Annotated in this window: 98 protein-coding genes, 2 tRNA genes, 1 other RNA gene, 1 pseudogene and 1 riboswitch (1 of these 103 running past the window's edge); of the genes and pseudogenes, 39 read left to right on the top strand and 63 right to left on the bottom strand. The window is 68.6% G+C overall.

Going from position 1 to position 115,343, the window contains the following annotated elements; translation table 11 throughout:
* From pta to ffs, 3 genes are all read right to left on the bottom strand, one after another.
* A protein-coding gene (pta, locus tag BLW00_RS20545; RefSeq protein WP_245741712.1) for a phosphate acetyltransferase crosses the window boundary here: on the bottom strand, positions 1 to 1,407 show its 5' portion. 831 nt of this gene lie to the left of the window's left edge; only the first 1,407 of its 2,238 coding nucleotides appear in the window; the start codon lies at positions 1,405 to 1,407; its stop codon lies beyond the left edge, outside the window.
* A 65-nt stretch (positions 1,408 to 1,472) separates the two neighbouring features.
* Positions 1,473 to 2,132, bottom strand: coding sequence for a hypothetical protein (locus tag BLW00_RS20540; RefSeq protein WP_139256826.1), 660 nt, complete (start codon positions 2,130 to 2,132; stop codon positions 1,473 to 1,475).
* Between the two features lie 113 nt (positions 2,133 to 2,245).
* Positions 2,246 to 2,342: signal recognition particle sRNA small type (gene ffs, locus BLW00_RS20535), an RNA gene on the bottom strand.
* A 59-nt stretch (positions 2,343 to 2,401) separates the two neighbouring features.
* Between ffs and BLW00_RS20530 the strand changes: the two genes are divergently transcribed.
* The 3 genes from BLW00_RS20530 (at position 2,402) to BLW00_RS20520 (ending at position 4,538) form a co-directional block, all read left to right on the top strand.
* Complete coding sequence (locus BLW00_RS20530) at positions 2,402 to 3,055, top strand: SDR family oxidoreductase (protein WP_092557748.1); 654 nt, start codon at positions 2,402 to 2,404, stop codon at positions 3,053 to 3,055.
* 78 nt (positions 3,056 to 3,133) lie between these two features.
* Positions 3,134 to 3,221, top strand: a tRNA-Ser gene (locus tag BLW00_RS20525).
* Between the two features lie 306 nt (positions 3,222 to 3,527).
* Positions 3,528 to 4,538, top strand: coding sequence for an ice-binding family protein (locus BLW00_RS20520; RefSeq protein ID WP_245741711.1), 1,011 nt, complete (start codon positions 3,528 to 3,530; stop codon positions 4,536 to 4,538).
* A gap of 81 nt (positions 4,539 to 4,619) precedes the next feature.
* On the opposite strand, the gene BLW00_RS20515 is transcribed toward BLW00_RS20520, so the two are convergent.
* From BLW00_RS20515 to BLW00_RS20505, 3 genes are all read right to left on the bottom strand, one after another.
* Entirely contained in the window at positions 4,620 to 5,051 is a 432-nt protein-coding gene (locus tag BLW00_RS20515; RefSeq protein ID WP_092557811.1) for a DUF3151 domain-containing protein, read from the bottom strand.
* Between the two features lie 148 nt (positions 5,052 to 5,199).
* Complete coding sequence (locus tag BLW00_RS20510) at positions 5,200 to 5,322, bottom strand: ribosomal protein bL36 (RefSeq protein ID WP_092557744.1); 123 nt, start codon at positions 5,320 to 5,322, stop codon at positions 5,200 to 5,202.
* A gap of 89 nt (positions 5,323 to 5,411) precedes the next feature.
* Positions 5,412 to 7,838 (bottom strand): phosphoketolase family protein, encoded by a 2,427-nt coding sequence (locus BLW00_RS20505; RefSeq protein WP_092557742.1) that lies wholly within the window; start codon positions 7,836 to 7,838, stop codon positions 5,412 to 5,414.
* Positions 7,839 to 8,089: 251 nt separating this feature from the next.
* Between BLW00_RS20505 and BLW00_RS20500 the strand changes: the two genes are divergently transcribed.
* Positions 8,090 to 10,642 (top strand): cell wall-binding repeat-containing protein, encoded by a 2,553-nt coding sequence (locus BLW00_RS20500; RefSeq protein ID WP_175494477.1) that lies wholly within the window; start codon positions 8,090 to 8,092, stop codon positions 10,640 to 10,642.
* Positions 10,643 to 10,854: 212 nt separating this feature from the next.
* Positions 10,855 to 11,481, top strand: a complete 627-nt coding sequence (locus BLW00_RS20495; RefSeq protein WP_092557738.1) for a hypothetical protein — start codon at positions 10,855 to 10,857, stop codon at positions 11,479 to 11,481.
* Between the two features lie 84 nt (positions 11,482 to 11,565).
* On the opposite strand, the gene BLW00_RS20490 is transcribed toward BLW00_RS20495, so the two are convergent.
* The 8 genes from BLW00_RS20490 to BLW00_RS20455 form a co-directional block, all read right to left on the bottom strand.
* On the bottom strand, positions 11,566 to 12,180 hold the full coding sequence (locus tag BLW00_RS20490) for a GNAT family N-acetyltransferase (RefSeq protein ID WP_092557736.1): 615 nt from the start codon (positions 12,178 to 12,180) through the stop codon (positions 11,566 to 11,568).
* Positions 12,173 to 13,249, bottom strand: a complete 1,077-nt coding sequence (gene menC / locus BLW00_RS20485) for an o-succinylbenzoate synthase (protein WP_092557809.1) — start codon at positions 13,247 to 13,249, stop codon at positions 12,173 to 12,175. Before menC ends, BLW00_RS20490 begins: the two co-directional genes overlap by 8 nt.
* Before the next feature lie 83 nt (positions 13,250 to 13,332).
* Positions 13,333 to 14,607, bottom strand: a complete 1,275-nt coding sequence (locus BLW00_RS20480) for a saccharopine dehydrogenase family protein (RefSeq protein WP_092557734.1) — start codon at positions 14,605 to 14,607, stop codon at positions 13,333 to 13,335.
* A gap of 144 nt (positions 14,608 to 14,751) precedes the next feature.
* Positions 14,752 to 15,471, bottom strand: a complete 720-nt coding sequence (locus tag BLW00_RS20475; protein WP_092557732.1) for an SDR family oxidoreductase — start codon at positions 15,469 to 15,471, stop codon at positions 14,752 to 14,754.
* 116 nt (positions 15,472 to 15,587) lie between these two features.
* The gene (locus tag BLW00_RS20470) at positions 15,588 to 16,505 is read right to left on the bottom strand and encodes a LysR family transcriptional regulator (RefSeq protein ID WP_092557730.1); all 918 of its coding nucleotides are present in this window, start codon (positions 16,503 to 16,505) and stop codon (positions 15,588 to 15,590) included.
* A gap of 1 nt (position 16,506) precedes the next feature.
* Complete coding sequence (locus tag BLW00_RS20465; protein ID WP_092557728.1) at positions 16,507 to 17,199, bottom strand: phosphatase PAP2 family protein; 693 nt, start codon at positions 17,197 to 17,199, stop codon at positions 16,507 to 16,509.
* A 124-nt stretch (positions 17,200 to 17,323) separates the two neighbouring features.
* On the bottom strand, positions 17,324 to 18,571 hold the full coding sequence (locus BLW00_RS20460) for a multidrug effflux MFS transporter (protein WP_245741710.1): 1,248 nt from the start codon (positions 18,569 to 18,571) through the stop codon (positions 17,324 to 17,326).
* 121 nt (positions 18,572 to 18,692) lie between these two features.
* Entirely contained in the window at positions 18,693 to 19,487 is a 795-nt protein-coding gene (locus BLW00_RS20455) for a DeoR/GlpR family DNA-binding transcription regulator (RefSeq protein WP_092557726.1), read from the bottom strand.
* A gap of 89 nt (positions 19,488 to 19,576) precedes the next feature.
* On the opposite strand from BLW00_RS20455, the gene galT reads away from it, so the two are divergent.
* Both galT and galK read left to right on the top strand, forming a co-directional pair.
* On the top strand, positions 19,577 to 20,725 hold the full coding sequence (gene galT / locus BLW00_RS20450; protein WP_245741709.1) for a galactose-1-phosphate uridylyltransferase: 1,149 nt from the start codon (positions 19,577 to 19,579) through the stop codon (positions 20,723 to 20,725).
* Positions 20,722 to 21,897: a galactokinase gene (gene galK, locus BLW00_RS20445; protein ID WP_092557724.1), complete on the top strand. Its 1,176-nt coding sequence runs from the start codon at positions 20,722 to 20,724 to the stop codon at positions 21,895 to 21,897. Before galT ends, galK begins: the two co-directional genes overlap by 4 nt.
* Before the next feature lie 134 nt (positions 21,898 to 22,031).
* Here galK and BLW00_RS20440 read toward each other — a convergent pair whose 3' ends face one another.
* From BLW00_RS20440 to BLW00_RS20400, 9 genes are all read right to left on the bottom strand, one after another.
* Positions 22,032 to 23,537 (bottom strand): sugar ABC transporter ATP-binding protein, encoded by a 1,506-nt coding sequence (locus BLW00_RS20440; RefSeq protein WP_092557722.1) that lies wholly within the window; start codon positions 23,535 to 23,537, stop codon positions 22,032 to 22,034.
* 119 nt (positions 23,538 to 23,656) lie between these two features.
* On the bottom strand, positions 23,657 to 24,898 hold the full coding sequence (mmsB, locus tag BLW00_RS20435; protein ID WP_092557720.1) for a multiple monosaccharide ABC transporter permease: 1,242 nt from the start codon (positions 24,896 to 24,898) through the stop codon (positions 23,657 to 23,659).
* A gap of 33 nt (positions 24,899 to 24,931) precedes the next feature.
* On the bottom strand, positions 24,932 to 26,479 hold the full coding sequence (gene mmsA / locus BLW00_RS20430; protein ID WP_092557718.1) for a multiple monosaccharide ABC transporter ATP-binding protein: 1,548 nt from the start codon (positions 26,477 to 26,479) through the stop codon (positions 24,932 to 24,934).
* Positions 26,480 to 26,600: 121 nt separating this feature from the next.
* On the bottom strand, positions 26,601 to 27,686 hold the full coding sequence (gene chvE / locus BLW00_RS20425) for a multiple monosaccharide ABC transporter substrate-binding protein (protein WP_175494483.1): 1,086 nt from the start codon (positions 27,684 to 27,686) through the stop codon (positions 26,601 to 26,603).
* 89 nt (positions 27,687 to 27,775) lie between these two features.
* The gene (locus tag BLW00_RS20420; RefSeq protein ID WP_092557714.1) at positions 27,776 to 28,462 is read right to left on the bottom strand and encodes an L-ribulose-5-phosphate 4-epimerase; all 687 of its coding nucleotides are present in this window, start codon (positions 28,460 to 28,462) and stop codon (positions 27,776 to 27,778) included.
* 204 nt (positions 28,463 to 28,666) lie between these two features.
* The gene (locus BLW00_RS20415) at positions 28,667 to 29,701 is read right to left on the bottom strand and encodes a LacI family DNA-binding transcriptional regulator (protein ID WP_092557803.1); all 1,035 of its coding nucleotides are present in this window, start codon (positions 29,699 to 29,701) and stop codon (positions 28,667 to 28,669) included.
* Between the two features lie 161 nt (positions 29,702 to 29,862).
* Positions 29,863 to 30,393: a hypothetical protein gene (locus BLW00_RS20410; protein ID WP_092557712.1), complete on the bottom strand. Its 531-nt coding sequence runs from the start codon at positions 30,391 to 30,393 to the stop codon at positions 29,863 to 29,865.
* 316 nt (positions 30,394 to 30,709) lie between these two features.
* Positions 30,710 to 32,230 carry an MFS transporter gene (locus BLW00_RS20405; protein ID WP_092557710.1) on the bottom strand — a complete coding sequence of 507 codons (1,521 nt, stop codon included), beginning with the start codon at positions 32,228 to 32,230 and terminating at the stop codon, positions 30,710 to 30,712.
* Positions 32,223 to 32,795 (bottom strand): PadR family transcriptional regulator, encoded by a 573-nt coding sequence (locus BLW00_RS20400; RefSeq protein WP_175494475.1) that lies wholly within the window; start codon positions 32,793 to 32,795, stop codon positions 32,223 to 32,225. Before BLW00_RS20400 ends, BLW00_RS20405 begins: the two co-directional genes overlap by 8 nt.
* Before the next feature lie 69 nt (positions 32,796 to 32,864).
* Here BLW00_RS20400 and BLW00_RS20395 point away from each other — a divergent pair, with 69 nt between their 5' ends.
* The 8 genes from BLW00_RS20395 (at position 32,865) to BLW00_RS20360 (ending at position 42,541) form a co-directional block, all read left to right on the top strand.
* Entirely contained in the window at positions 32,865 to 34,055 is a 1,191-nt protein-coding gene (locus BLW00_RS20395) for an ROK family transcriptional regulator (protein WP_175494473.1), read from the top strand.
* A 169-nt stretch (positions 34,056 to 34,224) separates the two neighbouring features.
* Entirely contained in the window at positions 34,225 to 35,313 is a 1,089-nt protein-coding gene (locus tag BLW00_RS20390; RefSeq protein WP_092557708.1) for a sugar ABC transporter substrate-binding protein, read from the top strand.
* Positions 35,314 to 35,422: 109 nt separating this feature from the next.
* Complete coding sequence (locus tag BLW00_RS20385; protein WP_092557797.1) at positions 35,423 to 36,259, top strand: ATP-binding cassette domain-containing protein; 837 nt, start codon at positions 35,423 to 35,425, stop codon at positions 36,257 to 36,259.
* Complete coding sequence (locus BLW00_RS20380) at positions 36,256 to 37,536, top strand: sugar ABC transporter permease (protein ID WP_092557706.1); 1,281 nt, start codon at positions 36,256 to 36,258, stop codon at positions 37,534 to 37,536. Before BLW00_RS20385 ends, BLW00_RS20380 begins: the two co-directional genes overlap by 4 nt.
* A gap of 153 nt (positions 37,537 to 37,689) precedes the next feature.
* Positions 37,690 to 39,114 carry a xylulokinase gene (gene xylB / locus BLW00_RS20375; RefSeq protein WP_092557704.1) on the top strand — a complete coding sequence of 475 codons (1,425 nt, stop codon included), beginning with the start codon at positions 37,690 to 37,692 and terminating at the stop codon, positions 39,112 to 39,114.
* A gap of 207 nt (positions 39,115 to 39,321) precedes the next feature.
* Entirely contained in the window at positions 39,322 to 40,656 is a 1,335-nt protein-coding gene (locus tag BLW00_RS20370; protein WP_175494471.1) for an ABC transporter substrate-binding protein, read from the top strand.
* Between the two features lie 77 nt (positions 40,657 to 40,733).
* Positions 40,734 to 41,645, top strand: a complete 912-nt coding sequence (locus BLW00_RS20365; protein ID WP_092557701.1) for a carbohydrate ABC transporter permease — start codon at positions 40,734 to 40,736, stop codon at positions 41,643 to 41,645.
* On the top strand, positions 41,639 to 42,541 hold the full coding sequence (locus BLW00_RS20360; RefSeq protein ID WP_092557699.1) for a carbohydrate ABC transporter permease: 903 nt from the start codon (positions 41,639 to 41,641) through the stop codon (positions 42,539 to 42,541). The genes BLW00_RS20365 and BLW00_RS20360 overlap by 7 nt, the downstream gene beginning before the upstream one ends.
* Before the next feature lie 21 nt (positions 42,542 to 42,562).
* Here the strand turns inward: BLW00_RS20360 and BLW00_RS20355 are convergent, their stop codons facing one another.
* Positions 42,563 to 43,426 (bottom strand): AraC family transcriptional regulator, encoded by an 864-nt coding sequence (locus BLW00_RS20355; protein ID WP_092557697.1) that lies wholly within the window; start codon positions 43,424 to 43,426, stop codon positions 42,563 to 42,565.
* A gap of 89 nt (positions 43,427 to 43,515) precedes the next feature.
* Here BLW00_RS20355 and BLW00_RS20350 point away from each other — a divergent pair, with 89 nt between their 5' ends.
* Together BLW00_RS20350 and BLW00_RS20345 are read left to right on the top strand one after the other, a co-directional pair.
* Entirely contained in the window at positions 43,516 to 46,941 is a 3,426-nt protein-coding gene (locus BLW00_RS20350) for a DUF5107 domain-containing protein (protein ID WP_092557695.1), read from the top strand.
* Positions 46,938 to 48,341 (top strand): cellulase-like family protein, encoded by a 1,404-nt coding sequence (locus BLW00_RS20345; protein WP_245741708.1) that lies wholly within the window; start codon positions 46,938 to 46,940, stop codon positions 48,339 to 48,341. The genes BLW00_RS20350 and BLW00_RS20345 overlap by 4 nt, the downstream gene beginning before the upstream one ends.
* A 50-nt stretch (positions 48,342 to 48,391) precedes the next feature.
* Here BLW00_RS20345 and BLW00_RS20340 read toward each other — a convergent pair whose 3' ends face one another.
* A complete protein-coding gene (locus BLW00_RS20340) occupies positions 48,392 to 49,516 on the bottom strand; it encodes a glycerate kinase (protein WP_092557693.1) in 1,125 nt (374 codons plus the stop codon).
* Between BLW00_RS20340 and BLW00_RS24135 the strand changes: the two are divergent.
* A pseudogene (locus BLW00_RS24135) lies at positions 49,415 to 50,542 on the top strand (2-hydroxyacid dehydrogenase); the annotation flags it as partial. The gene BLW00_RS20340 and the pseudogene BLW00_RS24135 overlap by 102 nt on opposite strands.
* A gap of 30 nt (positions 50,543 to 50,572) precedes the next feature.
* Positions 50,573 to 51,223: a DUF1349 domain-containing protein gene (locus BLW00_RS23865; protein WP_245741717.1), complete on the top strand. Its 651-nt coding sequence runs from the start codon at positions 50,573 to 50,575 to the stop codon at positions 51,221 to 51,223.
* A gap of 428 nt (positions 51,224 to 51,651) precedes the next feature.
* Here BLW00_RS23865 and nrdF read toward each other — a convergent pair whose 3' ends face one another.
* The 7 genes from nrdF to acs form a co-directional block, all read right to left on the bottom strand.
* Complete coding sequence (nrdF, locus tag BLW00_RS20325; RefSeq protein WP_092557687.1) at positions 51,652 to 52,632, bottom strand: class 1b ribonucleoside-diphosphate reductase subunit beta; 981 nt, start codon at positions 52,630 to 52,632, stop codon at positions 51,652 to 51,654.
* The gene (locus BLW00_RS20320; RefSeq protein ID WP_092557685.1) at positions 52,629 to 53,438 is read right to left on the bottom strand and encodes an NUMOD3 domain-containing DNA-binding protein; all 810 of its coding nucleotides are present in this window, start codon (positions 53,436 to 53,438) and stop codon (positions 52,629 to 52,631) included. Before BLW00_RS20320 ends, nrdF begins: the two co-directional genes overlap by 4 nt.
* An 18-nt stretch (positions 53,439 to 53,456) precedes the next feature.
* Positions 53,457 to 55,604: a class 1b ribonucleoside-diphosphate reductase subunit alpha gene (gene nrdE, locus BLW00_RS20315; protein WP_281242438.1), complete on the bottom strand. Its 2,148-nt coding sequence runs from the start codon at positions 55,602 to 55,604 to the stop codon at positions 53,457 to 53,459.
* Complete coding sequence (gene nrdI, locus BLW00_RS20310) at positions 55,589 to 55,993, bottom strand: class Ib ribonucleoside-diphosphate reductase assembly flavoprotein NrdI (protein WP_092557683.1); 405 nt, start codon at positions 55,991 to 55,993, stop codon at positions 55,589 to 55,591. Before nrdI ends, nrdE begins: the two co-directional genes overlap by 16 nt.
* 5 nt (positions 55,994 to 55,998) lie before the next feature.
* Positions 55,999 to 56,238, bottom strand: coding sequence for a glutaredoxin-like protein NrdH (gene nrdH / locus BLW00_RS20305; RefSeq protein WP_092557681.1), 240 nt, complete (start codon positions 56,236 to 56,238; stop codon positions 55,999 to 56,001).
* Positions 56,239 to 56,558: 320 nt separating this feature from the next.
* A complete protein-coding gene (locus tag BLW00_RS20300) occupies positions 56,559 to 57,878 on the bottom strand; it encodes an APC family permease (RefSeq protein WP_092557679.1) in 1,320 nt (439 codons plus the stop codon).
* 175 nt (positions 57,879 to 58,053) lie between these two features.
* Positions 58,054 to 60,054, bottom strand: coding sequence for an acetate--CoA ligase (gene acs / locus BLW00_RS20295; RefSeq protein ID WP_092557791.1), 2,001 nt, complete (start codon positions 60,052 to 60,054; stop codon positions 58,054 to 58,056).
* Between the two features lie 181 nt (positions 60,055 to 60,235).
* Between acs and BLW00_RS20290 the strand changes: the two genes are divergently transcribed.
* Genes BLW00_RS20290 through BLW00_RS20280 form a run of 3 tightly spaced genes read left to right on the top strand, consistent with a single transcriptional unit; the run spans position 60,236 to position 62,289 of the window.
* Complete coding sequence (locus tag BLW00_RS20290; protein ID WP_175494469.1) at positions 60,236 to 60,955, top strand: TetR family transcriptional regulator; 720 nt, start codon at positions 60,236 to 60,238, stop codon at positions 60,953 to 60,955.
* The gene (locus tag BLW00_RS23135; protein WP_139256825.1) at positions 60,955 to 61,683 is read left to right on the top strand and encodes an adenylate kinase family protein; all 729 of its coding nucleotides are present in this window, start codon (positions 60,955 to 60,957) and stop codon (positions 61,681 to 61,683) included. The genes BLW00_RS20290 and BLW00_RS23135 overlap by 1 nt, the downstream gene beginning before the upstream one ends.
* 36 nt (positions 61,684 to 61,719) lie before the next feature.
* The gene (locus tag BLW00_RS20280; protein WP_092557677.1) at positions 61,720 to 62,289 is read left to right on the top strand and encodes a TetR/AcrR family transcriptional regulator; all 570 of its coding nucleotides are present in this window, start codon (positions 61,720 to 61,722) and stop codon (positions 62,287 to 62,289) included.
* Here the strand turns inward: BLW00_RS20280 and BLW00_RS20275 are convergent.
* The 4 genes from BLW00_RS20275 to BLW00_RS20260 form a co-directional block, all read right to left on the bottom strand.
* Positions 62,261 to 63,277 (bottom strand): SDR family NAD(P)-dependent oxidoreductase, encoded by a 1,017-nt coding sequence (locus tag BLW00_RS20275; RefSeq protein ID WP_092557675.1) that lies wholly within the window; start codon positions 63,275 to 63,277, stop codon positions 62,261 to 62,263. The two genes, BLW00_RS20280 and BLW00_RS20275, sit on opposite strands and share 29 nt — an antisense overlap.
* 99 nt (positions 63,278 to 63,376) lie before the next feature.
* On the bottom strand, positions 63,377 to 64,651 hold the full coding sequence (locus BLW00_RS20270) for an FAD-binding protein (protein ID WP_092557673.1): 1,275 nt from the start codon (positions 64,649 to 64,651) through the stop codon (positions 63,377 to 63,379).
* Between the two features lie 6 nt (positions 64,652 to 64,657).
* Positions 64,658 to 65,818, bottom strand: a complete 1,161-nt coding sequence (locus tag BLW00_RS20265; RefSeq protein ID WP_092557671.1) for a cystathionine gamma-synthase — start codon at positions 65,816 to 65,818, stop codon at positions 64,658 to 64,660.
* Between the two features lie 28 nt (positions 65,819 to 65,846).
* Positions 65,847 to 67,214 carry a cystathionine beta-synthase gene (locus BLW00_RS20260; protein WP_092557669.1) on the bottom strand — a complete coding sequence of 456 codons (1,368 nt, stop codon included), beginning with the start codon at positions 67,212 to 67,214 and terminating at the stop codon, positions 65,847 to 65,849.
* Positions 67,215 to 67,480: 266 nt separating this feature from the next.
* Here BLW00_RS20260 and BLW00_RS20255 point away from each other — a divergent pair, with 266 nt between their 5' ends.
* A complete protein-coding gene (locus tag BLW00_RS20255) occupies positions 67,481 to 68,164 on the top strand; it encodes an LLM class flavin-dependent oxidoreductase (RefSeq protein WP_217634453.1) in 684 nt (227 codons plus the stop codon).
* On the opposite strand, the gene BLW00_RS20250 is transcribed toward BLW00_RS20255, so the two are convergent.
* From BLW00_RS20250 to BLW00_RS20230, 5 genes are all read right to left on the bottom strand, one after another.
* Positions 68,151 to 74,345 carry an OmpL47-type beta-barrel domain-containing protein gene (locus BLW00_RS20250; RefSeq protein ID WP_092557667.1) on the bottom strand — a complete coding sequence of 2,065 codons (6,195 nt, stop codon included), beginning with the start codon at positions 74,343 to 74,345 and terminating at the stop codon, positions 68,151 to 68,153. The genes BLW00_RS20255 and BLW00_RS20250 overlap by 14 nt on opposite strands.
* A gap of 79 nt (positions 74,346 to 74,424) precedes the next feature.
* Positions 74,425 to 76,374: a glycoside hydrolase family 127 protein gene (locus BLW00_RS20245; protein WP_092557665.1), complete on the bottom strand. Its 1,950-nt coding sequence runs from the start codon at positions 76,372 to 76,374 to the stop codon at positions 74,425 to 74,427.
* Between the two features lie 7 nt (positions 76,375 to 76,381).
* Positions 76,382 to 77,299, bottom strand: coding sequence for a carbohydrate ABC transporter permease (locus tag BLW00_RS20240; protein ID WP_092557663.1), 918 nt, complete (start codon positions 77,297 to 77,299; stop codon positions 76,382 to 76,384).
* A gap of 3 nt (positions 77,300 to 77,302) precedes the next feature.
* The gene (locus BLW00_RS20235) at positions 77,303 to 78,244 is read right to left on the bottom strand and encodes a carbohydrate ABC transporter permease (protein WP_092557661.1); all 942 of its coding nucleotides are present in this window, start codon (positions 78,242 to 78,244) and stop codon (positions 77,303 to 77,305) included.
* 86 nt (positions 78,245 to 78,330) lie between these two features.
* Positions 78,331 to 79,626: an ABC transporter substrate-binding protein gene (locus tag BLW00_RS20230; RefSeq protein ID WP_092557659.1), complete on the bottom strand. Its 1,296-nt coding sequence runs from the start codon at positions 79,624 to 79,626 to the stop codon at positions 78,331 to 78,333.
* 164 nt (positions 79,627 to 79,790) lie between these two features.
* Here BLW00_RS20230 and BLW00_RS20225 point away from each other — a divergent pair, with 164 nt between their 5' ends.
* The gene (locus BLW00_RS20225) at positions 79,791 to 80,825 is read left to right on the top strand and encodes a LacI family DNA-binding transcriptional regulator (protein ID WP_092557657.1); all 1,035 of its coding nucleotides are present in this window, start codon (positions 79,791 to 79,793) and stop codon (positions 80,823 to 80,825) included.
* Here the strand turns inward: BLW00_RS20225 and BLW00_RS20220 are convergent.
* The 7 genes from BLW00_RS20220 to BLW00_RS20190 form a co-directional block, all read right to left on the bottom strand.
* A complete protein-coding gene (locus tag BLW00_RS20220; protein WP_092557655.1) occupies positions 80,822 to 82,255 on the bottom strand; it encodes a mechanosensitive ion channel domain-containing protein in 1,434 nt (477 codons plus the stop codon). The two genes, BLW00_RS20225 and BLW00_RS20220, sit on opposite strands and share 4 nt — an antisense overlap.
* 12 nt (positions 82,256 to 82,267) lie before the next feature.
* Positions 82,268 to 84,409, bottom strand: a complete 2,142-nt coding sequence (locus BLW00_RS20215; RefSeq protein ID WP_217634451.1) for an adenylate/guanylate cyclase domain-containing protein — start codon at positions 84,407 to 84,409, stop codon at positions 82,268 to 82,270.
* Positions 84,410 to 84,509: 100 nt separating this feature from the next.
* The gene (locus BLW00_RS20210; RefSeq protein ID WP_092557653.1) at positions 84,510 to 86,381 is read right to left on the bottom strand and encodes an ABC transporter ATP-binding protein; all 1,872 of its coding nucleotides are present in this window, start codon (positions 86,379 to 86,381) and stop codon (positions 84,510 to 84,512) included.
* A 91-nt stretch (positions 86,382 to 86,472) separates the two neighbouring features.
* Positions 86,473 to 86,913, bottom strand: coding sequence for an SRPBCC domain-containing protein (locus BLW00_RS20205; protein ID WP_092557785.1), 441 nt, complete (start codon positions 86,911 to 86,913; stop codon positions 86,473 to 86,475).
* A gap of 168 nt (positions 86,914 to 87,081) precedes the next feature.
* Positions 87,082 to 88,065 (bottom strand): carbohydrate ABC transporter permease, encoded by a 984-nt coding sequence (locus tag BLW00_RS20200; protein WP_092557651.1) that lies wholly within the window; start codon positions 88,063 to 88,065, stop codon positions 87,082 to 87,084.
* The gene (locus BLW00_RS20195; protein ID WP_092557649.1) at positions 88,062 to 89,192 is read right to left on the bottom strand and encodes a carbohydrate ABC transporter permease; all 1,131 of its coding nucleotides are present in this window, start codon (positions 89,190 to 89,192) and stop codon (positions 88,062 to 88,064) included. The genes BLW00_RS20200 and BLW00_RS20195 overlap by 4 nt, the downstream gene beginning before the upstream one ends.
* Positions 89,193 to 89,342: 150 nt before the next feature.
* Positions 89,343 to 90,668: an ABC transporter substrate-binding protein gene (locus tag BLW00_RS20190; RefSeq protein ID WP_092557647.1), complete on the bottom strand. Its 1,326-nt coding sequence runs from the start codon at positions 90,666 to 90,668 to the stop codon at positions 89,343 to 89,345.
* Positions 90,669 to 90,968: 300 nt separating this feature from the next.
* On the opposite strand from BLW00_RS20190, the gene BLW00_RS20185 reads away from it, so the two are divergent.
* Positions 90,969 to 91,994: a LacI family DNA-binding transcriptional regulator gene (locus BLW00_RS20185; protein ID WP_092557645.1), complete on the top strand. Its 1,026-nt coding sequence runs from the start codon at positions 90,969 to 90,971 to the stop codon at positions 91,992 to 91,994.
* A gap of 21 nt (positions 91,995 to 92,015) precedes the next feature.
* On the opposite strand, the gene BLW00_RS20180 is transcribed toward BLW00_RS20185, so the two are convergent.
* Positions 92,016 to 92,378 carry a DUF952 domain-containing protein gene (locus BLW00_RS20180; protein WP_092557643.1) on the bottom strand — a complete coding sequence of 121 codons (363 nt, stop codon included), beginning with the start codon at positions 92,376 to 92,378 and terminating at the stop codon, positions 92,016 to 92,018.
* Positions 92,379 to 92,437: 59 nt separating this feature from the next.
* On the opposite strand from BLW00_RS20180, the gene BLW00_RS20175 reads away from it, so the two are divergent.
* The gene (locus BLW00_RS20175; protein ID WP_092557641.1) at positions 92,438 to 93,073 is read left to right on the top strand and encodes a TetR/AcrR family transcriptional regulator; all 636 of its coding nucleotides are present in this window, start codon (positions 92,438 to 92,440) and stop codon (positions 93,071 to 93,073) included.
* Between the two features lie 67 nt (positions 93,074 to 93,140).
* Here the strand turns inward: BLW00_RS20175 and rplL are convergent, their stop codons facing one another.
* From rplL to BLW00_RS23130, 4 genes are all read right to left on the bottom strand, one after another.
* Positions 93,141 to 93,524 carry a 50S ribosomal protein L7/L12 gene (gene rplL / locus BLW00_RS20170; protein WP_092557639.1) on the bottom strand — a complete coding sequence of 128 codons (384 nt, stop codon included), beginning with the start codon at positions 93,522 to 93,524 and terminating at the stop codon, positions 93,141 to 93,143.
* 50 nt (positions 93,525 to 93,574) lie between these two features.
* Entirely contained in the window at positions 93,575 to 94,090 is a 516-nt protein-coding gene (rplJ, locus tag BLW00_RS20165; RefSeq protein WP_092557637.1) for a 50S ribosomal protein L10, read from the bottom strand.
* A 272-nt stretch (positions 94,091 to 94,362) separates the two neighbouring features.
* Positions 94,363 to 94,584, bottom strand: a complete 222-nt coding sequence (locus tag BLW00_RS20160; RefSeq protein ID WP_092557635.1) for a hypothetical protein — start codon at positions 94,582 to 94,584, stop codon at positions 94,363 to 94,365.
* A 6-nt stretch (positions 94,585 to 94,590) separates the two neighbouring features.
* Positions 94,591 to 94,755: a DUF2207 domain-containing protein gene (locus tag BLW00_RS23130; RefSeq protein WP_139256824.1), complete on the bottom strand. Its 165-nt coding sequence runs from the start codon at positions 94,753 to 94,755 to the stop codon at positions 94,591 to 94,593.
* Between the two features lie 169 nt (positions 94,756 to 94,924).
* Between BLW00_RS23130 and BLW00_RS20155 the strand changes: the two genes are divergently transcribed.
* Positions 94,925 to 96,418: an ArnT family glycosyltransferase gene (locus BLW00_RS20155; RefSeq protein WP_092557633.1), complete on the top strand. Its 1,494-nt coding sequence runs from the start codon at positions 94,925 to 94,927 to the stop codon at positions 96,416 to 96,418.
* Here the strand turns inward: BLW00_RS20155 and BLW00_RS20150 are convergent.
* Both BLW00_RS20150 and BLW00_RS20145 read right to left on the bottom strand, forming a co-directional pair.
* Positions 96,363 to 97,865, bottom strand: a complete 1,503-nt coding sequence (locus tag BLW00_RS20150; RefSeq protein WP_092557631.1) for a sensor histidine kinase — start codon at positions 97,863 to 97,865, stop codon at positions 96,363 to 96,365. The genes BLW00_RS20155 and BLW00_RS20150 overlap by 56 nt on opposite strands.
* Entirely contained in the window at positions 97,862 to 98,629 is a 768-nt protein-coding gene (locus BLW00_RS20145) for a response regulator transcription factor (RefSeq protein WP_281242437.1), read from the bottom strand. The genes BLW00_RS20150 and BLW00_RS20145 overlap by 4 nt, the downstream gene beginning before the upstream one ends.
* 84 nt (positions 98,630 to 98,713) lie before the next feature.
* Positions 98,714 to 98,806, top strand: a riboswitch (TPP riboswitch).
* Here BLW00_RS20145 and thiM point away from each other — a divergent pair.
* The 5 genes from thiM (at position 98,789) to BLW00_RS20120 (ending at position 103,584) form a co-directional block, all read left to right on the top strand.
* Positions 98,789 to 99,595, top strand: coding sequence for a hydroxyethylthiazole kinase (gene thiM / locus BLW00_RS20140; protein WP_217634450.1), 807 nt, complete (start codon positions 98,789 to 98,791; stop codon positions 99,593 to 99,595). (Overlaps the previous riboswitch by 18 nt.)
* Positions 99,592 to 100,332: a thiamine phosphate synthase gene (gene thiE, locus BLW00_RS20135; RefSeq protein WP_245741707.1), complete on the top strand. Its 741-nt coding sequence runs from the start codon at positions 99,592 to 99,594 to the stop codon at positions 100,330 to 100,332. Before thiM ends, thiE begins: the two co-directional genes overlap by 4 nt.
* Entirely contained in the window at positions 100,329 to 102,050 is a 1,722-nt protein-coding gene (locus tag BLW00_RS20130) for a bifunctional hydroxymethylpyrimidine kinase/phosphomethylpyrimidine kinase (protein WP_092557627.1), read from the top strand. Before thiE ends, BLW00_RS20130 begins: the two co-directional genes overlap by 4 nt.
* Positions 102,051 to 102,184: 134 nt before the next feature.
* Positions 102,185 to 102,820, top strand: a complete 636-nt coding sequence (locus BLW00_RS20125) for a YqaJ viral recombinase family protein (protein WP_092557779.1) — start codon at positions 102,185 to 102,187, stop codon at positions 102,818 to 102,820.
* Positions 102,817 to 103,584, top strand: coding sequence for an alpha/beta fold hydrolase (locus BLW00_RS20120; RefSeq protein ID WP_175494467.1), 768 nt, complete (start codon positions 102,817 to 102,819; stop codon positions 103,582 to 103,584). Before BLW00_RS20125 ends, BLW00_RS20120 begins: the two co-directional genes overlap by 4 nt.
* On the opposite strand, the gene BLW00_RS20115 is transcribed toward BLW00_RS20120, so the two are convergent.
* On the bottom strand, positions 103,524 to 104,258 hold the full coding sequence (locus BLW00_RS20115) for a DUF998 domain-containing protein (protein ID WP_092557623.1): 735 nt from the start codon (positions 104,256 to 104,258) through the stop codon (positions 103,524 to 103,526). The genes BLW00_RS20120 and BLW00_RS20115 overlap by 61 nt on opposite strands.
* Positions 104,259 to 104,477: 219 nt before the next feature.
* Between BLW00_RS20115 and BLW00_RS20110 the strand changes: the two genes are divergently transcribed.
* Positions 104,478 to 105,503, top strand: a complete 1,026-nt coding sequence (locus BLW00_RS20110; RefSeq protein ID WP_407650984.1) for an NADP-dependent oxidoreductase — start codon at positions 104,478 to 104,480, stop codon at positions 105,501 to 105,503.
* A 30-nt stretch (positions 105,504 to 105,533) separates the two neighbouring features.
* Here the strand turns inward: BLW00_RS20110 and BLW00_RS20105 are convergent, their stop codons facing one another.
* The 7 genes from BLW00_RS20105 to BLW00_RS20075 form a co-directional block, all read right to left on the bottom strand.
* The gene (locus tag BLW00_RS20105) at positions 105,534 to 106,616 is read right to left on the bottom strand and encodes a cell wall-binding repeat-containing protein (RefSeq protein ID WP_092557621.1); all 1,083 of its coding nucleotides are present in this window, start codon (positions 106,614 to 106,616) and stop codon (positions 105,534 to 105,536) included.
* A gap of 70 nt (positions 106,617 to 106,686) precedes the next feature.
* Positions 106,687 to 107,238, bottom strand: coding sequence for a GNAT family N-acetyltransferase (locus BLW00_RS20100; protein ID WP_092557619.1), 552 nt, complete (start codon positions 107,236 to 107,238; stop codon positions 106,687 to 106,689).
* 157 nt (positions 107,239 to 107,395) lie between these two features.
* A complete protein-coding gene (gene rplA / locus BLW00_RS20095) occupies positions 107,396 to 108,085 on the bottom strand; it encodes a 50S ribosomal protein L1 (RefSeq protein ID WP_092557617.1) in 690 nt (229 codons plus the stop codon).
* Between the two features lie 14 nt (positions 108,086 to 108,099).
* A complete protein-coding gene (gene rplK, locus BLW00_RS20090; protein ID WP_022896506.1) occupies positions 108,100 to 108,531 on the bottom strand; it encodes a 50S ribosomal protein L11 in 432 nt (143 codons plus the stop codon).
* 116 nt (positions 108,532 to 108,647) lie between these two features.
* Positions 108,648 to 109,541: a transcription termination/antitermination protein NusG gene (gene nusG / locus BLW00_RS20085; protein ID WP_092557615.1), complete on the bottom strand. Its 894-nt coding sequence runs from the start codon at positions 109,539 to 109,541 to the stop codon at positions 108,648 to 108,650.
* Positions 109,542 to 109,593: 52 nt separating this feature from the next.
* Positions 109,594 to 109,866 carry a preprotein translocase subunit SecE gene (gene secE, locus BLW00_RS20080; RefSeq protein ID WP_022896508.1) on the bottom strand — a complete coding sequence of 91 codons (273 nt, stop codon included), beginning with the start codon at positions 109,864 to 109,866 and terminating at the stop codon, positions 109,594 to 109,596.
* 27 nt (positions 109,867 to 109,893) lie between these two features.
* A tRNA-Trp gene (locus BLW00_RS20075) sits at positions 109,894 to 109,966 on the bottom strand.
* 138 nt (positions 109,967 to 110,104) lie between these two features.
* Between BLW00_RS20075 and BLW00_RS20070 the strand changes: the two genes are divergently transcribed.
* The 6 genes from BLW00_RS20070 to BLW00_RS20045 all read left to right on the top strand — a co-directional run.
* Positions 110,105 to 111,151 carry an AI-2E family transporter gene (locus tag BLW00_RS20070; RefSeq protein WP_092557613.1) on the top strand — a complete coding sequence of 349 codons (1,047 nt, stop codon included), beginning with the start codon at positions 110,105 to 110,107 and terminating at the stop codon, positions 111,149 to 111,151.
* The gene (locus tag BLW00_RS20065; protein ID WP_092557611.1) at positions 111,148 to 111,768 is read left to right on the top strand and encodes a MarC family protein; all 621 of its coding nucleotides are present in this window, start codon (positions 111,148 to 111,150) and stop codon (positions 111,766 to 111,768) included. The genes BLW00_RS20070 and BLW00_RS20065 overlap by 4 nt, the downstream gene beginning before the upstream one ends.
* 10 nt (positions 111,769 to 111,778) lie before the next feature.
* Positions 111,779 to 112,978 carry a pyridoxal phosphate-dependent aminotransferase gene (locus BLW00_RS20060; RefSeq protein WP_092557609.1) on the top strand — a complete coding sequence of 400 codons (1,200 nt, stop codon included), beginning with the start codon at positions 111,779 to 111,781 and terminating at the stop codon, positions 112,976 to 112,978.
* A 100-nt stretch (positions 112,979 to 113,078) separates the two neighbouring features.
* A complete protein-coding gene (locus tag BLW00_RS20055) occupies positions 113,079 to 113,960 on the top strand; it encodes an ABC transporter ATP-binding protein (RefSeq protein ID WP_092557607.1) in 882 nt (293 codons plus the stop codon).
* Complete coding sequence (locus BLW00_RS20050; RefSeq protein ID WP_139256823.1) at positions 113,957 to 114,835, top strand: ABC transporter permease; 879 nt, start codon at positions 113,957 to 113,959, stop codon at positions 114,833 to 114,835. Before BLW00_RS20055 ends, BLW00_RS20050 begins: the two co-directional genes overlap by 4 nt.
* Before the next feature lie 55 nt (positions 114,836 to 114,890).
* On the top strand, positions 114,891 to 115,343 hold a 453-nt coding region (locus tag BLW00_RS20045; RefSeq protein WP_217634449.1), incomplete at its 3' end, for a hypothetical protein.

Here is a 115,343-nt window from a genome sequence, read left to right as displayed (position 1 = left end):
GCGCACCTCCGCCTCTTCGCCCAGGATGGTGAGACGGGCCACGCCGCGCTTCAGAACGGTGCTCGCTGCCCGCAGGATGCGGTCGTCGCCGCCCTCGGGCAGCACGATGTGGCGGTCGGCGCGGCGTGCACGATCGAGCAGACCGTATTCGAACATCAGCGGGGTCACGACATCCGACTTGCTCACGTTCAGCAGATCGAGCAGCTGCTTGCCGTCGACGTACTGCTCGAACAGGGCCAGGGCGTTGTCGTACTTCACCTGCGAGTCGGCGGCGAGCCGGCCCCGCGTCGCGGTGATGCGCACGGCCGTCTCGTAGGTGCCGAGCGGAGTGGTGACGATCGGGATGGCGGGGTCCAGGCCCGCCACGAGTCGCTCCACCGGCTCGGGCAGCTCGAAGCCGCCGTTCAACACGATGCCGGCGAGCGAGGGGAACGTTCCGGAGGCGTTGGCCATGAGCACCGCGAGCAGCACCTCGGCCCGGTCGCCCGGGATCACCACCACGGCGCCCTCGGTGAGGCGCGGCAGCACGTTGCGCATCGACATCGCGGCCACCACGACGCCGAGCGCCTCGCGGGCGAGCAGGCGCCGGTCGCCCATGATCATGGTGCCGTCGATCGACTCCAGGATGCCCGCCATGCTCGGGGCCACGAGCACCCGGTCTTCCGGGATGGCCCAGACCGGCACCCGGCGCGGCTGGGTGGGGAGGGGCGCGGTCGCGTCGCTCGGCGGCGGGCCCGCCTGTGCCGAACTGGCGAGCTCGTCGACGGCCTCCCGGGCCGCCCGGCCGATCGCGTCGCGGATCTTCTCGAGATGCCCGGGATCGGAGCGGTTCGAGACGATGCCCACCAGGGTCGCGTGCGCGTTGCGCAGCTCCACCAGGGCGATCTCGGTGATCTGGCGCATCTCGTCGGCCGAGCGCGGCTCGGAGTTGCCGAGCAGCTCATCCGCTCCCTGCTCCTTGCGGCCGCCGAGCACGAGCAGCACGGGTGCGCCGAGGTTCGCCGCGATGCGGGCGTTGAAGGAGAGCTCGGTGGGGCTGCCGACATCCGTGTAGTCCGACCCGAGGATGACGACCGCGTCGCACTCCCGTTCGACCGCCTTGTAGCGTTCGACGATGCGCGAGAGGGCGGCATCCGGATCGTCGTGCACGTCGTCGTAGGTGACGCCGATGGACTGCTCGTAGTCGAGGTCGCCGCCGTTGTGGGCGAGCAGCATCTCGAGCACGTAGTCGCGCGCGGTCACCGAGCGGGCGACGGGGCGGAACACGCCCACCCGACGGAGCGAGCGCCTCAGCGTGTCGAGCACGCCGAGCGCGATCGTGGATTTGCCGGAATGCCCCTCGACGGAGGTGATGTAGATGCTCTTCACAGCGACGGGCTGGCTGGGGGTCTGTTCGAAAGTCGGCACGGAATCCTCTTCGGTCGTCCGTACTCAATCCTATGACGCGAGCCCCGGCGAGCGCCCGGATGCGCTCAGGCCCCGCAGTACTCGCTGCCCACGCCCGCCGACGCCGCGACAGAGATGATCTGGATCTCTCCCGTGCCGAAATCCTCGAAGTTGACCGTGCGCCCGTCGGCGGCGATGCGGTAGATGGTGGACTTGTTCATGCCCTGATAGCTCTCGAGCTCGGGGTAGGCCGCCTGCAGCTCGGTCACGGTCGACCCGATGCCGATGCCCTTCTCCGTGCGCGGCTGCGGGGCCGCCGGGTCGAAGCCATCGAGCCCGAGCATCCGCACCACCACGATCGGGGCGGCCGGGTCGCTCTCGTCGATGCCGCTCACCGCGGTGAAGCCGATTCCTCCGAGTTGGTAGGTGTCGACACCGGGGCGGCAGGTCTCGACACTGGCGGGAACCTGGGCCTGCACGTCGGCGAGCGTCTCGTCGAGCACGAAGGGGCCGATGCCGGCGTAGTCGATCACCCAGGTGCCTACGTCGCCGGGCGAGTAGGCGGCGGGGTCGGGCGCGGGAGCATCGGTCGGGGTCGGCGCCGCGGTCGGCGTGGGCGTGGGCGTCGCGGTGACGGTCACGGTGACCGTCGGCGTGGGTTGCGGGGCGCCGGCGGCACAGCCGGATGCGGTGAGCAGCACCGCGAGAACCGCTCCCGTGAGCGCAGCCGGACGACGCATCCCCATGACATCCCCCTCGTCGGCCGTGTGTCTGCACGGCGTCCCTCAGACACTAGGGCCGGGAGACGGTCGGCCGCCTACCCCAGTTCGGGCAGGCATCGACGAAAGCGGGGTTAAAAGGAAAGGACCCCCCGCGCACCCGCCAGAGCCCGGTTACCCTTGCTACGTTTCCGTCCTGGGGGAATTGGCCTGGATGGCGCCACACGGGGAGCCGGAAACCAGTGTAGCAAGTCGACGGGGTTGAGTCCGAGCACCGACGGGCGTTAGCTGGTGACATGAAGATCGCGATCGCGGGTGGGCACGGCAAGATCGCCCTGCTCACCACGAAACTCCTGGCCGCATCCGGACACGAGGTCTGGGGGATCGTGCGGAATCCCGCGCACGCCGCCGACATCGAGGCGGCCGGCGGACACGCTCTCGTGCTCGACCTGGAGCAGTCCGACTCGGAGCGGCTCGCCGGCGAGCTCGCGTCGAAGTCGATCGACGGCGTCGTGTTCGCGGCCGGCGCCGGGCCCGGCTCGAGCGCCGAACGCAAGTTCACCGTCGACCGCGACGGCGCCGTGCTGCTCGCCGACGCAGCCTGGCGGGCCGGAGTGCGCCGGTACGTGCTCGTTTCGGCGATGGGTGCCGACGCGTTCGATCCCGACAGCGACGACGTGTTCCAGATCTACCTGCGCGCGAAGAGCGAGGCGGATGCGGCGGTGCGGGCCTCCGAACTCGACTGGACGATCGTGCGCCCCGGCGGCCTCACCGACGCCCCGGCCACCGGCCTGGTGACGCTCGCCGAATCGACCGACCGCGGCAGCATCCCGCGAGCCGACGTGGCCTGGATCGTGACCCAGCTGCTCGTCTCGGGTGACGCCGTGCACCGCCAGTTCGAGGCGATCAGCGGCTCGACTCCGATCGCCGAGGCCCTGCGCGCGCTCTGACCCGGCCGAATCGCGATTCGGCGCGCGGTGCGGGTAGGATGCTTCATGGTCATCTCCCCGGACGGGGAGAATGCTCCAGGAGAATTCGCCTAGTGGCCTATGGCGCACGCTTGGAAAGCGTGTTGGGTGCAAGCCCTCGGGGGTTCGAATCCCCCATTCTCCGCCAGACTCCGCGCACAGCCCACACATCGTCGGGCGCGCAGATCCCTCATCCGGGCTCCGGATCCCCCTTCTGCACGGACCTTTGAGCACACGCCCGCCTCGCGGCCGAACCTGGCAGTTCGTTAGTTTACCTAGGTAATCAGCGCCCGCGGGCATACGGTTGGGTGTCAGTCACAATTCCGTGATCAGGGGCCCTCGGTGGCGAGGGATTTTGGGGCGCTTCATGCGAAGCCGATTGACCGTACGTCAGCACACATCCGACCAGAAGCACCGCCACTCGCGCGCGCTGGCAGGGAGTGGGGCGATCGCTGTGGGAGCGGTCGTCCTGCTCGCCTCCGCTCAGTCGGCGAGCGCCATCGGCACCACCGTGGATCTCGGCACGGCCGCGAGCTATTCGGTGCTCGGCGGCCAATCGGTCACCAACACGGGCCCGAGCCTCCTCGGGGCCGGAGTCGGCGTGAGTCCGGGTTCGGCGATCACGGGCTTCCCGCCCGGACTCGCGCTCGGCGCGACGCACGCCGCCGATGCGGCCGCCCTTCAAGCGCAGAGCGACCTCGGCACGGCCTACGACGCCGCGGCCGCCCAGGCGGTCGACGCGAGCGTGTCGGGCGACCTCGGCAACCTGACCCTCCTTCCCGGCGTCTACAACGCCGCGAGCTCGATCGGCCTCACCGGCGCCGTGACGCTCGACGGTCAGGGCGATCCGAACGCGGTCTTCGTCTTCCAGATCGGATCGGGCCTCACCACGGCCACATCGAGCAGCGTCGTGCCGATCAACGGCGCCCGCGCCTGCAACGTCTTCTGGCAGGTCGGCGAATCGGCCACGATCGGCTCGAGCACCTCGTTCGTGGGAACGATCATGGCGTTGACCACGATCACCGTCGGCTCCGGCGCAACGGTCGACGGCCGGGCGCTCGCGCGCAACGGTTCGGTCACCCTGAACAACAACGTCTTCACCGACGGCCTGTGCGAGGCGACCACACCCACCAGTCCCCCGCCTTCGAGCCCGCCGCCCTCGAGCCCGCCAGCCTCGAGCCCGCCGCCGACAACGCCCGGTGAGGTTCCCGGCGGAGGCGGACCCGGAGGCACCGGCGGCCCCGGCGGAGGCGAAAGCGAAGGCTCCGGCGGAACCGGCGGTGAGGGCTCGGGCGGTTCAGGTGCTGCCGGCAGCGGCTCCGGCCGCGGCGGAATCGGCGGCTCCGGCACCGGCTCGCTGGCCGACACCGGATTCGGGCTCCCGCCCGCCGGCGCGGCAGCCCTCGCGCTCGGGATGCTCGGAGTCGCGCTCCTCGTGAGCTCCCGCCGCCGCATCCGGAGCTGACCCACCGAAGTTCTTGCCGCTACCCGCCCGAAAACCCGGATCTCGGGGCGGTTGGCGGCAAGAAGTCGGGGTGGGAGGGGCTCAGCGCTCCCCGGACTCGATCGCGGCGACCGCCGCGGGGTCGGCGCCGTCGAGGAACTCGGTGAGCCGCACGACCTCGGCGCTCTCGCCGATGCCCTCGGCCGCTCGCCGCAGCATGTAGAGCGAGAGCAGCACGCCGCGGTTCGGCTCGTGCGACCACGGCACAGGGCCCTGTCCGCGCCAGCCCGCCTTGCGGAGCGCATCCAGCCCGCGATGGTAGCCGACACGCGCGTAGGCGTAGGAGGCCACGACCTCGCCCTTGTGCCAGGTGCGGTCGGCCAAGGTGGCCCAGGCGAGCGACGAGGTCGGGAAGTCGGTGACCGTGGCCTCCAGCACGTCGTCGACGTCGAATCCCACCGCGCGAGCGAGTGCTTCCCGCACTCCGGGCTCGTCGGGGAGGAGGGTTTCCGGAACGCCCAGGAGATTGCTCATGCTCTGATCGTAGCCGCGCAACAACGAGAACCGCCCCCATCGCTTGGACGGGGGCGGTTCTGAGAGATTGAACTGGAAATGCAGCGCCGCCGAGCTCGGTGGGTCGTTGTGCTCAACGAACCGAGCGGGCGCTATCCGGGTGTTCCGATCAGCCCTGGCGGGCCTTGAAACGGGGGTTCGCGTGATTGATCACGAATGTACGACCCCGGCGTCGAACGACTTGTGAACCCTGCATCTTCTTCATCGAGCCCAATGAATTCCGCACCTTCATATTGACTCCTTTCGCCGTTCAATAGAACAAGTAGACACCCGAAAACCTTCCCGGGGAAGACGGGGATGCTGGGAGCTCGCCGGACGTCGTCACCGCGCGTTGTCGTCGCCGGTGTCGTCCACCCCACCCGGCTGCGAGCTCGGGTCGGCGAACGGCAGCCCGGCGCTGCCCACCACGTCGGGCGCATCCTCGCCGTGCTCCCGGGTGTAGGCCCGGTGGGCGTAGCGCTCGTCGTCCATCCGCTGCGACAACCCGGCGTAGGAGACGCGGAGACGCGGCACCCGGTGCACGATGTCCATCACGATCCTGAACCGGTCGAGATCGTTCAGCATCAGCATGTCGAACGGCGTGGTCGTGGTGCCCATCTCCTTGAACCCGCGCACGTGGATGTTCGAGTGGTTCGTGCGGCGATAGGTCAGCCGGTGGACGAGCGACGGATACCCGTGGAACGCGAAGATCACCGGCTTGTCCCGCGTGAACAGGGCGTCGAAGTCGTCGGCGGCCAGGCCGTGCGGATGCTCGGTGGAGTCCTGCAGGCGCATCAGGTCGACGACGTTGATGAACCGCACGGAGAGATCCGGGATCTCCCGCTTCACGATCTGCACCGCCGCCATCGCCTCGACCGTCGGGATGTCGCCCGCGCACGCCACCACGACGTCGGGTTCCTCCCCCGGCTTCTCGGTGCCCGCCCACTCCCACACGCTGACGCCGCGAGCACCGTGAGCACGCGCCTCGTCGAGCGAGAGCAGCGTCGCCGTCGGCTGCTTGCCCGCCACGATCACGTTGACGTAGTCGCGCGACGCGAGGCAATGCTCGGCGGTCACCAGCAGGGTGTTCGCGTCCGGCGGAAGGTACACCCGAACGACGCTGGCCTTCTTGTTCACGACGTGGTCGAGGAATCCGGGGTCCTGATGCGAGAAACCGTTGTGGTCCTGCCGCCACACGTGTGAGGAGAGCAGGTAGGTGAACGACGAGACCGGGCGCCGCCACTCGACGTGGGCGCTCGACTCCAGCCATTTGGCGTACTGGTTGAACATCGAGTCGATGATGTGGATGAACGCCTCGTAGGAGGTGAAGAGTCCGTGCCGCCCGGTGAGCAGGTAGCCCTCGAGCAGGCCCTGGGCGAGGTTCTCGCTCAGCATCTCGATCACCCGTCCCTCGTGCGCGAGGTGCTCGTCGGTCGGCAACGTCGAACCCTGCCAGGCCTTGTTCGTGACGTCGTAGACGTCGTCGAGGCGATTGGACGCCACCTCGTCGGGGCCGAAGATGCGGAAGTTGTCGGGGTTCTCCGAGATCAGGTCGCGGAGCCATCGCCCGAGGATGCGGGTGGGTTCGACCACGGCACCGCGCCCCCGGGAGACGTCGACGGCGTGCGGTGCGAGCGGCGGCAATGAGAGCGAACGCAGCAGCAGCCCGCCGTTGGCGTTCGGATTCGCGCTCATCCGCAGATCTCCGACCGGCTGGTCGCCGTCGAGGAACTCGACCGGCCGGCCCTGGTCGTCGAACAGCTCCTCCGGGCGGTAGCCGCGCAACCACTCCTCGAGCTGAGCCAGGTGCTCGGGGTTGTCGCGCACGTTCGAGAGCGGCACCTGGTGCGCCCGCCAGGTGTTCTCCACCGGGAGCCCGTCGACGACCTTGGGCCCGGTCCAGCCCTTCGGGGTGCGGAGCACGATCATGGGCCACGCCGGCCGTTCCGTCACACCGTCGACACGGGCCGCCCGCTGAATGGCTTCGATGTCGTCGAAGGCCTCCGCGAGCGCGGCCTGGAACCGCTCGTGCACGAGCATCGGGTCTTCGCCGTCGAAGCCGCCCGACACGATCCGCGGGGAGTAGCCGTATCCGGTGAACAACGCGGTGAGCTCGGACTCCGGGATGCGGGCGAGGATGGTGGGGTTGGCGATCTTGTAGCCGTTGAGGTTGAGGATCGGCAGCACGGCGCCGTCGCTGACCGGGTTGAGGAACTTGTTCAGGTGCCAGCTCGTCGCGAGCGTCGCGGTCTCGGCTTCACCGTCGCCGATGACGCAGGCGGTGATCAGCGAGGGGTTGTCGAGCACGGCGCCGTAGGCATGCACGAGCGAGTAGCCCAGTTCGCCGCCCTCGTTGATCGAGCCCGGAGTCTCCGGTGCGGCGTGCGACGGGATGCCGCCCGGGAAGGAGAACTGACGGAAGAGCTTCTGCATCCCCTCCCCGTCGCGCGGCACGTGGTGGAACAGCTCGGAGTAGGTGCCGTCGAGCCAGGCGTTCGCCACCACCCCCGGGCCACCGTGGCCGGGGCCCGCGATGTAGACGACGTTCGAGGAGCGCTCGACGATCAGCTTGTTGAGGTGCGCCCAGACCAGGTTGAGCGCGGGGGTGGTGCCCCAGTGCCCGAGCAGCCGGGGTTTGATGTCGGCTGGAGTGAGCGGCTCCCGGAGGAGCGCGTTGTCGAGCAGATAGATCTGCCCGACCGAGAGGTAGTTGGCCGCGCGCCACCAGGCGTCGACGACGGGCAGCGGAACCGATCCGTGTGTGGTCATGGGCTCAGCCTAGGAACAGACCGCCGCCGTGCACAGACCCCCACCATGAACAAGCACGATACGGGGGTTCGACCCCTGTGACCATGCGGTAAACCGCGTGGTTTACCGCATCGAAATCGTGCGGGAAACGTCCTGGGCACGGCTCCGGGTGCGCTGTTAGCTTCCCCAACAAGGAAGTGACTCGACTTCCGTTCTGCCGCTCCCCGATGACCCGGATCGGGGGCCGGCAGCTCATCACTAGGGGGTACATCATGCACGAGAATGTCGTTCCATCGTCCACGCGCTCGAAGTGGCGGCGCATCGCCGTTGCGGCTCTGGCCGTGATCATCGGATCGGCGGGTGCCGTCGTCGGCGTCGCCGCACCCGCCCAAGCAGCCGGCAACGTCGTCGTCTCGCTCACCTTCGACGACGGCGACGCCGACCAGCTGGCCGCCGCCCAGGTGATGAACGGCAAGGGCCTCACCGGCACCTTCTTCATCATCTCCGGCTCGGTCGACCAGCCGAACTATCTCACTCAGGCGAATCTCGCCACCCTGTACGCCGCCGGCAACGAGATCGGCGGGCACACGGTCAACCACCAAGACCTCGCGGCCCTCGGCGCCGATGCCGTCAAGCGCCAGGTCTGCAACGACCGCGTCAACCTCACGGGCTGGGGCTACCCGATCACCAGCTTCGCGTATCCCTTCGCCTCGGTGAACGCCCAGGCCGAGCAGATCGTCGCCGAGTGCGGGTACAACAGTGCTCGCGGCCTGGGCGACCTCAAGACCGCTCCCGGCACCGAGTGCGCCGACTGCGCCAACGCCGAGACCGTCCCGCCGACCGACCCGTTCTACACGCGGGCCGCCGATCAGGTCGATGCCACGTGGACGCTCGAGCAGCTGCAGAAGCGGGTCACCGACGCCGAGGCCGAGGGCGGCTGGGTGCAACTCACCTTCCACCACATCGGCGACACGTCCGGCGCACTCGATCCGAACAACCCCACCATCAACCCGGTGCTGTTCGACCAGTTCACCACCTGGCTCGCCTCGTGGCAGGACGGCACCACGAAGACGGTGAAGAACGTGAACCAGGTCGTCGGCGGCGCCGTCAAGCCGCTGGTGCAGGGTCCGCCGCTGGCACCGCCGCCCGGACCGGGTGAGAACGGCACCCAGAACCCGAGCCTGGAGACTCCGGGCACCGCGGTGAACATGCCGCAGTGCTGGTGGGGTGCGAGCTTCGGCAACAACACCTCCGCCTACTCCACGGTCACGCCCGGTCGCACCGGTGCGACGGCCTCGAAGGTCACGGTGACGAACTACGTCGACGGCGACGCGAAGATCCTGGCACTGTTCGACGAATCCGGATGCGCGCCCACGGTGACGCCCGGCGCCACGTACTCGTTGCGAGCGTTCTACATGTCGACGGCGAACACGCAGTTCGCGATCTACACGAGGAACACGCTGGGGGCCTGGACCTACTGGACCTCGAGCCCGCTCTTCGCACCGGCCACGATCTACACGCAGGCGAACTTCACCACCCCGGCCATCCCTGACGGCATCACCGGCATCAGCTTCGGTCTGAACCTCGCCGCCAACGGTGAGCTCATCACCGACGACTACGCGATGTACGACTCGAACGGTGCTCCGCTCTACGCCCTCAGCCCGGTTCCGCCCACCGTGGCGGGCACGGCGCAGGTCGGCAAGCTTCTCACCGCGACGGTGGCCCCCTGGGCTCCGGACCCGGTGGCGCTCGCCTACCAGTGGAACGCTGACGGAGTCGCGATCGCCGGTGCAACGGGCCTCACCTTCACGCCCACCGCGGCGCAGGTCGGCAAGGCCATCACGTTCACGGTCTCGGGCACCAAGACGGGCTACGAGACTCTCTCGGCGACCTCCGCCCCCACAGCAGCGGTGATCGCGGCCGACGCGACCGTCGTCCGCCTCGGCGGCGCCGATCGCTACGCGGTCTCGGCAGCGGTCTCGGCCAGCACCTTCGCCCCGAACGTGCCCGTCGCCTACGTCGCCTCCGGTGAGGTCTTCCCCGACGCCCTTTCGGGTTCGGCGGCCGCCGGCAAGCTCGGCGGACCCGTGCTCCTGGTGTCGAAGAACACGATCCCCGCTTCGATCGGTGCCGAGCTCGCCAGGCTCCACCCGGCGAAGATCGTGGTCCTCGGCGGCGTGAACACGGTGTCGGATGCGGTGCTCAACTCGCTGAACGGCACGGCACCCACCACGAGGATCGGTGGAGCCGACCGGTTCGCGGTCTCCGCGGGCGTCTCGAAGGCCGTGTTCGCGCCGAACGTGCCCGTTGTCTACGTCGCATCCGGAGCCGTCTTCCCCGACGCCCTCTCCGGATCGGCCGCCGCCGGCAAGCTCGGAGGACCGGTGCTGCTGGTCGCGAAAGACAGCGTGCCCGCGGTCGTGAACACCGAACTGAACCGGTTGCACCCGGCGAAGATCGTGCTGCTCGGTGGAACGGCGACGGTCTCCGACGCCGTGAAGGCCAAGCTGCAGGCCATCGCGCCGACCACCCGGATCGCTGGCGCCGACCGGTTCGCGGTCTCGGCCGCGATCTCGGCCGCGACGTTCACCCCCGGCGTGCCGGTCGTCTACGTCGCCTCCGGAGCCGTCTTCCCCGACGCGCTCTCCGGATCGGCCGCCGCGATCGTCAAGGGTGGACCGGTGCTCCTCGTGAACACCGACTCCATCCCCGCCTCGGTCAAGACCGAGCTGAACCGGCTCAACCCGGCGAAGATCGTGGTTCTCGGCGGCACGAACACGGTGTCGGCAGCGGTCTTCACCTCGCTGCAGGCCTACATCGGCTGATACTCCACCACAGCCGCGACGGCCGGATGCGCACCCAGGCATCCGGCCGTCGTCGCGTGCGCTCGCCCGGCTCGTGTGCAGGCCCTGAACGCCGGCTGGGAGTCGCACCCCCGATGTCCCCCGGATGGTCGCTATCCGCTGCCGCCGGCGCCCCCCTATCATCACAGATGTCCGGGCCAGAGCGCCCACCCCACCAGAGGATTCGAGAGCGGATGAGTCTGCGCAACAGCTCCGTCACCGCCGTGGTGCGGCCACGCGATCAGATCTCCAGCCAGACCCGCCTCGTGGTGGCCGCTCTCACCTTCCCCATCCTGGCCGCCATGCTCTGGTTCGCCATCCCGCGCGGAACCTGGCCCCGCGTCATCATCGCCTTCCTGTTCATCGCCGCGCTCTACGCGGCGGGTGCCTGGCTGCTGCGCGGGGTGAGCATCCGGATCGGGCGCGACGGACTCATCGAGCGCGGCTTCTTCCGCCGCGAGAACCGCATCCCGGCCAAGCGCATCGCGACGGCGCTCATCGTCGACGTCTACCGGGGAGTCTCGACCGAGACGCACCGGCAGCTGTTCCTGCTCGACTCCTCAGGCGAGCGGCTGCTGCGGATGCGGGGGGAGTTCTGGTCGAACGACGACATCGAGGCCGTCGCCGGCGCGTTCGACGTGCCCGTGCGGCGGATGGCCGATCCGATCACCGCGTCGCGGCTGCGCGCCGAGTCGCCCGATCTCGTCTACTGGTTCGAACGCTGGCCGTGGGTGGGCGGGCTCTGCGTCGCCGGGGCGATCTCGCTGCTGGCGCTGCTGCTCATCGCCCTGATGTCGCCCTCGTCGCTCGTCTTGGCCTGACCTCGCGTCGTTTCGGGCGAACGAGAGGCGAACCGAGGCCTGTACAGGCGTTGATGTCGCTCTCGTTCGCCCGAAATGACGCGACTAGCGGGCCAGGGCGCACACGAACACGACGCCGTCGGCGGTTCGACGCGATTCGGTGAAGCCGAGACGCGGGTAGAAGGCCAGGGCGCCGGTGTTGCGCGGGTCGACCACGAGGTGCACGCCCCGCACCCCGTCGGCATGGAGGGCGTCGAGCACGGTCTCGACGAGCATCCGGCCGACGCCTCGGCCTTGCGCCACGGGCAGCAGGTCGACGTGCAGGTGGGCGGGGAACTCGCCGATCTCGGGCAGCAGCATCCCGGCCGCGTGCTCGGCCCGGACGGCCGCGCTCAGCGAGCTCTCGCGGGCGGCGAACCGGGCGGCGAAGGAGCGGGTGTCGGATGCGCCGAGCACGTAGCCGAGCACCGCGCCGTGCCCGTCGCCACCGTCGCCCTCCTGCTCGGCCACGAACGCCAGGGCCGGCTCGAGACCGAGATAGGGCGCCGCGTAGCGCTCCGTGAGCTCACGCGGATCGGGGTAGGCCGCCGTGGCATCGGAGCCCGCATCTCCCGTCTTCAGGCAGATCTCGAGCACGGCCGCGCGATCAGCAGGGCGCTGCGGGTCGTAGAGCCGCACGCGGATGCCGGGGCGGCCCGGCGCATCCGCTCGCTCAGGCACGCGTGATCAGCTGAGTGGGGCGCGACTTCCACTCCTCCACCAGCTCGGTGCGCACTGTCACCCCCGAGCCCGGGCCGGCGGGCACGGCGAGCCGTCCGTCGACGAGCACGAACGACTCGGTGAGGTCTTCGGCGAAGTAACGGTTCGAGGCACTCGTGTCGCCGGGCAGCGTGAAACCGGGCAAGGCGGCGAGGGCCACGTTGGCCGCTCGCCCGATGCCCGTCTCGAGCATGCCGCCGCACCACACCGGAACATCGCGTTCGAGGCACGCGTCGTGGATGCGGATCGCCTCGAGGTAGCCGCCCACGCGGCCGGCCTTGATGTTGATGATGGAGGTCGCATCCCGCTCGATCGCGTCGATGGCGACCCGCGTGCCCGTGATCGACTCGTCGAGGCAGACCGGGGTGTCGATCGCGCGGGCCAGGCGCACGTGCGCCGCGATGTCCTCCTCCACGAAGGGCTGCTCGATCAGCAGCAGGCCGAAGGCGTCGAGTTCGCGCAGATGATCGATGTCGGCGATCGTGTAGGCGGTGTTGGCGTCGACCTGGAGGAGCGCCTCCGGGCCGAGCAGGGCGCGCACGGCAGCCACCGGCAGGAGATCCCAGCCCGGCTTGATCTTCAGCTTGATACGGCGGTAGCCCTCCTCGACGTACCCCGCCACCTCGGCCAGCAGGGAGTCGAGATCGGGCGCGATGCCCACCGACACGCCGCAGTCGACCTCGGGGCGCACGGCTCCGAAGTATTCGCCGAAGCTGGTTCCGGATGCCCGCAGCTGCGCGTCGAGCACGGCCGTCTCCACCGCGGCCTTCGCCATCCGGTGCCCGATCACGAAGTCGAGCACGCTCGCGACGTCGGCCGCGCGCACCGTGCCGGCCTCGAGCAGGGCCGGAGCGAGGTAGCTGCGGATGACGTCGGCGCAGCCCTCGACGTACTCGCTGGAGTAGACGGGATCGGCCATCGCGACGCACTCGCCCCAGCCGTCGCCCGCATCCGTGATCACGCGCACGAGCAGCACCTCGCGGGCGGTCTGCCGGCCGAAACTCGTCTCGAAGGGGCGCACCAGCGGCATGGCCACACGGTGGAGTTCCACCGCCTCCACCACGACGGGGAGAGCGGAACCGCTCGAGTGCACGGGGGCCAGCGTGGTCACGGTCAGGCCAGCCTGTCCTCGAGCCCCCAGGCCTGGCCGTAGCCGCCCGTGTCTTCGGGGGCGGCCATCAGGTCGAGGAAGGGCTTCGCATCGAACGCCTCCGGACCGAGGACCCCCACGCCCGACCAGGTGCCGGCGGCGAGCAGTTCGAGCGCGATCACGGGGTTGAGAGCGGTCTGCCACACCACGCACTGGGCCTCGTATTCGGCCATCGTCCACTCGTTGTCGCTCACGTGGTAGAGGTAGACCTCGCGTGGCCGGCCGTCGGTTCCGGTGCCGGTGACCCAGAGGCCGGCACAGGTCTTGCCGGTCATGAACGGGCCGAGCGTCGCCGGGTCGGGCAGACCCGCGGCCACGACGTCGCGCGGGGCGACCTCGACCGGGCCGTTCGCGGAGCGCACGCGCACGGGCGTCGTCTTGTCGAGGCCGAGCTGGTGCAGGGTCTTCAGGATGCCGATGAACTCGTTGCCGAGCCCGTATTTGAAGGTGACGCGCTTCGCATCCACCCACCGCGGCATCAGCAGCACCTCTTCGTGCTCGACGTTCACGCACTCCACCTCCCCGATGCCCTCGGGAAAGGTGAAGACCTCGGGCTCGGAGAACGGCGGGGTGGTGAACCAGCCGCGGTCTTTCTCCCAGATCACCGGCGGGTTGAGGCACTCCTCGATCGTGGTCCAGATGGAGAAGCTCGGCGCGAAGATCTCGTTGCCGTCGGAGTCGCGCACCACGAGGTTCGCGCCGTCGCGGGTGCCGAGTTCGTCGATCTCGCTGAACAGGTGGTCGGCGGCGTAACGGGCGAAGACATCCGACAGCCCGGGCTCGACGCCGATGCCCACCAGGGCGAGGCGGCCGCTCTTCTCCCAGTCGGGCGCCTGGGCGAACTGGTCGTCGCCGAGCTTCACGCCGGTCTCGACGTAGGGATCGGTGGGGTGCGGCTCGGAGAGGCTCATCGCCATGTCGAGGTAGTCGGCGCCCGCGGCGAGCGCGCCGGCGAAGATCGTGGGCACGAACTTCGGCTCCACCGCGTTCATCACATGGGTCACGCCGTGCTTGCGGGCCACAGCGGCGACGTCGTCGGGGTCGGAGGCGTCGATCCGGTCGGCGGCGAAGCGGGCGGCCACGTCGGCGCCGTGCCGGTCGGCGATCCAGGCGACCGTTCGCTCGGCCCGCGCCGGATCGTAATCGGTGACCACGAGCAGTTCGTAGAAGTCGCGTCGGGCGGCGATCTTCGCGATGGCGTCGCCCACTCCGCCGGCGCCCACAAGGAGGATTCTCATGGGTCGACGTTACCGGTAAGGCAAGGTTCAGACCAGGATGCTGTGACACTCCCGCCGTGGGCCGACGTTACCGGTAAGGGCAAGGTTCAGACCAGGATGCTGCGACACTCCCGCCGTGGGCCGACGTCACCGGTAAGGCAAGGTTCAGACCAGGATGCTCCCTCCGTCGACCAGGATCTCCGAGCCCGTCGCATAGTGCTGCTCCATCGCGTAGAGGTAGGCCTTCGCCACGTCGTCGACCTCCGCCACCCGCCCGAGCGGCACGGATGCGCCGACGCCCGCATACATCGCCTCCTGCTCGGCAGCACTCAGCCCGGCCCAGAGCGGGCTCCGCACCACCCCCGGGGCGACCACGTTGACCCGGATCGGCGCGAGCTCGACCGCGAGCGATCGCGTCGCCGAGATCATGGCCCCGGATGCCGCGGCTCCGAGAACCCAGCCGGCGCCCGAGCGGTGGGCGGCCGAGCCGGAGGTCAGCGTGATCGAGCCGCTCGGCGCGAGCGTCGGGAGCGCCGCGCGCACGGCGTCGAGCCCGGAGACCAGACGCAGCGAGAAGAAGTCGCGGGCCGCCTCGGCCGTGTAGTCGGTCAGCGGCACGGGGGTCAGCGTGCCGGCCGCGGTGTAGACGAGATGGTCGAACGGGCCCACGGCGGCGAAGAAGGTGTCCAGGGCGACGGAGTCGGATGCGTCGACCGCATGTCCGCCGGCCGTCGGTCCGAGCTGGGCGACCGCCGCCTCGACGCGGGCCGCGCTGCTGGAGGCGATGACGACGCGGGCGCCCGCCGCCACGACCGCGCGGGCCACGGCGAAGCCGATGCCGCTGCTGCCGCCGAGCACGACGACGGTGGATCCGGAGAGAGACATGGTGGAACTCGATTCAGGTGAGGAGTAGGACGCCTCCACTCTGCGGCCCACCCCGTCGGCGCGTCCAAGACCCCTTCAGCATCGCTGTGATGCCCACCAGGTATCGCAACCGTGCCCTAGGGTCGCATCAGCCGCACGGCGAGCTCGTGCAGCGCCTCGATCTCCGGCACTTCGTTGCGCGCCTCCGAAACCACGGCGACCTCGTTCGGCGGCAGATCGTCCACCATCCGGTACACGACGTCGGGCCGAGTGTAGAAGCGCGCCGTCGACTCCGGCAGCACCACCACACCGCGGAGCGCGGCCACCTGCTCGAGCTTCTCCTCGACCGTGTGCACCACGGGCCTGCCGCGCGCCGCCTTCTGCGGGTCGGTGCCCGCTGCCCGCAGCGCATCCCGCCACTCGGGCACCGCATCCGGAGCCTGCAGCAGCCGCAACGGCAGCAGATCGGCCAGCTGCACTCCACCCGACGCGCCCGCCCCCACCGGGCCGGAGCCCGCCCTGGATGCGCCCGCCAGCTCGTGCGACGCCGGCAGCGCCACCACGCGGGGCTCCGCGAACAGCACGGTCACCCGTAGTCCGTCGCGCGCGATCGGCAGCCGCACGAAGCTCGCGTCGACGCGCCCGTCGTGCACCATCTCCACCTGGTCGTCCCACGAGGTACGCACCACCTCGACCGCGAGCGCGGGGAAGCGCTCGGTCAGCGCGCGCACCACCCGCGTCACGATCAGCCCCGGCATGAACCCGAGCCCGAGGCTGCGGCCCGCGCGACTCCCCCGCCGCACCCGGCGCTGCAATGCGGCGGCCTCGGTGAGGATGTCGCGGGCGTCGTCGCGGAGCGCCGCTCCGGCGGCGGTCAGCCGCGTGCCCCGCTGCGAGCGCACGAAGAGTTCGACGCCGAGTTCCTTCTCCAGGGCCGCGATCTGCCGGCTCAGCACCGGCTGGGCGATCCGCAGCCGCTCGGCGGCCCGTCCGAAGTTCAACTCCTCGGCGACGACCGCGAAGTACCGCAGCTTGCGCAGGTCGAGATCGGCCACCTCAGCGCACCCAGATCGGCGGATGCGCTCGCGAGCGTTCGTCGTAGAGTTTCGCCGCGAAGGGCGCCCAGAGCAGCACGGCGACCCCGGCGCCGAGCAGCAGGCCGCCGATCGTGTCGCTCAGCCAGTGGGCGCCGAGGTAGGTGCGGCTGGCCATCATCAGCAGCGTGTACACCGACCCGGCTACCCAGATCCAGACCCGCACGAACACGATGCCGAGGGTCACGGCCAGAGTGGCGGCGTTGGCCGAGTGCCCCGAGGGGAACGAGCCGAAGTCCGAGACGACCAGGATCTCCTCCGGGCGCGGCCGGCCGATGGCGCTCTTCAGGATCTGCACCGCGGCGGCACTGACGATGATCGCGAGCGTGAAGTAGAGCGCCGCCCACGGCCGCCGGAACAGCAGCAGGGCGACGATGACCACGATCGGCACCACGAACACCGCGATCACCCCGCCGCCGAGCGAGTTCATCACGAGCGACGGCACCTCCCAGAACGGATTGCGGTGCTCGACGATCTCCTCCATCCACTCGGTGTCGAAGCCGAAGGGCAACAGGCGTTCGCGGAACACCACGAGCGCGCCGAGCCCGAGCACGAGCAGAACGGCCACCGCGCCCGAGACGACGGGCCAGCGACGGGCCACCCTCACCGGAACCGGAGCGGTGGGAGCGTCGGAGGCGGCGTCAGCGGAGGGCATCTCGCGATGCTACCCCGAGTGCCATCCGCCGGCAGCGCTGATCCACGGGAATATGCACGTCCGCGCATCCGCATCGCGCGAATCTCCACGGCTCAGCGGCTCAGCGGCTCCACGGCTCAGCGGGTCAGCGGGTGAGCGCCGGCACCCGCTTCGGCCGCACCACGAACCAGAGCGCCAGGATGCTCACCACGGCCGTGCCCGCCATCACCGAGGCCATCGGGGTCGAGCTGCCGATTCCGAGCACCCCCACGAGCGGCGAGATCAGGCCGGCCAGCCCGAAGTTCACCGCACCGAGCAGCGAGGCCGCCGTTCCGGCTTCGTGACCGTGCGCGTTCAGCGCCAGCACCTGCACGCACGGGAAGGTGAGGCCGCACGAGAAGATGAAGAACCAGAGCGGGATCAGGGTTCCGAGCAACCCGAACCCGAGATGGTCGAACAGGATGATCATGCCCGCGCAGGCGAACAGCATCACCGTCGACACGGCGATGATCCACTGCGGGCCGAAGTACTTCGTGAGCCGCGCGCTCAGCTGCGCACCGCCCACGATCCCGAGCGAGTTCACCGCGAACAGGATGCCGAACTGCTGCGCGTCGAAACCGTAGACCTGCTGGAAGAGGAACGAACTCGCCGAGAGATAGGAGAACAGACCCGAGAAGGTCATCCCCCCGATGATCGCGACGCCGACGAACACCGGATCGGTGAGCACGGCCCGGTATCTCTGCCGGGTGGTGGTGTGCCCCGAGTCGTGCCGTCGCTCGACCGGGAGCGTCTCACGGATCCACAGCGTCACCACCAGGATGACGAGCGCGCCGTAGGCCGCGAGCACCCAGAAGATGCCCCGCCAGTCGATCACGAGCAGCAACTGCGAGCCGATCACGGGCGCCACGATCGGCGCGAGACCGCTCACCAGCGCGAGGCGCGAGAGCATGACCACGAGTGGCCGCCCGCCGAACAGGTCGCGCACCATGGCCATCGCCACCACGCCGCCGGCGGCCGCGCCCATGCCCTGCAGCACGCGGAAGACGCCAAGGGTCCAGATGTCGGGCGCCACCGCGGCACCGATGCAGGCGACGACGTGCACGCCCGACGCGATGATGATGGGCATCCTCCGCCCCACCCGATCGCTCCACGGGCCCACCAGCAGCTGGCCGAGCGCGAAGCCGATCGTGGTGCCGGTGAGGGTGAGCTGGATGAGCGCGGCCGGCACGTCGAAATCGGCCTCGAGCACCGGGAAGGCGGGCAGGTAGAGGTCGATCGTGAAGGGCCCCAGGGCGGTGAGCGCGCCCAGGATGATCACGTAGACCAGGCGCTGCCGCGTGGTGAGGGAGTCGCCGGGGTGCACGACGGTGATGGGCGATGTTGCTGTGGTCACGATGACATTCCTGCGGGCGCACTGCCGCGATCCAGGGGCCGACGATGGTGATTGTCCGCGCAGCGAGGATCCTCGTCCCCCCGGCGTCCAGAAGAGTCTAGGCCGTCGGGAGCGTCATCCGTCAGGTGATGACGACGTCGATTCCACGTTTTTCGAACTCGGCGCGCATCCGCTCGTCGACGCCCGTGGTGACGAGGGTGTCGAATTCCTCGATCGACCCGATGCGGCCGAGATCCACCCGGCCGACCTTCGACGCGTCGGCCACGAACACCGCGCGATCGGCCGAGAGCAGCATGGCGCGCTTCAGCTCGGTCTCGGCGAGGTTGACGTTGGTCGCCCCGCCCTCCGGATGCACGCCGGTGCCGCCGAGGAACGCCAGGTCCACATGCAGGTCGTCGAGCACCTTCGCGGCGAACGGCGCCACCAGGGAATGCTGCAGCGGGCGCAGGGTGCCGCCGGTCACCACGACCGTGAAGCGCGGGATGGCGGGTTCGAGCGCGAGCGCGGTGGTGAGGCTGTTGGTCACGATCACGAGATCGTCGAGGTCGTCGCGTTCGAGGAGGGCTGCAGCCACCGCCGCGGGGGTGGTGCCGACGTCGAGGATCAGGCTCTCCCCGCTCCGCACCAGGGCGGCCGCGGCCACGCCGATGCGCCGCTTCTCCTCGGCCGAGGTGGACAGGGCCCGCTCGAAGGGCTCTTCGCGGAGCGACGGCCCTCCGCGCAGCACCGCGCCGCCGTGCACCCGGTCGATGGGGTTCTCGCGTTCGATGGCGTCGAGATCCGACCGCACCGTGACCTCCGAGACTCCGAACTCACGGCTCAGATCGGCCACCCGAACGAAGCCGGTCTCCGACACCCGGGCCAGGATGCGCTCGCGCCGCACGGCCGCAGGAAGCTGCTCGAATTCGTTGGCCATGCGCAGAGTTTCGAATACTTCGCTTTGCTTGTCAATTCCTAAGTTCTGCCCGACTTGACTTGTGGTATCGAAAGTGGCTTACTCGTGGTGTGAAACAGCTCTCCCACGGCATCGTCAAGCGCGTGCACCACCTCTCCGACGGTCGCGAACTCATCTACTTCGACGACGCCGACACCACCCTCGATCCCGAACGCGCCCCGGATGAACGACCCCCGGCCGAGCGGCCCGCGGTCGCGTCGATGCGGCAGGACCCGCTGACCGGCGAATGGGTCTCGATCGCCTCCGCCCGGCAGAACCGCGTGATGCTTCCGCCCAAGCACCTCGATCCGCTCGCCCCGTCGACACCCGAGAACCTCACCGAGGTGCCGAGCAACTACGACGTCGCGGTGTTCGAGAACAAGTCGCCCTCGTTCGGGCCGGATCTCGCCGCGGTGACCGGCGCATCCGGAACCTACGACGACGCGGAGGCGCTCTCGGAGCTCGCCCGCATCGGCCTCGGCCGCACGCGCCCCTCCATCGGCCGCTGCGAAGTGGTGTGCTTCAGCCCCGACACCGACGGCTCCTTCGCCACGCTCTCCGAGTCGCGCGCGCGCACGGTGATCGAGGCCTGGGCCGATCGCACCGCCGCGCTCTCCGCGATGCCCGGCGTCGAACAGGTCTTCCCGTTCGAGAACCGCGGCGAGGCCATCGGCGTCACGCTGCACCACCCGCATGGCCAGATCTACGCCTACCCCTACATCACCCCGCGCACGCAGAAGCTGATCGCCTCGATCGAGAGCTACGGGCCGACGCTCTTCGCCGACATCCTGGCCTTCGAGCAGGAGTCGGATCGCGTGGTCTACCGCGGCGAGCACTTCACCGCCTTCGTGCCCTTCGCCGCGCGCTGGCCCCTGGAGCTGCATCTCCTCCCCCACCGCCACGTGCCCGACTTCGCGGGCCTGACCGAGGAGGAGCGCGACGAGCTCGCGGTGCTCTACCGCCGTCTACTGCGCGCCATCGATGCGGTCTACGACACGCCCACCCCCTACATCTCCGCCTGGCACCAGGCGCCGGTGCACGCCCACCGCGACGACATCCGCCTGATGCTGCAGATCACCTCGCCCCGTCGCGCCGCCGACAAGCTGAAGTTCCTGGCCGGCTCCGAGGCGGCCATGGGAGCCTTCATCGGAGACGTGCTGCCGGAAACCAGCGCGGCCCTGTTGCGCGAAGCCCTCGAACGATCGGACGCCCAGCTGTGACCACCGCCTCCTCGCTCCAACACTCCGTCGTCGAGGGCTTCGCCGCCCGCTTCGGCGAGACGCCCGATTCGCTCTGGTCGGCGCCCGGCCGGGTGAACCTGATCGGCGAGCACACCGACTACAACGACGGCTTCGTGCTGCCCTTCGCGATCGATCGCCGCACGGTGATGGCCCTGCGAAAGCGTGACGACCGCGTCATCCGCATCGCCACCTCCTTCGCGCCCGAGGTCGTGGAGATCGCCATCGACGACATCTCGCCCGAGACGGTGGGCGGCTGGTCGGCGTATCCCCTCGGCATGGTGTGGGGGGCGACCGAGTTCGGATCGGTGCTCGACGCGGCGTTCGGATTCGACGCGTACCTCGAGTCCGACATCCCGGTCGGCGCCGGCCTCTCCTCCTCGGCCGCGCTCGAGAGCGTGTTCGGATTGGCGATCACCGAGCTCTGGTCGCTCGGCTACGACCGGCAGTCGATCGCGCGGATCGGCCAGTTCAACGAGAACCAGGTCGTGGGCGCCCCCACCGGCATCATGGACCAGTCGGCGTCGCTCCTCGGCGAACAGGACTCCGTCGTGCTGCTGGACTGCCGCTCGCTCGACGCCTCCGTCATCCCCCTCGGCCTGTCGGATGCGCAGCTCACCATCGCGGTCATCGACACCAAGGTGACGCACGAGCACGCGACCGGTGGTTACGCCGCGCGCCGCGCTTCGTGCGAGCTCGGGGCGAAGCTGCTCGGCGTGACCTCGCTCCGCGACCTCACGGTCGACGACCTGCCCCGCGCGTCGCGGGAGCTCGACGACGAGACGTTCCGCCGGGTGCGACACGTCATCACCGAGAACGAGCGCGTGCTCGAGACGGTGCGCACGTTGCGCGACAAGGGCGCGACCGCGATCGGCCCCCTGCTGGACGCCTCGCACGTGTCGATGCGCGACGACTTCGAGATCTCGGTGCCCGAGCTCGACCTCGCGGTCACGACGGCGCAGCAGCACGGCGCGATCGGCGCGCGGATGACCGGCGGAGGCTTCGGCGGATCGGCGATCGCCGTCATCCCGTCCTCCCGCGTGGAGGCCCTGCGCACCGCCACGCTCGCCGCTTTCGCGGCAGCGGGCTACGCCACCCCCGACGTCTTCACGGTCACCCCCACCCGAGGCGCCGCCCGCGAGTCCCTCTCCTGACCCTCCCGGTTCGCGACTCGTCCCGAACTGGGCAGAATCGCGCGTTTTGGCCCCGTTAGGGACGAGTCACTGTAGCGGGCACGTCCCAGGTAGGACGATTGGGACGAGCGGCGGCGGGAAGGGGTGGATGCGCGTCAGTCGCGCACGATGAGGGCGGCCAGTGTCGCGGGGGCGGAGCCGCCGGGCACCTCGCCGGTCACGCGACCGGCTGCCATGCCGATCACGCGATCGCAGACGGCGAGCAGTTCATCGAGGTCGTCGGATGCGATCACCACGGCCTTGCCCGAACGGGCGATCCGCGCAAGGCCGGCGTGCACCTCGGCGCGTTCGGCGGGCGTGGCGCCGGCCGTCGGGTCGCCGAGCAGCAGCACCAGCCGTTCCGAGGCGGCGAACTCCTTCACCAAGCCCCGGATGTGGTCGCTCTGCGAGCCCTCCCGACTGAGCGAGCGCACGGCGCCGAGCAGGCGACCGCCCCACCCGTCTCCCGGTCCGAGGTCGCTGTCGCGATCGACCAGCCCCGCCTTGACCAGCCCCGGCAGCTTCGACGACGACACCGGCACCGCGATGCCGCCCACGAAGCGCACCCGGTACTGAGGCGCATCCGTCGACGCGAAGTAGAGGCCGGCGGCGATCGCCCGCTCCACCGTGTCGGCCTTCACCTGGCTGCCGCGCACCGACACCGTGCCGGTCGGCTTCGTGCCCGCCGAATTGCCGTACACGCTGAGCAGCAGCGCCTGCGCACCCGACCGGCGGAGACCGGCGATCCCGACGATCTCACCCGATCGCACCACGAGGTCGGCGCCGTCGACGAGGAGGGACTCCGGGTCGAGCGGATCGTGCGTGCTCCAGCCGGTGATGCGCAGAAGCTCCGGCCGTGCAGCGATGTCGGCCGCCGAGCCGGACTCCCGCTCGGGCCCCGGTCGGGGCCCCCGGTCGACGAGTTCGGTCAGCACGTGCGCGCGCACCCGCTCCGCCGCCGCCACCCCGTCAGACCATTCGGAACGCGGATGCTCCGCCACCACGGCGGAATCGCGCACCACCACGAGCCGGTCGGCATACCCGAGCGCCTGCCGCGGCTTCTGCGTGAGCACGAGCACCGCGATCCCGCGTTCGGCGACCGATCGCAGGAGACGGAAGAAGCGCCCGGCGTCGGCCTCACCGAGGCGCTCGGCCGGTTCGTCGAGCACGACGGATGTCGCTGAGCGGGCGATCGCGCGGGCGAGCTCCACGATCAGCCGGTCGTACTCACCCAGCCCGCGGGCGCGCATCCGGGGCGTCAACGACGAACCGAGGCCCCTCAGGATCTCGGCCGTGTCGGCGCGGGTGCGCTCCCAGTCGATGCCCAACGGGATCGGCCCGAGCCGCTTCTTGCGCTCGTTGCCGAGGAAGACGTTCTCGGCGACGTCGAACCCCGGCGTGAGACCGCGGCGCCGCCCGATCAGGGCCGTGGCGGGCACGCGGGCGGCGGCCTCCGTGGAACCCGGGCCGCGAGCGAGGATCCGGTCGGTCGTCTCGCGAAGCACGACGTCGAGGCCTGATCCGTTCTCGCCGCACAGGGCGACGAGCTCGCCCACCGCGGCTCCGACGGCATCCCCCGAGGCGAGCGCGAACAGCACGCCGTCATCCGTTTCCGTGCTCATGCCTCACTCACCCTGCAACGCTAGCCCCCAACAAGCTCGCGACCCGTCGTCTCCGGCCGTGAAACAGGGAACACAGGGCCGGAGGCGACGGGTCGCGAGGAGGATGTGGCGCGTGGGACTCAGCGACCGCCCGAGCGGCGGCGGTTGTAGACGTCGAAGGCCACGGCCAGCAGCAGCACGAGGCCCTTGACCACCTGCTGCCACTCGATGCCGATGCCGAGGATCGACATACCGTTGTTCAGCACACCGATGATCAGACCACCGATGATGGCGCCGCCGATGGTTCCGACACCGCCCTGAACCGCTGCGCCACCGATGAAGGCCGCGGAGATGGCCTCGAGCTCGAAGCCGTCACCGGCCTTCGGCCCGGCCAGGTTGAGACGGGCGGTGAAGATGAGCCCGGCGAGCGCCGCCAGGAAGCCCATGTTCACAAAGAGCCAGAAGGTCACCCGACGGGTCTTGATGCCCGACAGCTCGGCCGCGTGCAGGTTTCCACCGATCGCATAGATGTGCCGGCCGAAGGTCGAGCGGTTCATCACGATGCCGTAGATGAGCACGAGCACGGCGAGCACGATGAGCGTGACCGGGATGCCCTTGTAGGTGGCGAGCGCGAAGGCGAACAGGCCGATCGCCACCGCGACCAGCACGAGCTTGGTCACGAACCAGGCGAAGGGCTCGACCTCCTGGTTGTAGCTCTGGCGAGCGCGTCGGGTACGGAACTGCTGCACGAACAGGGCGACGATCGCGATCGCGGCGATGCCGAGGGTCAGCGGGTCGAGCTGGAACTCACCGAACAGGTTGGTGAGGAAGCCGTTGCCGAGCGCCCGGTACTCCGCGGGGAACGAGCCGATGTTCGCGTTGCCCAGCACGACGAGCGCCAGGCCGCGGAATATCAGCATGCCGGCCAGCGTCACGATGAACGCCGGTATGCCCACGAAGGCGATCCAGAAGCCCTGCCAGACACCCACCAGAGCTCCGACGAGCAGCGACAGGATGATCGACAGCCACCACGGCAGCCCCCATTGCACCGCGAACACGCCCGAGACCGCACCGACGAAGGCGGCGACCGAGCCGACCGAGAGGTCGATGTGGCCGGCGATGATGACCATCACCATGCCGATCGCGAGAACGAGGATGTAGCCGTTCTGCACGATCAGGTTCGAGATGTTCTGCGGCCGCAGCAGGATGCCGTTGGTGAGGATGCTGAACAGCACCACCACCAGGATCAGCGCGATGAAGATGCCGTTCTTGCCGAGGTCGCCCAGGATGTGGCTGAGCCGGTCGGTGAACTTGTTCTCCACGGGATTGACCTGCGCGCCCGCGGCGGTCGAGTCGGACGGCTTGGTTTCCAAGTCAGACATAGTCGGTGTATCTCCTCTCCGGTAGCGCGGGCGCTAGCGGGGCTTTTCCATGGTCATGAGTTTGAGAAGGGCTTCGGGGTTGGCTTCCTCGATCGGCAGCTCGCCGGTGATCCGCCCCTCCGAGAGTGCGTAGATGCGGTCGCAGATGCCGAGCAGCTCCGGCAGCTCCGAGGAGATCACGATGATGCCCTTGCCCGATGCTGCGAGCTTGTTGATGATGCTGTAGATCTCGTACTTCGCGCCCACGTCGATGCCACGGGTGGGCTCGTCGAGGATCAACACCTCGGGGTCGGCGTAGATCCACTTCGACAGCACCACCTTCTGCTGGTTGCCGCCGGAGAGCTTTCCGGTCTTCGACAGCACGCTCGGAGCCTTGATGTTCATGCTCGTGCGGTACTCGTTCGCGACCTGGAACTCCTTGCCGTCGTCGACGATGCCGAAGCGCTCGAGCTTGTCGAGCGCGGCCATCGAGATGTTGCGCTTGATGTCCTCGATCAGGTTGAGGCCGTAGGTCTTGCGGTCTTCGGTGGCGTAGGCCAGGCCGTTCTGGATGGCCTCCGACACGGTGCGGGTCTTCACCTCTTTGCCGTCGATGAACACACGGCCCGAGATCTTCGATCCGTAGCTGCGGCCGAACAGGCTCATCGCGAACTCGGTGCGCCCGGCGCCCATCAGTCCGGCGATGCCCACGATCTCGCCGCGGCGCACGTGGATGTTGACACCGTCGACCATGACGCGGTTGGGGTCTTGGGGGTGGTGCGCGGTCCAGTCCTCGACCCGCAGCACCTCCTCGCCGATGTGCGGCGTGTGGTCGGGGTAGCGGTGCTCGAGGTCGCGCCCCACCATGTCCTTGATGATGCGCTCTTCGGTCACGTCCGTCTTGGCGATGGTCTCGATGGTCTTGCCGTCGCGGATGATGGTGACCGAGTCGGCGACCTTCTTGATCTCGTTCAGCTTGTGACTGATGATGATCGACGTGATCCCCTGCTCCTTGAGGTGCAGGATGAGGTTCAGCAGGTGGTCGGAGTCCTCGTCGTTGAGCGCCGCGGTCGGCTCGTCGAGGATGAGGAGCTTCACGCGCTTGGAGAGCGCCTTCGCGATCTCGACCAGCTGCTGCTTGCCGACGCCGAGGTCGATGATCTTGGTGGTCGGGTTCTCGCGGAGGCCCACACGGGCGAGCAGCTTGGCGGCCTCGTGATTGGTCTTGTTCCAATCGATCAGGCCGAACGCACCCTTCTGCTCGTTGTTCAGGAAGATGTTCTCGGCGATCGAGAGGAAGGGGCTGAGCGCCAGCTCCTGGTGGATGATGACGATGCCCTTCGCCTCCGAGTCACGGATGTCGCGGAACTGCACGACTTCGTCCTCGAACACGATGTCGCCGTCATAGGTGCCGTGCGGGTAGACACCCGAGAGCACCTTCATGAGCGTCGACTTGCCGGCGCCGTTCTCACCGCAGATGGCGTGCACCTCGCCGCGCTGCACGTCGACGGTCACGTTCTGAAGGGCTTTGACGCCCGGAAATGTCTTCGTGATGCTTCGCATCTCGAGGATGTTCGTTCTCGCCTGGATGTCATCCGTCATGCGCGATTGCCTGCTTCCTTGCCGGTGGCCTGTACCTTACTCGCCGAGTGCTCGACCCGGCGCATCCGCCCCGCCCACGCGTGCAGGCGGGGCGGGGCGGATGCCGTGGAGAGAGGGCTGACTAGCCCTTGATCTCGTCTTCGGTCCAGTAGCCGGACTTGACCAGGACGTCTTCGATGTTGTCTTTGACGACGATCTGCGACTCGAGCAGGTAGGAAGGAACGACCTTCACACCGTTGTCGTAATCGGTGGTGTTGTTCGTCTCGGGCTCGTTGCCCTGGAGGAGAGCGGTCGCCATGTCGACGGCCACCTTCGCCAGGTTGCGGGTGTCCTTGAAGATCGTGGCGAACTGCTCACCGGACTCGATGGCCTTGACCGAGTCGAGCTCGGCGTCCTGACCCGAGATGATGGGCCATTCTGCACCGACCGTGTAGCCGGCGTCGGTGAGGGCGGAGATGATGCCGCGCGAGATGCCGTCGTAGGGCGAGAGCACCGCGTTGACCTTCGAACCGTCGGAGTAGCTCGACGTCAGCAGGTTCTCCATGCGCTTCTGGGCGGTCTCGCCGTCCCAGCGGAGCGTTGCAGCCTGCTCGAAGTCGGTCTGGCCGCTCTTCACGACGAGGGTGCCCTTGTCGATGTAGGGCTGCAGGGTGTCGATCGCGCCCTCCCAGAAGAAGGTGGCGTTGTTGTCGTCGGGCGAACCGGCGAACAGCTCGATGTTGAAGGGGCCGGCGGGAGCACCGTCGGTCGCCTTGCCCTCGAGGTCGACGAGGCCGAGGCCGTTCAGCACCGAGTTGGCCTGCTGCACGCCGACCTTGTAGTTGTCGAACGACGCGTAGTAGTCGACGTTCTCGGTGTCTCGGATCAGGCGGTCGTAGGCGATGACGGGGATGTCGTTGTCGGCGGCCTCCTGCAGCACGCTGGTGAGCGTGGTGCCGTCGATCGACGCGATGATCAGGGCCTTGGCGCCCTTGGTGATCATGTTCTCGATCTGCGAGACCTGGGTGGGGATGTCGTCTTCCGCGTACTGCAGGTCGACGGTGTATCCGGCGTCCTCCAGCTGCGACTTGACGGCGTCGCCGTCCTGGATCCAGCGCTCCGACGACTTCGTCGGCATCGCGACGCCGATCAGGCCGCCGTCTCCGCCTCCCGCGCTGTCGGTGCTTCCGCCGCTTCCTCCGCTGGAGCAGGCCGCGAGGCTGACCATCAATGCACCCGCGGCGACTCCCGCGAGCAGTGTCGTGATCTTCACTGTGTTTCCTTTCGTGTTTCTGTGAGGGACTTCTTCGTCTTGGGTCAAGGTGAGAGTTGTGAGGCGAGCCGGTAGCGCTCGTCGAGCGCATCCTGCGCGATGGGGATCGGCTCGCCGAGCTGGCGGGCCAGGTGCACGGCGCGAGCCGCGTCTTCGACCAGAACGGCCGAGCGCACCGCGCTGCGGGCATCCGGGCCGATGGTGAAGGGGCCGTGGTTCTGCATCAGCACCGCGGGCGAGCGATGGCCGGACAGGGTGTCGACGATGCCGCGGCCGATCGCGTCGTCGCCGATCACGGCGAACGGGCCCACCGGGATCTCGCCGCCGAACTCGGCCGCGATGGCGGTGGTGACGCACGGGATCGGCTCGCCGCGGGTGGCCCAGGCCACCGCGTAGGGCGAGTGCGTGTGCACCACTCCGCCGACCTCGGGCATGTTCCGGTAGACGTAGGCGTGGGCCGCGGTGTCGCTGCTCGGCGAGCGCCCGGCGCCCGGAGTGCCCTGCACCACGACGCCGTCGAGGTCGCACAGGATCATGTTCTCGGGGGCGAGCTGGTCGTAGGAGACGCCGGACGGCTTGATCACGAACAGGTCGGCGCCGGCCACCCGGCCGGACACGTTGCCGCCGGTCCACACGACGAGCCCGTAGTGCCGGAGCTCGGCGTGCAGGTTCGCGACCTCGGCGCGGAGGCGGGCGATGCCCACCTCGAGCTCAGGCCCGAAGCCGCTCACCGGGATGCCCCTGGCATCGGCTGGCTGCTCGTCATCACGACGCTGACTCCCTCGTCCGGTTCTTGTCGCATTCAGTGTGACCGTTCACATTCGGTCTGATGTGAACGGTCACATCGGTTCATCATGTTAGCCCGATAGTGGATTCCCGTGTCAACCCGCAAATGTCTCGGTTCGATAACCGAGTGCTCCGCACGCCTCGGGCGACTAGGCGGAAGGGGGTGCCGTGGAGCTCCGGACGACCAGTGTCGGAATCACCGAGCCGGGCGCATCCGTCCCCTCCGGCAGCTCGTCGTGATCGATCAGCAACGCCACGCACCGGCGGCCGAGTTCCGCGAAATCCTGCCGCACCGTGGTGAGCGGCGGCCAGAAATGAGCGGCCTCCGGGATGTCGTCGAAACCCACCACGCTGATGTCGCGCGGCACGTCGAGCCCCTCGTCGTGGATCGCGTGCATGAGCCCGAGCGCCATCTGGTCGTTCGACGAGAAGATGGCGGTGAAATCGCGCACGCGGAGCAGCTCGCGGCCTGCGTGGTAGCCGAATTCCGCCGTCCAGTCGCCGAGGATGGGCGCCGTGGTCGGCACGTCCTGGTCGCCCATCTCCCGCAGGAAGCCCTCCATCCGCGCCTCCGCCTCGATCCAGTCCTGCGGCCCCGCGAGGTGGTAGATGCCGCGGTGGCCGAGCTCGATGAGGTGCCGCGTGGCCAGCCGCGCGCCGGTCATCTGGTCGACCGAGAGGGCGTGGTCGTTGAGCCGGCCGGTCGATTGCAGGGTCACGAACGGCAGGTCGAGCTGCATCTCGGCGAGCGTGTCGAACACGCGCACCTGAGGCGCGATGACCACGATCCCCTCCACCGCCTGGTCGAGCAGGTGAGTGATCGCCCGGGCGATGGAGTGCGAATCGGCGCCCTCGGCGTTCGCCGTCACCACGAGGTACCCCTGCAGCACCGCGGCCTCTTCGATGGCCTGGATGCTCGAGGCCGGACCGTACTCTGAGCGGTGCGAGGTGAGCACCCCGATCGTTCGGGAACGGCTGGTCACGAGGGCGCGGGCGGCCCGGTTCGGCCGGTACTGCAGTTCGCCCATCACCGCGAGCACACGGCTCTTGGTCTCGTCGCGGATGCTCGGATGGTTGTTCAGCACCCGGGAGACGGTCTGGTGCGAGACACCGGCGAGCTTCGCGACGTCGCGGATGCTCGGGGCACGCGGGCGCTTCGCCTCGGGAGGGGTTTCGGAGGTCACGTATCCACTCGCATCAGTGCCGGTGTGCACGTTCACAAAGAGTGGACGCAGTTACATTATGCACACTCCGGCCGTCGACTCCCTGCGAAGAATGTGACTGTCACACGGCGCACTCGGATGCCGAGTGACAGTCACATCCGCGGAGGACGCGCTCATGAGGGCTACCGCGAACCGGCGGAGACCATCACCTTGGCGGCCCGCAACGGGCGGGTCGAGTAGGTGACCCGATCGCCCGAGCCGTCCACGGTGCGCACCGTGAGTCCGGCGTCTTCAGCCGCGAGGCCACGCCACGCGAGCGCCCGCTGGAGGGCGGGCTCGTCGCGATGCGCGCCGTCGAACTCCACCACGAAGTCGGGAGCCAGGATGGCACCCGCTTCGGCGAACTGACGGTGAGCGGAGCGGATCAGCGCCGCTCCCCAGACCTCGGGGTGCGGCAGTGACGGATCGACGGCGAGACAGCGGAGCTCGACGGGATGCACCGCCCCGACCGGGCCCCACCAGACCCCGCGGGCGACCGGTCGGTCGTCGACGAAGGCCAGCCAGGTCCAGTCACGGCGGAGCGTGCCGGCGGCGAGACCGCGGCCGAACTCCAGGGCGTCGATACCGCGCACGGGATCGGGACCGGGTTCGGGATGGAGACTGAGGAAATCCAGGAGCGCCCGGTCGTGGGCGCGACTGCTTGATGTGAACACGAGAAGACTTCTTCCATTGAGAGGACCAGCGAGGAGGTGCTGACTCGGCGCTCAGGGCGCAGGAGGCGCCGGGCGCGCAAGGCGCAGTGCGCGGAGTCAGTACGCGCCCGGCGAAGGGGCGCTTTCTGGCGAAGGGCCAGGCAGGCAGTCGAGAAGGACTAGCCTGCGAGGCTCCTGATCGGGGAAAGCGCCGGAATGATCGAAATCATGGGACTCACCTTTCCCTTCTCTGTCTCAAGGCGACAGTCTGTCGCGGTCTCCGAGATTAGCGGGCCGCGCGGCGTGGGCGCAACCCCCTTCGTGGAATCGTTCGGAGTCAGTGGCTGCCGGGCACGCCGGTGCGGCGCGGGAGCGTGAACACGAGGGCGAAGGCGAGCAGGGCGAAGCCGACGCTCACGGCCATCGCGGAGGTCGCACTGGTTCCGAATCCGGTCGCGACGGCATCCGGCGTCTGCCCGTCGATCACCAGCGTGCCGAAGAAGACACTGCCGATGACGGCGATGCCCACCGCGCTGCCGACCCGCTGCATGGCGCTGATCACGCCGCTGGCGGCGCCGGCTTCGGAGCGATCGACCGTCGCGACGATGAACTGCGCGTTCGGCGCGATGAAGAGGCCGTTGCCGAGCCCGGCGATGAGCAGCGGCGCGATCAGCTCCCAGTTGGTGAGATCGGAGGGGTCGGTGAGCAGGAGCACGAGCCACACCCAGGCGAGCCCGCCGGTCACCGCGGCCGTGCCGATCACGAGCACGGTGCGGCCGAGGCGCTGCGCGAGCCGCCCGCTCTGCGAGGAGCCCACGATCGAGCCGATCGCGAAGGGGATCGAGACGACCCCCGACTCCAGCGCGGTGTGGCCGAGCCCCGCCTGCCAGAGGATCGAGATGGTGAAGAAGATGCTCGTGAAGGCGGCGAAGTACACCAGGGCCAGGATGACCCCGCCGGTGAAGGAGGGGTGGCGGAACAGCCGTGGAGGCACCAGAGGGCTGCGACCGCGCTTCGCGTAGGCGACCTCCCAGGCGCCGAAGGCCACGATGAGCAGGGCGCCGACAGCGAGAGAGACGAAGGTCCAGAGCGGCCAGCCTTCGTCTTCACCCTGGATGAGCGGCACCAGCAGGGCCACCAGGCCCGCTGACACGAGCACGAGGCCGAGCCAGTCGATGCCCGCCTTGACCGGCGACGCGGCTGACGTGGGCCCGTTGATCGACACGGAGATCGCATCCGATTCCCGGTGTCCGGGCAGCAGAATGGCGGCGGCGGCGAGCGTCGCGATGCCGATCGGCAGGTTGACGCCGAACACCAGCCGCCAGCCGTTCTCGGCACCAAACGCCTCGATGATGAGACCACCCACGATCGGGCCGAGCGCGGAGGAGACTCCGATGACGGCGCCCATGATGGCGAAGGCCTTGCCGCGCGAGCGGAACGGGAACAGCAGCTGGATGTAGGCGGTGACGGCAGGCACGAACATGCCGCCGGCGAGCCCCTGCACGACGCGCGACACGACGAGTTGCACGTCGTTCTGCGAGAGGCCGCACGCCAGGCTCGAGACGGTGAAGAGAGCGAGGCCGCTGAAGAACACCCACTTGTGCCCGATCCGGTCGCCGATGCGGCCCGCGGGGATGAGGGCGAGGCCGAACGCGAGGGCGTAGCCGGAGATGATCCACGACAGGGTGGCCTCGGAGGCGTCGATCGAGGTGCGGATGCTCGGCAGGGCAACGTTCACGATCGTGGTGTCGAGCAGCGCGATGAACATCGCCGCGAGCAGCACGATCAGCGCTTGCCAGGCCCGGCGCGGGATAGCGGGCGCCGGGGCGCTCGAGGTAGGGAGTGCGGCGTCAGTCATGAGGGGTGGCCTTTCGCGCCTTTTCGTCGGCGATGATGTCGGGGAGGAGGGAGAGCAGTCGCTCATGCGAGTCGACTTCGGCGGTCAGCCGGTCGACCCGGTGCTGCATCACCCAGGCCTCCGCGGCGGAGAGATAGGGTGCCGCCGCGCGCGACAGGAACTGCTGCTCGGCGAGCTTGGTGCGCAAGGCCAGCACGCGGGTCTCGATCACGGGCACGAGCTCATCGAGGGTTTCGGGGTCCAGACGGGCCATCGCCAGGTCGAAGGGATCGTTGCGGAAGTCGACCACGCTGAGCCCGGATTCCCGCAGGGTGGCGAGCGCGCGCCGCCCCTCCTCCGTGATCTCGAACACTTGGCGCTCGGGATACGACCCCTCCCGCTCGACCCGCACCTCCGCGATCAGGCCCTCGTTCGCGAGACGCTTGATGGCTCCGTAGAGCGAGCCGACCGAGACATCCGTCCACAGATGGATGCGCTCCTCCTCGGCCAGCAGTCGCAGCTGATGGCCGTGCATCGGGCCCGCGGAGTCGAGGCTCCCGAGAATGAAGAGACGAATGGATGACACGCGAGTACTCTCGCACGACTAGTTGCGTGACGTCAACCCGGCGGAAGGGCGGACGTGTAGGGTGTGGCTGTGGCGCACGTCAACCCGACGCCGGGATCGCAGAGTTCATTGCGCGAAGCCAATCGCGGGAGGATCGTCGACGCCCTCAAGTTCCACGGCCGGTTGACCCAGGTCGAACTCGCCGGCGCAACGGGCCTCTCGCCCGCCACGGTGTCGAACATCGTGAAGGAGCTCGCGGCCGCCGGCGTGCTGCACACCTCCACCTCTACGCGCAGCGGCCGCCGCGCCATCCAAGTCTCGCTGGCACGCCAGCTCGGCCTGGTGGCCGGACTGCACTTCTCGAGCCGGCACCTGCGCGTGGCCGTCTCCGACACGGCGCGCACCGTCGTCGCCGAGACCCACGTGCCGCTCGCCGCCGATCACCGGCACGATAGCGAACTCGACCGCGTGACGCTGCTGCTCACCGACATGGTGGAGTCACTCGGCGCCTCCCTTTCCGACCTGCTCGCGATCGGGGTCGGCCTGCCCGCCCCGGTCGACACACGCAGCAACACCGTCGCCCCACTCGGCCTGCTGCGAAACTGGGAGGGAGTCGACATCGCCGACAGCCTGTCCCGGCGCACGGGCGCGGCCGTCTTCGTCGACAGCGAGGCGAATCTCGGCGCAATCGCCGAGACCCGGGGCGACCTCCGCCGCATCGAAGGCGTCGCCGCCTACATCCGCGTCGGCCATACGATCAGCGCCGGACTGGTGGTGAACGGCGTGCCGTTCCGCGGAATGACGGGGAAAGCCGGCCAGATCGGGCACATCACGATCGACGAGAACGGCCCGATCTGCCGGTGCGGCAACCGGGGTTGCCTGGAGACGTTGGCGGGCGGGCGGGCCCTGCTCGACCTGTTCCGCGGCGACCCGAGCATTCAGCGCCTCAGCGACCTGATCGTGCGCGCCGAGAACGGCGATCCGAGTTCCAGCCGGGTGATCGCGGATGCCGGGCGCCACATCGGCATCGCGGCCGCCAGCCTCTGCAATCTGCTCGACCCGGATCGCATCATCATCGGCGGCGAACTGGCCGAGACCGGCGAGATCCTGATCGCACCGCTCCGGCACGCCCTCGAGCGTTCAGCACTCGGCGGTACCACCGAGGCGCCGGAGGTCACACGCTCCCTCCTCGGCGACCGATCCGAGCTCATGGGAGCTCTCGCCCTGGCCATCGAGCACGTCGCGCTCGACGCCGAGGGCCGCCTTCTCGAGAACGCCTGATCGGCGCGACGGGCGCTCTTCTGCTCCCGCCTCCCCCTCGTTGAGTTCGGGAGATAACGACATGGTTGCATTCTTCGGCAGTATTGAGTTCAAGAATTGACGCCAAATCTTTCGAGTGGCAAGCTCGGACAAAACCGCCAATGAGGGCGGTCCAGTGAGAGGTAAATCAATGAAGACCACCAAGAAACTCACATTCCTGGCTGCCGGACTCCTCGTCGCGGCGGGAGCCCTGTCGGCGTGTGCCAGCGGGGGCGGCGGAACGAGCACCGACTCGGCAGGAAGCGGTGACAGCGGAAGCGGCGCGAAGATCGCGCTCCTCCTGCCGGAATCGAAGACCGCTCGCTACGAGCAGTTCGACCGGCCCCTCTTCGAGGCCAAGGTCAAAGATCTCGGTGGCGGTGAGGTGCTCTACTCCAACGCCGATCAGGACGCGTCGAAGCAGCAGCAGCAGGCTGAATCGGCACTCACCTCGGGCGCCAAGGTGCTCGTGCTCGACCCGGTCGACGCCGAGGCCGCTGTGAGCATCGTCTCCGAGGCCAACGCCCAGGGCGTTCCGGTGGTCTCCTACGATCGCCTGGTCGCGGGGGGCAAGCTCGACTACTACATCTCGTTCGACAACGAGAAGGTCGGCGAGCTGCAGGGCGAGTCGATCGTCGAGAAGCTGAAGGCCGATGGCGCCACCGGCGGAATCCTGATGGTCAACGGCTCGCCCACCGACGGCAACGCCGCGCTGTTCAAGTCAGGCGCCCACAGCAAGATCGACTCCTCCGGCCTCAAAGTGCTCGCCGAGTTCGACACTCCCGACTGGAGTCCCGACAAGGCTCAGGATTGGGTGGCCGGCCAGATCACGCAGTTCCCCGGCCAGATCTCGGGCGTCTATGCGGCGAACGACGGCACCGCCGGTGGAGCGGTCGCCGCACTGAAGGCAGCGAACGTCACCCCGTGGCCGATCATCACCGGTCAGGACGCCGAGCTCGCCGGCATCCAGCGCATCGTCGCCGGCGACCAGTACATGACCATCTACAAGGCCATCAAGCAGGAGGCCGAGAAGGCGGCCGAGATCGCCGTCTCGCTCGCGGGCGGCGACACGGTCTCGGGTGACACCGACGTGGACGGCACCCCCGCCACGCTGCTCGACCCGGTGGTCGTGACCGTCGACAACATCATGGACACGGTCGTCGCCGACGGGTTCTACACCGTCGACGACATCTGCACCGCCGAGTACGCCGACGCGTGCGCCGCGGCCAACATCAAGTAGCGACGCGCGATACCGATCACTGCAGGCACGACACGGATGCTGACCGGAACACCCTGTTCCGGTCAGCATCCGTGTCTGCTACTTTCCTGACAACGACAAGGGAATGAACATGACGCTGACGTCACAGCCCACCACCGAACGGAGCCGCCCAGGGGATCACATCCTCGCGTTGCGCGGAGTCGGAAAGAAGTTCGGTGCCATTCAAGCCCTCACCGACATCGAACTGGATGTGCACGCGGGGGAGGTCGTCGCGATCGTCGGCGACAACGGCGCCGGCAAGTCGACCCTGGTGAAGATCCTCGCCGGGGTGCATCCTCCCGACGGTGGGACCATCGAGTTCCACGGCAACAAAGTGGCCATCGCGAGCCCGGCCGACTCGAAGCAGCTCGGCATCGCAACGGTGTTCCAGGATCTCGCGCTCTGCGACAACCTCGACGTCGTCGCCAATCTGTGGCTCGGCCGGGAGCTCACCCACAACGCCTCGCTCGACGAGGTCGAGATGGAAAAGCGGTCGTGGACACTGCTGCGCGAGCTCAGCGCCAAGATCCCGTCGGTGCGCACGCCCATCGCTTCACTCTCGGGCGGCCAGCGGCAGACCGTCGCGATCGCCCGATCGCTGATCGGCGAGCCCAGCGTCGTCATCCTGGACGAACCGACCGCCGCTCTCGGGGTGGCACAGACCGCCGAGGTGCTGAACCTGATCGAACGCCTGCGCGAGCGCGGGCTCGGCGTCGTGCTGATCAGTCACAACATCGCCGACGTACAGGCGGTCGCCGACCGTGTCGTCGTTCTGCGCCTCGGCCGCAACAACGGCGACTTCCGCGTCGCCGACGTCTCGAGCGAGACCATCATCGCCGCCATCACCGGCGCCACCGACAACGCGGTCACCCGACGTGCCGCACACAAGACCGCTTCAACGTCCATCGTCACGGAGGCCTCGGAATGAGCGACACGAAATCGTCGGCGGCTGACGTCGCCCAGGACGCGACGGCCTCCACCGTCGCCACCGACCTGCAGGACGAGCGCCTCATCCACAACGCGGGAGCAGGCGGCGCCGTACGCGCCTTCTTCACCCGGGTGCGTGGCGGCGACCTCGGCACCCTCCCGGTCATCATCGGGCTGGTCGTCATCTGGGCGGTGTTCCAGCTCCTCAATCCGAACTTCCTCTCCAGCACGAACCTGGTGAATCTCACCCTGCAGTGCGCGGCGGTCGGAACGATCTCCATCGGCATCGTGCTGGTGCTGCTGCTCGGCGAGATCGACCTCTCCGTCGGCTCGGTCAGCGGCTTGGGCGCGGCGATCCTCGCCGTCACCTTCGTACAGCAGGGCTGGAACCCGATCTTCTCGATCCTGCTCGCGCTCGCCGTCGGCGTCGCAATCGGCCTGCTCTACGGATTCCTCTACACCCGCTTCGGGGTGCCGAGCTTCGTGATCACACTGGCCGGTCTGCTCGGCTTCCTGGGCCTGCAGCTCTGGGTGCTCGGCCCGACCGGGTCGATCAACATCCCGTTCGACTCCTTCCTCGTGCAGTTCGCGCAGCAGTGGTTCCTGCCGGCCTGGGTCTCCTACCTCCTGATCGTGCTGTTCGTGGCGGTGTACGCGTGGCAGCTCGTCTCGCAGGCCCGTCGCCGCACAGCGGCCGGGCTCTCGGCGATGCCGGCCGGGTCGATCATCGTGCGCGCCGTCGTGCTGCTCCTGCTGCTCGGCGCTGCGGCCTGGTATCTCAACCTCACCCGCGGCGTCGGCGCGATGTTCGTGTTCTTCCTGGCACTCGTCCTGATCTTCAACTACGCCCTCACCCGCACTCGATGGGGTCGTGCGGTGTTCGCCGTAGGCGGCAACGTCGAGGCGGCACGTCGTTCGGGCATCCGGGTGAACCGCATCTACATGTCGGTGTTCGTGCTCTGTTCGACGCTGGCGATCGTCGGCGGCCTGCTCGCGGCCTCCCGTCTCGCGGCGGCGAACCAGGGCTCGGGCGGTGGCGACATCAACCTGAACGCGATCGCCGCCGCGGTCATCGGCGGAACCTCGCTGTTCGGTGGACGTGGATCGGCGTTCTCGGCGCTGCTCGGAATCCTGGTCATCCAGTCGATCTCCTCCGGCCTGACGCTGCTGAACCTCGACTCCTCGGTGCGGTACATGATCACCGGCGTGGTGCTGCTGCTGGCCGTGATCGTCGACTCGCTCTCGCGTCGCTCGCGTCGGGCGGCGGGCCGAGCCTGAGCGTCCTCCATCGGCTCGTCCCGAGTCGCGCTTCCGTCTCGCGGAAGGTCGACTCGGGACGAGCCCTTCATTGTGCCGGGACCGGACGTCGAATATGTTGTCGTTGAGAACTTTTAGATCCGTTTCCCCACTCGCAGTCCCCAGGAGACACCCATGACGCTCGTCGCCGGCATCGACTCGTCCACGCAGAGCTGCAAGGTCGTCATCCGCGACCTCGAGACCGGGGCTCCCGTGCGCCAAGGCCGCGCGCCGCACCCGGCGGGCACCGAGGTCGACCCGCAGGCCTGGTGGGAGGCTCTCACCGCGGCGATCACCGACGCGGGCGGGTTGGACGACGTCGCGGCGGTGTCGATCGCCGGGCAGCAGCACGGCATGGTGGTGCTGGATGCCGCGGGAGAGGTCATCCGCCCCGCCCTGCTCTGGAACGACACGCGCTCGGCGGCGGCTGCGACCGACCTCGTCGCCGAGTTCGGGGCGGCCGCGCTGGCCGCCCGAACCGGTTCGGTGCCGGTCGCGTCGTTCACGGCCACGAAGCTCCGCTGGCTGAGGGACGCCGAGCCCGGGAACGCGGCGCGGGTCGCCGCCGTGGCCCTCCCCCACGACTGGCTGACCTGGCGTCTGCGCGGCTACGGGCCGGCATCCGCCAGCCCGCTCGGGCCCGTGCTCGACGAACTCGTGACCGACCGCTCCGACGCGAGCGGCACGTCGTACTGGAGCCCGAGCACGGGCGGATACGACCGCGAGCTCCTGGTGGCCGCACTCGGCCACGACGTCGTGCTGCCACGTGTGCTCGGGCCGTCGGAGCCGGCCGGATCGACCGTCGCACTGTCGGGCCCCGGCCTCCCCCCGGTGCCGGCGGGCATCGTGGTGGGCCCCGGCGCCGGCGACAACGCGGGAGCCGCGCTCGGGCTCGGAGCCACCGAAGGCGATGTCGTCGTCTCGATCGGCACCAGCGGCACCGTCTTCGCCGTGACCGGGGCGCCTTCGACCGACGAGAGCGGCACCGTGGCGGGGTTCGCGGATGCCTCGGGAGCGTTTCTGCCGCTGGTCGCCACCCTGAACGCCGCGCGCGTGCTCGACGCGACTGCGGCTCTGCTCGGCGTCGATCACGACGGCCTCGGCACCCTCGCCCTCGCCGCTGCCCCGGGCGCCGGCGGACTCGTGCTTCAGCCCTACTTCGAGGGCGAGCGCACGCCGAACCTGCCCGACGCCACCGCGACGCTCTTCGGCATGACGCTCGCGTCGACCACCCGGGAAGGGCTCGCGCGCGCCGCCATCGAAGGCCTGCTCTGCGGGCTCGCCGACGGCCTGGACGCGCTGCGCCGAGTGGGCGTCGAACCCGCTCGCATCCTGCTGATCGGCGGTGCCGCGCTGAACCCCGCCGTGCAGTCCATCGCGGCCCAGGTGTTCGACGTGCCGGTGACGGTGCCCGAGCCCGGAGAGTACGTCGCCGACGGCGGCGCCGTGCAGGCCGGCTGGGCCCTCACCGGTGTGCGCCCGACCTGGACGGTCTCGACGGCGGCGACACCGGCGCCCGACTTCCGTTCCGTCATCCGCGAACAGTACGCGGCCCACTGAGGCCGCCCCTCCCCGCTCCTCCCGGGCCGCCTCCGGCCCGATGTCGACCATCGACCCGCCCCACGAGGAGGCGGGCACATCGACGCGCACCGTAGAATCATCCATGCTTTCGACGAGATTCGCCATGTATCAGCGTGCTCGGTGCGACGTAATCTCAGTTCGCACCTCATCCCGAACCCTCGCATCACACACTTGCAAAGGAGCATGATGTTCGGACCACGCAACAACCGAACCGCCCGGCTGGCACTCGCGGGCGCCGTCACCCTCGGACTCGTCGGGGGTCTCGCCGCCTGCTCGAGCGGCGGCGACAGCGGATCGACCGCCTCCGCCGACAACCCCGTCGAGATCACCTTCCAGTCGTGGGTGCCGAACATCGACCAGGCCGTCGACGCGTTCAACGCCTCGCACGACGACGTGAAGGTCACGCTCGAGACCGTCACCGCCGGCCCCGACGGCGGCTACGCCAAGATGCTCTCGGCCGTTCAGGCGGGCAACCCCGCCGACGTGGCGCAGCTCGGCTACGACGCCATCCCGGACTTCCTCGTGAACGACGCCCTCGAAGACATCACCGATTACGTCGGCGACTCCTCCGACCTCTTCGTGCCCTGGCAGTGGAACACCGGCGTCTTCAACGACAAGGTCTACGCCGTGCCGCAGGCCTCCGGTCCGCTCGGCCAGTTCTACCGCAAAGACATCTTCGACTCCCTCGGCATCGCCTACCCCACCACCTGGGACGAGTACTACCAGGCCGCGAAGACCATCCACGCCTCCGACCCGAACAAGTACATCACCGCCTTCGCGTTCAACCAGGCTCCCTGGCTGATCGGGCTCTCGCAGCAGGGTGGAGCGAACTGGTTCTCCACCTCCGACGACGCCTGGAACGTGACGATCGACGACGAGTCCACGCTGAAGGTCGCCGACTTCTGGCAGAAGCTGATCGACGAAGGTCTCGTGAAGATCGAGGCCGACTTCTCGAGCGAGTGGAACGCCGACATCCAGAACGGCAACGTGGCGACCTGGATCTCGGGTTCGTGGGCCGATGCGATCCTCCGTGGCACAGCCCCCGACACCGCGGGCAAGTGGGCCGTGGGCGCGATGCCGCAGTGGCAGGCCGGCGAAGACGTCTCGGCCACCTGGGCCGGCGGCTCCGCGAGCGCCGTGTTGAAGGGTTCGAAGCATCCGAAGGAGGCGGCCGAGTTCGCTCTCTGGCTGAACTCCGACCCGGAGAGCGTGAACATCCTCACCAACGTCGGCGCCGGCTGGCCCGCCATCGCCGACACCTCGGAGATCACGTCGCTGCAGAGCGACCCGGAGGTGTTCTCCTTCTACGGCGGACAGGACATCTGGGACGTCTTCGCCGCCTCGGATGCCGCGGTCGACACCTCGTGGAAGTGGCCGCCGCTGTCCTCCACCCTCTTCTCCTCGCTCACCGACAACGTCAAGAGCGCCGTGGAGGGCGGCACGCCGCTGACGGATGCGTACACGAAGACGCAGGACGACATGGTCGCGGCCCTGAAGGCCAAGGGCATCTCCGTCAACTGACGGCGAACGGGGCGGGATGCGCAGGCATCCCGCCCCGTTTTCCGTCCGGCACCCGAGTCGAGGAAACTGGCACGACAATGGCACTCACCGCATCCCGCCCCAAACGGCGCTTCCGGCCCGCACTGTGGGTTCTGACGCTCCCGTTCGTCATCATGTTCGCGCTGTTCTTCATCGCGCCGATCGTCTACGCCATCGTCGACAGCCTGTTCTCCACGAAGGCCTCGGGGCTCGGCTTCGGTGCACCGGAGAAGGTCTTCGTCTTTCTCGACAACTACGCGGCGGCGCTCTCCAACCCCTCCTTCGTCGAGAGCCTCGGTCGGCTGCTCCTGTTCTCGCTGATCGAGGTGCCGCTGATGGTGGTGACCGCGCTCGGTCTCGCCCTCCTGCTCGAATCGGCGCGGGCACGCTGGCCGCGGTTCTTCCGCGTGCTCTACTTCGTGCCCTACGGCGTGCCCGGGGTGATTGCCGCCCTGCTCTGGGGGTTCCTCTACATCCCCGCCACCAGCCCCGTGCTGCAAGGGCTCGCGGCCGTCGGCATCGACGTCAACCCGCTGTCCTCGAGCGGAGTGCTGTTCGCCATCGCGAACATCGCGCTCTGGGGCTTCGCCGGCTACAACATGCTCATCCTCATCGCCGCCCTGAACGCCATCCCCTCCGAGTTGTACGAGGCCGCCCGCATCGACGGCGCATCAGAGTGGTCGATCACCTGGAACATCAAACTCCCCCTGGTGCGCCCCTCCGTCATCCTCGTGACCGTCTTCACCATCATCGGAACGCTGCAGCTGTTCGTCGAACCGCTCGTGCTCCGCCCGCTCACCACGGCGATCAGCTCGGACTACACCCCGAATCTCGCCGCCTACAACCAGTCGTTCGCCCAGGGCAACCCGAGCCTCGCCGCCGCCATGGCCGTCATCGTGGCCCTGATCGGCTTCGTGTTCTCGTTCGGGTTCCTGCGCCTGGTCAACCGGAAGGGGAACCGCGCATGGTGAACCGCTCACGCCCGGGCGTGCAGAAGACCTCCGTCGCCCGCTCCCAGCGCATCAAGCAGCCCGTCGGCAGCTCCATCGTGGTGAACGGCATCCTCGTGCTGGCCGGCATCTACTTCTTGCTGCCCATCGTGTGGGTGCTGATCGCGGCCACGAAGACGCCGGGGCAGCTGTTCAACAGCTTCGGACTCTGGTTCTCCGACTCGCCGCAGGCCTGGCAGAACCTCGTCAACGTCTTCACGCAGGACAACGGCATCTTCTCCGTCTGGATTCTCAACAGCGTGCTCTACGCCGCGGTCGGCGCCTTCGTGGCAATGGCCATCTCAGCAGCCTGCGGCTACGCACTCGCGAAATACGTCTTCCGAGGGCGTGAGACGCTGTTCTCGATCATCCTCGGCGGCGTGCTCGTGCCCGCCACCGTCATCGCGTTGCCGCTGTACTTCCTGCTCAACTCCGTGGGCCTCACCGGAACCTACTGGGCGGTGCTGCTGCCCAGCATGGTCAGCCCCTTCGGCGTCTACCTCGCGCGCATCCACGCGAACGCGGCCGTGCCCGACGAGGTGATCGAGGCGGCCCGCATCGACGGCGCCGGCGACCTGCGCATCTTCGGCTCCATCGCGACCCGGATGATGATGCCCGCCCTGGTCACGATCTTCCTGTTCCAGTTCGTCACCATCTGGAACAACTACCTGCTGCCGCTCGTGATGCTCAACAAGACCGAGACCTTCCCGATCACGCTCGGGTTGACCCTGTGGAACTCGCAGACCCAACGCGACCCGATGTTCTACCAGCTGGTGGTCACCGGTTCTGCCGTCTCGGCCATCCTGCTCGTCATCCTCATGATCTCGCTGCAGCGTTTCTGGAAGGCCGACCTCACCGCCGGTTCGACGAAGGGCTGACGAGCCGAGGAGCCGGCGCGCTCAGCCCTTGCGCTGAGCGCGGTAGGCCGAGGGGCTCACGCCGTGGGTGCGGCGGAACTGGCGCGAGAAGTAGAACTGATCGTTCATGCCGACCTCCCGCCCGACCTCCGCGACCGGCAGCGTCGTCGTGTCGAGAAGGCGGCGCGCCCGCGCCATCTTCAGCGCCGTGTGGTGCGCGAGAACGCCCCCGCCGGTGGCCTCGCGGAACAGGGCGCTGAGGTGCGACGACGAGACGCCCACCAGAGCGGCCAACTCGGGCACCCGGATGGTGCCGTCGACGCGTTCTTCGAGATAGCGCATCGCGCGTTCGAGCGGCTCGCCCTGCTCGGGAAGGCGCCGGTCGACCGCGAGCTGGGTGAGCATCCGCCACGCCATCCCGGCGGTGGCCAGCAATCGCGCGGGCGACTGGTCGCGCTCGAGCGAACCCACGATCTCGTCGAGCATGGCCGTGATGCGATCGACGGCGCGCAACGACAAGGCGATCCGGGTCGGGTCGATGCCGGCGGCCTCGATCAGTTCGGGCACGTCGGTGCCGCGTACGTGGCACCACCAGATGGTCCACGGATCGGTCTCCGAAGCCCCGTAGGAGTGGGGGATGCCGCCCGGTAGCACGATCGCCGTCGACGAACCGACGCGCGTGCGCACACCGTCGACGTCGACCCAGCCCGAACCGGCGACGCAGACGATCACGATCGTCTCCTCGGCGCCCGCGAGGCGGTGCCGCCCGTGGGCGACCGCGTGCGGAAAGTACCCCGCGTCGGTGACGACCAGTCGCCGGGTGACCGGTCGGGCGAGCGCCTCGGTCACGAGCGGGCGCGGCACGACGCACAACCGCTGGTTGTCGAAGCCCACCGCGCGTTCCATGGAGTCATTCTGTCACCTCAGCGAATCATCCATACTCGCCCGATCATCTGCCATGGAGCGGCGCCCGGGTCGCCCCTACTCTCGATGCTGTGACGAACGCCGAAGACGACTCCGCCCGCATCGCCCTCCCTCCCGCGCCCGCCGATCAGCAGGCGATCCTGGATGCCGGCGGCGTGGCGTGCTGGAGCGAACCGGTGGAGATCGGCACCTACGAGCCGGCCGACCCCGACCGCTACCCCCTGTTCCTCGACCGCCGGGTCTACCAAGGATCGAGCGGTCGGGTTTACCCCATCCCCTTCGTCGACCGCATCGCGCAGCACAAGACCCCCCGGCTGTGGCGGGCCATCCACCTCGAGAACCGCTGGGTGCGCCTCATGCTGCTGCCGGAGATCGGCGGTCGCATCCACATCGGCTACGACAAGACCAACGGCTACGACTTCTTCTACCGCAACAACGTCATCAAGCCCGCGCTGGTCGGCCTCGCCGGTCCGTGGGTCTCCGGTGGCGTGGAGTTCAACTGGCCCCAACACCATCGACCGGCCACCTTCCTGCCGGTCGAGACGGCGATCGCGCGAACGGATGCCGGTGACGTGACGGTGTGGCACTCCGACCTCGATCCGCTGCAGCGGATGCGCGGCAGCCACGGTGTGCGCCTGCGCGGCGACAGCTCGGTGATCGAAGTGGCGGCCCGGCTCCACAACCGCACCGACGAACCGCAGACCTTCCTCTGGTGGGCGAACGTGGCCGCGCGGTCGCACGCGAACTACCAGTCGTTCTTCCCGACCGACGTGCGCTTCGTCGCCGACCACGCGCGCCGGGCGATCACCGCGTTCCCGCGCGCCGACCGGCCGTACTACGGGGTCGACTATCCCGCCCTCGCCGACGCGGCGCATCCGGACGCCGACCGCATCGACTATTACGGCAACATCCCGGTGCCCACCTCGTACATGGTCACCGACACCGGCGACAGCTTCTTCGGCGGCTACGACCACGACGCCCGGGCGGGCTTCGTGCACTGGGCCGATCGCTCGATCGCACCGGGCAAGAAGCAGTGGACCTGGGGCAACGGCCCGATCGGACACGCCTGGGATGCGCAGCTGACCGACGGCGACGGGCCGTACGTGGAGCTGATGGCGGGCGTCTACACCGACAACCAGCCCGACTTCAGCTGGCTCGCGCCCGGGGAGACGAAGGAGTTCAGCCAGTTCTGGTTCCCGATCCGGCAGCTCGGTCCGGCCCACCAGGCCACCCGGGAGATCGCAGTGAGCCTTCGGGTGGAGCGACCGGGCGACGCCGATGCTCTCCCTGCCGACGGGCGCGAGCACACCGTCGTACGGGTGGGCGTCTCGAGCGCGGTCGAGCACGAACGGGCCGCGGTCGTGCTCGAACGTCTCGGCGAGGTGGTGACCGAGTGGGAGACGGCGCTCTCGCCGGCACGACCCTTCGTCGCCACCACCACGGTCGCGAGCCCCGGCACAGACGATCACGAGCTGACCCTGCGAGTGCTCTCCGACGGCCGTGAGCTGATCTCCTGGCAGCCACGGGACACTCATTCCGCGACACCGGATGAGTCAGGCTCGGCCGCCGACCCGGATGCCGCCGCGACCCGCCCGGCGGAGCCCTGGGTGGCCACCGAACCGCCGCTGCCCGCCGACATCGAGAGCGTCGACGAGCTCTACCTGACGGGCGTGCACCTGGTGCAGTACCGGCACCCGACGCGCTCCGCCGAGCCCTACTTCGAGGAGGTGCTGCGGCGCGACCCGTCGGATTCGCGGGCTTCGATCGCGCTCGGCACCTGGCACGCGCATCGCGGCGAGTACGCCGTGGCGCGCACCCTGTTCGAGAACGCGCTGCAGCGGCTCACCCGTCGCAACCTGAACCCCACCAGCGGCGAGGCCAGCTATCGCCTCGCCCTCGTGCTCGAGCGTCAGGGTGAGTACCGGGCGGCCGCCGAGCGCTACGCCAAAGCCGCCTGGGATGCGGCGTGGGCGCATCCGGCTGCTCTCGCACTGGCCCGCCTGGCCTTGCGCGCCGGGCACCCCGCGGAGGCGCTCATCCACGCCGGCGAGGCCCGCCGCCTCGACGCGCGGAGCCCGGAGGCCGCGCACCTCGAGATCCTCGCCCTCCGCCGGCTCGGACGCGACACCCGGTCGGCCGCACTCCTCGACGAGACCCTCGAGGCCGACCCGCTCGACCCCGTCGCGCTCGCCTTGGCCGGCCGCCTCGCCACCGCCGATCCGAAGACGCCCCTCCTGGTGGCCGTCGGGTTCGCGCGCGCAGGCCAGTGGTCGGAGGCGCTGTCGCTCACCGACGCCCTCGTGACGCCTCCGTCGGGCACAGCCCCTCGCGGCGCCACGGCACCCATGACCTTCGGCAATCCGGTGCCGCTCGCCCACTACCTGCGGGCCACCTGGATCACCGCGCAGGGAGGCCGCGACGCGGAAGCCCGCGCCGCCGCCGAGCGATCGGCCGCCCGAGCCGCCGACACCACCTACGCCTTCCCCGCCGGCCTCGACGAGCACGACGCCTTGGTGGCGGCGAGCGCCGCCGACCCGCACGACGCCGTCGCTCCGGCTCTCCTCGGCGCCTGGCTCCTCGACGCGGGCCGCACTGCGGACGCCCGTATCGCACTCGACAGCGCGCTCGCGAACGGCTCGGCCGATCCGGTGGCGTGGCGGAACGCCGCGGTCGCCACTGTGAACACCGGCGGCGACCCCGAGACCGCCGACGCCTTCTTCTCGCGCGCCCTCGAACTCAGCCCCGACGACCCGCGCCTGGTGTTCGAGCGCGACCTGCTGGCGCGTCTGCGCGGGGTCCCGGCGGCCGATCGCCTGGCCACGATCGAACGACACGACCCCCGCGTCTTCACGCGAGACGACCTCACCCTCAGCTACCTCGACCTCCTGCTCGCCGCCGGCCGGGTCGACGAGGCCCTGCACATCCTCTCCACGAGGCGCTTCCAGCCCTTCGAAGGCGGCGAAGGCACGGTGATCGCCGCCTACGACCGCGCCACCCTCACGGTCGCCCGCCGGCTCATCGACACCGACCCACACGCCGCCGTCGAGTTGCTGAGCTCCGGCATCGAGGTGCCCGCCAATCTCGGCGAGGGGCGGCATCCGGCCCACAGCATGGCCGAACGCTTCCTGCTGCTCGGCGACGCCCGCGCACGCATCGGCGACACCGTCGGAGCGATCGAGGCCTGGCAACGGGCGCGGGCGGGCGCCGGCGCGCTCGCGGTGACGCCCCGCCCCACCGAAGCGGACGATTTCTGGGTGGGAGTCGCCCACCTCCGACTCGACGAGGCGGCGGCCGCCGAGCGGGTGTGGTCGGCTCTCGAGGCCCGCGCGGGGCAGCTCGAACAGGAGAAACAGCAAGTGGACTACTTCGCCACGTCGCTGCCGGAACTCTTGCTCTTCGACATCGACACCGAGGCAGCGAGGGCGCGCACGGCCGCCCGACTGCGAGACTGGGCGAGGAGGGGCCGCGCCCTCTCCCGAGGAGAGGAAGCAGCGTGACCGACGCGAACGTGACCGGGCCGAATGCCTCCGCCACGACCACCGCCCCCGAATCCGCGCCCACCGCGCGTTACCTCGGCTCCGGAGCGGCGCCGGCCGCCGACGCGTCCGCCCTCACCGGCCCCGTGCCCGCCCACCTGCCGCAGCGCCTCACCATCACGCTCTGGGACTTCTCGTGGTACACCCACGCCGAGCCGGGCGGCCCCTTCGCCGACCTCGACGCGGCATGCGCGAAGGCAGCCGCTCTCGGTTACAACACGATCCGCATCTGCGCCGCTCCGCTGCTGCTGTTCAGCGGCCTGGCCCACGAGGGCCGGCCGCTCGCCGACCTCGCCGGCGCTCTCGAGATCGAGGGCCTCGGGGCCTCACCGCACGGCGGCTTCTTCGGGCAGCGCACCCGTTGGTACGACACCCCGGGCGGCTACCGCGTCGACCTCCGAGCCCGCCTCCTCGAGCTGTTCGACGCGGCCGAACGGCACGGCCTGGTCGTCATCCTCGCGAGCTGGGAGTACCAGCAGTCGCCCGCCTACGCACGCTCGAGCGACTGGTTCGAGGCGATCGACGCCGTGCCGCCGGCCGACCGGTACGCCCTGCTCGGCGCATCCTGGAGCCGGATGCTCGACTTCCTCACCGAGGCCGGCCACCGCGACACGATCGCCCTGGTCGAGCTGCACAACGAGGTCGACTTCTCGATCCTCCCCCCGCTCGGCGACGGCGCGGAGTCGGGCATCGGCGGCGCGATCGAGATCGCGCGGCTGCGGCAGGAGCATCCCGATCTCCTCGTCACCGCGAGCTACGGCAAGCCGCCCCACCTGGCGATGCACCAGGTGCCCGATGAACTCGGGGCCGCCCAGTTCCACGTCTACAGCTACGGCGTGCTCGACGCCCTGCAGAAGCTGGTCGACATCCGCTCCGAGGGCAGCGAGGGCTTCCCGAACGCGATGCTCGCCTCGCTGCTCACCGCGGATGCGCCGACGCCGGCCGAGTACGGTCGGGCGGCTGCGTGGAAGTACCGTGCGACGGTGGTCACCGACCAGATGATCTACGGATACGACTGGCTCGACGCCGACGCCTGGGACACCTGGCTCTACCAGAACTACGGCCCTTACCGCGAAGTGATGCAGCGCGAGATCGAGTCACGAGTGATCGCGATCGCCGAGTGGGCTCGCTGGCGAGGCGTGCCCGCCGTGGTCGGCGAGGGCTGGATCGGGTACACCCCGCTGCACGGAACCTTCGAAGAGGGCCCGGTGGGGCGTGCGCTCGCCGAGCACGGCATCCGCACCGCTCTCGACCACGGTGTCTGGGGCATGGTGCTCTGCTCCAACGCGGCGCCGCACCATCCGATGTGGGCCGATGAGAAATGGCAGACGCGGATGAACGCCGAGATCCTCGCCCGGTAGCTCGAGCTCGACGCGCGGCCCCGTGCGCCGGAGCGCCGCGGGGCCTCCGGTCAGCCCAGCTCGGCGGCCAGGCGACGGCCGGCCTCCCGCAGCCAGCGGAGGGTCTCGGCCATCGCGGCCTCGCCGCTGCCGGCCAGATCGGTCAGCGACACGACCGCGTCGAAGTCGCGCGGCGTCGACTGCACCGCGCCGGCCACCAGTCCGACACGCGCCCCTGCCGCACGGGCGACTCCCCGCACGTAGCTCGGCACCTTGCCCGACTCCGACTGGTGGTCGTAGCGGCCCTCTCCGGTCAGCACCACGTCGGCGTCGGCGACCGCCCCGGCCAGGCCGATCTCCTCCCCCACTGAGGCCGCCCCGGCCGTGAGTGTCGCGCCCCAGGCCACCAAGCCGAAGCCCACACCGCCGGCCGCTCCGGTGCCGGACTCGCGGGGGTCGGTGCCCCGCGCATCCGTCACCAGCGTCGCGAAATTCTGGAGGTTCAGCTCGGCCTGGTGGGCCAGGCCCTCGCCGATGCCCTTCTGCGGTCCGAACACCGTCACCGCACCGAGGCGCCCGAGCAACGGGTTCGTGACATCCGTCAGCACCGTCACACCGCCGGGCGGCAACGCCGCGAGGCCCTCGAAGCTCGCCCGCACCACAGCGCCCAGCCCCCCGTTCCCCGCCGGCACCGGCGACCCGTCGACCCCCACGAACTGCGCGCCGAGCACCTGGAGCACTCCGGCGCCGCCGTCGGTCGAAGAGCTGCCGCCGATCGCGAGCACCAGCCGGTCGACTCCGGCGTCCAGCGCCGCGCGGATGGCCTGACCGAAGCCGATCGAGTGCGCCTCCAACGGGCGCAACGGATTCAGCAGGGTGATGCCGCTCGTGTTGGCGAGTTCGACTACCCCGGTGCCGCCGGCCTCCGTGCCGTCGACGCCGGGCAGAAGCAGCCAGTGGGCCTCGACCGTGCGGTCGTCCGGACCGGTGACGGTCACCGGCATCCGGCGCGCATCCGGCCGGGCGATGGCGAACGCATCCAACGCCCCTTCGCCGCCGTCGGCCATCGGCAGGCAGCGCACCTCGTCGTCCGGATGCACCTCCCGCCACCCGGCGGCGAGGCCGTCGGCGACCTCGATGGCCGTCGCCGTTCCTTTGAACGAATCCGGGGCCACGACCACTCGACGACGACTCATCCGCCCATCTCCTCACGACCGGTGACGGAGTGTCAAATCTCCTCCGGTTTGGTGCTTCGGCACGCGAGACGGAAGAGTGGAGACATGGGTACCGAACGCGCCGCCGGCCACGTCCACATCACCTTCGAACTGCCGGCCCTCGCGGCAGCCGAGCTCGCCGCGACCGGGTTGCCCACGACCTTTTACGCGGGGCCGACCGGCGAGCCGCGATCGGCCATTCTCGAGAGCGTGCGCGGGGCATCCGGAATCGTCTGCATGCTCTCCGACCGCATCGACGCCGAGGTGATGGATGCGGCGGGTCCGTCGCTGAAGGTCGTCGCCAACTATGCGGTCGGCTACGACAACATCGATCTCGCTGCGGCCCGCGAACGCGGAATCGTGGTGTCGAACACCCCGGGTGTGCTCGACAACGCGACGGCCGACCTCACGCTGGCGCTGCTGCTCGCCACCGCCCGACGGGTCGTCGAGGCCGACCGGTTCCTGCGCGCAGGCAACGACTGGACGTGGGAGCCCGACCTGTTCGTCGGACTCGACGTGTCGGGCGGGGCCACTCTCGGCATCGTGGGCCTCGGGCGGATCGGTCTCGCGGTCGCCCGACGCGCGGCCGCTTTCGACATGAGGATCATCGCGACGGGATCGCGGGCATCCTCGCCTGAGGCGGCGGCGCTCGGCATCCGCGCGGTCACGCTGCCGGAGCTGCTGGCGGAGAGCGACGTGGTGAGTCTGCACTGTCCGCTCACGGCGTCGACGCGGCACCTGATCGGCGCCCCGGAGCTGCGAGCGATGAAGTCGTCGGCCATCCTCATCAACACCGCCCGCGGACCGATCGTCGACGAGGTGGCTCTGGTGGAGGCGCTCCGCGACGGGGAGATCGGCGGGGCCGGGCTCGATGTGTATGAGTGGGAGCCTTCGGTCTCGGCCGGTCTCCTCGCCCTGCCGAACGTGGTGACGGCGCCGCACATCGGCAGCGCCGGAATCGCGACGCGAGAGCGGATGGCGTCACTGGCCGTGCAGAACGTGGCGGCGGTGCTGGCGGGGCTCGGAGCGGTGACTCCGGTGGACGGGGATGCACCAGGCGGGTCGGCCGAGCCTGAGGCTTCAGCCGATTCGGCCCCGACTCCTGTCGTACCCCGCGAGTTTCCGTGGTCGGAGGGCAGTTGGACGACCCCGCCCGCCGCATCCGCCGTCGACGGCACGGATCTCCTCGTCACCGCGGTCGAGGGCAGCGATGCCTGGCGCACCACCTCCTACGGCTTCGTGCACGACACCGAGCACGCCCTGCTGACGCCGTTCTCGCGGGACTCCGCGGTCGAGGTCGAGTTCACGGCGGACTTCGATGGGGAGTTCGACCAGGCCGGCCTCTTCCTGCGCATCGCCGATGACCGCTGGGTGAAGGCCGGGCTCGAGTTCTCGGAGGGTTCACTGCAGCTCGGAGCAGTCGTCACGGCGCCGACCTCGGATTGGTCGCTGGGACCGGTGCCGTCGTGGACGGGCCGCCGGGTGACGATCCGCGCGAGCTGGGCCGGCGACGCGGTGACGCTCCGTGCGCATGTCGACGACGAGCCCTCACGACTCGTGCGTGTACTGCCGTTCCCCCCGGACGCGGTCGCCTGGGCTGGCCCGCTGGTCTCCGCTCCCTCTCGCGCCGACCTCACGGTGCGCTTCCACGCCTGGCGCGTCACGGAGCCTGACGCCGCTCTGCACTAGACGCGCCGCGACGGCGACGATCTATCGGAGGTCAGCTCGGCCGTCCGCTCTCGCGAGAGCGGTGTGCCCTCGCAGGGGACGGCGACGCCCGAGGAGGAGCAGTATCGCCCCAGCCGCTCCGAGCAGGGCCACCCACGAGCCGAACCCCAGAGACTCTCCCGGCGTCGAGCCGGTCGCCGTCAGCTGGGGCGCCCCGACCGCCGCGGGCTCCGGCACGGGCGCCGGCGCCGGGGCGGGTGCCTTCAACGCGGCCAGGAAGGCTTCCGCGTTGACCAGCCCCGCACCCATGAGCACTCGATCCGTCCGTCGACCCCATCAGCGCCCAACCCCGGCCTCCGAAACCCACGACGCCCTCCGCGACAGCTGACGAGCAGGTGCGCGGAGGGCGTCGGAGCCGAATGATCGGCGAGGAGGCGAGCAGGCGGGGCCTAGAAGTCCCAGTCCTCGTCTTCGGTGTTCACGGCCTTGCCGATGACGTACGACGAGCCCGACCCCGAGAAGAAGTCGTGGTTCTCATCGGCGTTCGGCGAGAGGGCCGAGAGGATGGCGGGGTTCACATCCGTCACCGACTTCGGGAACATCGGCTCGTAGCCGAGGTTCATCAGCGCCTTGTTCGCGTTGTAGTGCAGGAACTTCTTGACGTCTTCGGTGAGACCGACCTCGTCGTAGAGATCCTGCGTGTACTGCACCTCGTTCTCGTAGAGGTCGTACATCAGCGAGAAGGTGTAGTCCTTGATCTCGTCGCGCTTGGCCTGGTCGACGAGCTCGAGCCCGCGCTGGAACTTGTAGCCGATGTAGTAGCCGTGCACCGCCTCGTCACGGATGATGAGGCGGATGAGGTCAGCCGTGTTCGTGAGCTTCGCCCGGCTCGACCAATACATCGGCAGGTAGAAACCGCTGTAGAACAGGAAGCTCTCGAGCAGGGTCGAGGCCACCTTCCGCTTCAGCGGCTCGTCGCCGTGGTAGTAGTCGAGAACGATCGACGCCTTCTTCTGCAGGTTCGGGTTCTCGGTCGACCAGCGGAACGCCTCGTCGATGTCCTTGGTGTTCGACAGCGTCGAGAAGATCGACGAATACGACTTGGCGTGCACCGACTCCATGAACGCGATGTTCGTGTAGACGGCCTCTTCGTGCGGCGTCAGCGAATCCGGGATGAGCGACACGGCGCCCACGGTGCCCTGAATGGTGTCGAGTAGCGTCAGCCCCGTGAACACGCGCATGGTGAGCGTCTGCTCGGCCGGCGTGAGCGTGGCCCACGACTGCACGTCGTTCGACAGCGGCACCTTCTCGGGCAGCCAGAAGTTGTTCACCAGCCGGTTCCACACCTCGACGTCTTTATCGTCTTGGATGCGGTTCCAGTTGATCGCCTGCACCTTGTCGACGAGCTTCAACGGCTCAGGAGGGGTCATTTCTCGGTCTCGCTTTCAGAGGATGAATCGAGCGCCGATACTTCGGCGCAGTAGGTGCATGTCGGGCTCATGATGCCCATGTTCGTATGGTGCCGGGTGTGAGCGCTGCGAGCGCTCGAGGGCATCGAGCGCCCGCGACGGACCGCAGACATCTTGGCGCGCGTCTCGTCCGACGCCGTCTTGCCGAAGTTCGGATTCTTTTCACCACGTTTCTGTTCAGACAGACGAGCTCTCGTCTCATCCGACAGTTTGCGTCCGAACGACGGATGCTCGGAGCCGAACTTGCCGAAGTTCGGGTTGTTCTCGCCGGTGATCGAGCCTTTGCGACGTTCGGACCAGATCGCCCGCTGCCGGTCGGAATGGGTCATCCCGAAGAACGGGTTGGCCGATCCCGGGCGGCTGGCACCTCGCCGCCCTGTCGACCGCGCGCGTGCGGCCTCTCGCTGCTCCGGAGTCCATGTGACTCCCGTCGGCCCGAGGCCGCCGTCTGCGATGTTCAGCAGTCGTGCGCCGCGCTCACGCAGATACGAGATCCAGGCCATCTCGGCGATACCGAGCTCCTCACGTTCGCGATAGACCTTCTCCAGCTCCACGATCTCGAAGGTTCCCGAATCCCGGCTCCGCAACCAGTCGTACAGCGGGGTCCGGCGTCCGCTCCGGGCGACCCGGAGATGCTGTTGAAGTCGGCGCCGGATCGGCACCGTCGTCTGGCCGACGTACCGGACGTCGCCGGTCGCGACGTCACGGATTCCATAGACGACGCCGACCGGTGCACCCAGCACTTCGACCGGAATGGAGAGAGTCATCGCACTAGTGAGCGCACGTCACAGCGTGCACGAGACGCACATGTCGAGCTCGGTGCCCTCAAGGGCCATCTGCCGCAAGCGGATGTAGTAGATGGTCTTGATGCCCTTGCGCCAGGCGTAGATCTGGGCCTTGTTGATGTCGCGCGTGGTCGCGGTGTCCTTGAAGAACAGCGTCAGCGAGAGGCCCTGGTCGACGTGCTGCGTGGCCGCGGCGTAGGTGTCGATGATCTTCTCGGCGCCGATCTCGTAGGCGTCGTCGTAGTACTCCAGGTTGTCGTTCGTGAGGAACGGCGCCGGGTAGTAGACGCGGCCGATCTTGCCTTCCTTGCGGATCTCGATCTTCGACGCCACCGGGTGGATCGACGAGGTCGAGTTGTTGATGTAGGAGATCGATCCGGTGGGCGGCACGGCCTGCAGGTTCTGGTTGTAGATGCCGTGCTGCTGGATCGACGCCTTCAGCGCCAGCCAGTCCTCCTGCGTGGGGATGTGGATGTTCGAGGTCTCGAACAGCTCCGCCACGCGAGTCGTCGCCGGCACCCACGGCGCATCCGTGTACTTGTCGAAGAACTCGCCGCTCGCGTAGGTCGAGTCGTCGAAGCCGTCGAACTTCTCGCCGCGCTCGATCGCGATCGCGTTGGAGGCCCGCAGCGCGTGGAACAGCACGGTGTAGAAGTAGATGTTCGTGAAGTCGACACCCTCTTCCGAGCCGTAGTACACGCGCTCGCGGGCGAGGTAGCCGTGCAGGTTCATCTGGCCGAGACCGATGGCGTGCGTCTTGTCGTTGCCGTCTTCGATCGAGCGCACCGACGCGATGTGCGATTGGTTCGACACCGAGGTGAGGCCGCGGATGGCGGTCTCGACCGTGCGGCCGAAGTCGGGCGAGTCCATGGTGAGCGCGATGTTCAGCGAACCCAGGTTGCACGAGATGTCTTTACCGATCGACGCGTAGGACAGGTCTTCGTTGTACGTCGTGGGCGTGTTGACCTGCAGGATCTCCGAGCACAGGTTCGACATGTTGATGCGGCCCTTGATGGGGTTCGCCTTGTTGACGGTGTCTTCGTACATGATGTACGGGTAGCCCGACTCGAACTGGATCTCGGCGAGGGTCTGGAAGAACTCACGCGCCTTGATCTTGGTCTTGCGGATGCGCGGGTCGTCGACCATCTCGCGATACTTCTCGGTCACCGAGATGTCGCCGAAGGGCAGGTTGTAGACCTTCTCGACGTCGTAGGGCGAGAAGAGGTACATGTCTTCGTCGTTCTTCGCGAGTTCGAAGGTGATGTCGGGCACGACGACACCGAGCGAGAGCGTCTTGATGCGGATCTTCTCATCCGCGTTCTCGCGCTTGGTGTCGAGGAACTTCATGATGTCGGGGTGGTGGGCGCTCAGGTAGACCGCGCCGGCACCCTGACGGGCACCGAGCTGGTTGGCGTAGCTGAAGGAGTCTTCGAGCAGCTTCATCACGGGGATGATGCCCGAGGACTGGTTCTCGATCTGCTTGATCGGCGCGCCGGCCTCACGGATGTTCGACAGCAGCAGGGCCACGCCGCCGCCGCGCTTGGACAGCTGCAGAGCCGAGTTGATGCCGCGGGCGATCGACTCCATGTTGTCTTCGATGCGCAGCAGGAAGCAGGAGACCAGCTCACCGCGCTGGGCCTTGCCGGTGTTCAGGAAGGTGGGCGTGGCCGGCTGGAAGCGACCGCCGATGATCTCCTCCACCAGGTTCGTGGCGAGCTCCTCGTCGCCCTGGGCGAGCCCGAGCGCCGTCATCACCACGCGGTCTTCGAAGCGCTCGAGGTAGCGCTTGCCGTCGAAGGTCTTGAGCGTGTAGCTCGTGTAGTACTTGAAGGCGCCGAGGAAGGTGTCGAAGCGGAACTTCTTCGAGTAGGCGAGGTCGTTGAGCTGCTGGATGAACTCGAACGAGTACTGGTCGAGCACCTCCTTCTCGTAGTACTCCTTCTCGACCAGGTAGTCGAGGCGCTCGCGCAGGTTGTGGAAGAAGACGGTGTTCTGGTTGACGTGCTGCAGGAAGTACTGCTTCGCGGCCTCTTTGTCTTTGTCGAACTGGATCAGCCCGTTCTCGTCGTAGAGGTTCAGCATCGCGTTGAGCGAGTGGTAGTCGAGCGCCGGCGCAGCCGTCGGCGCGTCGATCAGTGTTGCTTCCACAGTGTGTCCAATCCAATCTGGACGGCCTCACGGTCATCCGGGGTTCCAAATACTTCGAATCGATAGAGCAGCGGGGCCCCCGTTTTGCGCGCGACGATGTCGCCCGCAAGGCAGTAGGCCTCACCGAAATTGGTGTTGCCCGCGGCGATCACGCCACGGATGAGCGATCGGTTGCCCTCGTCGTTGAGGAACCGGATCACTTGCTTGGGAACGGCGCCCAGGCCGTTGCCCCCGCCATAAGTGGGGAGCACCAGCACGTAGGGCTTGGTCGCCTTGAGGTTGTCTTCGCGGGCGTGGAGCGGGATGCGCGAGGCCGGCCGACCGAGGGATTCGACGAAGCGGCGCGTGTTACCGGAGACACTCGAGAAATAGACGAGGTCGTCGGACACCGGACTCAGCTGGCCGCTGCGCGCGCCAGTTCCTCGATCTTGTCAGGACGGAAACCCGACCAGTGGTCACCCTCGCTGGTCATGACCACGGGAGCCTGCAGGTAGCCGAGTTCTTTGACCGTCTCGAGGGCCTTCTCGTCGACCGAGAGGTCGAAGATCTCGAACTCGAGACCCTTGTTCTCGAGAGCGCGGTAGGTCGCAGTGCACTGGACACAGGAGGGCTTCGTGTACACCGTGATTGCCATAAGGAATGCACCTTTCTCGAAGGAATTGAAGGTTGTGAAATCTTGAGTTGCCCGGCGCCGTATCCACTCCAACCCCGTGGAAATCCACTGCTTTCGTGGCTTCTCTGCGCCGGGAGTTCAATACTACATATAGTTGGTCGCGATATCGAGCACCCCTAGATGAAGTGTTACACCCGTGTAATTATCCACAGGTCATCCACATCTGTGCACATCTTTCCGACCCTTTCATCCACAGCCCGAGTGGCGGAATTCCGGCCTTCTACAGCCTCCTGTGGACAGCATCCACCCTCACCCCTGAGGATAAATCCGACCACCGACATTCAGCGTGTCGGGCGTGTCGCGCGCACCCTCCGCACCAGGGTCACCACGACGGCCGCCACGGCCAGCACGAGAGGGATGAGCAGGTTCGCGCCGGCGAGCAGGAGCAGCCCGGCGACGAGCACGGTGGAGACCGCCGCGAACCACCAGCCGATCCCGAAACGCGGCAGCAGCCGGAGCGCGGCCACGACGCCGAGCGCGTAGACCGAGACCATGCTCGAGGTGTGGATGAGGATGAACGGCGTGAGCACACCTCCCGTCACGAAGAAGGCGGCGAAGTACAGTGCCACCAGCAGGGCGACGAGCAGGAGCGCGCGTCGGGGGACCCCTCCGGCTTCCGCCCCCTTGGCGAACCATCGCGGCAGATGGCCGTCACGGCCGAGTGATGCGCCGAGGTTGGCGAGAGCGGCCACGTAAGTGTTCACCACCCCCAGGGCCACGATGGCCGCGATGGTGGCCACCACGTACTTCCCCCAGGCCGGCGCCGTCTCGGCCACGAGGTCGAGAAGTGGAACGGGGCTCGACCCGGCCCGATCGCCGAGCACACCGACCGTCACGATCTGGAGCCCCAGGTAACAGGCGCCCACCACGACGATCGCGATCGCCGTCGCGAGCGGGATGGTGCGGCGCGGCCTCGTGAACTCCCCCGCGATGTGCGTCACGGCCTCCCAACCCGCGAACGCCCAGACGAACAGACTCACCGCCAGACCGACACCGGCCCACCCGTGCGGAAGGAGTGGACTGAAGTTCGACACCTGCGAGGCCGGGGCGGCGACCGCGACGACACCCACCACGATCACCACGAGCAGGCCCGAGAGCACGAGCTGCGCCTTTCCGGAGAAGCGCAGGCCGAACGCGTTCAGGATGAACGGCGGAACAAGCAGCACCGGAGCGAGCACAAGCGCCACCCAGCGTTCGATCCCGAGCACGGCCACCACGTACTCGGCGCCGAGGAGCCCCACCACGGGAGCACCCACGGTGACGCCGAAGAAGAACCAGTACCCGGCCATGCGCGCGGCCGTCGGCCCGAGCGCGAGACGGACGAAGGTGGCCACGCCGCCGGCATCCGGAAACCGCGCCGCGAGCGCCGCGAAGGTACCGGCCAGCGGGATCGAGAGCCCGATCAATGCGATGACGGCGAGGATGGAGCCTGGACCTGCCGCCTCGGCCGCGAGCGCCGGCAACACCAAGATGCCGGTGCCGAGCACGGCCGCGATGTAGAGCGCCGTCCCCTGCGCGAGCCCGACGCTCGGCGCGTGCGCTGCCTCCGTCGGGCGTACGGACCCACCGGGGGCGACGGGTGCGGACGGTCCGGTTGCCATCCGCCCAGCATCGCGCACGCCCGCCCGCAGCGGAACACCCCGGCCGCCAGTCGGCGAGCGATTCCCGCCATTTCCGCACCCGACCATCACGACACCGGCGTTTCGGGAGGAGGAGAGCGGAACCCACCCCGATTTCGGCCTCGGTTCCGCTCTCCTCCTCCCGAAACGGCGCGGTCTAGTTCTCGCGGCCCCGCAGGCTCTCGGTGATCACGCGCATCGCGGAGGTGTCGGCGAGCGTCGCGGTGTCGCCGACCGAGCGGTTCTCCGCTACATCGCGCAGCAGGCGCCGCATGATCTTGCCCGAGCGGGTCTTCGGCAGCTCGGGCACCACGAGGATGCGCTTGGGCTTCGCGATCGGGCCGATCTCCGCCGCGACGTGCTTCATCAGGCCGGCCACGATCGCGTCCTGGTCGGCGCCGAGCGTGTCGCTCGCGCCGCGCAGGATGACGAACGCCACGATCGCCTGACCCGTGGTCTCGTCGGCGGCGCCCACCACGGCCGCCTCAGCGACGGCGAGGTGCGAGACCAGCGCCGATTCGACCTCCATGGTCGAGATGCGGTGGCCCGAGATGTTCATCACGTCGTCGACCCGGCCGAGCAACCAGATGTCGCCCTGTTCGTCGTATTTCGCGCCGTCGCCGGCGAAGTAGTAGCCCTGCTCGGCGAAGCGGTCCCAGTAGACCTCCTTCGCGCGCTCCGGGTCGCCCCAGATACCGCGGCTCATCGCGGGCCACGGCTTGTCGATCACCAGGTAGCCGCCCTCGCCCGGTTCCACCCGGCCGCCCTGCTCGTCGACCACCTGCACCGAGAGACCGGGGAGCGCCCGCTGGGCCGATCCCGGCTTCGTGGCGGTGACGCCCGGCAGCGGTGCCACCATGATGGCGCCGGTCTCCGTCTGCCACCAGGTGTCGACGATCGGGGCGCGGCCGCCGCCGATGTTGGTGCGGTACCACATCCAGGCCTCGGGGTTGATCGGCTCCCCCACGCTGCCGAGCACGCGCAGCGACGACAGGTCGTAGGCGTTCGGGATCTGGTCGCCCCACTTCATGAAGGTGCGGATGAGGGTGGGCGCGATGTAGTAGATCGTCACGCCGTACTTCTCGATGATCTCGAAGTGCCGGCCCTCGTGCGGCGTGTTCGGCGTGCCTTCGTACATCACCTGGGTGACGCGGTTGGCGAGCGGGCCGTAGACGATGTAGCTGTGGCCGGTGATCCAGCCGACGTCGGCGCCGCACCAGTAGACATCCGTGTCGGGCTTGAGATCGAAGACCGAGCGGTGAGTGTACGACGTCTGCGTGAGGTAGCCGCCGCTGGTGTGCAGGATGCCCTTGGGCTTTCCCGTGGTGCCGCTGGTGTAGAGGATGAAGAGCGGATGCTCGGCCGGGAACGCCTCGGGCTCGTGCGACGCCGATTGGGAGTCGACGAGGTCGTGCCACCAGAGGTCGCGCCCCTCGGTCATGGGAACGAGATCGGTCGTCGCGCCGCCCACGCGCTCCACCACCAGCACGTGCTCGACCGTCGACGCGCCCTCCAGCGCCTCGTCGACATTGGCCTTCATCGGCGCGGAGGCGCCGCGACGGTACTGCCCGTCGGACGTGATGACGAGCCGCGCCTCGGCATCGTCGACCCGCGCCCGCAGCGCCGCCGGCGAGAATCCGCCGAACACCACGCTGTGCACGAGCCCGAGCCGCGCGCAGGCGAGCATCGAGATGACCGCCTCGGGAATCATCGGCAGCTGGATGACCACGCGGTCGCCCGCCACGAGCCCGAGTGAGGCCAGGGCGTTCGCCGCGCGCGACACCTCGTCCTTCAGCTCGGCGTAGCTGATGTCGCGGGTGTCCCCCGGCTCGCCCACCCAATGCAGGGCGATCTGCGAGCCGTGGCCCGACTCGACGTGCCGGTCGACGCAGTTGTAGGCCACGTTGAGGGTGCCGTCACCGAACCAGCGGGCGTGCGGCGGGTTCGACCAGTCGAGCACCTCGGTGAAGGGGGTCGCCCAGCTGAGATGGCGGGCCTGCTCGGCCCAGAAGGTCTCCGGATCGGCCGCGGCGCGCTCATACGCCTCCGCACCGAGGTTCGCCTGGGCGGCGAAGGCGTCGCTCGGCGGAAAGGTGCGGGTCTCGTGCAGCAGGTTGTCGAAGACGTGACCGCCGTCGTGCGGCCCGACATCCTGCAGGGTGATGCGGGGCCCGTCGGGGGCGGTGGTGCGCGAATCCTCGGCCACAGGAGATCTCCTCGTTGAAACTCTGACGGTGGGTGATGCGGTGGGGATGCGGAAAACGGTGGAGCCGCTTCCCCTTTTGCATCCTGTGCCAGTATCCTGTCACTCAGTGCCATCCAGCGCAAGGAAGCCCGCCATGACCCCGATTCGCGTCACCACACCCGGCGGCTCGGCGAGCCCCGGTGACAGCGAAGACCTCAATTCGCGCCTGCGCATCGGCGCTCTGCACCTCTTCGAGACCCGCGGGTTCGACACCACGACGGCCGAAGACATCGCGCAGTCGGCGGGCATCAGCCGGCGCACCTTCTTCCGCTACTTCCCCGTTCGCGAAGACGTGTTGTTCTCCGACCACGCGGTCTACCTCCTGCGTGTCGAACAGCGACTGCGCGCGGCCCGGGGCGAGCCCATCCGCGTGGCCGGGGTGGCGCTGGATCCGCTCGTCGACGGGCTGGTCGCCGACGCCGACTTCGTCACCCGCCGCGCGGTCGTCATCCGGGAGAACGTCGCGTTGCGCGACCGCGAGGTGCTCTGGCTGCGCGAGTATCAGCAGCTGCTCGGCGGCTTCCTCGCCGAACAGGATCTGGGCGCCCGCAGTGCGATCTTCGCCCAGATCGTGGCCGCCGCCCTCCTCGCCGCCCTCAGCCAGGTGATCGATCGCTGGCTCGCGGCCCCGGGCTCCGAAGACCCGCGCGCCCTGCTCGCCGAACTGGTCGACGAGATCGCGGAGTCGATGGGCGAATCGGGGCTCCGCGGGCGCGGGCCCGGCGCCGCGCATCCCGAGCGCACCGGCGTCGTCGTCATCAATTCGCGACTCTCGGCCGACGAGATCGCCCACCTGATCGAAGGAGCACACTGATGAGCCGCATCGTGATGATGGGACCGCCCGGGGTGGGCAAGGGCACCCAGGCCGCGCTCCTCGCCGTCGCCCTCGGCGTGCCCGCCGTCTCCACCGGCGACCTCTTCCGCGAACACGTGCGCACCCGGACCCCGCTGGGCCTCGAGGTGAGCGGGCTGCTCGCGGCGGGCGAATACGTGCCCGACGCGGTCACGAACGCGATGGTCGCCGACCGGCTGGCGGCTCCGGATGCGCAGAACGGCTTCATCCTCGACGGCTACCCACGCACGCTCCCGCAGCTCGGCGAGCTCGACCGGATGCTCGGCGACCTCTCCACGACGGCCGGCACCAACCCGGGACGCACGCTCCCGCAGCTCGGTGAGCTCGACCGGATGCTCGGCGACCTCTCCACGACGGCCGGCACCAACCCGGGACGCACGCTCCCGCAGCTCGGCGAGCTCGACCGGATGCTCGGGCCGGCGACCCCCCTCGACGCCGTCGTGCTGCTGCAGGCCGACGTCGAGGAGATCGTGGCCCGCATCGTGCTGCGTGCCGAACAGCAGGGCCGATCCGACGACACCCCCGAGGTGGTGCGGCGCCGCATCGAGATCTACCGCGCCGAGACCGAGCCCCTCGCCGACGCCTACGCCGAACGGGGGCTCCTGCTCCGGGTCGAGGGCACCGGCTCGCTCGACGAGGTGACGGCGCGCATCCGCGCCGCCCTCGATCACGACGAAGCCGCAGCCTGACGTCTCGCGCGCGTCGCCCGGGCTAGCATCGAGGTCATGCCCCGACGCTCCGCCGCCCTCACGCGCACGAGGATTCTCGAGGCCGCGACCACCACATTCAAGGCGCAGGGATTCGCCCGCACCTCGGTGCGCGAGATCGCGGCCGCGGCGGAAGCCGACCCGGCACTCGTCATCCGGCATTTCGGCTCGAAGGAGCTGCTGTTCCTGGAGGCGATGCGGGCGGGCATCGGGCCCCGAACGGTCGCCGACGTTCCGCTCCCCCAGCTCGGCCGCCGGTTCGTCGCCGAGTTGCTCGACGGCGACGTCGACACGCGGGGTGTGTTCCTGGCCCTGCTCCGCGGCAGCGACACCACCGAGATCGGCCGGCGTCTCCGCTCGGTGCACGAGGAGGAGTTCGTGACGCCGCTCCGCACCCGGATGACGGGGCCCGACGCCGAGTTGCGGGCGCGGCTCGCGGCGGCGCTCGTCGGAGGCCTGCTCTACTCGCTCTGGGTGGTCGGCGACGAGGATCTCCTGGCCGCCGACCACGCGCAGATCGTCGAACGCTACGGCGCGCTCCTGCAGGAGCTGCTCACGCCTACTGAACCGACCAGCCGCCGTCGCTAGGCAGGACGGCCCCGTTGACGTTCACACCGTCGTCGCTCAGCACGAAGGTGATCGAGGCGGCCAGCTGCTCGGCGGTGGCGACCGAAGGGATGGCGGCCTGGAAGGGCGCGAGCCGCGCACTGCCGGCTTCCGACACGTGAGGCGGGAACGGGATGCCCGTGGCCACGCCGCCGGGAGCGATCGCGTTGACACGGATGCCCTGCTGCGCATACATGAAGGCGGCGCTGCGGGTGAACCCGATCACGCCGTGCTTGGAGACCGTGTAGGCGTTGCCCGAGGCGTTGCCGCGCAGCCCCGCTTCCGAGGCGACGTTGACCACCGACCCCTTCCCCGCCGCGAGCATGGCCGGCAGCACCGCGCGAGTGAGCTTGAAGGTGCCGGTCAGGTTGATGGCGATCACGCGGTCCCAGGTGGCGTCGCTCGTCTCGTGGGCGGGCGAGAAGTCGTCGTTGACGCCGGCGACGTTGGCGAGCCCGTCGATGCGGTCGCCGGCCTCGGCCACGATGCGGTCGATGTCCTCCTGCTTGGTGATGTCGCCCGCGACCGGCACGATTCCGGCATCCGGAAGCGAGTCGGCGAATTCCTGGAGCCGCTCGGCCGAGATGTCGACGGCGACGACCCGGCCGCCTTCGCGGGCGATGCGGGAGGCGGTCGCCCGGCCGATGCCGGATGCCGCGCCGGTGACGATCACGGTCTGGCCGGCGAAGCGCCCGGCCGACACCGTCTCGCGCCAACCCGTCGGGGCGACCGACTCCGGCATGACGCCGTCGTTCGCCCGCAGCACGAGGTCGTCGACGACCGACTGCGGTAACCGGCCCTGGCTCAGTTCGACGAGCTGCTGCAACGGCAGGCCCTTGACCGGGGCGAGCTGACTCTCGTCGAACGCCCCGGCGGCTCCGAGCACCTGCCGGATCAGGGCGCCGCCCTCGGGGTGATCGAGCCACTCCGCGATGGAGCTCTGGGCGGTGAGTGGGTGCCTGCTGGTCATGTCATCCTCCTGTCATCCGCACCTTCGTCGGCGCGGTTCTGCATAAGTCAACATAGTTGACCACGCTGAGACTTTGGAGTCCAGGGGGTCGGAGATCGCTCAGACGAGCGCCAGCACCCGCTCGAGGTAGGCGTTGCGGAAGCGGCCCTGCGGGTCGAACTCGGCGACGAGCGCACGGAAGTCGGCGGCTCGCTCGTATTTCGGCCCGATCTCGGCGGCGCCCATCGCGAACCACTTGCCCCAGTGCGGGCGCGGATCGAACGGCGCGAGTGCCGCCTCCACCGCGGGCAGGAGGGCGCGCACCGGCTCTGGCTCGTTGCGCCAGGTGAAGTGGATGGCGAGGCTCTCGCGCTGGTAGGCGGGGCTCAGCCACAACGAATCCGCGGCGACCGTGCGCAGCTCGGTCACGAGGAGGTGGGGCGCGATCCGATCGGCGAGCGCCCGCACCGCGGTCAGCGCGGCCACCGCATCCGACCGCGACACGAAGTACTCGGTCTGGATCTCGTCGCCGTTCGAGGGCGTCACATCGGCCCGGAAGTGCGGCAGTCGCTCCGACCACGGGCCCGGCACGCCGCCCTGCACCGTGGTGTTGTCGATGTCGTCGCCGGCGGGAGACATCACCTTGTCGCCGGCCGGATGCGCACCGAAGAAGTCCTCCGGCACCGACACTGCGGAGAGACCGGAGCCGGCAGCGGGCAGCCGCGACTTCAGCCACACCTGCTTCAGCGACGAACCGGTCCAGTCGGTGAACAGACTCACACTGTAGGCGGCGGAGACGATCTCGTCGAAGGAGCCGAGCACCGCATCCCAGGGCAGATCGAGGTAGACGTCCTGGCGCATCCGGAAGCTCGGCTGGATGTCGAGGGTGAGGCGGGTCACGATGCCGAGCGCGCCGAGCGCCACGACCATGCCCTCGAACCGCGGATCGGCACGACTGACGTGCACCACGTCGCCCCGCCCGTTCACGAGTTCGAGACCGGCGACCGCGGTGGAGAGGTTGCCGTTGCCCACGCCCGAACCGTGGGTTCCGGTGGCCACGGCACCCGCGATCGAGATGTGCGGCAGCGATCCCAGGTTGTGCAGGGCGTAGCCGTGCGCCTCGAGATGCTCGGCGAGCACCGCGAAACGGGTGCCGGAGGCGACGGAGACGGTGGAGGCGACCGGATCGATCACCGGGTGCGGCTCGAGATCGACGAGGGAGAGGAGCTCACCCGTCGTGTCGGCCAGGTCGTTGAAGGAGTGCCGGGTGCCGAGTGCCCGCACCCGCGTGGCGCCGGACACGATCGCTGCCACCTCCTCGACGGAGCGCGGCCGCAGCAGGCCTGCCGCCTCGTAGTCGTAGTTGCCGGCCCAGTTGGACCCCACCGCCGTCATCGCGGACTACTTGCGCGGCAGGGCGCGGTCGATGTCGGCGAGCAGGTCGTCGACGTTCTCGATGCCCACGGAGAGCCGGATCACGTTCTCGGGCACCTCGAGCGCGGTGCCCTTGACCGAGGCGTGCGTCATCTCCGAGGGGTAGCCGATCAGCGACTCCACGCCACCGAGCGACTCCGCCAGCTGGAACACCTCGGTCGACTCGGCGAACTTGCGCGCGGCCTTGGGCCCGCCCTTCAGCGCCACCGAGATCATGCCGCCGAACGACTTCATCTGTCGTTTGGCGAGTTCGTGACCCGGATGCGTCGGAAGGCCCGGGTAGTACACCGCGTCGAGCGCGGGGTGTCCGACGAGGTGCTCCGCGATCGCCTGCGCGTTCGTGGAGTGCCGGTCCATGCGCACCGCGAGGGTCTTGATTCCGCGCACGGTGAGCCAGGCGTCCATGGGGCCCGAGACACCGCCCGAGGCGAACTGCAGGAAGCGCACCTTCTCTTCGAGCGCGTCGTCGTCGAGCACGACGGCGCCGCCGAGCACGTCGGAGTGACCACCGAGGTACTTCGTGGTGGAGTGCACCACGATGTCGGCGCCGAGCGCGAGGGGCTGCTGCAGGTAGGGCGAGGCGAAGGTGTTGTCGACCACCACGAGAGCGCCGGCCGCATGGCCGATCTCGGCGAGTTCTGCGACATCCGAGATCTTCATCAGCGGGTTGGAGGGCGTCTCGAGCCAGAGCAGCTTGGTCTTGCCACCCGCGACGGCCTTGGAGACGGCGGCGAGGTCGCTCATCTCGACGACGACGTTCTCCACGCCCCACTTGCCGTGGATGCGCTCGATCAGGCGGTGGGTTCCGCCGTACACGTCGTTGCCGAGCACGATGCGGTCGCCGGGTTCGAGCAGGGCCCGAAGCAGCGCGTCTTCGGCGGCGAGGCCGGAGGCGAACGAGAGGCCGTGCTTCGCGCCCTCGAGCGAGGCGATCAGAGTCTCGAGCGAGGTGCGGGTGGGGTTGCCGCCGCGGGTGTACTCGTAGCCGTTGCGGAACCCGCCGATGCCGTCTTGCACGAAGGTGGAGGTGAAGTAGACGGGCGGGATGATCGAGCCGGTGGTGGGGTCGAACGCCTGACCGGCGTGGATCGCGCGGGTCTCGAACTGTTCGGTCTTCTTGGGAGGCATGGGGCTGACTTTCTGCCGACGCGGGGCGTCAGGCTTCGCTGAGGAAGGTGAGGAGGTCTTGGCGGGTGATGACGGTGACGGGCTTGCCGTCGTCGGAGACCAGCAGCGCCGGGGAGGTCGTGAGTGCCTGGCGGGCCGAGGAGACGGGCTCGTTGATGCCGATCAGCGGCAGCGGGCCCGACACGAAGTCGCCGACCTTGTCGGTCATGGCGGCGCGGCCGCCGAACACCTGGTCGAGGAGCGTCTGCTCGTCGAGCGACCCCACGACCTCGCCCATCACGACGGGCGGTTCGGCCGAGAGCATCGGCACCTGTGAGACCCCGTACGTGGTCATGATGCCGATGGCGTCGTGCACGGTGTCACTCGGATGCGCATGCACGAGGGCCGGCAGGCCGTGGTCCTTGCCGTTCAGGATGTCGCGCACGGTCGATCCCTCGCTCTCCGACGCGAAGCCGTAGGAGCGCATCCACTTCTCGTTGAAGATCTTGCCGAGGTAGCCACGGCCGCCGTCGGGGAGCAGCACGACCACGACGGCGTCGGCCGGCAGGTCGCGAGCGGCTTTGAGGGCCACCGACACGGCCAGCCCGCTCGATCCGCCCACCAGGAGACCCTCTTCGCGGGCGAGGCGTCGGGTCATCTCGAACGACTCCGCATCCGTCGACGCGATGATCTCGTCGACCACGGAGGGGTCGTAGGCGGTGGGCCAGAAGTCTTCGCCCACACCCTCGACGAGGTAAGGACGGCCGGTTCCGCCCGAGTAGACGGACCCTTCCGGGTCGGCGCCGATGACCCGTACCGCGCCGCCCGAGACCTCCTTGAGGTAGCGGCCCACTCCGCTGATGGTGCCACCGGTGCCGACGCCGGCGACGAAATGGGTGACCTCACCCTCGGTGTCGCGCCAGATCTCGGGGCCGGTGGTCTCGTAGTGGCTGAGCGGGCCGTTGGGGTTCGAGTACTGGTTGGGCTTGAACGCTCCGGGGATCTCGCGGGCCAGCCGATCCGACACCGAGTAGTAGGAGTCGGGGTCTTCGGGGGCGACGGCGGTGGGGGTCACCACGATCTCGGCACCGTAGGCGGTGAGCACGTTGCGCTTGTCTTCACCCACCTTGTCGGGCAGCACGAACACACAGCGGTAGCCGCGCTGCTGGGCCACCAGGGCGAGGCCGATTCCGGTGTTGCCCGAGGTGGGCTCCACGATGGTGCCGCCGGGCTTGAGGAGTCCCTCCGCCTCAGCGGCGTCGATGATGCGGGTGGCGATGCGGTCTTTCGACGATCCGCCCGGGTTGAGGTATTCGACCTTCGCGAGCACGGTGGCCGCGATCCCCTCGGTCACGCTGTTCAGCTTGACGAGCGGGGTGTTGCCGACGAGGTCGATGACGCTGTTCGCGTACTTCATGTCTGGTGTCCTTGGCTGAGGCCTGCAGCCGCTTCGTGCGCGGTGTGGCACGGCGCGCTGCGTGAGCGGCGGCTGGGGCGTGGCGAATCCGGTCTGTGAAGGGAGGTCGCTCAGCGACGACAACAGAGGAGATTCACGAACACGCCTCCAGCCTAGTCCACCTCGACATCGTGTTACGGGTGAGCTTGATCTAACGTCGAGAGCATGATCGACGTCGACATCGGCGCTCTCCGCGCACGACTGGGGCCGTCGGCGTCTGGACCACCCTGATCGGCGAGGCTTCCACCGCCGACGAGCGCACTGCCGCCCGCGCGGTCGAGTCGCTCGGGTTCCGCACCCTGTGGTTCGGGGAGTCTGCGCGCAACAAGGAAGCCCTCGTGCACGCATCGCTCCTGCTCCAGGCCACGACGACTCTGACCGTGGCGACGGGTATCGCGAACATCTATAGGCGAGACCCGCTGGCCATGGAACTGGGCGCCAACGCCCTCGCGGAGGCCTTCGACGGGCGTTTCCCGCTCGGCCTCGGGGTGAGTCACGCCCCTCAGGTCTCCTCGCGCGGCCACGACTACGCAGCGCCGGTCACGACCATGCCGAACTACGCGAACAACCTGCGTGACCCGGGCTACACGGATGACGATCTCGACGACGCGGGCAGTGACCGCCTGGTCGACGACATCGTTGCCTGGGGCAGCCCCGACATATCCGGGAGCGCGTCGACGCGCACCTCGGGGCTGGCGCCGACCACGTCGCCGTGCAGCTGTCGGCCGGCGATCTCGCCGCCCAGGTCGAACAGCTCCGCGCGCTCGCGCCAGTGCTGCTCGACCGCTGATCACGACCTGCTCAGAACCCTCGTGCGTAACCGCACGAGGCGGACCGTGCGTCGCAAGAGAAGAATGCCGGTGGGCCGGACCGAGATCTCGGCCCACCGGCATCCGGTCACGAGCGGCTGATGCCGCCCTTCGTCCGGCGGCGGAGCCAGACGGCGGCCGCGAGACCGGCGCCCAGCACGAGCGCCGCGATGCCCGCGACGATCGCCGGCTGCCAGGTGGCGGCCTCCATGCCGGTGTTCGGCAGGTGCTCACCCGTCGACGCGCCCGGCGCGACGACGACGATCGGCGCCGTGATGACGGTGCCGTCCAGGATCGCCCAGAGCTCGTGCGTGCCGCTCTCGGTGTACGCCGGGATGGTGACCGACACCGTTCCCGTTCCGTCGGCTCCGACGGTCACGGTGCCGAGGTGCACGGGCGAGGAGTGCAGCTCGAGAGCGAACACGGCGCCCGGGTTGCCGCCCGTGACGGTGACCTGGACCGAGCTTCCCGGCGCCACCTGCGAGGCGCCGATGAACAGCTTCTCGTTGCCCGTGACGCCGATGCCCTCGGTGGGCGGGTCGGTCGACGGCGGGTCGGTCGGCGGCGTCGTGGTCTTCTCGGGCACATCGTACGAGCCGATTCCCGAGACGTTCCCGGCGACATCCGACGCCCGATACGTGAGGGTGACGGCCTCGTCGCCCACCGCGACCGGATCGCCGAACGGCGTCCAGGCCCCGTCACCCAGGCGGTACTCGATCGCGGCGACACCGGAGGCGGCATCCGTCGCGGCCAGAGTTACCACGCGGGGATCGGCGTCGAAGGCGGCCGAGGGCTCCGGAGCGACGGTGTCGCGCGCGACCACCACCGACGACTCTTCGGACACGTTGCCCGCAGCATCCGTCGCCCGGAAGCGCACCGCGGTGCTGCCGTCGGCGATCACGGCGATCGGTGCCGTGTAAGTCGCCCACTCGCCGTCGCCCACGCGGGATTCGAGCTTCGGAGCGCCGTCGCGGTTGTCGAGCGCGGCGGCCGACACCGACACGTCGCCGGTGAACCAGCCGCTGGCCGGCTCCACCGGGGTCGTGTTCGTGGTCACCACCGGGGCCTCCGTGTCGGGTGCCTCCGGAGTCGCCTCGAACACCTGCCACTCCTTGATGCCGACGCTGCCGGCGCCTGAGACGGTGCCCGAGGCTTCCAACTGCAGGCGCAGGCCCTTCGTGGTGACCTCGTCGAACGTCACCGTGTTGAAGGTGTCGATCGCGGTGCCGTACTCCGAGGGGTTCTGCACGTCGACCCATTCGCCCGTGTCGGCGTCGAGGTATTGCGCCTTCCAGGAGGCCGGCACGTCGATGCCGAGCCCGGCGCCGTCGAGGTTGCTCACGAAGTAGGCGCCCGTCTGGTCGACCGTCACCGGCTCCGCCCAGTCGTACTGCACCCACTGCGTGCCGATCTCAGGCCAGACTCCCCAGACGTGGGCGTTGTCGTCGGGCGACACATCGCCCGACTTCGTGGGCGCCACGTCGTCGTTGAGCCCGTTCACCGAGTTCCACGCGGCGGTTCCGGATGCCGTCGGCGTGGCCCAGAGAGCCACGTTGCGGTGGGAGTCGCCGGTGCTCGCCCGCAGGGTCACCGAGACGGGCTCGGAACTCGTACCGGCGGTGTCGGTCGCCCGGGCCCACACGGTGGTCTCGGGCAGGCCGACCGGGATGGTCTTCGTGTACGCGGTCCAGTCGCCGGTGTCGCCGATGCGGTACTCGAGCGTCGCGACGCCCGAGACGGCGTCGCTCGCACTGAGCTTCACCGTGCGGGCGATGTCGTCGCCGATCGTCTGCACGGCGGGCGCCACCTGGTCGATCTTGACCGTGACGCTCTTCTCGGCCGAGACGTTGCCCGCGGCATCCGTCGCCCGCACGCTCACCGTGTGGGTTCCGTCGGCCGTCAGGGAGATCGGCGCCGCGTAGGCGGCCCAGGCTCCCGTGTCGACCTTCGCCTCGATGGCCGGCGCCGCGTCACGGTCGTCGGTGGCCGACGCCGTGATGGTCACCGCACCGGTGTACCACCCGTTCGACGGCTGCACCGGCGACTGGGCGATCGATGCGACGGGCTTCGTCGTGTCGGCGCCTGAGCCGGAGCCCGTCACCGACACCGTGGCCGTCGCGTCCTGCGGCGATCCGGCGACCGTTCCCGACACCGTGAAGGTGCCGGCGGCCGCGTAGGAGGCCGGATCGATGTCCGCCCAGTCGACGGCGATCCCGCTCTCGCGCGACCCGTCGTTGTACTGCACGGTCACGGTGCCCGGCAGGCTCGGCGCGCGGCCGGCCGTCGTGTGCACGGCCACCGGGTCGACCGTGGTGATCTGCCCGGGCGGGGTCGCACGCACCCAGATGGTCGCAACGGCGGGAACGGATGCGCCGGAGGCGATCCCGTTCACGACGAAGCTTCCTTCGGCGGCCACCTTCGACGGGTCGATGACCGGCCAGGTCACGGCCAGGTCGGCGCGGGACCCGTCGGCGTAGACACCCGACACCGTCGCGGGCAGGGTGGGAACCGTGCCGACGGCTGTGCGCACGGCGATCGGATCGATCGACTCCGGCGCCTGAGCGAACGCGGCGAACTCGCTGACGCCCACTGCGGCGTTGGTCGTGCCGTCGGTGGAGGCCGTGAAGGTCGCACGCAGCTTGGTGGTGGTCACCGCGTCGAAGGTCACGGAGTTCACCGCGTCGCCGGCCCGTCCGTAGCCGGAGGGGTTCGAGACCTCCGACCAGGCGGAGCCGTCCCAGGCCTCGAGCTTCCAGCTCTTCGGGAGGGCGACGCCGTCTCCGGCGTTGTCGCCGTTCGTGTCACGCCAGAACGACATGCCGACCTTGTCGAGCCGCTGCGGGGTGGTCCAGTCGTATTGCAGCCACTGGGACGCCGGCCGGTTGCCCGACCAGGTTCCCCAGAGCGCCGTCTGGGCGCCGCCCGTGAAGATCGACACGCCATCCTGCACGGCGGCGATGGAGTTCCACGACGCGGTCTGGGACGCGGTGACCTTCGCGGCCGGTGCGACGTTCACCCCACCCGCAGGAAGACCGCCCTGAACGGTCAAGTCCTTCGTGGTGGTCTTCTCCCCGTCGGTGGCCGTGAGCCGCAGCACGTACTCGCCCTCGACGGTGAACTGGGCCGTGGTGCTCGGCGACGCGACGTCGGAGAACAGGGCCTCACCGCCATCCGGGCCACTGACGGTGCTCCAGCTCGAGATCACCGCGTCGCCCGGCAGTCCGTCGTCCTTCACGACGCCCGTGAGCTTCGTGATGCCCGGCACCGATCCCGCGGCATCGACGTAGGCGTCGACGAACGGAGCGGCGTTGGTGGACTCCGGCGCCGCGATGCCGGTGGAGTAGAGGTCGATCTCCTTGATACCGGTCTTCAGACCCGGGGCGTGGGTCACCGTGACCCGCACCTGCTGCGCGGTGATCTCCGGGAACTGCACCCGGTTGTAGTTGGCCTGCGGATACTGCGGCATGCGCGCCTGAGCGGGCACCGTCTTCCAGGTGTCGCCGTCGAGGTACTCCACCAGGTAGCTCTGCGGTTCCGAGTATCCCGCCACGGTCGCGGTGGTCGACGACTGGTAGAAGTACACCCGCAGATCGTCGAAGGTCTTCGCCGATCCGAGGTCGACCGTCAGCGTGTCCTTCGCGTTCGGCGATCCGGCCGTGCCCCAGAAGGGCTCGTTGATCGTCGTTCCGTCGACCGCGTTCGAGGCCGCGCGTCCGTTCGCCGAGTAGGTGGCGGATGCGGTGGCGCCGGCCGCGAGGTCGGTCGAGGATGCGCTGGCCGAGTCGATGTTCTTGCCGGCCTTGGCGAAGACGTCGGTCACCCGGTCGTCGGCGGTGAAGGCGACCTGGTTGGCCTCCTTCACGGGCGAGGCGACCGAGGTGGTCACGGCGACGCCGTCATCCGCCGTCACCGTTCCTGTCTCCGGGTCGTAGACAACGTGGGCGAGCTCGTCGACCGTGAAGGCCAGCTGCCCGTCGAGGAACACCGAATAGCCCTCGGGAACGCTGTCGCCGTAGTACTTCTCGCCGCCGGGCTGGTCCCACGTGATGGTGAGGTCGCGGTCGCGGAAGCGGATGTCGTTGGCGGTGAAGTGATCCCAGTCGATGTCGATCGGGTCGAGTTCGATCTTGTCGTCGTCACGCGAGCGCAGACCCATGGTGTCTTCGATCATCGTGAAGTTGGTGCCACCGAGGATCGTGTGGTGGATCCACGAGCGGTAGCCGATCGACGCGGGGTCGGCCGAGCCGTCGGCCCAGAACTCGTTCTGGTCGGGCAGGCGGTTGTCGCCGCCGTTCTGGTACTGCGCCCAGGCGTTCCAATACAAGAGCTTCTTGTAGGAGTCGGCCGTGATCGCATCCGTGTCGTAGTTGCGGAGCACGGAGGAGAACAGGCGGAACAACACCGTCGAGTTGATGATGGAGAAGTTGTTGCTGCCCGGGAAACCGGCTGCGGCCGCCTCCTTCTTGTCGGCCTGGTTCGCCGTGTAGAAGGGGAAGATCGAGTACTCGGAGTCGTCGGCGAACAACCGCAGCGCATCCTCGTAGTCGTCGGCGTGGTCGGCGTCGCCCTTCTGCGGCACGAGGCCGACGGAGAACGGGTAGTAGTTGTTGATCTCCTTCCACTTCGCGAGCTGTCCATCGCTCGTGAAGCGGTGCTTGAACAGGTTCTCGCCATCGTCCCAGAGCAGGTCGAGCACCTTCTCCTTGATCGTCTGGGCGAAGGCGCGCATCTGGTCGGCGTTCGCGGTGTCGCCGGCGGCAGCGTAGGCGGATGCCGCGGCGAGCGCGTTCGCATAGAGGTACGCGTTCTCGGTGCGGTCCATCGATGCGCCGGGACGCTCGTCGAACGAGACCGCGTCGGCGTCGTTACCGGTCATCGCGCCCCAGTTGTAGTCGATCAGGCCGTCCTTGTCGGTGTCGTAGGCGGCGATCAGGCCCTCGACGTCGTTCTCGGCGTAGGTGCCGAGGCTCTCGGCGATGGGCGTCGGCCCGCCGTGCAGTTGGTAGGAGCGCCACGCGGCGTCGGAGATGTACTGGGTGTAGCTGTTGCTCCAGTTGGCCGGGTCGCCCGGGTTGTCGACGTACTTCGCGCTCTTCGCGGCCTCACCGGCCGACACCCAGGTGCCGTAGGAGTACGACGGGTCGCGGAAGTACTTCAGGTCGTCGATGAACATGCCCGAGGTGAGCACGATGGCATTGTTGTAGCCGAGCACGCCCTCGACCGCCGTCGGGAACTGGAAGGTGTTGCCCGGCGCGTTCGCGTCGAGGAAGTTGAAGCGCATCAACCACCAGCGGTAGAACAGCGTCTTGTCGATGTTGTCTTCGGGGGTGTCGAGGTAGGGCACGTTGTCGGCCCACCACTCGTTGTAGTCGGTGACGTGGGTCGTGTACGCCACACCCGGAGCCGCGGCACGGTAGGCGTCGTACTCGGTGGTGGACGACGGGATCTCCGGCGTGATGAAGCCGAGCTGCACCTTCGTGCTGGCCGATCCACCGGCGGGAACCGCGATCTCACCGGTGAGCGAGCCGTCGGCCACCGTCATCCCGTCGCCCGAGAAGCGCGGGTGGATGGTGGTGACGTCGTTCAGCGCGGGCACCACTCCGGTGAGCTCGTCGCCCTCGGCCGTGGTGGCGTAGGGCGAGGTGGCCACGAGGCGCACCGTCTTCGCGCCGCCGCTCGAGCGCAGCTCGAGCCCGGTCACCGCCACGTTGCCGTCGGTGATGTACTTCGTCTCGACGACGGTGAGGCCGGAGTCGGAGGTGCCGAACACGCTCCGCCAGTAGCTCGGCGTCTGCTTGCGCTCGGCGGTCTTCTCGGTGAGGGACACCGGTGTGCCGTCGACGCTCACAGTGATGCTGTACGCGCCCTGCCCGTCGATCGCCTCCCAGTAGGCGACCTGCCCGCCGAAGCCGAGCACGCTCGGGTCGTGCTCCTTCATGAACACGGCCTTGCCGCGCGAGAACATCCACTGGTTGTTGTCGCCGAACGACCCGGCGGTGCCGGTGCGCACGAGCATCTTGTCGAACCAGAAGTCGGCGTCGGTGGAGCTGCCGGCGCCCGTCGCGAGGTCGTTCGCGAAGATCGCACCGAGCTCGTTGTGGGTGTCGTAGGTGACGCCGGTCGCCGGAACCGGATCGGCGGACCCGGTGAAGACCGGAAAGCCGAGGTCGTCGTTGGGCGCCGCGGCGGCCGGTGTGGCCGCCGCCCCGGCGAGGAAGGCGGCGCAGATCAGACCGCTGGTGATCGCACCTGCCGTGGCACGGCGGTGTCGGTGTTTCGCCATCAGATTGTCAACTCTCTTCGTCATTGAGGATCAGTCGGTGGAGCGGTGTTTCGGGAGTCGGGTGGTGGCTGGAACAGGATCAGGCGGGCAACCAGACCCGCATCGTGGACGGTCCGCGTTCGGCCCAGGAGTGATAGGGCAGCAACACGACCTGCTGGGGATCGCCGCTCGTGGCGTCGATCGTCTGCGCGTAGGGGAAGGCTCGTTCGTCGACCGAGCGGCGGCGGAGGTTCACGATCACGCCTCGCTCGGTCTCGGCGGGGTCGGCGGTCACGTCGACGACCACGTCGGACACGTCGTCGATCCCCGCAGGGAGATCGATCGACTCGAGAGCGTAGACCTCGGGTCCGCGGGTGACCGCGACCGAACCGCGGATCGCATCGATCCGGGGGTCGGGCTGCACGAAGCGGGGCGTCATCGGAAGTGTGAGGGTGACCGTGTCGCCTGCTCGGAACGCCCGGGTGACCTCGACCCCGCCGGCGGCGGGCGTGCGCGTCTCGTCGCCGTCGAGCGACGAGACGGCGAGCTCCGCCTGCCCCGCCCACTGCGGCACCCGCAGCGAGAGCGTCCATGGAGCGGTCGCGTCGCGGTTCACGTGCACGGTCACCACGCCGCCTGCGGGGAAGTCGGTCTGCACTCTGAGCGAGATCTCTTCGCCGCCCGGCAACACCGTGTCGATCGTCGCCGGTGCGTACTGGTGCAGTTGCAGGCCGTGCTCGCTGCGCGTGGCGAAGTAGCCTTCGAGGCTCGCCAGGGTGCGCGCGATGTTCGGCGGGCAGCACGACACCTCGAACCACGGCGCGCGGAGCGAGGCGAGCGCCCGCAGCGACGGAGTGTCGGGGTCGGCGGGCGCACCGGGCACCCGCTGGTGCAGGGTGTTCGCGTAGTAGAAAGCCCGGCCGTCGGCCGAGGGAGAGGTGGCCACCACGTTGTAGAGGGTGCGTTCGATGAGATCGGCGTACGCCGCGTCCGGGCGGTCGAGCAGCAGGCGCCAGCTGAACTGGATCGACGCGATGCCCGCGCAGGTCTCGGAGTAGGCGCGGTCGGACGGCAGCTCGAAATCCTCGCCGAAGGCCTCGTCCTGGTGGTGCGATCCTTGGCCGCCCGTGATGTAGGTGCGGCGGGCGACGGTCTGCGCCCATTGGCCGCGGAGGCTATCGAGCAACTCCGTGTCGCCGAGTTCCGATGCGACATCCGCCGCTCCGCTCGCGAGGTAGTTGGCGCGCACGGCGTGCCCGCGCAGCACGGTCCCGTCACGCACGGGGACATCGTCCTGGAAGTACGACCGACCCCACTCGATGTCCTTGAGCGTCCCCGTGCCGCGCCGCTCCACGAAGAGCCGCGCCTGCTCGGTGTAGCGCGCGTCGCCCGTGACCCGGGCGAGCTCCACGAGAGCGGTCTCGATCTCGGCATGCCCGCAGACCCCGCGAATGCCGTCGTCGGAGAACACCTCGCACACCAGGTCGGCGAGACGTACAGCGATCTGCAACAGGCCGTCATCCGCCCCTGGAGCCGTGCGCTCGCGCGCCACGGCGGCCTGGAACAAGTGGCCGGCGCAGTACAGTTCGTGGCCCCACTCGAGCTGCGACCATCGCGGCTCCTGCCCGGGCCGGCCGAAGCGGGTGTTGAGGTATCCGTCGGCCTCCTGCGCCGCGGCTACGCGGGCGACGACGGCGCGGAAGCGCCGCTCGAGCGCGGCGTCGGGCCGACGGCCGAGCTCCCAGGCCACGGCTTCGAGGTACTTGTAGACCTCCGAGTCCGAGAACTCCCGCCCGCGACGCCCTTCCGGCAGGGTGCCGGCGGCCGCCAGATCGAAATTGCCGAGCCAGCCCTCCTTCTCCAGCCAGTGCTCGATGTGCTCGAGGGTGGCTTCGGAGTTCACCTGCTGGCGGTCGGCCCAGAAGCCGCCGTCGATGCGCAGCTCCCCGATGCCGAGCGGCTGCACGGCGGAGGAACTCGGCACCGCGGGTCCGACGATCCGCGGCTTCGTGCGGCTCGCGGTTCGGTTCGAGTCGTCGGTAAGAGTCATGGTCTGTCTATCCCTTGAAGGCGCCGGACATGAAGCCGCGCACGTAGTGTCGTTGAAGAATGAGGAAGAGCACGATGCAGGGCAGCGCCAGCACGACCACGCCCGCCTCGGTGGCCCCGTAGTCGACCACGCCCTGCACCTGGCCCCGCAGGTTCGAGATCGCGAGCGGGAGCGTCATCCGGGCAGAGTCGTTGATGAGGATGAGCGGAGCCATGAAGTCGTTCCACGCGGCGAGGAAGGCGAACAGTCCCACGGTGATGAGCCCGGGCTTCACCGCGGGCACCAACACCTTCCACAGCACCGTCCAGGAGTTGCAGCCGTCGACCATCCCGGCCTCGTCGAGCTCCCTCGGGATCGATTCGAACGCGATCCGCATCATGAAGGTGGAGAACGGCAACTGGAACATCGTGAGCACGAGCGCCACCCCCACGAGCGAGTTCGACAGCCCGACGAGGTTCAGCAGCACGTAGAGCGGGATGAGCAAGGTGGCATACGGCACCATCAGGATGGCGATGGTGGCCAGGAACAGCACGTTCTTGCCACGGAAGTCGAACCGCGCGAACGCGTACCCGCCGAGCAGTGAGATACCGAGGGTGAGCACGACGGTGAGCAACGAGACGAACACGGAGTTGCCGATGTACTGCAGGATGCCGTCCTGGTAGTTCGCGAGGGTGACGTAGTTGCCGAATCCCCAGCCGTCCGTCTGGTTGGTGCCGGGCAGCGGCGCGACCGAGGAGACGGCTGTCCAGATCAGCGGGTAGAGGAAGATGATGGCGAGCGCAGAGGTCAGCACCCAGAACGGCATCCGCAGGGCGATGCCGCCGAGACTCACGCCCTTCTGGGGGCGGCGGCGCGAGCGGGCTGCGGCACGCGGCGCGGGAGCCGACGCGGCCGGCTCCGTGGTGGGTTCGATCGTGGCGGTCATGGCTCAGTCCTCCACTTTCTTGCTGAACGCGCGGATCTGCACGATGTTGATGACGACGAGCGCGGCGAGCACGATCACCGAGAGCGCTCCGGCCACGCCGAGGTTGTTCGGCCCCTGGAAGGCGACGCTGTAGATCAGCTGAACGATGGTGATGGTGCTGTTGTCCGGGCCGCCCTTGGTGAGGATGTAGAACTGCTCGAAGGCCAGGAGCGACCCCGTGACACACATCACGGTGGTGAGGGCCAGCGTGGGCTTCAGCAACGGGATGGTGACGTCACGGAAGGTCTGCCACCGCGAGGCTCCGTCGATCCGTGCCGCCTCGTAGACCTCGTCGGGGATGCCCTGCAGACCCACGAGCATGAGCAGCATGTAGAAGCCGGCGAAGCGCCAGACGATCAGGAACAGGGTCGACCAGAGCGCGGCATCCGGGGTGCCGAGGAAGGTGAAGCCCCACGACTTGGTGAGCTCGGCGAACGGCCCGGCGATGGGCGAGTAGATCACGTAGAAGAGCAGCGACGCGGAGGCCAGCCCGAGCGCGCTCGGGATGAGGAAGGAGGTGCGCAGCAGGCCCTTCCAGCGACTGGACTCCTGCACCAGCAACCCGAGACCCAGCCCCAGCCCGATGAGCAGCACGGTCGCGAGCACCGTGTACTTGAGGGTGAAGATCACCGAGTCCACGAAGAACCGGTTGTCGACGGCCTTCTGGTAGTTCTCGGGGAAGTTCACGCCTTGATTGCCGCCGAGCAGCGGCCAGTCCGAGCCCGACATCTGAAAGACGAGCACGAGCGGCACGAGGAAGAGGAAGACGACGAACAGCGCGGTCGGCAACGCGTAGAGCCAGCCGCTGAGAGCGCTGCCCGACCGCCGTCCGCGACGACGAGGGCCGGCCGGCCGCGACGTCGCTGACGTGGCCGATGTCGTGGCCGATGAGACGGAGACGCTCATGATGGGGACCTTTCCTCCGAAGGGGGCGCAGAGCGCCAGTGAGGTGGCTGCGCCGCGTAGGCGACGCAGCCACCGGTGAGCCGACGCTACTGCGAGAGCACGTCGGTGATCGCCTGGTTGTCGGCGTCGACCGTGCCGGTCTCCTCCAGCACCGCGTTGCGCACGAGGGTCAGCCACGGGCTGCTCGGAGAGTTGAACGCCTCCTGGAAGTTGAGCGAGAACGGGGTGTCGCCCTTGGCGGCCACTTCGTTGATCGTGACCAGACGCGGATCCTTGCTCGAGTACTCGTTGGTGGCGAGGTCGGAGCGGGAGACCACGTCGTTGTCCTTGGCGAGCACGCCCACCTGAGCCTCCTCCGACATCATCCAGTTCAGGAAGTTCCAGGCCTGGGGCGACTTCGTCGAGTCCTTCGAAACGCCGATGCCATCGCCGCCGACGAAGGTCGATTCGCCGCCGTCGGGGCCGGGGATGCCGGAGACGCCGACGTCGAACGGCGTCGACGACAGCAGGGTGGCCGGATACGGCATGAGGCCGACCTTGCCCTCAGTGAAGGCGGCGGTCCAGGTCGGGCCGGTCTCGTCCTTCGACGACGGGAGAACGGCGCCCGACTTCCACAGATCGGCCCAGGTGCTGTAGACCTCCTGGGCGTTCTTCTCGGCGAGCAGCGATTCGGTGCCTTCCTCGTTCATCACCTGGTCACCGGATGCCCACACGCTCGGGAACCAGGTGAAGACGAGGCAGCCGCCGCAGTTGAGGCCGGTGGCGGTTCCGTAGGTGTCGGGCTTGTCGAGCGCCTGGATCGCCTTGGCGTCCTCGGCGAACTCCTTGAGGTCCTTCGGGCCGACCTCGGGGTCGAGTCCGGCCTCCGTGAAGAGATCCTTGTTCCAGAACAGCATCGAGAGGTCGAGCACGAACGGCAGCACGTGCTGTTTGCCGTCGGAGGTGCCTGCGGCGAGGTGGCCGGGGTTGATCGAGTCCTTGAACGGCAGCGCGTCGATGTTGCTCGTGAGGTCTTGGAAGAGTCCCTGCTCCACCCAGTTCGGCACGTAGACGATGTCGGCGGCGAACAGGTCGGGAAGGCTGTTGGAGCCGGCGGCGGCGCCCACCTTGGCCACGTAGTCGTCGTTCGGCACGACCGTGAGCTTCACCTGATTCTCGTGGCCGGCGTTGTAGGCGTCGACGAGCAGGTTGGCCTGCTTCTCGAGCGGTGCACGCGTCCAGAGGGTGAGCTCGGTTCCGTCGTCGATGCCGTCGGGGCCGGCGCTGGCCAGGGGTGCACCCGCGTCGCTCGTCCCTGAGCACGCGGCGAGACCGGCGAGGAGCGCAGCGGCGAGAACACCGCTCCCGATCCTTCGCATCCGTCGATTGGTGGTGCTTACCATGTCGAACTCCTTCGAACTCCTCATTGAGTGGACCGCGTCGGCCCAAAGCGGTGAATTGCAGGCTCGTTTCGAAATGTCCGAAACGCCTTTCGGTAGGCTATAGCGCTGTTCTCGACCTCGTCAAGTCGCGATTCCTGTAACGTTTACGAAAAGGAGGGCGAGCAATGGCGGACAACGAGACCACGGCGACCAGCGGACGGACCGCGACTCTCAGTGACGTCGCGCGAATGGCCGGCGTCTCCATCGCCACCGCCTCCAAGGCGATCAACGGTCGCGACGACGTCGCACCGGCCACCCGGCAGCGCGTTCTCGACGCCGCCAAGAAGATCTCGTTCACGCCGAACGAGCTCGCACGCAGCCTCATCAACGGCCGCACGGGCACGGTGGGCCTGCTCACGAGCGACCTCGAAGGCCGGTTCGTGATCCCCATCCTGATGGGCGCCGAGGACGCCTTCGGCGCGGGACAGGTCAACGTCTTCCTCTGCGACGCGCGGGGCGACTCCATCCGCGAGCAGCATCATCTCAGCGCACTCCTCACCCGACGCGTCGACGGCATCATCGTGGTGGGCCGGTCGACCGATCCGCGGCCCTCGCTCGGGCACGAGATCCCTGTGCCGGTCGTCTACGCCTATGCGCCGTCGGTCGACCCCACCGACGTCTCCCTCACGCCCGACAACCGCGAAGGCGGCCGGATGGCGGTCGAGCACCTGATCGCGTGCGGGCGGTCCCGCATCGCGATGATCACCGGCGATCCGGAGTACGCGGCCGCCCGCGATCGGGTGGTCGGCGTGCGGGAGGCCCTCGCTCAGGCCGGCCTCTCGCTCGTCGGCACCCCGATGTTCTCGGAATGGTCGGAGCACTGGGGGCGTGACGCGTCGGCCCTGCTGCTGCGTCAGTATCCCGACATCGACGGAATCGTCTGCGGCTCCGACCAGATCGCCCGCGGCGTGCTCGACACCGTGCGCGATCTGGGCCGCTCGGTGCCCGCCGACGTCGCCGCCGTGAGCTTCGACAACTGGGAGATCCTCGCCACGAATTCCCGGCCGGAACTCACGAGCATCGACGCGAACCTGCAGCAACTGGGCAGAACCGCAGCCACGCGCATCTTCGAAGCCATCGAGGGCACCGAGGTGACGCCGGGAGTCGAGTACGTGCCGGGCCGGCTGGTGATCCGCGGGTCGACGATCGCCCGACGCTAGGCGGCGTCGCCGATCGAGATGACGCCGGATGCCTCGCGAGCCGAGGCGATCGCGTCGACCGCCATCCGCCGCCGATTGTCGAGCTGCTCTCCGATGCGGCGGGCGAGTGCGGGATTGCGGCGCACGGCCGCGTCGACCGCGTCGCGCGGCACCCGCAGGATGCGCACGGCCCGGCTGGCGGTGGCGTAGTAGCTGGTGGCCTGACGTGTCAGCGACGTGAGCCCCACCGATTCACCCCGTTCCACGACAGCGAACTCGAGCCGGCCGTTGTCGTATGGCGTGGTGAGCTGGAGTGCGCCCTCGAGCACGATCCGCAGACTGTCCGGCACCACTCCGATCCCCTGCACCTGCTCGCCCGCGCCCCACTGCTCGATCCGGCAGCTCGCGGCGATCTCGTCGAGATAATCGTCGTCGAGGCTGAACAGCGGCCCCACGAAGGAGAGCGCCTCGCGCACGTTCTCGGGCGTGTTCACCGGATCGGTCGAGTCGCCGTCGAGCGCCAGGTCGTCGCGGCGGGCCGCGTACCAGAGCCAGGCCAGGAAGAGCGAGACCGCCTCCGACTCCACCGCCGGGCTCACCACGGGCAGGTCGACGCTGTAGGCGCCGTTGCCGGAGTAACTGACGGCCGGCTTGTCGGCCGGGTCGAGCATCGGCAGGGTCGAGGCCACCGAGCGCAGGAGCGTCGAAACCCGGTGCGGCGGATCGTCGGTGGTGAACTTCACGGCCACCGTCGCCACGTAGGCGCCGGCCGGCTGGCTGAGGTTCGTGAACGAGGCGCCGGCGAGCGAGGAGTTGGGCACGATCTGGATGCCGTTGCCGGTGTCGATGTGCACGGCGCGCCAGTTCACCTCCACCACGCGCCCCCGGCCTGACGGGGTGTCGAGGAAGTCGCCGAGTTTGAAGGGCTGCTCGAACAACAGCAGCAGGCCCGAGATCACCGAGCCCACGGCATTCTGCAACGCGAGCCCGATCACGATCGAGGTCACGCCGAGCGCGGCGAACAGTCCGCCGACATCCGCTCCCCAGACCCAGGAGAACAGGATGGCGAGACCGACCAGGATGAGCGCCAGTCGCGCCAGGTCGATGAAGATCGACGGCAGTCGCTTCTGCCAGCTGCCCTCGCTGGCGTTGGCGAACAGGGCGACGTTGAACGCCGAGAGCACGAGCAGGATGAGGAGGAAGCCGAGCACCGTGCCGACCACGCGCACCCAGTTGAGGTCGAACTGCTGATCGGAGGCCAGGGTGAGCAGCACGAAGAGGGCGAACACCGGCACCACGAGGTTGCGGAGCAGGCGCACGGGCTTGGCTGCCGGGTTTCCGCGCCGCAGCAGCGAGCCGTAGACCTCGGTGAGCACCACCAGCACGATGGGCAACCCGATGGCGAGTCCCACCGCCCAGGGGAACCAGGCTTCTTTCCAGATCTCGGTCACGAGCGCTGCCCCCTAGGTGATCTGCCACACCGTTTGCGGTGTGCCCTGGATGTCGACGGAGGCCACTTCGACCAGGCCGGTGGTGTCGGGCAGCCGATCGCGCACCCGCTGGGTGAGGAAGATGCCGGGCTTTCCGGCCAGTTCCTGCACGCGGTTCGCCACGTTCACCGCGTCGCCCCACATGTCGTAGGCGATGCTGGCCTTGCCCACCAGGCCCGAGGTCACCGTTCCGCTGTCGATGCCCGCGCGGATCGAGATCGACGCGTCGTGCTGCGCGTTGAACCGCTCCACGATGCGGGTCATCTGGATGGCGAAGTCCACCGTGCGCCGCGCGCTGTCGACGCGCGGCACGATCAGTCCACAGCTGGCCAGGTAGCCCGACCGCAGCGTGCGCACCTTCTCCACGCCGGCGGCGACCGCCGCGTCGTCGAACTGCCGCATCAGGTCGTTCAGGATGCTCAGCTCCTGCTCCGAGCTGAGCGACACCGCGAACTCGTCGAAGCCCACGACGTCGGCGTAGATCACCGAGACGTCCTGATGGTTCTCGGCGATCGTCTCTTCGCCCTCCTGATAGCGGCGCGCCACCTTCTCGGGCATCATGCTGAGCAACAGACGATCCGTCTCCGCCTTCTGTTCGTCGATCAGCTGCTGCTTGACCTGCAGACTCCGGCTCATGTCGTTGAAGGCCACCGAGAGATCGCCGAACTCGTCGCGGGTCTTCGAGGTCACCTCCACCCCGAGGTCGCCACCGGCCACCTGCCGCACCGCCCCCACGAGGGTGCGCACGGGCCGGGCGAACACCTGGGCGAGCAGCAGCGACAGCAGCGAGACGATGACGATGATCGCGAGGATGGCGAGCGCCAGGTTGCGGGTGAAGTCGTCGACCGGGGCGAAGGCCTCGGCCGTGGTGATGCTCGACACGATCACCCATTGCACACCGTTGATGTCGAGCGGAGCGTAGGCGTCGAGAGTCTCCTGGCCGAGGTAGTTCGGCGCGATGACCGTGCCGGTCTTGCCGGTCAGCGCGAGATCGACCGGCAGGGTGTCGACCTTCTGCAACTCGACCGAGCCACCCACGTCCACCATGCGCTGGGCGAGATCGGGCGAGCTTCCGCCCTCGATCGTGAGCTTCTGGAAGGCCTCCGGGTCGTCGATCAGCAGACGCGAGACCGAACGCATGGTGTGGTCGGGGCCCACCAGGTACGACTCGCCGGTGTCACCGAGACCGTCCTGCTGCCAGCCCTCGCCGCCGGTCATGACCTCGTTGATGGCCGTGATCGGGAGCTGGATGGCCAGCACCCCGTTCACCTTGCCGTCGGCGGCGATCGGCGACACGCCCCACGCGGTCGGCACGCCGAGCGAGGGTTGGTACCGATCGAAATCGGTGATCTCCGCGTAGTTCAGCGTGTTCGAGTTCACGGCGTCGGTGTAGGCGGTGCTCAGTGCGGAACCCTTGTAAGGGCCGTCGAGGATGTTGGTGCCGAGATCCACCCCTTTGTAGACCGAGTAGACCACGTTGCCCTCGGTGTCGAGGATCATCGCGTCCTCGTACTGGTAGCGGGTGGCCATCTCCCGGAAGTACGAGTTGTATTTCGCGTTCACAGCGGACCAGGCGCTGCCGTCACCGGCGTCGTCGACGGCGGCCGCGGCGTCGTAGTCGCCGGCGTACGGCGCGGTGTAGGTGTTCTGCAGATACACCTGCGCACTCGAGGTCGGCTCGAACAGATCGGGGGCCGACTCCTGCCCGGTGCGGGCCTCGAGATCCGGGATGAAGGAGTCGGCGTAGTAGGCGTCGACCGCGGCCTTCTGCCCGGGGTCCACGGGCTGCGCGTCGAGCTCGGCGAAGGCGGCGGCGAACTCGGTGGCGGCTTGGTTGCCGGTCGCTCCGCTGGAGTCGAGCACGAGCCCGGATTCGATGTTCGTGAACAGCGACTGGATGGCCAGGGTCTTCGCCTCGCGCACGCTCGTCAGTTGGTCGAACGCGGCGTCGCGCAGGCTGTCGCGTCCGGACACGTAGCCCACGTAGCCCACCACGAGCGTCGACCCGATGCTCACGGAGAGCAGCATGATCAGCAGCTTCGACTGGATGCCCAGGCCGCGCCGGTTCGATCCGACGCTCTTGACCGTGGGTAGGTTGAGACGATTCCGCGCCATCGATGGGCCCCCGCACCATAGTCGTCATCTCGCAGATGACTCAGAAGGCAACTCTAACCACATCCGTCACGCGAAATGAACCCCGCCTTCCGCCGCCGGGCTACGCGTTGGCGAGCTGCTGCGCATAGAGGCCGGCGTAGGCGCCGTTCAACGCCAGCAACTCGGAGTGCGTGCCCGACTCGACGATGCGCCCGGCGTCCACCACGAAGATGACGTCGGCGTTCACGATGGTGGAGAGACGATGCGCGATGGCGATGGTGGTGCGCCCGTGCGCCGCGGCGTCGAGCGCGTCCTGCACCACCCGTTCGGAGATGGAGTCGAGCGCGCTGGTGGCCTCGTCGAGGATGAGCACCGCCGGGTCTTTCAGCAGCACCCGTGCGATCGCGATGCGCTGCTTCTCGCCGCCGGAGAGGCGGTAGCCGCGCTCCCCCACCACCGTGTCGTAGCCGGCCGGAAAACTCATGATGCGCTCGTGGATGTTCGCCCGCCGCGCCGCGTCGGCGAGTTCTTCGCCCGTCGCATCCGGCCTCGCGTAGCGCAGGTTCTCGGCGATGGTGGCGTGGAAGAGGTAGGTCTCCTGGCTCACGATGCCGAGCCGGTCGATCAGCGACTGGTGCTGCAGGTCGCGCACGTCGACGCCGTCGACCTTGACCGCGCCCGAGGTCGCTTCGTAAAGCCGGGGCACGAGGTAGGAGACCGTGGTCTTGCCGGCGCCCGAGGGCCCGACGAACGCGGCGAACTGCCCGGGCTGCACGCTGAACGACACGTCGTCGAGCGTCGGATGCTCGGGCTCGCCGTCGGGGTAGACGAAGCTCACGTGGTCGAACTCCACCCGGCCCGCGGTGGACGACGCCGGCAACGTCATCGCATCCGGCTTGTCGGAGATGGCGGGCTTGAGGTCGAGGTACTCGAAGATGCGGGCGAACAGCGCGCCGGAGGTCTGCAGGTCGAGGCCCACGCGCATGAGGCCGAGCAGCGGCCACATCAACCGGGCCTGCACGGTGGTGAACGCCACGATGGTTCCCGCGGTGATGTCGACGCCGCCGTTGATGAGGTAGCCCGACACGAGATAGACGATGGCCGGAACGATGGAGAGGAAGATCTGCACGATCGCGAAGAACCACTGCCCGCTCATCTGCTGGCGCACCTGCAGCCGGATCTGGTTGTCGTTCTCGTCGGAGTAGCGGGCCACCTCGGCGGCCTGCCGGTTGAAGCTCTTGGCGAGCAGGATGCCTGAGACGCTCAGGGTCTCCTGCGTGATGGCCGTCATGTCGGAGAGCGACTCCTGGGTCTGCGCCGCGATGCGCGCCCGCACCTGGCCCACACGGCGCTGCACGAAGACGAGTAACGGCATCAGCACGATGGCCACCACCGTGAGCTGCCAGCTCAGCACGAGCATGGCCACGAGGGCGGCGATCACGGTGACGGTGTTGCCGAGCACGCTAGAGACCGTGTTGGTGAGAACGCTTGCCACACCGCCCACGTCGTTCTGCAGGCGGGACTGGATTATGCCCGTCTTGGTGCGCGTGAAGAACGCCAGTTCCATCCGCTGCAGATGGCTGAACAGACGGATGCGCAGATCGCCCATCACGCGGTTGCCCACCTTCGCGGTGAGATACGTCTGCCAGACGCCGAGCGCGGCCGACACGATCCAGATCAGCACCATGAGGCCGACCAGTTCGAGCAGCACGGGGATGTTGGGCTTGCCACCCGCCGGGAAGAGGCCGAGATCGAAGGCCTGCTGGGTGAGCAGCGGCGGGATGACGGTGAGGCCGGCGGTGATGAGCACCAGGATGCCCGTCGTGATCAACGCCGCGCGGTAGGGCAGGAAGAGCGTGGAGATGCGCTGGAACAGGTGCGGGATCTTCGGCGCCGCCGCATTCGCAGCGCGCTGCGCCCGGGCGTCTCCCCCTGAGACCCGGTTGCCGCCGCCCGCACGGGCCGTGCCACCGGCAGCCGCGACAGCGCTCATCCGCCCGCCGCCGCCAACTCCACTCACAGGCCCACCCTACGCCCGGCCTCCGACACCGCCGGCCGGCTTCGCCGACGGCGGAACGGCGACGTCAGGCTCGGCCGACGACGCCCGCGAGGCCGTCGAGGATCATCTGCCAGTTGGCCGAGGAGTGCGCCGCGGCGTCAGCATCGGCGTTGTTGTCCTGCTCCACCGACACCCGTGTGCCGCCCTCGACCGCTTCGACGAGGTAGGTGACCTTCTGGTAGTTCTCGGGCACATCCGCTTTGCCGCTCGAGGGGCTGAAGAAGCTCGTCACCAGCCGACGCGGTTCGTCGACCTCGAGCACCTCGCCCTTGTCTTCGTAGGCCGTGCCCTCCCACTCACCCGAATAGGTGATGGGGCTGCCGACCTGCCAGTCGCTGGTGACCGTGGTGCCGAAGAAGTACTCCTTCACGATCGCCGGATCGGTGAGCGCCCGCCAGACCTGCTCGGGCGTCGCGTCGACCACGACGCCGGCCCGGGCGATGGAGTCGTTCGCGTTCTCGGTCATGATCGTTCCTTCCGTCACCACCATCCTCATCCACTGCCTCTCGTACCGCTTGAACGAACGCGACACCGACACCGACACCACGGTTCGAAACCGCAAACGTCGCGGCAACCGGCTCGTATCCGAGCCCGATCGACGCGACGTTTGCAGTTGTGAACGGAACGAGCGGGATCAGCCCTTCGTCGAACCGGCCAGGAGGCCGCGCACGAAGAAGCGCTGCAGGGCGAAGAACACGATCAGCGGAACCACGATGGCCACGAACGCGCCTGCCGTGAGCAGGTACCAGTCCTGACCGCGCGAACCGGTGATCTCGGCCAGGAGCTTCGTGATCGGCGCCACCGAGCCGTCGGCGAAGATCAGCGCCACCAGCAGGTCGTTCCAGACCCAGAGGAACTGGAAGATCGCGAAGGAGGCCAGCGCCGGCATGGTGAGCGGCAGGATGATGCGGAAGAAGATCTGCCCGTGCCCGGCGCCGTCGACCCGCGCCGCCTCGATCACTTCGCGCGGGATCTCCGACACGAAGTTGTGCAGCAGGAAGATCGCCAGCGGCAGGGCGAAGATCGTGTGCGCGATCCAGACCTGCGAGAAGGTGCCGCCCGAGGGAACACCCGAGAAGATCCAGTCGTCGCCCACCGCGATGCCCCGGGAGAACAGTGACAGGAGCGGAACCAGCGCCATCTGGATCGGCACGATCTGCAGGGCGAAGACGCCGATGAAGATCCAGTCCTTGCCCTTGAAGTCGATCCAGGCGAAGGCGTAGGCCGCCAGTGAGGCGATGACCAGCGGGATGAGCGTGGCCGGGATCGTGATCGCGATCGAGTTGATGAACGACGAGGCGATCGTGACCGAGGAGTTGCCCGCCTGCAGAACGTCGGCGTAGTTGTCGAGCGTGAAACCCCAGTTGGTGAAGATGGTCCACCAACCGGTGGTCTGGATGTCGTTCCGGTCGCGGAACGACGAGATGAACAGACCGAAGGTGGGGATCGTCCACAGGATGGCGATGACGAGCGCGGCGATGGTGGCGCCGCGGCTCGTCAAGCGGCGCTTGGTGCGCTTGACCGCGGTCTCCTCGCGCTCGATCGCGCGTTCTCCCCCGCGGAGCTGGCCTCGGGTCTCGGGATCGACCGGCAGGTCGATCGGCTGGACGGCGCTCATCGGATCTCCCTCTGCTTCTTGATCTGGCGGGCGTTGTAGATGACGATCGGCATCACCAGGATGAACAGGATCACGGCGAAAGCCGCCGACCGCCCGTATTCGAAGTTCTTGAACTGCGTGTACATCTCGTTCGCGAGAACACTGGTGTCGTTGGCGCCGGCGGTCATCGTGCGCACGATGTCGAAGACCTTCAGCGACGCGATCGAGATCGTGGTGATCACGACGATCAGCGACGAGCGGATGCCCGGAACCGTCACGTTGATGAACCGCTGCCAGGCGTTGGTGCCGTCGAGCTCAGCCGCTTCCAGCTGCTCGGTCGGCACGCCCTTGATGGCGGCGGAGAGCACGACCATGGCGAATCCGGTCTGGATCCAGATCAGCACCACGATCAAGAAGAAGGTGTTCCACGGCGACTCCTGCAGCCACTGCACCGGCTGGCCGCCGAGCCAGACCACCACCTGGTTGAGCAGGCCGATCTGGTTCTGGTCGTCGGGCCGGTAGGTGTAGACGAAGCGCCAGATGATCGACGCGCCCACGAAGGAGATCGCCATCGGCATGAACACGAGGATCTTGAAGAACTTCTCGCCTCGGCTCTTGTCGATGAAGACGGCGTAGGCCAGACCGAAGACGGTCGAGAGCGTCGGCACGACCAGCACCCAGATGATCGTGTTGAGGATCACGCGCAGGTTCTGCGGGCTGGTGAGCACCCACGCGAAGTTGTCGATGCCCACGAAGTTGCCGCGGCTGGAGAAGAAGGAGTCGATGAAGGTCTTCACCGTGGGATAGATGAGGCCCACCAGCAAGAGGATGATCGCCGGAGCGAGGAAGCCGAACAGCTGGAAGAGATAGCCGGCGCCCTGACTCGACCGGCGATCGAGCCAGAAGAAGAGCAGCCCGAAGGCCGCGGCGATGAGGGCCGCCCACCAGACCGATCCGATCAGCACGAAGGCCAGGAACGGGGCGATGACGCAGACGGCGAGGCGGATGATCGTGTACCGACGCCCGGTGCGGGGTGCGATCTCCACGAAGAACAGGATCAGCGCGACGACGATGCCGAACGCGATGACGACGATGGGGATCTGGGCCAATGGCGGCAGGCCGCCGACCCAGGTAAGGAAATCCGACATGACAACCTTTCGAGTACAGCTCTGGACTCAGGAACGGTCCGACGCGTCGGCGTCGTGAAGACACCGTAGCACCGGGGTGCACGGAGGCCGCCCGAATCTCTCCGGGCGGCCTCGTGCGACCATTCGTACGTTTCGTGCGAACCGGGCGACCTACTCGGTCGGCCAGCCGGCCTCGATGGAGCTCAGCACCTCGTCTTGCGGGGTGCCGTCGATCCAGTTGACCATTCCCTTCCAGAAGGTTCCGGCGCCGACGGCACCGGGCATCAGGTCGGAGGCGTCGAAGCGGAACGTGGTGTTCGGGTCCTGCAGGATCTCGATGGCCTGCTGCAGGATCGGGCTCTGCGCGTTGGCCGGGTCGAGACCCTTGTTCGCGGAGATGACACCGCCGAGGGAGACTCGGCTGTTCGCCCATTCGGGGCTGGAGAGGTACTCCTGCACCTTCACGGTGTCGGCGTCGTTCGAGAACGCTCCGACGATCTCGCCACCACCGGTGACGGCGGTCTCACCTGCGGTCACCGGCGGGGTCACGAAGGCCCAGATGTCGGCGTCGGGGCCGACGGTCGCGCCGGCGTCGGTGAGGAAGCCGTCGAAGAACGAGGCCTGGTGGGTGAGCGAGCACGTGCCCTGGGCCATGCCCGTGGCGACGTCGCCGAACTCGGTGCTGTTGATCGACTTGACGTCGCCGTAGCCCGCGTTCACGTAGTTCGGGTCGAGCAGGATGTCGCCCACGGCGTCGAAGGCGTCGGAGATCTGCGGGTCGGTGAACTTGACCTCGTTCTTCACCCACTGGTCGTAGACGTCAGGACCCGACTGGCGCAGCACCAGGTCTTCGACCCAGTCGGTGCCCGGCCATCCGGTGGCGTCGCCCGAGCCGAAGCCGGCGCACCAGGGCTGCTTGCCCAGGGTGGTCTGCATCTTGGCGGTCAGGTCGAGCATCTCCTGATAGGTCTTCGGCACTTCCCAGCCGTTGTCGGCGAACTGCTTCGGGGAGTACCAGACGAAGCCCTTGACGCTCGCCATCAGGGGCGCGCCGTAGAAGGTGTCGTCGACCGTGCCGTAGGCCTTCCAGTCGCTCGACCAGTACTGGTCGACGTTCTTCTCGACGCCTTCCGGCGCCTTCTGGATGAAGCCGCGCGACGCGAGGTCGGCGAGCAGACCGGGCTGCGGGAAGATGGCGAGATCGGGCGGGTTGCCGCCCTGAGCGCGGATGCCGATCTGCGACTCGAACTCCTTCGACGATTCGTACTGGATGTCGATGTTGTTCTCTTTCTCCCAGTCCGCCCAGGACTGTTCGAGAAGCTCTGCCTCGGTGTCGGCGATGGTGCCGTAGACGGTGACCACGCCATCGGCCTTGCCGACGGTGTCGCCTCCACTGGCGCCTCCACCCGCTCCGCCGGAACAGCCGACGAGTGCGAGGCCGAGGCCTGCCGCGATTGCGATGGGTGCTGTGACCCGGCGGTGCAAGGTAGCCCGCATTTCTCCTCCTCATTGAGTCGATGTGACGCGAGCCGATCGGCCCAGGTCACCGCCGATCCGCTGACCGGCTCTCTGCACGCGCCCCTGTTGTGGTGCCATCAGCGGCGCGTGTAGGGAAACCTTTCCATAACTCTCAGCAAATCACAACCCGCCTGTGCGACCTCGACACTATGTAACGATTTGGTTGCAGAGAGCGCTCTCACGAATACTCAGACCAGGTCGTGTCTCTGGAACGATTTCCACATCGGCGCAGGCCAGGGGCTAAGATTCTGGAAGCGTTTGCAGACGAGGAGGTCGAACGTGTCGGGGATCGAGGACGTGGCGAATCTGGCCGGTGTCTCCAAGGCCACCGTGTCGCGCGCGTTGAGCGGGCGGGGCTACGTCTCGAACGACACCCGGCTGCGCGTCTCCCAGGCGGCCGCGAGCCTGGGCTACGTCGTCTCCTCCAGCGCGTCGAGCCTCGTGACCGGTCGCACCAACAATGTGGGCGTGATCATCCCCGTCATCAACCAGTGGTTCTTCGGCAGCATCATCGAGGGCGTCGAGCGCGCCCTGCTCGATCGCGGCTACGACCTCATGCTCTACAACCTCACCAAATCACACGAGGAGCGCACCCGGGTCTTCGAGTACTTCCTGGTGCGCAAGCGCGTCGACGCCGTCATCGCGGTGACACTCGAGATCACCCCCGAGGAGACCCAGCGACTGCTCGCCCTCGGCAAGCCGATCGCCGGCATCGGGGGGCCGCTCGAGGGCATCCCGACGCTCAGCATCGACGACGTGGCGGCCGGCCGGCTCGCCACGGAGCATCTCCTGCTGCTCGGTCACCGCGACATCATGCACGTCGGCGGCGACATCGACGAGCAGATGGACTTCCACGTGCACTCCAAGCGCCTGAAGGGCTACATGGAGGCTCTCACCGAGGCCGGCATCCCCTACGACCAGGATTCCTACGTCGCCACCCGTTTCGACATCCCGAGCGCCTACCAGGTGGGCAAACAGATCCTGGGCGACCCACGGCGCCGGCCCACCGCGATCTTCGCGGCGTCCGACGAGGTGGCCATCGGCGTCATCCTCGCGGCCCGAGAGCTCGGCATCTCGGTGCCCGACGACCTCTCGGTGATCGGCATCGACAACCATCCCCTCGCCGAGATGTTCGGCCTCACCTCAATCGAACAGCGGCCCGATCTGCAAGGGGAGCAGGTGGTGGAGTGGGTGATCCGTCAGCTCGAGGAGCCCGGGTGGAGCCCGCCGAAACGGCACACGGTGCTCCCGGCCACCCTCATCATGCGCTCGTCGACGGCGCGCCCTCGCCCGCGGCTTGGCTGATCCGGGCCAAGCCGACCGGCCCTACGCGAACCGGCTGAGGTCGGGCAGCACGAAGTCGCCGCCTGCGCGCTCGATCGGCAGCTCGGCCACCACTGCCGCACCATCGGTCGGGATAGGCCCGTGGATGTGCGGAAAGCCGGGCGTCTCCTCGGTGATCTCGAGCCCCGCATCCGCCAGCGCCTCCGTGTCGAGGATCACGAGAAGCAGGGCGAAACGGATGCCGGTGTAGAACTCGTCGAGCACTCCGCGCACGCCGTCGAGGGCCACCGCATGGATGAATCCCGCCTCGTCGAGGCTCACACCGCGCGTGGAGACCTCGTATTCCCCCATGTTGCGCGCCGACTCCCAGTCGTCGACGATGGCGACGTGTGCGATCAGGGTCATTCGAGCCTCCTGTAATGACACTTCACAGTATCATTCATGCAGAGGGATGAGGAGACCGGATGGCGAAGCGGGGGCGGCCGACCGCCACTGAGCGCGCCGAGCGGCGGGAGCGCATCCTCGACGCGGCCGTCGCACAGTTCTCGGCGCGCGGCTTCGGCGCCACGACCCTCGACGAGGTCGCGGCGGCCTCGGGCGTCACGAAGCGCACCCTCTACGTCGACGTCGGCGACAAGGCGGCCCTTTTCGCCGCCGCCGTCGAGCGCGAACACGACCGCATCCAGATGGCGGCGACGGATGCCGGCACCTTGATCGACGTGGCGACCGAGATGGTGCTCGTGTTGCACTCCGACTCCGCGGTGGCCTTGCACCGGTCGATCATCGCCGAGGCGCCGCGCTTCCCCGAGGTCGCGAGGGAGTTCTATTCGGCCGGGCCACAGCACTCCATCGATCTCCTGGCCCGCCACCTGCCCGGGCGACGCGATGCCCCGGGGCGAGCGGCCTCCCTCCCGAGCGCGGCGGCCCTCTACTCCCTGCTTCTCGGCGAGCCCCACCGCCGGCGCCTGCTCGCCCTCGATCCTGCGCCCTCGCGTTCCCAGGCCCGCGCTCATGCCCTGGCGGCCACGACCCTCCTCGCTCTCCCCCTCGGCGGGACGTCACGTTCCGCGCCTCCCTCCCCGCCTTCGCCCGGAACGTGACGTCTCGGGGTTAACGACGGATGCCCCGAGCCAGTGGCCCGGGGCATCCGTGTGAAGGAGAAGAAGACTACTTCAGGGTGACGGTGGCGCCAGCCTCTTCGAGCTGAGCCTTCGCCTTGTCAGCGGCTTCCTTGGTCGCGCCTTCGAGCACGGCCTTGGGGGCGCCGTCGACGAGAGCCTTCGCCTCACCGAGGCCGAGGCTGGTGAGGGCGCGCACCTCCTTGATGACCTGGATCTTCTTCTCGCCGGCCGACTCGAGGATGACGTCGAAAGCGGTCTGCTCCTCGACCTCCTCGGCAGCGGCGGCCGGGCCGGCAACGCCGGCGACGGCGACGGGGGCGGCCGCGGTGACCTCGAAGGTCTCCTCGAATGCCTTGACGAACTCGCTCAGCTCGATGAGCGTGAGCTCCTTGAACGCGTCGAGCAGTTCCGTGGTGGAAAGCTTTGCCATGATGTTCTCCTTGTTGTGGTAGTTAGTTCAACCGCTCACGAAGCCGAAGCTCAGGAAGCGGACTCCTGCTTCTCACGCAGCGCATCGACCGTGCGAACGGCCTTCGACAGCGGGGCGTTGAAGAGATATGCGGCACCGAAGAGCGAAGCCTTGAAGGCACCGGCGAGCTTCGCCAGGAGGACTTCACGGGATTCGAGGTCGGCGAGCTTGGTGACCTCAGCGGCGGAGAGAGGGTTACCGTCGAAGTAACCGCCCTTCACGACCAGCAGAGGGTTTGCCTTGGCAAAGTCACGCAGCGACTTGGCGACGGCCACGGGGTCTCCGTGGACGAAGGCGATCGCGGACGGACCGGCGAGCTCGTCGTCGAACGACGAGATGCCGGCGTTGTTCGCCGCGATCTTGGTCAGCGTGTTCTTTACCACGGCGTATGACGCGTGCTCACGGATGGAACCGCGCAGCTGCTTGAGCTGTGCGACCGAGAGACCGCGATACTCGGTCAGCAGAACGGCGGTCGAGCTCTGGAAAAGTTCCGTGAGCTCGGCAACCGAGGCTTCCTTGTTCGCCATGGCGCTCCTAGTAGTAGTCAGTTTCAGCCGGGACGGCCGCTGTGCGGAGGCGCATACGAAAAAAGCTCCGGCACAGGGCCGGAGCGGAGAAACGCAGTGACTGCGTCAAACGTACTTCGTGCACCTGCGCGGGTCTTCGTTCTCACGAGACTTCGATCGATGTGCACCTACGCGCACACCGATGACCAGCGGTCTTTGGCTCCGTACAGAATAGGCGGCCCGCGCATCCAATGCAAATCGGATGCGCGGGCCGCCTGAAGAGGGCTTCTTCGCTATTCGTCTCCGGCGATCCACCGCGCCATCCGGACGAGGTCGTCGTCGTCGGATTCGATGCCCGCGTCGGCGAAGCGCTGCCGGAGGAGGACGACGAGTTCGGGCTCGGAGGCATCCGGCGCGTCGGCTTTCACCTGCGCCATGATGCCCTCGGCCTTCTCGACGACGGTGGCGTCGTCGCTGCCTCCCATGACGGGTTCGCTCTGCCCGTCGTCGGGCACGGGAGGTCAGACCCTCCGGTTGCCCGAGATGGCTCGCACGATGAACACGATCACGGCGAAGACCAGCAGGATCAGGCCGATCCAGAGCAGGAAGTTGAGGGTGGAGACGAAGCCGCCCGTGAACAACAGGATCACGGCTATGACGGCGATGACGATCAGCAGGATGTTCATGGAGGGGTTCCATACCTTTCGGGACTCGGGCTTGTGGCCCTCAGCCAAAATGGCCTGCTCTTGACCGTACCCCGATCCCACCGGAAACGGACTCGGCGATGATTTCGGCTCGAGTTGAGTAGGAATTGCTCAGCGAGGGCCGGCGGCTGACGGCCGGACACTGGACGCGATGTCGTCCGCAGCCCCACCGAGAGCGCTCCAGCCGGTGCTGACGACGCTCGTCGGGATGTGGGCGCTGCTCCAGGCCTTCGGCAATCTCGCGGCCGCGAACGTCAACGCCGATGAGCCGGTGTACGTCACAGCGGGCTGGGCATACGTGCACGGGGACTTCAGCGCGAACGTCGAGCATCCGCCCACCGCGAAGCTCCTGATGGGGGTCGCGCAGGTGATTTTCGGACAGGGCGTGCTCTCGGCGCGAGTCGCTGCCGGGCTGTGCGCGATCGCCGGGGGCATCCTGCTGTACGTCTGGCTACGGCCGGAAGTCGGCTGGGTGGGCGCTCTCTGCGGTGCCGGGGCTTGGCTCCTGCTGCCGCACGGCGTCACGAGCGGCGTGCGGATCGACCGCTTCGGGCTGCTCAACCCCTTCATGGTGGTGTTCGCCATCGCGGCCTTCGCGGCCGGATGGCGCTGGTTCCGCCGGCGGTCGTGGGGGTGGCTCTGCGTCTCCGCGGTGTGCATGGGTCTGTCGATCACCTCGAAAGTGCCGTCGGCGGTCATGATCCCGGCGATCATCCTGTCGCCGCTGCTGGAACGGCCGACGCGCCCGGTGGCCGGCCGCCTGCGCACGGTGCTCGTGAGCGCACTCGTCTACTCGGCGATCGTCGCGGTGGTGGTTGTCGTCGTCTACCTGCCGGCTGGGCTCGCGCACTCGCTCGGGGAGATGATCCGGTTCCAGCTCGCGCACGACGAAGCGGGGCACCTCGTGGTGGTGGGCGGGGTCGCGACGACCCACCCACCCTGGTGGGCGAATCTGCTGTTCTCCGTCGAGGGCATGGGTCTCCCGGCCGCGACCGTGCTCGCGGTGGGTGCAGTGGCGGCGTTCTTCGGGGCCGACCGCGCGCTCCCGACACTTCTGGTGGGCGCGGTGCTCCTCGAGTGGATGTTCCAGTTCGCGGTGTCGTCGGTGGCGCTGCCGCACTACTACTACGACTGGGTCTGGCTGTTCTGCGTGCTGTTCGGGGTGGGAACCGCGGCCCTCCTCCGGATCGGATGCCGCGACGGACCGGCGGGAGGCGGCCACACCGTCGCGCGGGCGCTGGTCGCCGCATCCGTCGTCGTCGCCCTGGGATCCGCGGCATGGACGACGGTCGCGATCGCGAACGAACGCGCCCGTGACATGGCCCTCGTGCTGCCGACGCTCGACCGTCTCGGGGTGGGGTCGGGAGGCATCCTCGTGGCCGGGATGGCGGAGTGGGAGTACCAGCCCTACCTCGACGGGCGCGAGGTCACGACGCCCGGCACCCCCGGTGTCGTCGCGGTCGCCACGAAGGAGTCGCTGCGGTTCCCGATCGATCCGGCCGTACGCGCCCTGATCGACGCCCCCGCTTCCCGGTTCCGGCGTCTCGAGCTCGACGACGTCACGCTCTACGTCGACGAGCACGCGGCGATCAGCCCGGAGACGTCTCGACCGTCGGGGTCGCCTGGATCGGGATCGCCACGGTGAACACCGTCTCGCCTGGCTTGCTCCGCACACTGACGCTCCCGCCGTGCGCGTCCACCACGGCTTCGACGATGGCGAGACCCAGCCCGGTGCTGCCCGCGTGCCGCGAGCGCGAGGCGTCGCCGCGCACGAAGCGCTCGAACAGCGTCGGGAGCAGCTCGGGCGCGATGCCCGGGCCGTCGTCGGCCACCGTCACGAGGGCGACGGATGCCTCCTCCCGCGCGTCCTCGGTCACGCGCACCCGCACCGTGGTGCCGGCCGGCGTGTGCACGCGCGCGTTGGCGAGCAGGTTCGTGAACACCTGGTGCAGGCGATGCGCATCGCCCGCCACCAGCACCGGCTCCTCGGGCAGGTCGAGATCCCAGACGTGGTCGGGCCCGGCGACGTGGGCGTCGCTCACGGCGTCGACGAGCACGATCGAGAGGTCGACCTCCGTGAGGTCGAGCTCGGGCTTGGCGTCCAGGCGCGCGAGCAGCAGCAGGTCTTCGACCAACGTCGTCATCCGGGTCGCCTCGGACTCGATGCGGCCGAGCGAGTGTTCGACCTCGTCGGGCAGCTCCGGAGCGGTGCGGCGGGTGAGCTCGGCGTAGCCGCGGATCGAGGCCAGCGGCGTGCGGAGCTCGTGGCTCGCATCCGCCACGAACTGGCGCACCTTGTTCTCGCTGCGCTGGCGGGAGGTGAGGGCGCTCGCGACGTGTTCGAGCATCCGGTTGAAGGCGAGACCCACCCGGCCCACCTCCGATCGCGGGTCGGTGTCGGAGGACGGCACCCGCTCGGCGAGGGCGACATCGCCCCGGTCGAGCGGCAGTTCGGCCACGCGGGTGGCGGTGGCGGTGACCCGGTCGAGCGGGCGCAGGGCGAACCGGATGAGGAGCAGCCCGGCGACGCCGGCGAGCGCCATGGCCCCGGCGGTGACGAGCACGATCACGATCACGAGTTGCGACACTGTGCCGTTGACGTCGGCGAGCGGCAGTCCGGTCACCACGATGTCGCCGGCCGAGGTGACGGTGCGCCCCTCCACCCGGTAGGCGCCGAGGCCGTCGATCGTGACGCTGACCGGATCGGGCGACGCGACGGTGACGCCGTCGGCCGGCACGCCCACCGTCTGGGCCGAGCCCTGCACGTCGTCGAGGGCCGCGAGCTGCGCCGTGGTGAGCTGCTGCAGCTGCCCGGCGTCGTCGAGCACGTAGCCGTTCGTCGCCACGCCCGCCGAGACCACGGCGACCACGGTTCCGGATGCCTGCCCCAGTGAGATCCCCGGCTGCGGGCCGGTGGGCTGCGCCTGCGTGGTGAGCGAGAAGACCGTACGGTCGGAGGCCTCCTGCACCTGCGAGTCGAGCCGGTCGAGCAGGAAGCCGTTGAGGGCGATGGTGCTGACGACGCCGATCACGAGGCCCGCCAGGGCGATCAACCCCAGCACGCTCAGGATCAGCGTGCGGCGGATGGTCACAGCGCGGGCTTCAGCATGTAGCCCGCGCCGCGGACCGTGTGGATCATCGCGGGCCGTCCGGCATCCACCTTCTTGCGCAGGTAGGAGATATAGATCTCGACCACGCTCGATTTTCCGCCGAAGTCGTAGCTCCAGACCCGGTCGAGGATCTGCGCCTTGCTCAGCACACGGCGAGGGTTGCGCATGAGGTAGCGCAGCAGTTCGAACTCCGTGGCGGTGAGCTCGATCGGCTCGCCGTCGCGGAAGACCTCGTGGCTGTCTTCGTTGAGCTCGAGGTCGCCGACCGTCACGACCGGGTCGTCGGCGTCGGCCACGACCAGGGTGGAGCGACGGATGAGGCCGCGCAGGCGCGCGACCAGCTCTTCGAGGCTGAAGGGCTTCGTGACGTAGTCGTCGCCACCCGCGGTGAGGCCCGCGATCCGGTCGTCGAGGGCATCCTTCGCGGTGAGGAAGAGCACCGGAGTCTCGTGGCCGTCGGAGCGCACCCGGTTGAGCACCTGCAGGCCGTCGATGTCGGGCAGCATCACGTCGAGCACGATGACGTCGGGGCGGAACTCCCGGGCGATCGTGATGGCCTGGCGGCCCTCGCTCGCGGTCTTGACCTCCCAGCCCTCGTAACGCAGCGCCATCGACAGCAGATCGGTGAGGGTGTTCTCGTCGTCGACGACGAGCGCGCGCACCGGCGACCCGTCGGCGCGACGGAGCTTGGGCTGCTTGGCCGAGCTGGAAGAACTGCCGGAGATGAGAGATCGGTCGATGGTCACGGTTCCAGTATTGATAGTTCGCTATGAGAAAGCTATGAGGCGCCGTTGGGCGGCCTGTGAATCACGGCCGGTGCTACTGTCGTCGATAGTGACACGGGGTGCCCTTCGCGGGCTGAGATGAGACCCGTCGAACCTGATCTAGTTCGTACTAGCGAAGGGATGTCGCGAATGAGCATTCGCACGTCAGTCCACCCGTCCGACCTCCTCGCCACCCTGCGTGAGCGCGAACCTCTGGTGCAGTGCATCACGAATGCGGTGGTCACCGGATTCACCGCCAACGCGCTGCTCGCGATCGGGGCCTCGGCCGCCATGTGCGACATCCCGGGCGAGGCCGGTCCGTTCGCCCGGATCGCTTCCGGGCTGCTGGTGAACCTCGGCACGCCGACGGCCGAACAGCGTGACGCGGCCCGCGAGGCGGTCGCCGCCGCGCAGTCGGCGAACACGCCCTGGGTTCTCGACCCGGTAGCGGTCGGCGCGCTGCCCATCCGCACGGCGCTGGCGCACGAGCTGCTCGGGTTCCGGCCTGCCATCGTGCGCGGGAACGCGTCGGAGATCATCGCGCTCTCCGGCGCCGGGGCAGGAGGCCGGGGAGTCGACGCCGTCGACTCCGCCGACGATGCACTCGAGGCCGGCAGGGCGATCGCCCGCCGCACCGGCGGTGTGGTCGCGATCTCCGGGCCGATCGACATCGTCACCGACGGATTCGACCAGGTGCGCGTGACCAACGGCCACCCGCTGCTGACCAAGCTGACGGGCGGCGGATGCGCGCTCGGCGCCGTCATGGCCGCCTTCCTGGCGACCGAGTCGCCGCTCGACGCGGCCGTGGCGGCCTCGAGTGTCTACGGCATCGCAGCCGAGCACGCGGCTGCCTCGGCCGCCGGGCCAGGCAGCTTCGCGATGGGGCTGCTGGATGCGCTCGCCGCGGTGACACCGGCCGAGATCGCGACCGAAGCGCGGTTGTCGTGAGCGGAGTGGGCGTCGGGGGCAGCGGGCTCGGCGCCGAGGGCACGGCGTGGGCCGACGCATCCGCCCGGTCTCTCGGGATGCGGCTCGCGCTCGGGGTGTACCTCGTGACCGACACGGTGATGGCGGGCCGCCACGGCCTCGGCCTCGCCGCCGTGGTCGACGCTGCGGTCACCGGCGGCGCGACCACGGTGCAGCTGCGCGACCACGACGCGAGCGCCGCCGAGCTGCTCGCCATGGCGGTCGAGCTCGCCGCAGTGATCGACGGGCGCGCCCTGTTCCTCCTCGACGACCGCGTCGACATCGCCCTCACGGCCCGGCTGGCCGGTGCCCGCATCGACGGCGTGCACCTCGGCCAGAGCGACCTGCCGGTCGAGGCCGCGCGGGCTCTGCTGGGGCCGGATGCGGTCATCGGCCTCACCGCGAACACGCCCGCGCACCTCGCGGCGGCGCACTCGCTGCCCACGGGCACGGTCGACTACCTCGGGGTCGGCGTCATCAGGCCCACGGCGACGAAGCCCGATCATCCGGAGCCCCTCGGAATCGACGGATTCGCCGAGCTGGCCGCCGCCACCCCGCTGCCCTGTGTGGCGATCGGTGGCGTCGTCGAGGCCGATGTGCCGCCGCTGCGCTCCGCGGGCGCCGCGGGGGTCGCCGTGGTCTCGGCGATCTGCGCCTCGCCCGATCCGCAGGCTGCCGCCACGCGTCTCGCCGCACTCTGGACCGGGGACGCCCGATGACGCGTCACAGCTCAGCGGCGATCCCGCGCGTGCTCAGCATCGCCGGCACCGACCCCACCGGAGGCGCCGGCATCCAAGCCGACCTGAAGTCGATCGCTGCGCTCGGCGGCTACGGGATGGCCGTGGTGACCGCGCTGGTCGCGCAGAACACGCGAGGTGTCCGGTCGGTGCACGTGCCGCCGGCCGCGTTCCTGCGCGAACAGCTCGACGCGGTGAGCGACGACGTCGAGATCGACGCCGTGAAGATCGGGATGCTCGCGAACGCCGAGCTGGCGGGAGTCGTGTCGGAATGGCTGGCCGCCACCCGCCCACCGCTCGTCGTGCTCGATCCGGTGATCGTCGCCACCAGCGGCGACCGCCTTCTCAGGCCTGACGGCGAGGCGACCGTGCGCCGGCTCTGCGGCCAGGCGGATCTCGTCACACCCAACCTCGCCGAGCTCGGCGTGCTCGTCGGAGAGCCCACGGCATCCGAATGGGCCGGCGCGCTCGAGCAGGGCGCGCGGTTGGCACGCTCGTCGGGCGCCACGGTGCTCGTGAAGGGCGGCCACCTGGCCGGGCCGACAGCCCCGGATGCCCTGGTCTGGGTGCACGACGGCGCAGGGCACCGTCTCGAGGTCGCGGGCGAGCGCATCGCGACACGCAACACGCACGGCACCGGATGCTCCCTGTCGTCGGCGATGGCGACGCTCGGTGTGCTCGGCTCCGGCGGCCGGGCGGTCACCGGCGACGACGACGCGCCCGACGATCACCACGCGACCGCCGGCCAGGCGGCCACGCGCGATCGGGGTCTGGCGGGCGATCGGGTCGCGGCCGGCACCCGACGCGACGCCGGGGCCGACGGCTCACGGTGGCTGCCGGCTCTTCGCGACGCGAAAGCGTGGCTGTCCGACGCCCTGCGCGCGGCCGACGCGCTGCAGGTCGGCCGCGGCAACGGCCCGATCGACCATTCCCACGCCACCCGCCGCGCCCCGGCCGCCGAGCGCGCTCGGGTGGGCGCCTCGGGGCTGCCCGCAGACGCGCACGAAGCCGTAGCCGCCGACGCGTCCTGTCGCGACATGAGCGCGGCGCCCGACGCTGCGATCGCACTCGCCGATGCCCCGCTCAGCGCCGCACTGTGGCGCGAGACCGCGACGGCGCGCGCGGCGATCGACGAGCTCGCCTTCGTGCGCGGGCTCGGCGACGGCACTCTCGATCGCGGCGATTTCGAGGCCTATCTCGCGCAAGACGTGCTCTACCTCGGCGAGTACGCCCGGGTGCTCGCCCGCGCCAGTCAGCTCGCGCCGACGCCCGAGGAGCAGATCTTCTGGGCCACGAGTGCCGCCGCCTCGCTGGCCGAGGAGGCCCGGCTGCACCACGAACGCCTGCAGCACCGCCCGGCGGCCGCTCCGAGCGCCACCACCCTGGCCTACGTCAACCACCTGCACGCCGTCGCCGCCCATGGCGACTATGCCGAACTGGTCGCGGCGCTCCTCCCCTGTTTCTGGGTGTACACCGACCTCGGAACCCGCCTCGCCACCCGACGCCACCCCGCGCATCCGTTCGACGACTGGCTCGCGAGCTACGCCGACCCCGCCTTCGCCCTCGCCACCGAGCAGGCGATCGGTTTCGTGGATGCCGCGGCTCACGCATCCGCACCGGCTCGCGTCGAGGCGATGCGCACGGCGTTCCTGCGCTCGGTCGACCACGAGCACGCCTTCTTCGCACAGCCCTTTCCGTGACCGACGCGCTCGCCCATCGAGTCGCCGGATTCCGACGGAATCCGACCCGCCATTCCGTCAGAATCTGGCGACTCAGCGCACCCGGCGGCGCGGATGTCCGAGGCGCGGGAGAGAATGGAACCGTGACCGATCTCATGCTCTCCTTTCCCTGGGAGACCGACGACGAGGTCGCCCCGGAGCCGCCCCAACCCGAGCACCTCACGCGTGTCGTCGCGCAATCGACCGATCGCGTCGCCTGGCTGCGCGCCCGGAGCCGCGGAGTGACGGCCACGGATGTCGCACGGCTCTCCAGCGACCAGGCGATCGCGACGGTCGCCTGGGAGAAGCTCAACGGCACCGGCTTCAGCGGCAACGCCTTCACCGACCACGGGCGGGCTCGCGAACCCGAGATCGCGGATTGGGTGCGGCGGGAGTACGCCATCGATCCGAGCTTCGCGCTCTTCCACGCCTCGCGCGACCGGCGGCATCTCGCCACGCCCGACGGCATCCGGGTCGCGGGCGACGGCACGCTCGAACTCGCGGAGATCAAGACCACCTCGAAACCGTGGTCGCGCATTCCCCGCAGCTATCTCCGGCAGGTGTGGTGGCAGCAGTACGTGCTGGGCGCCGCACGCACCCTCGTGGTGTGGGAACAGCATCTCGACTTCGTGCCCGTCGGCGTCGAACCCCGCTGCCAGTGGGTCGATCGCGACGAGTCGCAGATCGAACTGCTCGTGCGCCGGGCCGACCGGATGCTCGCCTGGATGCGCGGAGAACGGCAGCCGGTGTGACCGTCCTGCTGCTGCACGGGCTCGGAGGCGACCGGGAGCAGGCGTTGTCCCTCTTCGCGCCGATCGTGCCACCCGGCACTCACCTGTTGGCGCCCGACACCCGTGGGCACGGCCTGCGCGACGAGAACGGTCCGCCGGCATCGTTCGCGCTCGACGCTCTGGCCGACGACATCGCCGCCCGCGTCACAGCGGCGCGCGATGCCGACGGCCGCTCGGCCGAGCCCGTCACCGTCATCGGCATCTCCATGGGGGCCGCGATCGCCCTGCGGCTGACGCTGCGGCACCTCATCCCGATCGATCGCGTCGTCTTCGTACGGCCGTCGTTCACCGATCAGCCGATCCCGCACAACCTGCGCGCCTTTCCGGTGATCGGCGAACTGCTGGCCGACCACGGTGCGGTGGAGGGCGAGAAGAGGTTCCTGCAGTCCGCGCTCTACGCCGACACCCACGCCGAGTCCCGCCTCGGAGCGGCCGGGTTGCTGCAGCAGTTCCGGAGCCCGCGCGCCGTCGAGCGGGCGACGCGGCTGATCGAGATCCCCCGATCGGCCGCCTTCGGGCCCCACGACGACCTCTCGTCGATCGACCTGCCCCTGGCGATCGCCTGGGCTCCGCTCGATCCCGTGCATCCGGTGTCGGTCGCGGAACTCTGGATGGACGAACTCAGTGGCGCCGCGAGCATCCCGGTGCCGGCGCGCGACGACGGCTATTCGGAGTATGTCGCGGCCATGCGCGCCGGCGTCGCGGCGTGGCTCGGCTGGGCCTGACGAGTGATCTCCGGCGCGTCTCGACGCACCGCGACCGCCAGGAAGGTGGCGAGCCCCACCAGCCAGAGCAGAGCGACCGTGGTCGCGACCAGTTCGAGCACGCCGCCCACCTGCGTACCGAACCGGAACACCGACAGCAGACCACCGATGCCCGCGATCACCGCCACCGCGATGGCCGAGATGAGCGAGAAGCGGGCCAGGGCACGGAAGGTGCGGTCGGTGGCGACCTGGAGCATCACGAACGCGGCGCCCGCGAACCCGAGCACGGCGCAGGAGGTGTGGATGAGGTCTTGCCAGGTGAACGCCGACCCCACCGGCAGCGGGCAGCCCACCGTGCAGGTGACCTGCGACGCCACTCCGAACGCGATCGCCGACCCCGCCAGAACGGCCGCGGGCGGAACCGCGGCCAGCCACCGCACTCGAGGGCGAAGCCGCGGTGCGCACACGGCCACGAGCATCGCCGACACCGCGACCAGCACGAGACTCCAGCGGAACACCTCGGCCGTCGGCTCCCCCGTTGCACCGAGTTCGCTCACGTAGACGAATCGGGCGGCAGCGATCCGGGCCACCCAGATCAGCGCGAGCCCGATCGCGCCCACGAGCGCCGCGACTCCGAGCAGCGCCGACCGTGCCACGGCGGAGAGACGGTTCGGCACCCGGCGGGCTGGACTCATGGATCGGGTCTCTCTCGTGCAGGCGCCGGTGCGGGCTCGTGTGATCTTCGGAGGTTACTGAATGTTAACGCCGCCGGCCCGAGTTTGCACCCCAGTGACCTGGCCGTAACACCTGTGAATTATTCAGCAATTAGCGTGGGGGATAGCCACAAGGCGACGCAGTGAAGCGGGTCCCCGAGCCCCATCGCGTATTCCAGGAGATCGACGGAAGGCACAGGGATGATCGAGCAGCGGAGTGGATCGTCGGCGACGACGAGCCCGACCCTCACCCACCCGGAGACGATGCGGGCAGCAGTGATGTCGGGGATCGGCGGCCCCGAGGTGCTCGGAATCGCCGAGGTGCCGAGCCCCGTTCGGGTGAACGCCGAGGTGCTGGTGAAGGTCGCGGCTGCGGGTGTCAACCCGCTCGACGCCAAGACCCGGGCAGGGCGCGGGGTGGCCGCCGCGATCTCGTCGTACCCGTGCATCCTCGGCTACGACTTCGCGGGCGTCGTGGTCGAGACGCCCTACGCGGCGCATCCACTGAACGTCGGCGACGAGGTGTTCGGCATGATGTCTGTTCCGCGCGGGGCCGGATCGTATGCCGAGTACGTCTCCGTGCCGACCTTGCAGGTCGCTCGCAAGCCGAAGTCGCTCTCGCTCACCGAGGCCGCTGCTGTTCCGCTCGCGGCCCTCACCGCCTGGGGCCTGGTGGTCGATCTGGCGAAGGCCCACGAGGGGCAGCGGATGCTCATCCACGCGGCCGCCGGAGGGGTGGGACACTTCGCGGTGCAGTTCGCCACGTATTTCGGGGCCCGGGTCGCGGCCACCGGATCGGCACGCAATCTGAACTGGCTGCGCGAGCTGGGAGCATCGACCGTGATCGACTATACCGCTGTCGCGTTCGAGCAGCAGCTCTCCGACCTCGACGTGGTCATCGATCTCGTCGGCAATGTGCACGCCGAGACGGGCAGTCGGTCGTTGTCGACCCTGCGCCCGGGCGGCCTCATCATCAACGGGCCGACCGGCAGCTGGCCCGGGTTCGAGGAGGAGGCCGCGGCCGCCGGGATGCGGGCGACGACCTACAAGGTCGCTCCGGATGCCTCCACCCTCGCCGTCATCGCTCGCCTGATCGATTCGGGAGACGTGCGGGTGCACGTCGACCGGAGCTACCCGCTGTCGGCGGCCGGCGAGGCGCACCGCGACATCGAAGGTGGCCACACCCGCGGCAAGCTCGTGCTGCAGATCGGTGCCATGCCCTTCTGAACCCGGTCTATTCCGACTCGGGTGCGGCGATCAGCAGGGGGTCAGTGCGTCGACACCCGGCCCGAGTGTGTTCGGGCCACCGAGGATGATGATCTCCCGCGGATTCAGCCGCGTCATGTCGACGAGCACCGAGCCGGGAATGCAATTGGGCTGCACGACATAGAGCGGAGCATCGGACTTCGCCGCAAGCGGCCCGCCGCTCAATGCGTCGGGGAAGGTCGTCCCACTCGCCAAATAGACCTTCGAGGCTGATGAGTAGAAGGTGCGATTCACGTTCGCACCGGCTTCATATCGATCGGCACCGTCAGAACGCGTCACCGTGAAGCGTCCGCCCAGCGAGTTCTGCAACGCAACGCTCAAGGAGTTGACGCCGCCGACGAGGTGGACATTGCTGGCGCCGAGGCCATTCAGCACGGCGCGATCTGCATCTTTCACCGCGCTCTGCGATCCATCCAGCAGGAGCACCGGCGACAGCCCAGTGTGGACGGCAGCGGGTGAAGCAGTAAGCGCGTCGGGAAAGGTGGCCCCGGTGACGGCGAACACCGTCGTGGCACGAATGGCGCCGAACGTGGGCTCGGCGAGCAAGTTGCGGGAGACCTCGTAGCGGTCCGCACCGCCGATCCGCACAGTGGTCGCACCGCTTATACGTTGCGACAGTTGCTCCATCGCTGCATCGGACACCGAAGCCGGTCCGCCGACCAGGACGATCGTCGTCGGCTTCAGCCGAAGCAGTTCGGCCACCACGTTCTCCGGCACCGCGTCAGGGGGAGTGAGCAAGAGCGGCGCCCCGTGGCGCCCGGCGACGGCCGCGGTGCTCAGCGCATCGGCGAACTTCTCGCCACTCGCGAGGTAGACGACATCCGACCGACCGTATCCGGACGAGATCTTGATCGCCTGGTCATAGCGATCGACGCCTTGGATGCGGGTAGGCGTGGGGAAGGCGTATCGCGCCTGCACACCGGGAACCGCCTGCGAGCTGGAAACCGCCTGCGCCGGCGACAGAGCGCCCCCTGCCAGCACCGCAGTGAGTACGACGAACACGCCGAGCGACACCGCACGCGGAAGGCTCGCGTTGCGGGTGAACAGACGACGGGAGGAGGTGGGAAACGACATGGCGACCGGCTTTCGGGTTTCGGTCTCCCTATCCTCGTCGCCATCACGCGCAGGGCGCTATGAGTAGTTTCTACTCAGGGAGTGACACCACACCGAGCGCCAGCTCATAAACGAAGTCGTCGTGCAGTTCGTCGCCGACGACGAAGTGCTTCACCCCGACCTTCCGGAAGCCGCTCTTCTCGTAGAACCGGATCGCACGCGCGTTCTGCTGGTTGACCCCCAGCCACACGCTCGCCGCCCCCGAACCCGCAGCGGTGTCGATCGATGCGGCCATGAGCGCCGAGGCGACGCCGTGGCCGTGGAAGTTCTCGCGCACGTAGCACTTGCTCAGCTCGACGGTCGGTCGCCCCGCGACGGCAGCCGCCACCATCGGGTCGATCGGCTCGCCGCCGACGAGCATCGTGTATCCGGCGATCTCGCCGTCGACGTCGGCGAGGATCACACTGCGCTCGGGATCGGCGAGATACCCGGCGAACCGGGTGTCGGAAAGGTGCTCGGCGATGAACGCGGCGATCGCCTCCGGTGCGGTGCCGGGAGGACACGCCATCTCGAACGTCTCCGCGGCCACCGCGGACACGATCCCGGCGTCTTCGACGCGCGCTCTGCGAACCCTGGTGACCATTCCTCCACGCTACCGGCGCACATCGATGATGCCGGGAGGGCCCGCCGGGCCCCCGTCTCCACGACACTTGACGATGTCGCCGCCGCCGTCGACGTCCACCACACGCAGAAAGGGCCCGCCGTGAGGCGAGCCCTTTCCGAGGTGGTGCTGGTGCGAACTAGATCGCGTTGACGTCGAGCGGGATGCCCGGGCCGAAGGTCGTCGAGACGGCGCCCTTCTGGATGTAGCGGCCCTTCGAGGAGCTCGGCTTCAGGCGGAGCACCTCTTCGAGGGCAGCCTTGATGTTCTCATCGAGCTGCTCGGGGGTGAACGCGGCCTTGCCCACGACGAAGTGCACGTTGGCGTGCTTGTCGACGCGGAACTCGATCTTTCCACCCTTGATGTCGGAGACGGCCTTCGCGACGTCGGGCGTCACGGTGCCGGTCTTCGGGTTGGGCATGAGGCCACGCGGGCCGAGCACCTTTCCGAGACGACCGACCTTGCCCATGAGCTCGGGGGTCGAGACGGCGGAGTCGAACGAGGTGTAGCCGCCGGCCACCTTCTCGATCAGGTCGTCGCCACCGACCTCGTCGGCGCCGGCAGCGATCGCTGCCTCGGCCGCGGGGCCCGTCGCGAACACGATCACACGAGCGGTCTTGCCCGTGCCGTGGGGCAGGATGACGGTTCCACGAACCATCTGGTCGGCCTTGCGCGGGTCGACCCCGAGCTTGAGCGCGACCTCGACGGTGCTGTCGAACTTGGCCGAGCCGGTCTCACGCGCGAGCGTGACGGCTTCGGACGGGGTGTAGTACTTGCCGGCTTCGATCTTCTCGGCCGCGGCCCGGTAGGCCTTTGACTTCTGTGCCATTTCCAGCCTCCTCCTTATGCCTCGACCGTGATGCCCATGGAACGGGCGGTGCCGGCGATGATCTTCTCTGCAGCCTCGATGTCGTTGGCGTTCAGGTCGACCTGCTTCTGCTCGGCGATCTGACGCACCTGCTCACGGGTGAGCTTCGCGACCTTGACGGTGTGCGGAGTGGAGGAGCCCTTGGCGACGCCGGCGGCCTTCTTGATGAGCTCCGCAGCGGGCGGGGTCTTCAGGATGAAGGTGAACGAGCGGTCTTCGTAGACCGTGATCTCGACCGGGATGACATTGCCGCGCTGCGACTCGGTCGCGGCGTTGTACGCCTTGCAGAACTCCATGATGTTGACGCCGTGCTGACCCAGCGCCGGCCCGATGGGCGGTGCGGGGTTGGCGGCGCCGGCCTGGATCTGAAGCTTGATCAGACCTGTGACCTTCTTCTTCGGTGCCATTTCTTCTCTTCTCTGTCGAGCCGCACGAAGGCGGCGCTCCCACCACAGGGCTTCTCCCTGCAGTGGTGGTGATCGGATGCCCGTGAAGGCAACCGAAACATTTTAGCCGAAAACGGCTACAGCTTGGTCACTTGGTCGAACGAGAGCTCAACGGGAGTCTCACGCTCGAAGAGCGAGACGAGAACCGTGAGCTTGCCGCTCTCGGGCTTGATCTCGCTGATCGATCCGGGCAGACCCGCGAACGAGCCCTCCTTGATCGTGATGGTCTCGCCGATCTCGAAGTCGACCTCGGCGGGGATGGTGCGCGAGACGGCCTTGCCGCCCTTGCCGCCGGCGGACTTCGCGGTCGGCACCTCCTTGACCTCGACGAGGCTCTTCAACATGTTGAAGGCCTCCTCGAAGCGCAGCGGCGTCGGATTGTGCGAGTTGCCCACGAAGCCGGTGACGCCGGGCGTGTGCCGCACGACCGACCAGCTGTCCTCGTTGAGGAACATGCGCACGAGCACGTAGCCCGGGATGCGCACGCGGGTCACGAGCTTGCGCTGGCCGTTCTTGATCTCGACCACGTCTTCCATCGGAACCTCGACCTGGAAGACGAAGTCCTCCATGCCCATCGAGGTCTTGCGGCTCTCGATGTTCGACTTCACGCGCTTCTCGAAGCCGGCGTAGGAGTGGATGACGTACCACTTGCCGGGGAGCGACCGCAGCTCGGCGCGGAACGCGTCGTAGGGGTCGGCCTCGGGAGCCTCTTCGTCGTCGGCCGACTCGGCGTCGGCAGCCGCGGCATCCGCATCCACGTCGGCAGCGGTCTCGTCGACCGGCTGATCGGCGACTTCGGCATCGGGGTCTTCGAGAACGTCGAGCACCGCGGCGGCCTCGTCGAAGTCGTCGATGTTCAGTGCATCGTCGACGACCGCGTCGGCCTCGGGGTCGGCTGCCTCGTCGATCGCCTCCAGGAGGGCGTCGAGGTCAGCCGGGACACCGGCTTCTTCGGGCTTTGCGTCAGACACTAAATTCGTTCCACTTCTTAGCTTGGTAGGGCCGCTGTTGAATGCGGGGAGATCAGGAAGGCGTTCCGAACACCACGATCGCGAGCCAGCCGAACAGGGTGTCGAGCCCCACGACGATCGCCATCATGATGACGACGAACACGAGCACCACCAGCGTGTAGCTGATCAACTCACGCCGGGTGGGGGTGACGACCTTCTTGAGCTCGGTGATGACCTGCCTGATGAACAGGACGATACGGGCGAACGGGTTGCGCCGTGCCGCCCGCTCCTTCTTGGCGTTCTCGACGACGTCCTCGGAAGGTTCGTCGATTACTTTTCGTGCCACCGTGTCAGTACCTTTCACAAACAGGAGCAGGGCGGACAGGACTCGAACCTGCAACCTGCGGTTTTGGAGACCGCTGCTCTACCAATTGAGCCACCGCCCTAAGCATTGAAAACAGCACAGCTTCGCTACACTCACTCTGAGGATTCAGCGCCAGAAAATAGGCATAGAAAAGCTTGGCAGATTTCAACCACCGACACACAGTGTAAGTCACTTCCGGTGGGACCGCAAAGGCAGCGAAATGGGGAACAAGATGACGACAGGCGCGTTCCGGATCGGATTCATCGCCACCCTGGGCGGCTTGGTCGCGTTCGCGCTGGGCTTCGCTTTCGTGCAGTTGTCGACCGTGGTCATCTGCATCATGGCGTCCCTGTTCCTCGCGCTCGGGCTCGACCCCCTGGTGCGCTGGCTCACACGGCGTCACATCCCGCGCGGATGGTCGATCGTGATCGTGTTCGTTCTCGTGATCGCCTTCGCCGTCGCGGTGTTCTTCCTCGTGATCCCGGCCGTGGTCGACCAGACCACCGAGCTGATCTCCAGCCTGCCCGACACGGTCAAAGCCGCCACCCAGTCGACCTGGTTCACCGACATCTTCGGCAGCTCGGTCGACACGCAGAAGCTCGTCCAAGACCTCGACAACTACCTCACCGATCCCGGCAATCTCGCCGCCTTGGGCGGCGGGGTGCTGAAAGTCGGTCTCGCGCTCATCAACGGCATCTCGGCCGGCATCCTGGTGCTCGTGCTCACCCTGTTCTTCCTCGGTTCGCTCGAGGCGGTGAAGAACAGCTTCTACGTGCTGGTGCCGATGTCCAAGCGCGAAGGCGTCGTCGCCATCTCCGAACAGATCGTGCGGTCGATCGGCAAGTACGTGAGCGGGCAGGTGATCCTCGCCGCCACCAACGGCGTCTTCGGATTCATCGCGATGATGATCATCGGCGTGCCCTACGCGGGAGCACTCGCCGTGGTCGCGTTCCTGCTCGCGCTCATCCCGCTGGTCGGCACCGTGATCAGCGCGATCCTCATCACCCTCTTCGCGCTCACCGTGTCTCCCGTGACCGCCATCGCCATCGGCATCTACTTCCTCGTGTACATGCAGGTCGAGGCATACGTGTTCAGCCCGCGCATCATGAACAAGGCGGTGGACGTGCCGGGCATCCTGGTGGTGATCGGAGCACTGGTGGGCGGAACGCTGCTCGGCGTGCTCGGCGCCCTGATCGCGGTGCCCGTCGTGGCGTCGATGCTCATCATCATCAAGCAGGTCGTGGTGCCCCGCCAGGCGCTGTCGTGAACGACGTCATCAGCGCCCCGACGATCGTCACCAGCGCCATCGCGTTGCTGACGATCGCGAACCCCATCGGCAGCCTGCCGATCTTCCTCAACCTCACGAAGGACTTCGACCGCGCCCGGCAACGGCGGATCGGCTTCCTGGTGGGCATCGCGGTGTTCGCGGTGCTGACCGTGTCGCTGCTGGCCGGCAAATTCATCCTCGAGGCCTTCGGTATCGATCTCACCTCCTTCCGCATCGCCGGGAACCTGCTCGTCGCGTCCATCGGCTGGGCCATGCTCACGGCCAAGGAGAACGTGGTGACGGTGTCGGATTCGCAGTCGCCGGTGGTCGTACCGCTCGCGATCCCGCTGATCGCCGGGCCCGGCGCGATCAGCCTGGTGATCACCTTCGCCGATGACTACCCGAGTCCGATCGACCTGCTCGCGGGTGTGGGCATCAACCTCCTCGTCGCAGCCGTGATCACCGTCGCGCTCTTCTTCGCCCCGGAGGTCGCCCGCGTGGTGAAGCCGACCGGGATGAGTATCGTGACCCGTATCTTCGGGCTGCTCCTGCTCTCGATCGCCATCCAGTCCATCATCAGCGCCCTCACCGAGGCTTTCCCGGTTCTCACTAAGTAGGCTGTAACGCGTGACGGACCATCCACGCATCTCGCACAGAATCGCATCCATCGCCGAGTCGGCGACCCTCAAGGTCGACGCGAAGGCCAAGGCCCTCCAGGCCGCCGGCCGGCCCGTCGTGAGCTACGCCGCGGGGGAGCCCGACTTCCCGACGCCCGAGCACATCGTGGAGGCGGCCGCGGCCGCGGTGCACGATCCGAAGAACTATCGGTACACGCCCGCCGCCGGTCTCCCCGAACTGCGCGAGGCCATCGCCGCGAAGACCCTCCGCGACAGCGGCCTGGAGGTCTCGCCGGCCCAGGTGATCGTGACCAACGGCGGCAAGCAGGCCGTCTACGAAGCCTTCGCGACGCTGCTCGACCCGGGCGACGAGGTGCTCGTGCCCACACCGTTCTGGACGACCTATCCCGAAGCCATCGCCCTCGCCGGCGGCGTTCCGGTGCAGGTCTTCGCCGGCAGCGACCAGGACTACCTGGTGACCGTCGAGCAGCTCGAGGCCGCCCGCACGGAGCGGACCAAGGTGCTGCTGTTCGTCTCGCCTTCGAACCCCACCGGCGCCGTCTACTCCCCCGAGCAGACCAAGGCGATCGGCGAGTGGGCCGAGGAGCACGGCCTCTGGGTGGTCAGCGACGAGATCTACCAGAACCTGGTCTACGACGGCCTCACTGCCGTGTCGATCGTCGACGCGGTGCCGGCCCTCGCCGACCGCACCCTGCTGGTGAACGGCGTTGCGAAGACCTACGCGATGACCGGATGGCGGGTGGGCTGGATGGTCGGCCCGCTCGACGCCATCAAGGCCGCCTCGAACCTGCAATCGCACATGACCTCGAACGTCGCGAACGTCTCGCAGCGTGCGGCGATCGCGGCGCTGACCGGGCCGCAGGACACGGTCGACGTGATGCGCGCCACCTACGATCGGCGTCGCAAGCTGATCGTCGAGGGACTCAACCGGATCGACGGCGTGCACACCCCTCTGCCCGAGGGCGCCTTCTACGTGTACCCGGATGTCACGGGGCTGCTCGGCCGCACCTGGGGCGGGGTGACCCCGACGAGCTCGCTCGAACTCGCCGACCTCATCCTCGACCAGGTGGAGGTGGCCACGGTTCCCGGGGAGGCCTTCGGTCCGAGCGGATTCCTGCGCCTGTCGTACGCGCTGGGCGACGACGCGCTGGCCGAAGGCGTGGCCCGCCTGCAGAAGCTCTTCGCGTAGCCGTCGTCGGGGCGCGCGCCGCGCATCCACCGATCGGGGGATGCGGGAATCCGGCCGCCGACGGCTGGTGCCCGCGCGCCTGAGTGGCGAGCATGGGAGCATGACTTCTTCGCATCGCGGCTCCGGACCGGCGGTCACCGTCGACGGACTCCGCAAGAGCTACGGCAGCTTCACCGCCGTCGACGGCATCGGCTTCGAGATCGCCCGCGGTGAGACCTTCGCGCTGCTCGGCCCGAACGGCGCCGGCAAGAGCACCACCGTCGAGATCCTCGAGGGCTACCGCGAGCGCAGCGGTGGCGAGGTGAGCGTGCTGGGCGCCGACCCGCGGCACGCCACTCTGGAGTGGAAGGCCCGCATCGGCATCGTGCTGCAGCAGACCGGCGAGAGCGGCAACGTCACCGTGCGCGAGCAGCTCACCCACTTCGCGGGCCTCTACCCGCATCCGCGCGACGTCGACGAGGTGATCGCCGCCGTGGGGCTCGAGCAGAAGGACAAGACGCGCATCAAGTCACTCTCCGGTGGTCAGCGCCGGCGAGTGGATGTCGCGCTCGGTGTGATCGGCCGGCCCGAGCTGCTCTTTCTCGACGAGCCGACCACGGGCTTCGATCCGGAGGCCCGGCGGCAGTTCTGGGAACTGATCCGCACGCTCTCGCGCGAGGGCACCACGATCGTGCTCACCACCCACTACCTCGACGAGGCCGCCCAGCTCAGCGATCGCGCAGCCGTGATCGCGGGCGGCCGGCTGATCGACATCGGGCCGGTGCACGAACTCGGCTCGGCGGAGGCGCGCGTGCCGCTGGTGCGCTGGCGCGAGACCGAGTCAAGCGCGGTGCGCGAGCAGCGCACCCTCGAACCGGCACGCTTCGTCGCGGGTCTCGTGGCCGAGCACGGCGAACCGGCCGAGCTCGAAGTCATCCGCCCGTCGCTCGAAGACATCTATCTCGAGCTCGTGGGCGCGGCAGAAGCGGAGGCGGCAGCATGAGCACCACGATCCTCACTCCGGGCCCTCTCACCGGCACCACGCGCGAATCGCATTTCGGCCCCCTGCGCGCCCTGCGGCTCGGCGTGCGCCGTATCGGCTACGAGACGAAGCTCTACTTCCGCGCCGGCGACACCGTGTTCTTCACGTTCCTCTTTCCTGTGGTGCTGCTCGGCATCTTCTCGGTCGCGTTCGGCGGCCTCGGCAACGTGGGCGCGAATCCCGACGGCTCGGGTGGCATCAGCCAGGCCGCCTACTACCTGCCCGGCATGATCGCCGCGGGAATCCTGCTGAGCGGCGTGCAGAACCTGGGCGTCGACATCGCCATGGAACGCGGCGACGGCACCCTCAAACGCCTGGCCGGCACTCCCCTGCCCGTCATCTCCTACTTCATCGGCAAGATGGGGCAGGTGCTCGTCACCTCGCTGGCGCAGGTGATCCTCCTCCTACTGCTCGCCCGGGTGGCGTTCGGGGTGGCGCTGCCGACCGAACCCGCGAAGTGGCTCACCTTCGTCTGGGTGTACCTCCTCGGCATCGTCACGGCAGCCGTGCTCGGCATCGCGATCTCGCGGCTGCCCCGCTCGGGCAAGAGCGCCTCGGCGGTCATCATCCCGCCGCTCCTGGTGCTGCAGTTCATCTCCGGCGTCTACCTCAGCTTCGCGCTGCTGCCGGAGTGGCTGCAGAACATCGCGAGCATCTTCCCGCTGAAGTGGATCGCCCAGGGCATGCGGGCGGCGCTGCTCCCCGATTCCTTCGCCTCGGCCGAGGCGGGCGGCAGCTGGAACCTCCCGGGCGTGGCCATCGCGCTCGGCATCTGGCTGGTGGTGGGGCTCGTGGTCTGCCGGGTGACGTTCCGCTGGATCCGCAAGGACAGCTGACCGGCGGATGCGCCGCCCGTCGAACCCGCACGCCGCGTATGAATAGGGTTGGCCCATGAACCGCAACCGCTGGTGGCACGTGTCGGTCGCGGGCGCGCTCCTCGTGGTGGGCGTGCTCGCGGCGAGCACCCCCGTGCCTCCGGCCTGGACGACGCCGGCCGCGCTCGCCCTGCTCGCCGCCTTCGGGGTGTTCTATGCACTGGTCGGGCGCCGCGCGCTCCACGATTCGCGCTGGGCGACACCGACGATCGTCGCGGTGATCGTGACCGTGTCGGTCGGCACCGGGCTCTCCCCCAACGTGGCGACGCTGCAGTGCATCGCCTTTCCGATGATCTGGGCGCTCTGCCCCGGCGGATCGCTGCGGCGCCCGATCCTCACCTGCGTGGTGATGGCTGCGGGAGTCTCCGCGGGGTTCTGGGTCAGCCTCGGTGGCGGACTCGACGCGCTCGTTCAGGGCGTCGTGATCGAAGCGGTCTCGGTGGCGCTCGGCATCGGGATCGGCGTGTGG

Source organism: Herbiconiux ginsengi, from assembly GCF_900107435.1.
GTDB lineage: Bacteria > Actinomycetota > Actinomycetes > Actinomycetales > Microbacteriaceae > Herbiconiux > Herbiconiux ginsengi.
This window is presented reverse-complemented; position numbering and strand designations above follow the sequence as displayed.

Coding starts and splice junctions, on each gene's coding strand:
- BLW00_RS20540 (WP_139256826.1), bottom strand. CDS start 2,132: ATGGGGATGCGTCGTCCGGCTGCGCTCACGGGAGCGGTTCTCGCGGTG.
- BLW00_RS20530 (WP_092557748.1), top strand. CDS start 2,402: ATGAAGATCGCGATCGCGGGTGGGCACGGCAAGATCGCCCTGCTCACC.
- BLW00_RS20515 (WP_092557811.1), bottom strand. CDS start 5,051: ATGAGCAATCTCCTGGGCGTTCCGGAAACCCTCCTCCCCGACGAGCCC.
- BLW00_RS20510 (WP_092557744.1), bottom strand. CDS start 5,322: ATGAAGGTGCGGAATTCATTGGGCTCGATGAAGAAGATGCAGGGTTCA.
- BLW00_RS20505 (WP_092557742.1), bottom strand. CDS start 7,838: ATGACCACACACGGATCGGTTCCGCTGCCCGTCGTCGACGCCTGGTGG.
- BLW00_RS20500 (WP_175494477.1), top strand. CDS start 8,090: ATGCACGAGAATGTCGTTCCATCGTCCACGCGCTCGAAGTGGCGGCGC.
- BLW00_RS20495 (WP_092557738.1), top strand. CDS start 10,855: ATGAGTCTGCGCAACAGCTCCGTCACCGCCGTGGTGCGGCCACGCGAT.
- menC (WP_092557809.1), bottom strand. CDS start 13,249: ATGCCGCTGGTGCGCCCCTTCGAGACGAGTTTCGGCCGGCAGACCGCC.
- BLW00_RS20480 (WP_092557734.1), bottom strand. CDS start 14,607: ATGAGAATCCTCCTTGTGGGCGCCGGCGGAGTGGGCGACGCCATCGCG.
- BLW00_RS20475 (WP_092557732.1), bottom strand. CDS start 15,471: ATGTCTCTCTCCGGATCCACCGTCGTCGTGCTCGGCGGCAGCAGCGGC.
- BLW00_RS20465 (WP_092557728.1), bottom strand. CDS start 17,199: ATGCCCTCCGCTGACGCCGCCTCCGACGCTCCCACCGCTCCGGTTCCG.
- BLW00_RS20455 (WP_092557726.1), bottom strand. CDS start 19,487: ATGGCCAACGAATTCGAGCAGCTTCCTGCGGCCGTGCGGCGCGAGCGC.
- BLW00_RS20440 (WP_092557722.1), bottom strand. CDS start 23,537: ATGAGCACGGAAACGGATGACGGCGTGCTGTTCGCGCTCGCCTCGGGG.
- mmsB (WP_092557720.1), bottom strand. CDS start 24,898: ATGTCTGACTTGGAAACCAAGCCGTCCGACTCGACCGCCGCGGGCGCG.
- mmsA (WP_092557718.1), bottom strand. CDS start 26,479: ATGACGGATGACATCCAGGCGAGAACGAACATCCTCGAGATGCGAAGC.
- chvE (WP_175494483.1), bottom strand. CDS start 27,686: ATGGTCAGCCTCGCGGCCTGCTCCAGCGGAGGAAGCGGCGGAAGCACC.
- BLW00_RS20405 (WP_092557710.1), bottom strand. CDS start 32,230: ATGACTGACGCCGCACTCCCTACCTCGAGCGCCCCGGCGCCCGCTATC.
- BLW00_RS20390 (WP_092557708.1), top strand. CDS start 34,225: ATGAAGACCACCAAGAAACTCACATTCCTGGCTGCCGGACTCCTCGTC.
- BLW00_RS20385 (WP_092557797.1), top strand. CDS start 35,423: ATGACGCTGACGTCACAGCCCACCACCGAACGGAGCCGCCCAGGGGAT.
- BLW00_RS20380 (WP_092557706.1), top strand. CDS start 36,256: ATGAGCGACACGAAATCGTCGGCGGCTGACGTCGCCCAGGACGCGACG.
- xylB (WP_092557704.1), top strand. CDS start 37,690: ATGACGCTCGTCGCCGGCATCGACTCGTCCACGCAGAGCTGCAAGGTC.
- BLW00_RS20370 (WP_175494471.1), top strand. CDS start 39,322: ATGTTCGGACCACGCAACAACCGAACCGCCCGGCTGGCACTCGCGGGC.
- BLW00_RS20365 (WP_092557701.1), top strand. CDS start 40,734: ATGGCACTCACCGCATCCCGCCCCAAACGGCGCTTCCGGCCCGCACTG.
- BLW00_RS20360 (WP_092557699.1), top strand. CDS start 41,639: ATGGTGAACCGCTCACGCCCGGGCGTGCAGAAGACCTCCGTCGCCCGC.
- BLW00_RS20355 (WP_092557697.1), bottom strand. CDS start 43,426: ATGGAACGCGCGGTGGGCTTCGACAACCAGCGGTTGTGCGTCGTGCCG.
- BLW00_RS20340 (WP_092557693.1), bottom strand. CDS start 49,516: ATGAGTCGTCGTCGAGTGGTCGTGGCCCCGGATTCGTTCAAAGGAACG.
- nrdF (WP_092557687.1), bottom strand. CDS start 52,632: ATGACCCCTCCTGAGCCGTTGAAGCTCGTCGACAAGGTGCAGGCGATC.
- BLW00_RS20320 (WP_092557685.1), bottom strand. CDS start 53,438: ATGACTCTCTCCATTCCGGTCGAAGTGCTGGGTGCACCGGTCGGCGTC.
- nrdH (WP_092557681.1), bottom strand. CDS start 56,238: ATGGCAATCACGGTGTACACGAAGCCCTCCTGTGTCCAGTGCACTGCG.
- BLW00_RS20300 (WP_092557679.1), bottom strand. CDS start 57,878: ATGGCAACCGGACCGTCCGCACCCGTCGCCCCCGGTGGGTCCGTACGC.
- BLW00_RS20290 (WP_175494469.1), top strand. CDS start 60,236: ATGACCCCGATTCGCGTCACCACACCCGGCGGCTCGGCGAGCCCCGGT.
- BLW00_RS23135 (WP_139256825.1), top strand. CDS start 60,955: ATGAGCCGCATCGTGATGATGGGACCGCCCGGGGTGGGCAAGGGCACC.
- BLW00_RS20280 (WP_092557677.1), top strand. CDS start 61,720: ATGCCCCGACGCTCCGCCGCCCTCACGCGCACGAGGATTCTCGAGGCC.
- BLW00_RS20275 (WP_092557675.1), bottom strand. CDS start 63,277: ATGACCAGCAGGCACCCACTCACCGCCCAGAGCTCCATCGCGGAGTGG.
- BLW00_RS20270 (WP_092557673.1), bottom strand. CDS start 64,651: ATGACGGCGGTGGGGTCCAACTGGGCCGGCAACTACGACTACGAGGCG.
- BLW00_RS20265 (WP_092557671.1), bottom strand. CDS start 65,818: ATGCCTCCCAAGAAGACCGAACAGTTCGAGACCCGCGCGATCCACGCC.
- BLW00_RS20260 (WP_092557669.1), bottom strand. CDS start 67,214: ATGAAGTACGCGAACAGCGTCATCGACCTCGTCGGCAACACCCCGCTC.
- BLW00_RS20250 (WP_092557667.1), bottom strand. CDS start 74,345: ATGGCGAAACACCGACACCGCCGTGCCACGGCAGGTGCGATCACCAGC.
- BLW00_RS20245 (WP_092557665.1), bottom strand. CDS start 76,374: ATGACTCTTACCGACGACTCGAACCGAACCGCGAGCCGCACGAAGCCG.
- BLW00_RS20240 (WP_092557663.1), bottom strand. CDS start 77,299: ATGACCGCCACGATCGAACCCACCACGGAGCCGGCCGCGTCGGCTCCC.
- BLW00_RS20235 (WP_092557661.1), bottom strand. CDS start 78,244: ATGAGCGTCTCCGTCTCATCGGCCACGACATCGGCCACGTCAGCGACG.
- BLW00_RS20230 (WP_092557659.1), bottom strand. CDS start 79,626: ATGGTAAGCACCACCAATCGACGGATGCGAAGGATCGGGAGCGGTGTT.
- BLW00_RS20225 (WP_092557657.1), top strand. CDS start 79,791: ATGGCGGACAACGAGACCACGGCGACCAGCGGACGGACCGCGACTCTC.
- BLW00_RS20215 (WP_217634451.1), bottom strand. CDS start 84,409: ATGGCGCGGAATCGTCTCAACCTACCCACGGTCAAGAGCGTCGGATCG.
- BLW00_RS20210 (WP_092557653.1), bottom strand. CDS start 86,381: ATGAGCGCTGTCGCGGCTGCCGGTGGCACGGCCCGTGCGGGCGGCGGC.
- BLW00_RS20205 (WP_092557785.1), bottom strand. CDS start 86,913: ATGACCGAGAACGCGAACGACTCCATCGCCCGGGCCGGCGTCGTGGTC.
- BLW00_RS20200 (WP_092557651.1), bottom strand. CDS start 88,065: ATGAGCGCCGTCCAGCCGATCGACCTGCCGGTCGATCCCGAGACCCGA.
- BLW00_RS20195 (WP_092557649.1), bottom strand. CDS start 89,192: ATGTCGGATTTCCTTACCTGGGTCGGCGGCCTGCCGCCATTGGCCCAG.
- BLW00_RS20190 (WP_092557647.1), bottom strand. CDS start 90,668: ATGCGGGCTACCTTGCACCGCCGGGTCACAGCACCCATCGCAATCGCG.
- BLW00_RS20180 (WP_092557643.1), bottom strand. CDS start 92,378: ATGACCCTGATCGCACACGTCGCCATCGTCGACGACTGGGAGTCGGCG.
- BLW00_RS20175 (WP_092557641.1), top strand. CDS start 92,438: ATGGCGAAGCGGGGGCGGCCGACCGCCACTGAGCGCGCCGAGCGGCGG.
- rplL (WP_092557639.1), bottom strand. CDS start 93,524: ATGGCAAAGCTTTCCACCACGGAACTGCTCGACGCGTTCAAGGAGCTC.
- rplJ (WP_092557637.1), bottom strand. CDS start 94,090: ATGGCGAACAAGGAAGCCTCGGTTGCCGAGCTCACGGAACTTTTCCAG.
- BLW00_RS23130 (WP_139256824.1), bottom strand. CDS start 94,755: ATGAACATCCTGCTGATCGTCATCGCCGTCATAGCCGTGATCCTGTTG.
- BLW00_RS20155 (WP_092557633.1), top strand. CDS start 94,925: ATGTCGTCCGCAGCCCCACCGAGAGCGCTCCAGCCGGTGCTGACGACG.
- thiM (WP_217634450.1), top strand. CDS start 98,789: ATGTCGCGAATGAGCATTCGCACGTCAGTCCACCCGTCCGACCTCCTC.
- BLW00_RS20130 (WP_092557627.1), top strand. CDS start 100,329: ATGACGCGTCACAGCTCAGCGGCGATCCCGCGCGTGCTCAGCATCGCC.
- BLW00_RS20125 (WP_092557779.1), top strand. CDS start 102,185: ATGCTCTCCTTTCCCTGGGAGACCGACGACGAGGTCGCCCCGGAGCCG.
- BLW00_RS20115 (WP_092557623.1), bottom strand. CDS start 104,258: ATGAGTCCAGCCCGCCGGGTGCCGAACCGTCTCTCCGCCGTGGCACGG.
- BLW00_RS20110 (WP_407650984.1), top strand. CDS start 104,478: ATGATCGAGCAGCGGAGTGGATCGTCGGCGACGACGAGCCCGACCCTC.
- BLW00_RS20105 (WP_092557621.1), bottom strand. CDS start 106,616: ATGTCGTTTCCCACCTCCTCCCGTCGTCTGTTCACCCGCAACGCGAGC.
- BLW00_RS20100 (WP_092557619.1), bottom strand. CDS start 107,238: ATGGTCACCAGGGTTCGCAGAGCGCGCGTCGAAGACGCCGGGATCGTG.
- rplA (WP_092557617.1), bottom strand. CDS start 108,085: ATGGCACAGAAGTCAAAGGCCTACCGGGCCGCGGCCGAGAAGATCGAA.
- rplK (WP_022896506.1), bottom strand. CDS start 108,531: ATGGCACCGAAGAAGAAGGTCACAGGTCTGATCAAGCTTCAGATCCAG.
- BLW00_RS20070 (WP_092557613.1), top strand. CDS start 110,105: ATGGGGAACAAGATGACGACAGGCGCGTTCCGGATCGGATTCATCGCC.
- BLW00_RS20055 (WP_092557607.1), top strand. CDS start 113,079: ATGACTTCTTCGCATCGCGGCTCCGGACCGGCGGTCACCGTCGACGGA.
- BLW00_RS20050 (WP_139256823.1), top strand. CDS start 113,957: ATGAGCACCACGATCCTCACTCCGGGCCCTCTCACCGGCACCACGCGC.